General features: G+C 71.7%; 100 protein-coding genes (1 of these 100 cut by a window edge). 45 read left to right on the forward strand and 55 right to left on the reverse strand.

The window, feature by feature from the left end; all coding sequences use genetic code 11:
* Positions 1–212: 212 nt before the first annotated feature.
* The 4 genes from JJI54_RS23885 to JJI54_RS23900 form a co-directional block, all read right to left on the reverse strand.
* Entirely contained in the window at positions 213–701 is a 489-nt protein-coding gene (locus JJI54_RS23885; protein ID WP_203075908.1) for a M23 family metallopeptidase, read from the reverse strand.
* A gap of 8 nt (positions 702–709) precedes the next feature.
* Complete coding sequence (locus JJI54_RS23890) at positions 710–2254, reverse strand: EAL domain-containing protein (protein WP_203075910.1); 1545 nt, start codon at positions 2252–2254, stop codon at positions 710–712.
* 205 nt (positions 2255–2459) lie between these two features.
* Entirely contained in the window at positions 2460–3008 is a 549-nt protein-coding gene (locus JJI54_RS23895) for a carboxymuconolactone decarboxylase family protein (RefSeq protein ID WP_203075912.1), read from the reverse strand.
* 148 nt (positions 3009–3156) lie between these two features.
* Entirely contained in the window at positions 3157–3732 is a 576-nt protein-coding gene (locus JJI54_RS23900; protein ID WP_203075914.1) for a peroxiredoxin, read from the reverse strand.
* 183 nt (positions 3733–3915) lie between these two features.
* Between JJI54_RS23900 and JJI54_RS23905 the strand changes: the two genes are divergently transcribed.
* Both JJI54_RS23905 and JJI54_RS23910 read left to right on the forward strand, forming a co-directional pair.
* Positions 3916–4848, forward strand: coding sequence for a hydrogen peroxide-inducible genes activator (locus JJI54_RS23905; protein WP_203075916.1), 933 nt, complete (start codon positions 3916–3918; stop codon positions 4846–4848).
* Between the two features lie 99 nt (positions 4849–4947).
* On the forward strand, positions 4948–6237 hold the full coding sequence (locus JJI54_RS23910; RefSeq protein ID WP_203075918.1) for a methyl-accepting chemotaxis protein: 1290 nt from the start codon (positions 4948–4950) through the stop codon (positions 6235–6237).
* Here JJI54_RS23910 and JJI54_RS23915 read toward each other — a convergent pair.
* Positions 6234–6809, reverse strand: a complete 576-nt coding sequence (locus JJI54_RS23915) for a DUF924 family protein (RefSeq protein WP_203075920.1) — start codon at positions 6807–6809, stop codon at positions 6234–6236. The two genes, JJI54_RS23910 and JJI54_RS23915, sit on opposite strands and share 4 nt — an antisense overlap.
* The gene (locus JJI54_RS23920; RefSeq protein WP_203075922.1) at positions 6806–9715 is read right to left on the reverse strand and encodes an FAD-binding and (Fe-S)-binding domain-containing protein; all 2910 of its coding nucleotides are present in this window, start codon (positions 9713–9715) and stop codon (positions 6806–6808) included. The genes JJI54_RS23915 and JJI54_RS23920 overlap by 4 nt, the downstream gene beginning before the upstream one ends.
* 146 nt (positions 9716–9861) lie before the next feature.
* Between JJI54_RS23920 and JJI54_RS23925 the strand changes: the two genes are divergently transcribed.
* Entirely contained in the window at positions 9862–11046 is a 1185-nt protein-coding gene (locus JJI54_RS23925) for a pyridoxal-phosphate-dependent aminotransferase family protein (RefSeq protein ID WP_203075923.1), read from the forward strand.
* Positions 11047–11094: 48 nt separating this feature from the next.
* On the opposite strand, the gene JJI54_RS23930 is transcribed toward JJI54_RS23925, so the two are convergent.
* Entirely contained in the window at positions 11095–11940 is an 846-nt protein-coding gene (locus tag JJI54_RS23930) for a class I SAM-dependent methyltransferase (protein ID WP_203075925.1), read from the reverse strand.
* Between the two features lie 169 nt (positions 11941–12109).
* Between JJI54_RS23930 and JJI54_RS23935 the strand changes: the two genes are divergently transcribed.
* Positions 12110–12820, forward strand: a complete 711-nt coding sequence (locus JJI54_RS23935) for a glutathione S-transferase N-terminal domain-containing protein (protein ID WP_203075927.1) — start codon at positions 12110–12112, stop codon at positions 12818–12820.
* Between the two features lie 2 nt (positions 12821–12822).
* Positions 12823–13467: a VOC family protein gene (locus JJI54_RS23940; protein ID WP_203075929.1), complete on the forward strand. Its 645-nt coding sequence runs from the start codon at positions 12823–12825 to the stop codon at positions 13465–13467.
* A gap of 75 nt (positions 13468–13542) precedes the next feature.
* On the opposite strand, the gene JJI54_RS23945 is transcribed toward JJI54_RS23940, so the two are convergent.
* Positions 13543–14139, reverse strand: a complete 597-nt coding sequence (locus JJI54_RS23945) for a class I SAM-dependent methyltransferase (protein WP_203075931.1) — start codon at positions 14137–14139, stop codon at positions 13543–13545.
* A 116-nt stretch (positions 14140–14255) separates the two neighbouring features.
* Between JJI54_RS23945 and JJI54_RS23950 the strand changes: the two genes are divergently transcribed.
* Entirely contained in the window at positions 14256–15656 is a 1401-nt protein-coding gene (locus JJI54_RS23950) for a PleD family two-component system response regulator (protein WP_203075933.1), read from the forward strand.
* Between the two features lie 169 nt (positions 15657–15825).
* Here the strand turns inward: JJI54_RS23950 and rpmG are convergent, their stop codons facing one another.
* From rpmG to JJI54_RS23985, 7 genes are all read right to left on the reverse strand, one after another.
* The gene (gene rpmG / locus JJI54_RS23955) at positions 15826–15999 is read right to left on the reverse strand and encodes a 50S ribosomal protein L33 (RefSeq protein ID WP_164693030.1); all 174 of its coding nucleotides are present in this window, start codon (positions 15997–15999) and stop codon (positions 15826–15828) included.
* A gap of 116 nt (positions 16000–16115) precedes the next feature.
* Positions 16116–17522 (reverse strand): S41 family peptidase, encoded by a 1407-nt coding sequence (locus JJI54_RS23960; RefSeq protein WP_203075934.1) that lies wholly within the window; start codon positions 17520–17522, stop codon positions 16116–16118.
* Between the two features lie 77 nt (positions 17523–17599).
* Positions 17600–19924, reverse strand: a complete 2325-nt coding sequence (gene rnr, locus JJI54_RS23965; RefSeq protein WP_203075935.1) for a ribonuclease R — start codon at positions 19922–19924, stop codon at positions 17600–17602.
* A gap of 1 nt (position 19925) precedes the next feature.
* Positions 19926–22688 (reverse strand): type I DNA topoisomerase, encoded by a 2763-nt coding sequence (gene topA, locus JJI54_RS23970; RefSeq protein ID WP_203075936.1) that lies wholly within the window; start codon positions 22686–22688, stop codon positions 19926–19928.
* Between the two features lie 38 nt (positions 22689–22726).
* Positions 22727–23848 carry a DNA-processing protein DprA gene (dprA, locus tag JJI54_RS23975; protein WP_203075937.1) on the reverse strand — a complete coding sequence of 374 codons (1122 nt, stop codon included), beginning with the start codon at positions 23846–23848 and terminating at the stop codon, positions 22727–22729.
* Positions 23849–23914: 66 nt separating this feature from the next.
* Positions 23915–24508, reverse strand: a complete 594-nt coding sequence (plsY, locus tag JJI54_RS23980; RefSeq protein WP_203075938.1) for a glycerol-3-phosphate 1-O-acyltransferase PlsY — start codon at positions 24506–24508, stop codon at positions 23915–23917.
* The gene (locus JJI54_RS23985; protein WP_203075939.1) at positions 24508–25782 is read right to left on the reverse strand and encodes a dihydroorotase; all 1275 of its coding nucleotides are present in this window, start codon (positions 25780–25782) and stop codon (positions 24508–24510) included. Before JJI54_RS23985 ends, plsY begins: the two co-directional genes overlap by 1 nt.
* An 85-nt stretch (positions 25783–25867) precedes the next feature.
* On the opposite strand from JJI54_RS23985, the gene JJI54_RS23990 reads away from it, so the two are divergent.
* Positions 25868–26839 carry a Bug family tripartite tricarboxylate transporter substrate binding protein gene (locus JJI54_RS23990; protein WP_203075940.1) on the forward strand — a complete coding sequence of 324 codons (972 nt, stop codon included), beginning with the start codon at positions 25868–25870 and terminating at the stop codon, positions 26837–26839.
* A gap of 21 nt (positions 26840–26860) precedes the next feature.
* Here JJI54_RS23990 and JJI54_RS23995 read toward each other — a convergent pair whose 3' ends face one another.
* From JJI54_RS23995 to ruvX, 4 genes are all read right to left on the reverse strand, one after another.
* On the reverse strand, positions 26861–27310 hold the full coding sequence (locus JJI54_RS23995) for an Ntn hydrolase family protein (protein ID WP_203075941.1): 450 nt from the start codon (positions 27308–27310) through the stop codon (positions 26861–26863).
* A 77-nt stretch (positions 27311–27387) separates the two neighbouring features.
* The gene (locus tag JJI54_RS24000; protein WP_203075942.1) at positions 27388–28326 is read right to left on the reverse strand and encodes an aspartate carbamoyltransferase catalytic subunit; all 939 of its coding nucleotides are present in this window, start codon (positions 28324–28326) and stop codon (positions 27388–27390) included.
* A gap of 131 nt (positions 28327–28457) precedes the next feature.
* Entirely contained in the window at positions 28458–31817 is a 3360-nt protein-coding gene (locus tag JJI54_RS24005) for a cadherin-like domain-containing protein (protein ID WP_203075943.1), read from the reverse strand.
* 190 nt (positions 31818–32007) lie between these two features.
* The gene (gene ruvX, locus JJI54_RS24010; protein ID WP_203075944.1) at positions 32008–32472 is read right to left on the reverse strand and encodes a Holliday junction resolvase RuvX; all 465 of its coding nucleotides are present in this window, start codon (positions 32470–32472) and stop codon (positions 32008–32010) included.
* A 67-nt stretch (positions 32473–32539) separates the two neighbouring features.
* On the opposite strand from ruvX, the gene gatC reads away from it, so the two are divergent.
* The 4 genes from gatC (at position 32540) to gatB (ending at position 36908) form a co-directional block, all read left to right on the forward strand.
* On the forward strand, positions 32540–32836 hold the full coding sequence (gatC, locus tag JJI54_RS24015) for an Asp-tRNA(Asn)/Glu-tRNA(Gln) amidotransferase subunit GatC (protein ID WP_203075945.1): 297 nt from the start codon (positions 32540–32542) through the stop codon (positions 32834–32836).
* Entirely contained in the window at positions 32836–34317 is a 1482-nt protein-coding gene (gene gatA / locus JJI54_RS24020) for an Asp-tRNA(Asn)/Glu-tRNA(Gln) amidotransferase subunit GatA (protein WP_203075946.1), read from the forward strand. The genes gatC and gatA overlap by 1 nt, the downstream gene beginning before the upstream one ends.
* A 125-nt stretch (positions 34318–34442) precedes the next feature.
* Positions 34443–35357 carry a hypothetical protein gene (locus JJI54_RS24025; protein WP_203075947.1) on the forward strand — a complete coding sequence of 305 codons (915 nt, stop codon included), beginning with the start codon at positions 34443–34445 and terminating at the stop codon, positions 35355–35357.
* Between the two features lie 99 nt (positions 35358–35456).
* Positions 35457–36908: an Asp-tRNA(Asn)/Glu-tRNA(Gln) amidotransferase subunit GatB gene (gene gatB / locus JJI54_RS24030; RefSeq protein WP_203075948.1), complete on the forward strand. Its 1452-nt coding sequence runs from the start codon at positions 35457–35459 to the stop codon at positions 36906–36908.
* 52 nt (positions 36909–36960) lie between these two features.
* Here gatB and JJI54_RS24035 read toward each other — a convergent pair whose 3' ends face one another.
* The 3 genes from JJI54_RS24035 to JJI54_RS24045 form a co-directional block, all read right to left on the reverse strand.
* Positions 36961–38550 (reverse strand): ABC transporter substrate-binding protein, encoded by a 1590-nt coding sequence (locus tag JJI54_RS24035; RefSeq protein WP_203075949.1) that lies wholly within the window; start codon positions 38548–38550, stop codon positions 36961–36963.
* Positions 38551–38615: 65 nt separating this feature from the next.
* Positions 38616–39416 carry an IclR family transcriptional regulator gene (locus JJI54_RS24040; RefSeq protein ID WP_203075950.1) on the reverse strand — a complete coding sequence of 267 codons (801 nt, stop codon included), beginning with the start codon at positions 39414–39416 and terminating at the stop codon, positions 38616–38618.
* Positions 39416–40342 (reverse strand): NAD(P)H-dependent flavin oxidoreductase, encoded by a 927-nt coding sequence (locus JJI54_RS24045; RefSeq protein ID WP_203075951.1) that lies wholly within the window; start codon positions 40340–40342, stop codon positions 39416–39418. The genes JJI54_RS24040 and JJI54_RS24045 overlap by 1 nt, the downstream gene beginning before the upstream one ends.
* 190 nt (positions 40343–40532) lie before the next feature.
* On the opposite strand from JJI54_RS24045, the gene JJI54_RS24050 reads away from it, so the two are divergent.
* Genes JJI54_RS24050 through JJI54_RS24070 form a run of 5 tightly spaced genes read left to right on the forward strand, consistent with a single transcriptional unit; the run spans position 40533 to position 47580 of the window.
* A complete protein-coding gene (locus tag JJI54_RS24050; RefSeq protein ID WP_203075952.1) occupies positions 40533–42605 on the forward strand; it encodes a 3-hydroxyacyl-CoA dehydrogenase NAD-binding domain-containing protein in 2073 nt (690 codons plus the stop codon).
* A gap of 44 nt (positions 42606–42649) precedes the next feature.
* Complete coding sequence (locus tag JJI54_RS24055) at positions 42650–44218, forward strand: AMP-binding protein (RefSeq protein WP_318987569.1); 1569 nt, start codon at positions 42650–42652, stop codon at positions 44216–44218.
* 10 nt (positions 44219–44228) lie between these two features.
* A complete protein-coding gene (locus tag JJI54_RS24060) occupies positions 44229–45428 on the forward strand; it encodes an acyl-CoA dehydrogenase family protein (protein ID WP_203075954.1) in 1200 nt (399 codons plus the stop codon).
* A 1-nt stretch (position 45429) separates the two neighbouring features.
* Positions 45430–46584 (forward strand): acyl-CoA dehydrogenase family protein, encoded by a 1155-nt coding sequence (locus JJI54_RS24065; protein WP_203075955.1) that lies wholly within the window; start codon positions 45430–45432, stop codon positions 46582–46584.
* 24 nt (positions 46585–46608) lie between these two features.
* A complete protein-coding gene (locus JJI54_RS24070) occupies positions 46609–47580 on the forward strand; it encodes a tripartite tricarboxylate transporter substrate binding protein (RefSeq protein ID WP_203075956.1) in 972 nt (323 codons plus the stop codon).
* Between the two features lie 3 nt (positions 47581–47583).
* Here JJI54_RS24070 and JJI54_RS24075 read toward each other — a convergent pair whose 3' ends face one another.
* The 3 genes from JJI54_RS24075 to JJI54_RS24085 form a co-directional block, all read right to left on the reverse strand.
* On the reverse strand, positions 47584–48258 hold the full coding sequence (locus JJI54_RS24075) for an amino acid ABC transporter permease (RefSeq protein WP_203075957.1): 675 nt from the start codon (positions 48256–48258) through the stop codon (positions 47584–47586).
* Positions 48258–48938, reverse strand: a complete 681-nt coding sequence (locus tag JJI54_RS24080) for an amino acid ABC transporter permease (RefSeq protein ID WP_203075958.1) — start codon at positions 48936–48938, stop codon at positions 48258–48260. The genes JJI54_RS24075 and JJI54_RS24080 overlap by 1 nt, the downstream gene beginning before the upstream one ends.
* A gap of 70 nt (positions 48939–49008) precedes the next feature.
* Entirely contained in the window at positions 49009–49848 is an 840-nt protein-coding gene (locus JJI54_RS24085; protein ID WP_203075959.1) for a transporter substrate-binding domain-containing protein, read from the reverse strand.
* Positions 49849–50155: 307 nt separating this feature from the next.
* Between JJI54_RS24085 and JJI54_RS24090 the strand changes: the two genes are divergently transcribed.
* Entirely contained in the window at positions 50156–50383 is a 228-nt protein-coding gene (locus JJI54_RS24090; RefSeq protein ID WP_203075960.1) for a hypothetical protein, read from the forward strand.
* Here JJI54_RS24090 and JJI54_RS24095 read toward each other — a convergent pair.
* Positions 50376–51347 (reverse strand): Bug family tripartite tricarboxylate transporter substrate binding protein, encoded by a 972-nt coding sequence (locus JJI54_RS24095; RefSeq protein WP_203075961.1) that lies wholly within the window; start codon positions 51345–51347, stop codon positions 50376–50378. The genes JJI54_RS24090 and JJI54_RS24095 overlap by 8 nt on opposite strands.
* 57 nt (positions 51348–51404) lie before the next feature.
* Entirely contained in the window at positions 51405–52502 is a 1098-nt protein-coding gene (mtnA, locus tag JJI54_RS24100; RefSeq protein ID WP_203075962.1) for an S-methyl-5-thioribose-1-phosphate isomerase, read from the reverse strand.
* A gap of 78 nt (positions 52503–52580) precedes the next feature.
* Here mtnA and JJI54_RS24105 point away from each other — a divergent pair, with 78 nt between their 5' ends.
* Entirely contained in the window at positions 52581–52832 is a 252-nt protein-coding gene (locus JJI54_RS24105; protein ID WP_203075963.1) for a PepSY domain-containing protein, read from the forward strand.
* Here the strand turns inward: JJI54_RS24105 and JJI54_RS24110 are convergent.
* Both JJI54_RS24110 and JJI54_RS24115 read right to left on the reverse strand, forming a co-directional pair.
* The gene (locus JJI54_RS24110; RefSeq protein ID WP_203075964.1) at positions 52829–53314 is read right to left on the reverse strand and encodes a UPF0262 family protein; all 486 of its coding nucleotides are present in this window, start codon (positions 53312–53314) and stop codon (positions 52829–52831) included. The genes JJI54_RS24105 and JJI54_RS24110 overlap by 4 nt on opposite strands.
* A complete protein-coding gene (locus JJI54_RS24115) occupies positions 53307–53774 on the reverse strand; it encodes a DUF983 domain-containing protein (RefSeq protein WP_203075965.1) in 468 nt (155 codons plus the stop codon). The genes JJI54_RS24110 and JJI54_RS24115 overlap by 8 nt, the downstream gene beginning before the upstream one ends.
* A gap of 260 nt (positions 53775–54034) precedes the next feature.
* On the opposite strand from JJI54_RS24115, the gene JJI54_RS24120 reads away from it, so the two are divergent.
* The gene (locus JJI54_RS24120) at positions 54035–54709 is read left to right on the forward strand and encodes an aspartate/glutamate racemase family protein (RefSeq protein ID WP_203075966.1); all 675 of its coding nucleotides are present in this window, start codon (positions 54035–54037) and stop codon (positions 54707–54709) included.
* The gene (locus tag JJI54_RS24125; RefSeq protein ID WP_203075967.1) at positions 54706–55131 is read left to right on the forward strand and encodes a tetratricopeptide repeat protein; all 426 of its coding nucleotides are present in this window, start codon (positions 54706–54708) and stop codon (positions 55129–55131) included. Before JJI54_RS24120 ends, JJI54_RS24125 begins: the two co-directional genes overlap by 4 nt.
* Positions 55132–55139: 8 nt before the next feature.
* On the opposite strand, the gene JJI54_RS24130 is transcribed toward JJI54_RS24125, so the two are convergent.
* From JJI54_RS24130 to JJI54_RS24145, 4 genes are all read right to left on the reverse strand, one after another.
* A complete protein-coding gene (locus JJI54_RS24130) occupies positions 55140–55898 on the reverse strand; it encodes an SH3 domain-containing protein (RefSeq protein ID WP_203075968.1) in 759 nt (252 codons plus the stop codon).
* 62 nt (positions 55899–55960) lie between these two features.
* Positions 55961–56929, reverse strand: a complete 969-nt coding sequence (locus JJI54_RS24135; protein WP_203075969.1) for an N-carbamoyl-D-amino-acid hydrolase — start codon at positions 56927–56929, stop codon at positions 55961–55963.
* 38 nt (positions 56930–56967) lie between these two features.
* Complete coding sequence (locus tag JJI54_RS24140) at positions 56968–57915, reverse strand: N-carbamoyl-D-amino-acid hydrolase (protein WP_203075970.1); 948 nt, start codon at positions 57913–57915, stop codon at positions 56968–56970.
* The gene (locus tag JJI54_RS24145; protein WP_203075971.1) at positions 57912–58208 is read right to left on the reverse strand and encodes a hypothetical protein; all 297 of its coding nucleotides are present in this window, start codon (positions 58206–58208) and stop codon (positions 57912–57914) included. The genes JJI54_RS24140 and JJI54_RS24145 overlap by 4 nt, the downstream gene beginning before the upstream one ends.
* A 105-nt stretch (positions 58209–58313) precedes the next feature.
* Between JJI54_RS24145 and JJI54_RS24150 the strand changes: the two genes are divergently transcribed.
* Complete coding sequence (locus JJI54_RS24150) at positions 58314–58979, forward strand: hypothetical protein (RefSeq protein WP_203075972.1); 666 nt, start codon at positions 58314–58316, stop codon at positions 58977–58979.
* On the opposite strand, the gene JJI54_RS24155 is transcribed toward JJI54_RS24150, so the two are convergent.
* The 6 genes from JJI54_RS24155 to JJI54_RS33020 all read right to left on the reverse strand — a co-directional run bounded on the left by JJI54_RS24155 (position 58971) and on the right by JJI54_RS33020 (position 65247).
* On the reverse strand, positions 58971–59540 hold the full coding sequence (locus tag JJI54_RS24155) for a carboxymuconolactone decarboxylase family protein (protein ID WP_203075973.1): 570 nt from the start codon (positions 59538–59540) through the stop codon (positions 58971–58973). The two genes, JJI54_RS24150 and JJI54_RS24155, sit on opposite strands and share 9 nt — an antisense overlap.
* A gap of 18 nt (positions 59541–59558) precedes the next feature.
* Positions 59559–59801, reverse strand: coding sequence for a hypothetical protein (locus tag JJI54_RS24160; RefSeq protein WP_203075974.1), 243 nt, complete (start codon positions 59799–59801; stop codon positions 59559–59561).
* 9 nt (positions 59802–59810) lie between these two features.
* Positions 59811–60791: a Bug family tripartite tricarboxylate transporter substrate binding protein gene (locus JJI54_RS24165; protein ID WP_203075975.1), complete on the reverse strand. Its 981-nt coding sequence runs from the start codon at positions 60789–60791 to the stop codon at positions 59811–59813.
* A complete protein-coding gene (locus tag JJI54_RS24170) occupies positions 60778–61284 on the reverse strand; it encodes a GlcG/HbpS family heme-binding protein (protein WP_203075976.1) in 507 nt (168 codons plus the stop codon). Before JJI54_RS24170 ends, JJI54_RS24165 begins: the two co-directional genes overlap by 14 nt.
* 5 nt (positions 61285–61289) lie before the next feature.
* Positions 61290–62672, reverse strand: a complete 1383-nt coding sequence (locus JJI54_RS24175) for a dihydroorotase (RefSeq protein ID WP_203075977.1) — start codon at positions 62670–62672, stop codon at positions 61290–61292.
* An 82-nt stretch (positions 62673–62754) separates the two neighbouring features.
* Positions 62755–65247: a PAS domain S-box protein gene (locus JJI54_RS33020; protein ID WP_203075978.1), complete on the reverse strand. Its 2493-nt coding sequence runs from the start codon at positions 65245–65247 to the stop codon at positions 62755–62757.
* A gap of 223 nt (positions 65248–65470) precedes the next feature.
* On the opposite strand from JJI54_RS33020, the gene JJI54_RS24185 reads away from it, so the two are divergent.
* Genes JJI54_RS24185 through JJI54_RS24195 form a run of 3 tightly spaced genes read left to right on the forward strand, consistent with a single transcriptional unit; the run spans position 65471 to position 68393 of the window.
* Positions 65471–66556, forward strand: coding sequence for a TRAP transporter substrate-binding protein (locus JJI54_RS24185; RefSeq protein WP_203075979.1), 1086 nt, complete (start codon positions 65471–65473; stop codon positions 66554–66556).
* A 3-nt stretch (positions 66557–66559) separates the two neighbouring features.
* Positions 66560–67060 (forward strand): TRAP transporter small permease subunit, encoded by a 501-nt coding sequence (locus JJI54_RS24190; protein ID WP_203075980.1) that lies wholly within the window; start codon positions 66560–66562, stop codon positions 67058–67060.
* A 7-nt stretch (positions 67061–67067) separates the two neighbouring features.
* Positions 67068–68393: a TRAP transporter large permease gene (locus JJI54_RS24195; protein ID WP_203075981.1), complete on the forward strand. Its 1326-nt coding sequence runs from the start codon at positions 67068–67070 to the stop codon at positions 68391–68393.
* 37 nt (positions 68394–68430) lie between these two features.
* On the opposite strand, the gene JJI54_RS24200 is transcribed toward JJI54_RS24195, so the two are convergent.
* Positions 68431–69492, reverse strand: a complete 1062-nt coding sequence (locus JJI54_RS24200) for an alkene reductase (protein WP_203075982.1) — start codon at positions 69490–69492, stop codon at positions 68431–68433.
* A gap of 134 nt (positions 69493–69626) precedes the next feature.
* On the reverse strand, positions 69627–70064 hold the full coding sequence (locus JJI54_RS24205) for an Lrp/AsnC family transcriptional regulator (RefSeq protein WP_203075983.1): 438 nt from the start codon (positions 70062–70064) through the stop codon (positions 69627–69629).
* Positions 70065–70191: 127 nt separating this feature from the next.
* On the opposite strand from JJI54_RS24205, the gene JJI54_RS24210 reads away from it, so the two are divergent.
* Together JJI54_RS24210 and JJI54_RS24215 are read left to right on the forward strand one after the other, a co-directional pair.
* Entirely contained in the window at positions 70192–71460 is a 1269-nt protein-coding gene (locus JJI54_RS24210; protein ID WP_318987570.1) for a D-amino acid dehydrogenase, read from the forward strand.
* A gap of 84 nt (positions 71461–71544) precedes the next feature.
* Complete coding sequence (locus tag JJI54_RS24215) at positions 71545–73353, forward strand: cation:proton antiporter domain-containing protein (protein WP_203075985.1); 1809 nt, start codon at positions 71545–71547, stop codon at positions 73351–73353.
* On the opposite strand, the gene JJI54_RS24220 is transcribed toward JJI54_RS24215, so the two are convergent.
* The 7 genes from JJI54_RS24220 to iolG form a co-directional block, all read right to left on the reverse strand.
* A complete protein-coding gene (locus JJI54_RS24220; RefSeq protein WP_203075986.1) occupies positions 73354–73962 on the reverse strand; it encodes a 2-hydroxychromene-2-carboxylate isomerase in 609 nt (202 codons plus the stop codon).
* 192 nt (positions 73963–74154) lie between these two features.
* Positions 74155–75195 carry an ABC transporter ATP-binding protein gene (locus JJI54_RS24225; protein WP_203075987.1) on the reverse strand — a complete coding sequence of 347 codons (1041 nt, stop codon included), beginning with the start codon at positions 75193–75195 and terminating at the stop codon, positions 74155–74157.
* A 5-nt stretch (positions 75196–75200) separates the two neighbouring features.
* Entirely contained in the window at positions 75201–77378 is a 2178-nt protein-coding gene (locus JJI54_RS24230; protein ID WP_203075988.1) for an ABC transporter permease, read from the reverse strand.
* Between the two features lie 10 nt (positions 77379–77388).
* Entirely contained in the window at positions 77389–78423 is a 1035-nt protein-coding gene (locus JJI54_RS24235; protein WP_203075989.1) for an ABC transporter substrate-binding protein, read from the reverse strand.
* An 84-nt stretch (positions 78424–78507) separates the two neighbouring features.
* Positions 78508–79293 (reverse strand): inositol monophosphatase family protein, encoded by a 786-nt coding sequence (locus JJI54_RS24240; RefSeq protein WP_203075990.1) that lies wholly within the window; start codon positions 79291–79293, stop codon positions 78508–78510.
* Positions 79290–80081 (reverse strand): SDR family oxidoreductase, encoded by a 792-nt coding sequence (locus tag JJI54_RS24245; RefSeq protein WP_203075991.1) that lies wholly within the window; start codon positions 80079–80081, stop codon positions 79290–79292. Before JJI54_RS24245 ends, JJI54_RS24240 begins: the two co-directional genes overlap by 4 nt.
* Entirely contained in the window at positions 80078–81067 is a 990-nt protein-coding gene (gene iolG, locus JJI54_RS24250) for an inositol 2-dehydrogenase (RefSeq protein WP_203075992.1), read from the reverse strand. Before iolG ends, JJI54_RS24245 begins: the two co-directional genes overlap by 4 nt.
* A gap of 122 nt (positions 81068–81189) precedes the next feature.
* Here iolG and iolD point away from each other — a divergent pair, with 122 nt between their 5' ends.
* The 3 genes from iolD to JJI54_RS24265 are packed head-to-tail and all read left to right on the forward strand — an operon-like array spanning position 81190 to position 84759.
* Entirely contained in the window at positions 81190–83022 is a 1833-nt protein-coding gene (gene iolD, locus JJI54_RS24255) for a 3D-(3,5/4)-trihydroxycyclohexane-1,2-dione acylhydrolase (decyclizing) (protein WP_203075993.1), read from the forward strand.
* Position 83023: 1 nt separating this feature from the next.
* Positions 83024–83908, forward strand: coding sequence for a myo-inosose-2 dehydratase (gene iolE, locus JJI54_RS24260; RefSeq protein ID WP_203075994.1), 885 nt, complete (start codon positions 83024–83026; stop codon positions 83906–83908).
* The gene (locus tag JJI54_RS24265; RefSeq protein ID WP_203075995.1) at positions 83905–84759 is read left to right on the forward strand and encodes a polysaccharide deacetylase family protein; all 855 of its coding nucleotides are present in this window, start codon (positions 83905–83907) and stop codon (positions 84757–84759) included. Before iolE ends, JJI54_RS24265 begins: the two co-directional genes overlap by 4 nt.
* Here JJI54_RS24265 and JJI54_RS24270 read toward each other — a convergent pair.
* Positions 84737–85591 (reverse strand): LysR substrate-binding domain-containing protein, encoded by an 855-nt coding sequence (locus JJI54_RS24270; RefSeq protein ID WP_203075996.1) that lies wholly within the window; start codon positions 85589–85591, stop codon positions 84737–84739. The two genes, JJI54_RS24265 and JJI54_RS24270, sit on opposite strands and share 23 nt — an antisense overlap.
* A gap of 124 nt (positions 85592–85715) precedes the next feature.
* Between JJI54_RS24270 and JJI54_RS24275 the strand changes: the two genes are divergently transcribed.
* The 5 genes from JJI54_RS24275 to JJI54_RS33030 all read left to right on the forward strand — a co-directional run bounded on the left by JJI54_RS24275 (position 85716) and on the right by JJI54_RS33030 (position 93409).
* A complete protein-coding gene (locus tag JJI54_RS24275; protein WP_203075997.1) occupies positions 85716–86687 on the forward strand; it encodes a Bug family tripartite tricarboxylate transporter substrate binding protein in 972 nt (323 codons plus the stop codon).
* 12 nt (positions 86688–86699) lie between these two features.
* A complete protein-coding gene (locus tag JJI54_RS24280; RefSeq protein WP_203075998.1) occupies positions 86700–87485 on the forward strand; it encodes an enoyl-CoA hydratase/isomerase family protein in 786 nt (261 codons plus the stop codon).
* Positions 87482–89518, forward strand: a complete 2037-nt coding sequence (locus JJI54_RS24285; protein ID WP_203075999.1) for an acetate--CoA ligase family protein — start codon at positions 87482–87484, stop codon at positions 89516–89518. Before JJI54_RS24280 ends, JJI54_RS24285 begins: the two co-directional genes overlap by 4 nt.
* 74 nt (positions 89519–89592) lie before the next feature.
* Complete coding sequence (locus tag JJI54_RS33025) at positions 89593–90819, forward strand: TonB family protein (protein ID WP_203076000.1); 1227 nt, start codon at positions 89593–89595, stop codon at positions 90817–90819.
* Positions 90820–90913: 94 nt separating this feature from the next.
* Complete coding sequence (locus tag JJI54_RS33030; RefSeq protein WP_203076001.1) at positions 90914–93409, forward strand: ATP-binding protein; 2496 nt, start codon at positions 90914–90916, stop codon at positions 93407–93409.
* Here the strand turns inward: JJI54_RS33030 and JJI54_RS24300 are convergent, their stop codons facing one another.
* From JJI54_RS24300 to JJI54_RS24310, 3 genes are all read right to left on the reverse strand, one after another.
* Positions 93410–95254, reverse strand: a complete 1845-nt coding sequence (locus JJI54_RS24300) for a bifunctional sugar phosphate isomerase/epimerase/4-hydroxyphenylpyruvate dioxygenase family protein (RefSeq protein WP_203076002.1) — start codon at positions 95252–95254, stop codon at positions 93410–93412. It lies immediately after the preceding gene.
* A 64-nt stretch (positions 95255–95318) separates the two neighbouring features.
* Positions 95319–96287, reverse strand: a complete 969-nt coding sequence (locus JJI54_RS24305) for a Bug family tripartite tricarboxylate transporter substrate binding protein (protein ID WP_203076003.1) — start codon at positions 96285–96287, stop codon at positions 95319–95321.
* A gap of 85 nt (positions 96288–96372) precedes the next feature.
* Positions 96373–97362 carry a Bug family tripartite tricarboxylate transporter substrate binding protein gene (locus tag JJI54_RS24310; protein WP_203076004.1) on the reverse strand — a complete coding sequence of 330 codons (990 nt, stop codon included), beginning with the start codon at positions 97360–97362 and terminating at the stop codon, positions 96373–96375.
* A 137-nt stretch (positions 97363–97499) separates the two neighbouring features.
* Here JJI54_RS24310 and JJI54_RS24315 point away from each other — a divergent pair, with 137 nt between their 5' ends.
* From JJI54_RS24315 to JJI54_RS24325, 3 genes are all read left to right on the forward strand, one after another.
* Positions 97500–98393, forward strand: coding sequence for a shikimate dehydrogenase (locus JJI54_RS24315; RefSeq protein WP_203076005.1), 894 nt, complete (start codon positions 97500–97502; stop codon positions 98391–98393).
* Between the two features lie 163 nt (positions 98394–98556).
* Positions 98557–98697, forward strand: a complete 141-nt coding sequence (locus JJI54_RS24320; protein WP_203076006.1) for a hypothetical protein — start codon at positions 98557–98559, stop codon at positions 98695–98697.
* A gap of 4 nt (positions 98698–98701) precedes the next feature.
* Positions 98702–98866, forward strand: a complete 165-nt coding sequence (locus tag JJI54_RS24325; protein ID WP_203076007.1) for a DUF3309 family protein — start codon at positions 98702–98704, stop codon at positions 98864–98866.
* Here the strand turns inward: JJI54_RS24325 and JJI54_RS24330 are convergent, their stop codons facing one another.
* Entirely contained in the window at positions 98867–99514 is a 648-nt protein-coding gene (locus JJI54_RS24330; protein ID WP_203076008.1) for a TetR/AcrR family transcriptional regulator, read from the reverse strand.
* A gap of 121 nt (positions 99515–99635) precedes the next feature.
* Between JJI54_RS24330 and JJI54_RS24335 the strand changes: the two genes are divergently transcribed.
* The 7 genes from JJI54_RS24335 to JJI54_RS24365 all read left to right on the forward strand — a co-directional run bounded on the left by JJI54_RS24335 (position 99636) and on the right by JJI54_RS24365 (position 107901).
* Positions 99636–101966, forward strand: a complete 2331-nt coding sequence (locus JJI54_RS24335) for a xanthine dehydrogenase family protein molybdopterin-binding subunit (RefSeq protein ID WP_203076009.1) — start codon at positions 99636–99638, stop codon at positions 101964–101966.
* Between the two features lie 132 nt (positions 101967–102098).
* Positions 102099–102362 (forward strand): acyl carrier protein, encoded by a 264-nt coding sequence (locus JJI54_RS24340; protein WP_203076010.1) that lies wholly within the window; start codon positions 102099–102101, stop codon positions 102360–102362.
* 25 nt (positions 102363–102387) lie between these two features.
* Positions 102388–103329: an amino acid--[acyl-carrier-protein] ligase gene (locus JJI54_RS24345; RefSeq protein ID WP_203076011.1), complete on the forward strand. Its 942-nt coding sequence runs from the start codon at positions 102388–102390 to the stop codon at positions 103327–103329.
* Between the two features lie 23 nt (positions 103330–103352).
* Positions 103353–105044 carry a serine aminopeptidase domain-containing protein gene (locus JJI54_RS24350; RefSeq protein ID WP_203076012.1) on the forward strand — a complete coding sequence of 564 codons (1692 nt, stop codon included), beginning with the start codon at positions 103353–103355 and terminating at the stop codon, positions 105042–105044.
* Between the two features lie 19 nt (positions 105045–105063).
* Complete coding sequence (locus tag JJI54_RS24355) at positions 105064–106215, forward strand: acyltransferase family protein (protein ID WP_203076013.1); 1152 nt, start codon at positions 105064–105066, stop codon at positions 106213–106215.
* Positions 106212–106886: a GNAT family N-acetyltransferase gene (locus tag JJI54_RS24360; RefSeq protein ID WP_203076014.1), complete on the forward strand. Its 675-nt coding sequence runs from the start codon at positions 106212–106214 to the stop codon at positions 106884–106886. Before JJI54_RS24355 ends, JJI54_RS24360 begins: the two co-directional genes overlap by 4 nt.
* Positions 106887–106935: 49 nt before the next feature.
* Positions 106936–107901, forward strand: coding sequence for a Bug family tripartite tricarboxylate transporter substrate binding protein (locus tag JJI54_RS24365; protein WP_203076015.1), 966 nt, complete (start codon positions 106936–106938; stop codon positions 107899–107901).
* On the opposite strand, the gene JJI54_RS24370 is transcribed toward JJI54_RS24365, so the two are convergent.
* Complete coding sequence (locus tag JJI54_RS24370; RefSeq protein ID WP_203076016.1) at positions 107888–108826, reverse strand: alpha/beta fold hydrolase; 939 nt, start codon at positions 108824–108826, stop codon at positions 107888–107890. The genes JJI54_RS24365 and JJI54_RS24370 overlap by 14 nt on opposite strands.
* Positions 108827–108994: 168 nt before the next feature.
* Between JJI54_RS24370 and JJI54_RS24375 the strand changes: the two genes are divergently transcribed.
* Positions 108995–111277 (forward strand): methyl-accepting chemotaxis protein, encoded by a 2283-nt coding sequence (locus tag JJI54_RS24375; protein ID WP_203076017.1) that lies wholly within the window; start codon positions 108995–108997, stop codon positions 111275–111277.
* Here the strand turns inward: JJI54_RS24375 and JJI54_RS24380 are convergent.
* On the reverse strand, positions 111274–111748 hold the 3' portion of the coding sequence (locus JJI54_RS24380) for a substrate-binding domain-containing protein (RefSeq protein WP_203076018.1). The gene runs 509 nt beyond the window's last position; the window shows 475 of its 984 coding nt (coding positions 510–984); its start codon lies off the right edge, out of view; it ends in the stop codon at positions 111274–111276. The genes JJI54_RS24375 and JJI54_RS24380 overlap by 4 nt on opposite strands.

Genomic DNA, 111748 nt, shown 5'->3' on the forward strand with positions numbered 1-111748 from the left:
CTCCATCGCTGCCGTCTGGCATCGCATTGGCTCGTTGCTTGGCGAGTTCTCACCAACCGAGTGCGCCAATTACTTCGCCCATGCCGGATACGCTTCAGTGTAAGCCGATCACGCTCTAGCACCGTTTTCGCGGGGTGCCGGGCAGGGTTCCGCCGGTGATGGGCGGAACATAACAGGAAAATCGGGCGCGGCGCCACCCGAATCACGCCGCCTCAGGGGCAGGGGGCGATGGGCAGGAAGGGCGCGGGGTCCAAATGGCGGCCTTCCCGCAGGACTTCCAGATGGAGATGCGTGCCCGTGGTGATGCCGCTGCGCCCGATGCGGCCCAGCGCCTCGCCCTCCGCCAGGCGGCGGCGGCCATTGGCGAGCGTGGGGGCGACGGTGCCGAGATGGGCGTAGCGCGTGACCAGGCCATCGGCGTGGCGCAGCTCCACCTCCAGCCCCGTGCCGGCGCGGGTGCGGCGGATGGCGGTGACGGTGCCGGCGGCGACGGCGCGGACCCAGGTGCCGGCGGGGGCGGGGATGTCGATGCCCTTGTGGTCGCCGGAGGCGCGAGGATTGGCCAGCTCGCGCGGCCCGAAGGGGGAGGAGATGCAGGCCGGCGTGACCGGCAGCGCCAGGGGCTGGGCCTGCGCGGCATCCGGCAGCAGCAGCGGCAGCAGCAGCAGCGGCGGCAGCGGGACAAGCGGGGCGAGGCGCATGGCGCCTGCTACAGCGGGCCCGGCCTGCCGAACAGCCATCCCTGGCCGAAATGGACGCCGAGGCTGCGCATGATCTCGGCCTCCTCCTCCGTCTCGATCCGTTCCGCCACCACCTTGGCGCCGACGGCGAGCGACAGGTCCACCATGGCGGCGACGAAGCTGCGATCCCTTTCGCTGGTCAGGGCGGCCTGCACGAAGGTGCCGTCCACCTTCACGTAGTCCGTCGGGAAGGATTTCAGGTAGCGGAAGGCAGCGGCGCCGGCGCCGAAATCATCGATGCAGACGGGCACGCCGCGGGCGCGCAGGGCGCGCAGCGTGGCGGCGGCGGAATCCTCGTCCTCGATCTCGGCGCTTTCGGTCAGCTCCACCATCACGCGGCGGGCGCCGCGCGGATCGCGGTCCAGCAGCGCCAGCAGCCGGTGGCGAAAGGCGCGGGACTGGGTGGAGAGGCCGGAGATGTTGAAGGCGAGGTGCCGGCCTTCCGGCACCGCATTGGCGGCGGCGATGGCCATGGAGGCGACGGCGAGGTCGAGGTCCTCCGTCAGGCCGATCGTCTCCGCCAGGGCGATGAAGTCCTGCGGGCCCTCGCCGGGTTCCAGCACGCCGGGGTCGAGGCGCATCAGCGCCTCATGGTGGTGGATCTCCCGGGTCTCGAGATCGACGATGGGCTGGAAGTCCAGGCGGAAGCGGCGTTCGGCGACAGTGCGGCGCAGCGCCGCGGCGCGGGCGGTGACGCGGGCGACGACGCCGCCCAGCCCATCGGCGAAGCCGGCATCGCGCAGCCCTTCCGCCCCGAAGCGGGCGAAGGCGGCCAGGCCGTGGCGCAGGGCGCGGGCGGCCTGGGCGGGGGTCAGGCCATCGGCGGCGAGGTCGATGGGCGTGGCGACGATGGAGAAGGGCGTGCCGTCCGGGCCGAGCAGGGATTCGAGCTGCTTGGCCAGGCCGCAGAGGTCCGGCAGGGCGCCGACCTCATCCGCCACCACGCCGTAGCGGCCGGGGGCCAGGCGCGCGGCGACCGCGCCGTTCACGGGCTGGCCCAGCAGCCGGTCGATGCGCTGTTCGGCTTCCGTGCCTTCCACGCCCTTCACCTCCAGCAGGCCGAGGCGCGCCTGGCCGCCGGCGCGGAGCTGCTGCGTGGCTTCCCGCAGCAGGACGTCGCCGTCGCTGGCGCGGAGTTCGGGCGGGGCCGGCATGGGGGCGAAGGCCAGGCACAGCCGGGGGCCGGCCTCGGCGCTGGCGAGCTGGAGGCCGGAGACGGAGAAGACGGTGCGGGCCGCATCCGCCAAGCGGAAGGCGGTGGGGCCGAGGCGCCCATGCGGGGGCAGCAGGGCGAGGGCGGTCTGGAAGGCGGCGCGGTCTTCCGGTGCCAGCACGTCGCCGGCATCCCGGCCGATCAGGCTGTCGGGCGTGCGGCCGAGCCGGGCGCGGAAGGCGCCCGCGGCGAAGGTGATTCTTCCATCCGCCCCGACCTCGACCAGCAGATCGGCCGCGGCGAAGGCGAAGGCGACGAAGCGCTCCCTGTCACCAAGCGAGCGTTGCTGAGCGGCGGCCATGGCGGGAGGGTAGGCCGCGACAGGTTGAGGAAGGGTGTCGGTGCCGGCCCCCCGTGAGGCGCCGTTGCGTCCCTCGGGCAGGAACGGGCCCGACCCGATCCAGCGGCCGGATCAATCAGATGAGGGTCCAGGGGCGTCTCGCCCCTGGCGGATGGGGTCCGGGGAAGGCAGCGCCTTCCCCGCCCCCGCGGCTACAATTCCCGACTCAGGCCGCGGCGCGCAGCGAGGAGGCCAGCGCATCCTCCGCGTCCAGCACGGCGGCGACGGCGTGGACGACGGCGGCGATGCGGACGGCGGCCTGGACCTGTTCCTTGCCGAGGCCGCCATGGAGGACGACCTTCTCATGGCTTTCCATGCACATGCCGCAGCCATTGATGGCGGAGACGGCGAGCGACCAGAGCTCGAAATCCGCCTTCTCCACGCCGGGCTTGGCCATGACGTTCATGCGCAGCTTGGCGGGCATGCTGGGGTAGTCGCCGCCGACCAGGTGCGTGAAGCGGTAGTAGACGTTGTTCATGCCCATGATGGCGGCCGCGGCCTTGGCGGCGGAGAGCGCTTCCGGCGAGAGCTGCGCGCCGAATTCGGCGACCAGCGCGGCCGTGAGTTCCGCGTTGCGGCTGGCGATGGCGGAGGCGACGAAGGTGCCGGCGCGCTGCTGCTGCGTCAGCGCCGGTTCCGTGGCCAGCGACCCGATGTTGAGCTTCAGGTCCTTGGCGTAGTCGGGCAGGCGGTTGCGGATGGCTTCGAGGGACATGGGGAGGGACCTTTTCGAAGGAGCCACGCCGACCTCTCCCGCGCCACGGGCGCGGGAGAGCGGGGGGTCTAAGGGGGGCTGGATGCCCCCCTTTCGGCCGCGGCGGTAGGGTTGGCGTGGCGGCTACCGCTGCGGCCGATGGCGGCCTTTAGGCCGCCTTCTCGAACAGCTGCTGCGGGTTCAGGGCTTCCTTGCCCTTCTCCCAGTTGCAGGGGCAGAGCTCATCGGTCTGCAGCGCGTCGAGCACGCGCAGCACTTCCTGCGGGTTGCGGCCGACATTGAGGCCGTTGACGGAGGCCCACTGGATGGTGCCGTCCGGATCGACGATGAAGGTGGCGCGCAGCGGCACGCCGGCTTCCTTGTCGAGGATGCCGAGCGCCAGCGACAGCTCCCGCTTCACGTCGGCGAGCATCGGGATCTCGAGGTTCTTGATGTCGTCGTTGTAGACGCGCCAGTTCAGGTGCACGAACTCACTGTCCGTGGACACGCCGTAGACGACCGCGTCGCGGTCGGCGAATTCGCCGGCGAGCTTGCCGAAGGCCGCGATCTCGGTCGGGCAGATGAAGGTGAAGTCCTTCGGCCAGAAGAAGACGATCTTCCACTTGCCGGAATCGGTGCTCTCGGTGATCTCGGTGAAGGACTTGCCGGGGCCGCCGAGGCCCTCCTTGCCCGCCTTCACGGCGGTGAGCTTGAAGGCGGGGAACTTGTCGCCAACGGTCAGCATGAGGGGGAGCTCCTGTCTGCGGTGGGGCAGGGGCGGCCGCGCGGGAAGCCCGGCGGCACGACCTTGCTGCATCGCGATATGCTGCACCTGCTCAGTGGCTTCCAATGAATTGTTTTCCGATCTTCCATCGACGTGGCCGATCATCCGGCTAGAAGAGGGGCGTCGTATCGATCGGATGGCTCGATGATCCTGCCCAGCCCCCAGCAGCTTCGCTACCTCGTCGCGCTGGCGGACCATGGGCATTTCGGCCGGGCGGCGACGGCCTGCGCGGTGACGCAATCCACCCTTTCCGCCGGGCTGATCGCGCTGGAACGGCAGATGGCGGCGCAGCTGCTGGAACGCGCGGCGGCCTCCAAGCGCCCGGTCTTCACGCCGCTGGGGCGGGAGGTGGTGGCGCGGGCGCGAACCGCGCTGGCGGCGCTGGAGGCGGTGGTGGAGACGGCGGCGGCGGCGCGGGACCCGCTGACGGGGCCGCTCCGGCTCGGCGTCATCCCGACCATCGGGCCCTTCCTGCTGCCGCGGCTGATGCCGGCGCTGCGGCGGGCCTATCCGCGGCTGCGGCTCTGGCTGCGGGAGGATGTGACGGAGCGCCTGGTGCAGGGGCTGGAGGCGGGGCGGCTGGACCTGCTGCTGCTGGCGCTGCCGGTGACGGGCGCGGCGGCGGGCGCGATGGAGACGCTGCCGCTGGGCGAGGACCCCTTCAGCGTGGCGCTGCCGGCGGGGCACCGGCTGGCGGCGCGGGAGGGCGTGCCGGTGGAGGCGCTGGCGGGCGAGCGGGTGCTGCTGCTGGAGGACGGGCATTGCCTGCGGGAGCATGCCCAGGCCGCCTGCGGCCTGCCTCGGGGCATCCTGCCGGCGGGGGAGGAAGGCTTCGCCGCCACCAGCCTGCACACGCTGGTGCAGATGGTGGCGGGCGGGCTTGGCGTGACGCTGCTGCCCAAGCTGGCGCTGGAGGGCGGGGTGCTGGCCGGCGCGCCGGTGGAGGTGCGGCGGCTGGAAGGCGCCGCGCCCGGTCGCGTGCTGGCGCTGGCCTGGCGGCCGAGGAGCCCGCGCGCGGCGGAATTCCAGGGGCTGGGGCCGGCCGTCGCGGCGGCGATCGCGGCATCGGCAAGTTGATGCGACCGCGTAACCACTGATTCATCTTCTGGTGGGGCGCGCATGGCAGAAGGCGCGCGAGGCCCCAGGGCAGGGCCGGGCTCCAGGGAAGGATGCGTCATGTTCGGGATCTTCGGTCGCGGCGATCAGGCGATGCGGGAGCGTTCGGAATGGCTGGAGGTGCTGTCGAGCCATTCGGGCGTGGGGCTGTGGGATGCGATCCTGCATGAGGGGGATGCGATGCATCCCAAGGCGCGCTGGACCTGGTCGGCCGAGTTCCGGCGGCTGCTGGGCTTTGCCAGCGAGGCGGAGTTCCCCAACGTCGTGCAATCCTGGTCCGACCGGCTGCACCCCGATGACGCGGCGGCGACCTTCGCCGCCTTCGGCGCGGCGCTGACCACCGGCAACCGCTACGACGTGACCTATCGGCTGAAGGTGAAGGACGGGTCCTATCGCTGGTTCCGGGCGACCGGCGGCGTAATCCTGGACGAAAGCCGCAAGCCGCGGCGCGCCTGCGGCAGCCTGGTCGATATCCATGAGGCGCGGGCGGCGGAGGAGCGGCAGCGGGCCGCGACGGCGGCGCTGGCCAAGCGGTTCGAGGCGGAGATCCTGGCCGCGGTGGCCGACGTGACCCAGGCGGCCGATCGCTTCCAGGCGGATGCGGGGAGCCTGGGCGAGGCGGCGGAGGAGACGCGGCGGCGCGCGACCAGCGTCGGCGGGGCCTCGGCCAGCGCGGCCTCCAACGTGGAAAGCGTGGCGGCGGCGGCGGAGGAGATGAGCGTCTCCATCCGGGAGATCGGGCAGCAGATCGCGCGTTCGGCGGCCGGAACCTCCAAGGCCACGGGCCAGGCGCATGACGCGACGCAGGTGGTGGGCAGCCTGGTGTCCGACGTGCAGAAGATCGGCGACGTGGTCCGGCTGATCAGCGACATCGCGGGGCAGACGAACCTGCTGGCGCTGAACGCCACGATCGAGGCGGCGCGCGCGGGCGAGGCGGGCAAGGGCTTCGCGGTGGTGGCGAGCGAGGTGAAGACGCTGGCGGCGCAGACGGCCAAGGCGACGGAGGAGATCACGACGCGCATCGGCGCCGTGCAGGCCGCGACATCGAGCGTGGCGCAGGCGATCGAGGCGGTGGCCGGGACCATCACCCAGCTGAACGAGACGGCGACCGCGATCGCGGCGGCGGTGGAGCAGCAGGGGCATACGACGACGGAGATCGCCCGCGCGGTGCAGGGCGCTTCCGTCGGCACGCAGGAAGTCAGCGCCAGCATCGGCGCGGTGGGCAGCGCGGCGGAGGATACGGGGCGCGTGGCGGCCGGCATCAAGGAAGCCTCGCGAGGCCTGGCGGCGCAGGCCGGCACGATGCGCGGCAATGTGGACCGCTTCCTCGGCGAGCTGCGGGCGGCCTAGAACCCCCCGCCGGCGGCCAGCCAGGCGGCTTCCTCCGCCGTGCTGTCGCGCCCCAGCGCGGCGTTGCGGTGGGGGAAGCGGCCGAAGCGCTGGATGACGGCGCGGTGCGCCCAGGCATAGGTGATGACGCTGCCGGGCGCGGCCAGCGCCGGCGTGTCACGCAGGCCCTCGAACAGCGCGACCGACAGGTCCTGGTCGGCCATCGCCTCCCCATGCTCGAAGGGCAGGTAGAGGAAGACGCGCTGCAGCGGCGTCAGCGCCAGGTCGAGCTTTCGGTCGAGCACGACGCGGCGGGCGATGGCGCGGGCATGGGCGTCGGAAGCGAAGGCCTCCGCGCTGCCGCGGTGAAGGTTGCGCGGGAACTGGTCGAGCAGGAGGAGCAGGGCGAGGGCGCCCTGCGGCGTCTCCGCCCAGCCATCCAGCGCGCCGTCGCGGGCCGGGACGACGAGCGGGCCGAAGCCGTCGCGGCAGGTGGCGTCGAAGGCCTCGTCCTTCACGAACCAGGCCTGGCGCCAGGTGTCGGGGCCCTCGCTGAACCAGAAGGCCAGCAGGCGGTCGATGTCGGGGCTCATGCCAGGGCCCGGTCGAGCAGACGGATGGAGTGGAGCGCGTTCCGCCCCGCGAGGTCGCCGATCTGGTGGCGGCAGGAGGTGCCGTCGGCGACGATGAAGGCCTGCGCGCTGGTCTTGCGGATATGCGGCAGCAGGGTGAGTTCCGCCATGGCCTTGGAGGCCGGGAGCTTCGCGGCTTCGTAGCCGAAGGCGCCGGCCATGCCGCAGCAGCTGGACGTGATGGGCGTGACCTTCAGGCCGGGGATGGCGGCCAGCAGGGCGACGGCGGGGGTGAAGGCATCGAAGGCCTTCTGGTGGCAGTGGCCGTGGATATGGGCCTCCGCGCCGATGGGCTTCAGTCGGAGCGGCGCTTTGGTGCGGGCCAGCCATTCGGAGACGAGGAAGGCGCGGGATGCGAGCTTCGTCGTCGCCTCGCCGGGCAGCAGCGCGAGGAATTCGTCGCGCAAGGTCAGCAGGCAGGAGGGCTCGAGGCCGAGGACGGGGCTTTCGAAGGGGGACAGCGCCTCCACGGTGCGGCGCGCCTCCGCGCGGGCCTGGTCCACCATCCCCGCGGCCAGATACGTCCGGCCGTCGTCCAGCGGGCGCGTGCCGCGCGGCGGGCGGGCGACGGCGGGATCGGCGCCGGCGGCGCGCAGCACGCGGAGCGCGGCGCGGATGTTCTCGGGCTCGAAATAGCGGTTGAAGAGGTCGGGCAGCAGGATGACCTCGCCGGCCCGGCCATCCGGCGCGCGGCATTCCCAGTCATGGAAGGCGTCGAGCCGGAAGCGGGGCAGGGTGCGGCCGGCGGCGAGGCCAAGGAGCGCTTCCGACAGCTTCCGCCCGCCGGGGATGAGGTCCCGCGCATTGGCGAGGACCGGCACCATCGCGGCGAAGGGCGCCCAGCGGGGCATGGAGCCGATGAGGCGGTCGAGCAGCCGCGGGCCGTGCTGCGCGTTGCGGGCGGCGGCGGCCTCGATCTTCATCTTCGCCATGTCGACGCCGGTCGGGCATTCGCGCTTGCAGCCCTTGCAGCCCACGCAGAGTTCCATGGCGGCGGCGACATCGTCGGAGGCGAGGCCGCCGGGGAGCTGGCCGGTGAGGGCGAGCCGCAGCGTATTGGCGCGGCCGCGCGTCAGGTGCCTTTCGTCGCGCGTGGCGCGGTAGCTGGGGCACATGGTGCCGGCATCGAATTTCCGGCAGGTGCCGTTGTTGTTGCACATCTCCACCGCGCCCAGCAGGCCGCCCTGCGGGCCGGGCCAGGCGGACCAGTCCATGGCGGGGGTGATGGCGGCGGGGGTGTAGCCCTCGTGGTAGCGGAGCAGGGAACGGTCATCCATGCGGGGCGGATGGACGACGCGGTTGGGGTTCAGCAGGCCATGCGGCAGGGCGGGCGAGGCGGGGTCGAAGGCGTCCTTCACCGCTTCGAAGGCGCGGGCGATGCGGGGGCCGAACATGGGTTCGTTGAATTCGGAGCGGACGATGCCGTCGCCATGCTCGCCGGAATGGGAGCCCTTGTATTCGCGGACCAGCGCGAAGCATTCCTCCGCGATGGCGCGCATCTTCGTCACGTCCTCGCCGGACTTCATGTTCAGCACGGGGCGGACGTGGAGGCAGCCCACCGAGGCGTGGGCGTACCAGGTGCCCTTGGTGCCATATCGCTCGAAGACATCGTTCAGGCGCTCGGTGTAGTCGGCGAGGTCGTCGAGGCCGACGGCGCAATCCTCGATGAAGGAGACCGGCTTTCCGTCGCCCTTCATCGACATCATGATGTTGAGGCCTGCCTCCCGCACCTCCGCCACCTTGGCCTGGAAGCCGGCATCGGTGACGCGCACGACCTGGCCGGGCAGGCCGAGGTCGCCCATCATCTCCTCCAGCCGGTCCAGCCCTTGCAGCAGCGTCGTGTCGTCATGGCCGTGGAACTCGACGATCAGCAGGCTGTCGGGCTCCCCGATCAGGATGCGGTCGATGGTGTCGCGGTAGATCGGGATGGAGCGGCCGAGGTCGATCATGGTGCGATCGACCAGCTCCACCGCCTCCGGATCCAGCGTGACCAGGTGCTTCGACGCCTCCATGGCGCGGCGGAAGCTCGGGAACTGGCAGATGCCGAGCACCTTGCGCGGCTTGATGGGCCAGAGCTTGAGGTCGAGCGCGGCGGAGAAGGCGAGCGTGCCCTCGCTGCCCACCAGCAGGCGGGCCAGCGAGCCGCGGCCATGGGCGCGCGCATCGGGCGTCAGCGCATCGAGGTTGTAGCCGCCGACGCGGCGGAGCTGTTCGGGGAAGCGGGCGGCGATCTCCTCCGCCTCCCGCGCGCCGATGGCGCGCAGCTTCGCGATCAGGTCGCCGACGCTGCCGGGGATGTCGGGGCCGAGATTGTCCGGGATCTCCCCGAAGGTGAAGCGCGCGCCATCGGCCAGGATGGCGTCGATGGCGCGGACATTGTCGGCCATCAGCCCGTAGCGGATGGATTTCGAGCCGCAGGAATTGTTGCCCGCCATGCCGCCGATGGTGCAGCGCTGCCAAGTGGAGGGATCCACGGGGAAGAACTGCTTCGACGCCCTGAGCGCGTCGTTCAGCGCGCCGAGCGTGATGCCGGGCTGCACGCGGGCGGTGTCGCCCTCCACCGACAGCACGTTGCGCAGGTGCTTGGTGCAGTCGATGACCAGGGCGTGGTTCACCGTCTGGCCGCATTGGCTGGTGCCGCCGCCGCGGGGCAGCACGGCCACCCCTTCCTCCCGGCAGATCGCCATGGCGGCGGCGACGTCATCGATGCTGCGGGGCACCAGCACGCCCACGGGCTGCATCTGGTAGATGGAGGCATCCGTCGCATAGCGGCCGCGATCGCCGGCGGCGAAGAGGACCTCCCCCTCCACATGGCGGCGAAGGCGCGTGGCGAGCGTGCTGTCCTGAAGCCCGGTGATGGCGTTCATGCGGTGGCGATCCCTCTCTCCGGCAGGATGTAGCGCGACCCTGGCCGGAAATCCGATCTATAATGCTCATCAATCCGACAAGGGTTACTCATTGGCGGATGGCATGGAAGGGCGGTAGGGAGGGGGGAGAAGAGAGGGACCGCCCCATGGCCTATTTCCAGTGCAAGCCCGATTCCCGCCGGCATTTCCTGCACATCCCCGGGCCCTCCAACGTGCCGGACCGCGTGCTGCGGGCCATGGACAACCCCACCATGGACCATCGCGGCCCGGATTTCGGCGCCATGGGCAAGCAGCTTCTGGCGAAGGTGCGGAAGGTGTTCCAGACCGAGGGGCCGGTGGTGATCTACCCGGCTTCCGGCACCGGCGCCTGGGAAGCGGCGCTGGTCAATACCCTTTCCCCCGGCGACCGGGTGCTGATGTGCGAGACCGGCTGGTTCGCGCATCTCTGGAACGAGATGGCGGAGCGGCTGTCGATCCAGGCGGACTTCATCAAGACGGATTGGCGCCGCGGCGCGGATGTGGAGCAGATCGCGGAGCGGCTCGCGGCCGACAAGGGCCACGCCATCAAGGCGGTCTGCGTCGTGCACAACGAGACGAGCACGGGCTGCACGTCGCGCATCGATGAGGTGCGCAAGGCCATCGACGATGCGGGGCATCCGGCGCTGCTGCTGGTGGATACGATCAGCTCGCTGGGCTCCATGGACTACCGGCATGACGAATGGGGCGTGGATGTCACCGTCTCCGGCTCCCAGAAGGGGCTGATGCTGCCGCCGGGGCTGTCCTTCAACGCGATCAGCGCCAAGGCGATCAAGGCCAGCGAGACCGCGAAGCTGACGCGCAGCTTCTGGGACTGGAAGCCGATGCTGGCGGCGAACGCGACCGGCTACTTCCCCTACACGCCCGCCACCAACATGCTCTACGCGCTCGACACCGCGCTCGACATGCTGCTGGAGGAAGGGCTGCAGAACGTCTTCGCGCGCCACGACAAGGTGGCGGAGGCGACGCGGCGCTGCGTGCGGCATTGGGGCTTCGAGACGCAGTGCCAGGACCCCCGGCATTTCTCGAGTGTGCTGACGGCGGTGCGGCTGCCCGAAGGCCACAGCGCCAATGACCTGCGGGCGACGATCCTGCAAAAGTTCAACATGTCGCTCGGCAACGGGCTCGGCCAGCTGAACGACAAGGTGTTTCGCATCGGCCATCTCGGCGACATCAGCGAATTGCAGCTGGTCGGCGCGCTGGCGGGGGTGGAGATGGGGCTGCGCGCGGCCGGCATCCCGCACAAGGCGGGCGGGGTGCAGGTGGCGATGGAGTATCTCGGCGGCAACGCCTGAGCGGGCGCGGCCTGGGGCGCCCCTCCTCCCCCCGATGGGGGGAGGGGGCTACCGGCGCTGCGCGACCAGCACGGCCTGGAAGAACTGGCCGGGTTCATCGAGATATTCGGTGACGGTGAACCATTCCGACCAGTGGCGGTCGATGAAGGCGGGCGGCACCACCGCATCGCCATAGAGGGCGCCGTCGAAATCGCCGGTGCCGCCGCTCGGCATGAAGGCGATCTCGCCCTGGTCGAAGCGCTGGCGCAGCAGCGGGATGCGGGGGGCGTGGCGGCGCAGGTCGCCTTCCCAGCCCGTGGCGTCCACCGGCAGCGCCTCCACGAAATCCAGGAAGCGGCGCGGTTCCAGCGTCAGCACGAAGATGCCGCCCGGGCGCAGGACGCGGGCGATCTCCGCCACCCAGTGCCGGTGCGGCTTCTCCGGCAGGTGGGTGAAGACGGAATAGGCCATGACGATGTCCATCGAGGCATCGGCATAGGGCAGCCGGCCCCAATGGTAGAGCCGGTCGAGGTTGCCGGGCACGCCGAGGCTGCGGCAGAGGTCCAGCGCCGGCGGCCAGATGTCGCAGCCATGCAGCGCGGCGGCGCCGACATCCTTCCAGAAGAAGCGCAGGTAGCGCCCCCAGCCGCAGCCGAAATCGAGGAAGTTCGTGCCATGCGCCAGCGGCCTGCCGAGCGCCGCGGCGCGGTCCTTCAGCAGGGTGTAGAAGCTGAAGGCCTCATGCAGCGTGGCGGCGCCATCGGCGCCGACGAAGCTGCGCTGCGTCTCGGGATCGGGGAAGGCGGGGAAGGTGGTGCCGGCGACGTCGCGGGACACCACGCTTTTCAGCAGCAGGTCGAGCCACGCGCGATCATCCAGCGCGCGGATCGCGGGCGGCAGGTCTTGGTCGGACAAGGAGGGGAGCCCCGGTATTGATCGTGCGGCGTTATAGCGCGGCCCTCCGACGATCGGGCAACGGGAAAGCGGCGCCAGGCCTGCCCTGATGGGAGGGCCGGGCCGCGGCCTTGCCACCGCGCCGGGGGCGGATCAACGTCTCGTTTGGGGAACCGGAGGAGACGCCGCGATGCGCGGAGCCGTGCCGATCGAGGTCTGGACCTGGCCGACGCCGAATGGCCACAAGGTGCATATCGCGCTGGAGGAACTCGGCCTGCCCTACACCGTGGTGCCGGTGAACATCGGGGCCGGGGAGCAGTTCCGGCCCGACTTCCTGGCCATCACGCCCAACCACCGCATCCCCGCCATCGTCGATCCCGATGGGCCGGGCGGGCAGCGCATCGCGCTGTTCGAATCGGGCGCCATCCTGATGTACCTGGCGGAGAAGGCGGGAAGGCTGATCCCGGCCGATCCGGCGGGGCGCTACGCCTGCCTGCAATGGCTGATGTTCCAGATGGGCGGGGTCGGCCCGATGTTCGGGCAGTACGGGCATTTCCATGCCTATGCGCCGGAACAGATCCCCTACGCCAAGGACCGCTACGCGAAGGAAGTGGGCCGCCTGCACCGGGTGCTGGAAAAGCGGCTGGGGGAGGCCGAATACCTGGCGGGCGCCGCGTATTCGATCGCGGACATCGCGACCTTCCCCTGGATCCGCAACCCCGCGCGGCGGAACATCGACCTGGCGGAGTTCCCCGCCGTGAAGCGGTGGCACGACGCCATCGCGGCCCGGCCCGCGGTGATGCGGGGCGTGGAGGTGCTGGCGGCGAACCAGCGCACCGGCGCCATGACGGACCAGGAACGCGAAGTGCTGTTCGGCAACACCCAGTTCAAGGCGCGCTGACCATGGCGGAAATCGACCACATCGTCATCGGCGCGCGGACGCTGGAGGAGGGGGCGGCCTGGGTGGAGGCGCATCTCGGCGCCCGGCCGCAGCCCGGCGGGCGGCATGAGGGGATCGGCACCCATAACCTCGTCATGGGCCTCGGCCCCGATTGCTACCTGGAGGTGATCGCGGCCGATCCCGACCAGCCGGCGCCGCCCCAGGGCCGGCCCTTCGACCTGGATGACCCGGCCGTGGCGCTGATGCTGGAAGCGGGGCCGAATCTGATCGGCTGGGTGGCCCGCACGCCGGCGCTGGAGGCGGTGGCGGCGCGGCTCGGCCCCGCCGTGGCCGGGGAGGTGCGGGCCTGGAAGCGGGGCACGCTGTCCTGGCGCATGGCGATGCCGCCGCAGCGGCAGGACATGCGCAACCTCATCCCCTCCCTCATCCAATGGGATGACGGGCAGGGTGCGGCGCCGCGCCTGGCCGATTCGGGCTGCCGGCTGGTGGCGCTGGAGGCCGAGCACCCGGATGTGGATTCGGTGCGCCAGGCGCTGTCCGTGCGCGGGCTGGCGGAGGCGGTGGCGGTGCGGCGCAGCCCGCATCCGCGCCTGGTCGCGCGGATGCGGCGGGCGGATGGCACGGACGCGACCCTCGCCAGCGGTTGAGGGGCGCGCCCCGGGACGCAAGGCAGGGTGGCGGCGGTGCCTTATTCCGCCCGTCGGGCGTTGCGGGACGGCGCGCTAGCGGGCAGGCTGGTAGTGCCAGACGCTGGCCGGCGGGAAGTTCAGGGGGGTCCAGGCCTTCCGCTTCGCGTCCAGGCCCAGGTCGCGCCATGGCAGCGGCGAGGTGATGCAGTAGGTGTACAGAAGGAAGCCCTTGCCCGGGGCCACGGCCTCGACCGCCGCGACGAATCGGCGCTGCTGCTCGACCGGCAGCAGCACGAGGGGGATGCCGCAGATGGCGGTGCCCACCTTGCCGTGCAGCCGCGCGGGCAGGGCATCGGCCAGTTCGAAGGCATCGCCCTGGATGACCGTGACGCCGGGCAGGACCCGTCGTAGATGGTGTGCCATGTCGGGCACGATCTCCACCACCACCAGCTTCTCCGCCGGCACGCCGGCGGCGAGCAGCGCGCGGCTGATCACGCCGGTGCCGGCGCCGAGCTCGACCACGACCTCATCCTCCTGCCGCCGCACCAGCGCCGCGATCCTGCGGCAGAGGGCGGGGGAGGAGGGGATGATGGAACCCATCTGCAGCGGATTGGCGAGCCAGCGCCTGAAGAAGAGGGCGGCGTTGGCGACCTCGGCATGGGCGCGGCCGCCGGTGGTGGTGTCAGCCATGATTTTCCCCTTGACAGATTTATGACGATGTGCATCGCGGTTACCATCGTCGGTCTATCCCGATTCGCCGCCGGCCGCCAGCCGGGCGCCACGGGCCCGCGCGGGATGCCGGGCCGATGACGGCGCGAATCCTCGTCGTCGATGACATCGCGGCCAATCTCCGGCTGCTCGAAGCCAAGCTGCTGAACGAGTATTACGAGGTGCAGCTCGCCTCCTCCGGGCCGGAGGCGCTGGCGACGGTGCAGCGCTGGATGCCGGACGTCGTGCTGCTGGACGTCATGATGCCGGGGATGGATGGGTATGAGGTCTGCCGGCGGCTGAAGGCGCAGCCGGGCACGGCGCATATCCCCGTGGTGATGATCACGGCGCTGACCGATCCGGTGGAGCGGGTGCGCGGCCTGGAAGCGGGCGCGGATGACTTCCTCTCCAAGCCGGTGGACGATGCGACGCTCTTCGCGCGGCTGCGCGCGTTGCTGCGCATGAAGCAGGTGCTGGATGCCTGGCGCCTGCGGGCGGAGACGGCGCGCGACCTGGGGTTCGAGCCGCCGCCCGGCCCTTCGCCCAATGTCGCCGGCGCGCGCGCGCTGATCGTCAACGAGGATTTCGACGAGGCCGATGCGCTGACCCGCGTGCTGGCGGCGGATGGCATCGATGTCGCCCATTGCTCCGACAGCGGGGAGAGCTGGGATATCCTGATGGATGGCCAGCATGACGTGGTGCTGCTGAGCCTGTCGCTGGATGGCGGCGATGCGCTGCGCCTGGCGTCGCGCCTGCGCGCCCAGGCGGCGACGCGCGACCTGCCGGTGCTGCTGGTGGCGGATACGGGGCAGAAGGGCCTGGTGCTGCGGGGCTTCGACCTCGGTGCCAACGACCATGTGCTGCGGCCGGTGGACCCCAATGAGCTGCGGGCGCGGGTGCGCAACCAGATCCGGCGCAAGCGCTACCAGGAAAGGCTGCGCGCGGACCTCGATCGCAGCCTGGAGATGGCGGTGACGGACCCGCTGACGGGGCTGCGCAACCGCCGCTATGTCCGCCGCCACCTGGAAGGCGTGCTGCGCAATTCCGGCGCGGCCTGCCTGCTGATCGACGTGGACCGCTTCAAGTCGGTGAACGACACCTATGGCCACGCCGCCGGCGACGTGGTGCTGCGGGAGGTGGCGGAGCGCGTGCGCGGGCATCTGCGCGCCGCCGACGTGATCGCGCGCTATGGCGGGGAGGAGTTCCTCATCGTCATGTCCGGCGCCACGACCGAGGACGGGATGCTGGTGGCGGAGCGGCTGCGCGCCGCGATCGCCAATGTGCCGATGGTGGCGGAGGGGCAGGCGCTGAAGGTCACGGCCAGCATCGGCGTGGCCTCCGGCGGGATCGGCGCGCAGTCCGACGATGTGGTGAGCGCGGCCGATGCGGCGCTGTACCGCGCCAAGAACAACGGGCGGGACCGGGTCGAGCCGGCGGTGGAGGAGGATTGGCCGCCGAGCGCGGATCGGGGGACGCCGGCGGCGCGGCAGGCGCGGTAGGGCGGCTGGCGACGCCTCGTGTGGCGCTGCCCCCCTCATCCGACCCTCTCCCCCTTGGGGGGTGAGGGCTTCACCAGATCGCAAACGACGAAAACCGCGCCGGACCCCCTGGGTTCGGCGCGGTTCGCGTTGGATCAGGCGGTCGCGCGGCGCGGGGCCGCGCGCGGGATTACTTGATCTTGGCTTCCCGGAAGACGACGTGCTTGCGCGCGACGGGGTCGTACTTCTTCAGCTCCAGCTTGCCCTGGGCGTTACGGGTGTTCTTCTTCGTCACGTAGAAGTAGCCCGTCGCGGGCTCCGCCGTGCTGACGAGCTTGATCAGGATGGTATTGGCCTTGGCCATCGTTCAGGTTCCAACGCGCGAAACAGGTTGCGGGCGAGCCTTGCGGCCCGCCCGTCGAGAGGGCGCACCATAGTCGGGCGGGCGGGAAGGTCAAGCGCGGCGGGGCGATTCGCCGCTCAACCGCCGGGTCCGCGGATGGCGGTGGCGTAGGCGGCGGGCGACTCGATCAGGGCGCGGGCGGCGGTCAGGTCCGCGCCGCGGCCCTCGGCCGGGGGGCAGGCGCCGCGCAGCGCCGACATCTCGCTGGCCAGGACGGGGGCGCGGGCGGCGCGCTGGCGGAGCAGGGCGCGGCCCATGGGCGCCTCCCCGGTGTTCAGGCGCGCCAGGCCCTGGGCGAGCGCTTCGGGGCCGAGGCTGGTGCAGAGCGCGGGCAGCACGCCCATGCCCTGGATGGGCCAGCCGCTCGGCGCCACCACGCGCGACCAGGTGACGAGGATCTCGCCCTCGTTCGGCAGGGGCGCCACCAGCTGGATCAGCCCCTTGCCCATGGTGGCGCTGCCGACGATGGCGGCGCGGCCGCGTTCCGCCAGGCCCATGGCCACGATCTCGGCGGCGGAGGCGGTGCGGCCATCCACCAGCACCACCACGGGCGTGCCCTGGGCCAGGTCCTGGCCGCCGGCGCGGTAGCGGCGATTGGCCTCGGGGTGGCGGCCTTCGGTGCGCACCACCTCGCCCTCCGCCAGGAAGGCATCCGCCACCGCCACGGCCTGGCCGAGCAGCCCGCCGCGATTGCCGCGGAGATCGAGCACCACGCCGCGGGGCGGGCGGGCGGTGGCGAATCCGTCGCTCAGCACGGTGGCCACGCGCCGGTCGGTGACGGCGGAGAAGCCGCTGATGCGGAGCCAGAGGATGCCGTCGCGGCTTTCGGCGGTGACGGTTTCCGGCACCACCACCTCCCGCACCAGGGTCACGTCGCGGCGCATGCGGCCGCGGCTGATGGTGAGCTGGACCTCCGATCCCTCCGGCCCTTCCAGCAGGGTCGCGGCGAGGCCGGGGTCGCGCGGGCCGAGGGTGCGGCCTTCCACCGCGATCAGCAGGTCCCCCTGCCGGATGCCGGCCTGGGCGGCGGGGCCATCCCGCGACACCTCCGCGATGACCAGCGCATCGCGCCGCGCGGCGACGCGGAGGCCGAGGCCGGACTGGCCGACGCGGCGTTCCCGCGCGCTCCGCGCCTCCGCCGGCGTGACGTAGCGGCTGTAGGGGTCGAGGTGGTTGAACAGCTCCTCGAACCCCGAGGCGATGACGCGTTCCGCGCCGGCGCGGCGCAGCGCCGGGGAGGCGCGCCAGGCGGCCTCGTAGAGATCGGTCAGGGAGAGCGCGACGGCGCCGCCCAGCTGCCGCGGCGTGGCGCGGGCGACCAGCGGCGCGATGGGGATGCTGGCCAGGACGCGATCCTCGCCCAGCAGGCGCAGGCGATCCTGGCGGATCTCGGCGCCGAGGCGCGGGTCGATCACCGTCAGGCCGCGCAGCGACCAGAGGGCCAGGTTGGCGGGGTTCTCGGCCTCCAGGTGCCGTTCCAGCACCAGGGAATGGCTTTCGGCCAGGACGGGTTCGATGGCGCTGCGCGGGAAGGTGTTTTCCTGCGCCTGCGCGCCCGCCGCTATTCCCGCCGCGAGGAGCGTTCCGAAGGCCGCCGCGCGGGCGATTTCGACAAGCGCCTGCCACCCGCGCGCGACCGCGCGCCGCGCGGTGCCGCCGTGGCGGAGGGATCGCCCTGCATGAGGGCGAAGACCATCGCACCCGTCCGCGGAGTCGCCTCCGCCAGCCGCACCTCGACCGCCTGGCCGAGGGTAAAGGTCAGACCCGTCTTGCGGCCGGATAGTCCGCGTCCGGCCTCGTCCAACGTCCATCTGTCGTCCGGCAAGGACGCAAGCGGTACGATTCCGCTGGCGCCGTTCTCCTCCACGGTGACGAACAGGCCGAAGCGTGTCACCCCCGAAATCCGCGCTTCGAACAACTCTCCGACGCGTGTTGCCATGAAGGCAGCCAGGTAGCGGTCCACCGCCTCCCGCTCCGCCGCCGCGGCGCGGCGTTCGGTGCTGGTGATATGCTCCGCCGTGTCGGGGAAGCGTGCCGCTTCGGCATCGGTCAGCGCGCCATCGCCCTTGGAGAGGTTCAGGCCGCGGATCAGCGCGCGATGCACCAGCAGGTCCGCGTAGCGGCGGATGGGGCTGGTGAAATGCGCGTAGCGCGCGAGGGCCAGGCCGAAATGGCCAATATTCACGGGATCATAGGCCGCCTGGGACTGGCCGCGCAGCACGGCCTCATTCACCAGGCGCTCCTCCGGCCGGTCCTTCACGGCGGCGAGGATGCCGCCGAAGTCGCGGGGATGCAGGCGGTCCCGCGCGGGCAGGTTGAGGTCGAGCGACTGCAGGAACTGGCGCAGGCCCTCCAGCTTCTCATCCGACGGACGGTCATGGACGCGGTACATGCAGGGCTGGGACAGGCGCTCCAGCTCCTCCGCCGCGCAGACATTGGCGGCGACCATGAATTCCTCGATCAGCCTGTGGCTGTCGAGGCGCGTGCGCGGCACCACGCCCTGCACCTGGCCCTTCGCGTCCAGCAGCACGCGGCGTTCCGGCAGATCGAGGTCCAGCGTGCCGCGCCGCGCGCGGTCGGCCAGCAGCGCGTCGAAGGCGCCGTAGAGATGGGCGATGAGGTCGGCGGGGACGCCATCGGGGACGGTGCCCTCGTCCCGCGCCTGCTGCACCTGTTCGTAGGTGAGGCGCGCGGTGCTTTTCATGACGCCGCGGCCGAAGCGGTGGCTGACCTTGGTGCCCGACTTGTCGAAGAGCATCTCGACGAAGAGGCAGCCGCGATCCTCCTTCGGGCGCAGGCTGCACCAGCCGTTGGAGAGCGCCTCCGGCAGCATGGGCACGACGCGGTCGGGGAAATAGACGCTGTTGCCGCGCGCCCAGGCTTCCCGGTCCAGCGCGCTGTCGGGCTTCACGTAATGCGCGACGTCCGCGATGGCGACGAGCACGCGCCAGCCGCCCTTGCCGTCCGGTTCGGCCCAGACGGCGTCGTCGAAGTCCCGCGCATCCTCGCCATCGATCGTCACCAGCGGGATGGCGCGCAAATCCTCGCGGTTCCGCTTCGTGACGCCCTTCGCGTCCTCCGCTTCCTCCAGCGCTTCCTCGGGGAAGGCATCGGGGATGCCATGGGCGTGGATGCAGATGAGGGAGACGGCGCGGGCCTCCCCCATCTTGCCGATGCGCTCGATGATGCGGGCGGGGCGGGCGCCGAGGCCGTGGCCGCTGGGCAGCGGTTCCGCCAGCACGATGTCGCCGGGGCGGGCGCCATTCACCTCATTGGCCGGGACGCGCCAATCGGCCTTCTGGCGGCGGTCGGTGGGGGTGATGCGGCCGTCCTCGAACACGCCGAGGATGCGGGCGGGGGCGGTGCTGTGCAGGCGCTTGAAGGTGCGGCCTTCGTAGCGGCCGATGCCGATGAACTTCAGCCGCGCCAGCACGCGCTGGCCGGGGGCGAGGGCGGGCTGCCCGGCGGGTTCGCGATGCATGTAGATGACGGGCGGCGGGCCGCTGGCGCGGTCCCACTGCACGGGGCGCGCGATGGGGTCGCCATCGGGGTCGGTGCCCGTCATCTCCACCACCGCCATGTCCGGCAGGCGGTCATGCGCGATCAGGCCCTTGCGGCCGATCGGCGTGGCGTGGCCGGACTCCGTCAGCTCCCGCAGCATCCCGCGGAGTTCCTGGCGCTGGTCCACATTGAGGCCGAAATGCGCGGCGATTTCCGTCTTGCCGACGCGCTGGCCGGCCGCCTGGATGAATTCCCGCAGTTTCTCGAGTGTCGGCATCACGCCTGGCTCGGCGGTGGCGGCCAGGCGATGGAGGGCGGATTTCTTGCCGAGGGGCGCGCGGCTGCGCACCCCGAAGCCCTTCAGGGGCGGGGCGCGGCGCGGCATGTCAGCCGGCCTTCCGGGCGGCCGGCTTCTTCGCGGTGGTCGCGGCCTTCTTCGCGGCGGGCTTCTTCGCCGCCGGCTTCTTGGCGGCGGCCTTGGGGGCCGCGGCCTTCTTGGCGGGCGCCTTCTTCGGCGCCGGCGAGTCCTCGGCGGCCGGGGCCTTGGCGGTGGCGGCTTTCTTCGGCGCGGCCTTCGCCTTCCCCTTGGCCCCCTTGCCCCCCTTTGGCGGCAGGTCCTTCCCCTTCTCCGCCAGCAGCTTCACCGCGTCATCCAGCGTGACGCTGTCGAAGTCCATGGTGCGGGGGAGGGAGGCGACGCGGCTGCCATGCAGGGCGAAGGGGCCGAAGCGCCCGCGCCGCACCTCCACCACGCCGCCGGAGGGATGGTCGCCGAGCGGCCTTCCGCGCGGCTTGACGTCCGCGAGCAGCGCGACGGCGCGGTTGAGGCCGACCACCAGCACATCGTCATCCGGGTCGAGCGACTTGAAGAGATTGCCCATCTTCACATAGGGGCCGAAGCGGCCGATGGCGGCCGTGATCTCCTCATGCGTCTCCGGATGCACGCCGACCACGCGGGGCAGGGAGAGCAGGGCGAGGGCGCGGTCGAGCGTCAGCGTCTCCGGGTCCATGCCCTTGGCGAGGCTGGCGCGGCGCGGCTTCACCTTCTTGCCCTTGGCGTCCTCCGTCTCCTCGCCCAGCTGGACATAGAGGCCGTAGGGGCCGCGCTTCAGCGTGACGCGCTGGTTGGAGGTGGGATCGACGCCGAGGTCGCGCGCACCCTCGTTGAAGCTGGCGGCGCCATCGGCTTCCGCGCCGGGGGCGACGAGCGGGCGGGTGTAGCGGCATTCCGGATAGTTGTTGCAGCCGATGAAGGCGCCGGTGCGGCCGAGGCGCAGGCCGAGCCTTCCGCCGGAGCAGGCCGGGCAGGCGCGCGGGTCGCTGCCGTCCTCCCGCGCCGGGAAGAAGTGCGGGCCCAGATCCTCATCCAGCGCATCGATGACGTCGCTGATGGTGAGTTCGCTGGTGGAGGCGATGGCCTTGCTGAATTCGTCCCAGAAGGCGCGCATCACCGCGCGCCAATCGGCGCGGCCGCCGGAGATGTCGTCCAGCTTCTCCTCGAGCCCCGCGGTGAAGCCGGTATCGACGTAGCGTTCGAAGAAGGCGACGAGGAAGGCGGTGACCAGCCGGCCGCGGTCCTCCGGGATGAAGCGCCGCTTGTCGAGCCGGACATACTCCCGGTCCTGCAGCACCTGCAGGATGGAGGCGTAGGTGGAGGGGCGGCCGATGCCGAGCTCCTCCAGCCGCTTCACCAGCGTCGCCTCGGAATAGCGGGGCGGGGGCTGGGTGAAGTGCTGGTTGGCGGCGACGGGGCCGTTCTTGAGCGCATCCTTCTCCCGCATCGGGGGCAGGATCTTGCTGTCCTCATCCTCGGCGGCGGCGGCCAGGCCCGCGCGGGCATCGGCGGCGCGGTCGTCCTCGTCTTCCCGGTACAGGCGCAGGAAGCCGTCGAAGGCGATGACGGAGCCATTGGCGCGGAGCCGCGTGCGGCCGCTCGCGTCCGCGATATCGACGGCGGTCTGGTCGATCTCGGCCGACTGCATCTGGGAGGCGACGGCGCGCTTCCAGACGAGCTCGTAGAGCTTGCGCTGGCGGTCATCGAGGAAGCGGGCCACCTGGTCCGGCGTGCGGGTCACGTCGGTGGGGCGGATGGCCTCATGCGCTTCCTGCGCGTTCTTGGCCTTGGAGGAATACTCGCGCGGCGCGCCGGGGATGTAGTCCGGGCCGAAGCTTTCCTTGACGTGGTCGCGGATGGCGAAGATCGCCTCCCGCGCCATCTGCACGCCATCGGTGCGCATATAGGTGATGAGGCCGACGGTCTCGCCGCCGATATCGACGCCCTCATAGAGCTGCTGCGCGACGCGCATCGCCGCCTGCGCGCCCATGCCCAGCTTGCGGCTGGCCTCCATCTGGAGGGTGGAGGTGGTGAAGGGCGGGGGCGGGTTGCGCTTGGTGCGCTTCTTCTCGATGGAGGCGACGCTGAACTTGCCGGCTTCCACCGCGGCCTTGGCGGCCATGGCCGCGGCCTCGTTCGGCAGGTCGAACTGCTCGAGGCGCTTGCCCTCATGGTGCGTGAGGCGGGCGGTGAACTTCGCGCCCACGGGCGTCGCGAACTGCGCCTCCACCGTCCAGTATTCGCGGGCGCGGAAGGCCTCGATCTCGGCCTCCCGCTCACAGATCAGGCGCAGCGCGACGGATTGCACGCGGCCGGCGGAGCGGCTGCCGGGGAGCTTGCGCCACAGCACCGGGGAGAGGTTGAAGCCCACGAGGTAGTCGAGCGCGCGGCGCGCCAGGTAGGCATCGATCAGCGGCACGTCGAGCGGGCGCGGGTTCGCCACCGCGTGCTGGACGGCGCGCTTGGTGATCTCGTTGAAGGTGATGCGGTTGACCTGCACGCCCTTCAGCGCGCCGCGCCGGGCCAGCATGTCCTGCACGTGCCAGGAGATGGCCTCGCCTTCGCGGTCCGGGTCGGTGGCCAGGAACAGGCGGCGCGCGCCCTTCAGCGCCTTGGCGATGGCGCCGACCTGGCGCTCGCCGCGCTCATCGGCCTCCCAATCCATGGCGAAGTCTTCCTCCGGCCGGACGGAGCCGTCCTTGGGCGGGAGGTCGCGGACATGGCCGAAGGAGGCGAGGACGGTGAAATCCGAGCCAAGATACTTGTTGATCGTCTTCGCCTTGGCGGGGCTTTCGACCACGAGGACGTCGGGCATTGTGTGTCGGTCTGCTTTCGGCGCTTGTCCGCGCGGCCCTAGGAGAGGGACCGCGCGACCCGGTTTCCGGGCAGGGTTTCCACCAGCCCGGACAACTCCAGGTCAAGCAGGATCGCCTGCACGGACGGGGCGGATAGCTGGCAGCGGCGGACCAGATCGTCAACGGCCACCGGTGTGGTGCCAATCAATTCAAGCACTTTCGATGGCTCGCCCGGGGGGGAAGGGGCCTCCGCGCGGGGTTCGGGCTGTGTTTCGGGCGTGTTTCGCGGGGCGAAAAGGGGCAGGTCCCGGGGCGCTTCGGGGAGGAATTGCAGGACATCCTCCGCCGTTTCCGTGAGGTGCGCGCCCTGGCGGATGAGGTCGTTGCCGCCCCGGGCACGGGGGTCCAGCGGATTGCCGGGGACGGCGAAGACCTCCCGCCCCGCCTCCAGCGCCAGGCGGGCGGTGATGAGGCTGCCGGATTTGGGCGCGGCCTCCACGACGACGACGCCCAGCACCAGGCCGGCCACGATCCGGTTGCGGCGGGGGAAGTGGCGGGCGAGGGGGGCGGTGCCGAGCGGGGCTTCCGCCACCACGGCGCCGCCCTCCGCGACGATGCGGGCCTGGAGGGGGGCGTTCTCCGGCGGATAGGGCTCATCGAGGCCGCCGGCGACCACCGCGATGGTGGGGCCGGGGGCGGCCAGCGCGCCTTCATGCGCGGCGGCATCGATGCCGCGGGCGAGGCCGGAGGTGATGGCGAGGCCGGCCCGGGCGAGGTCCACCGCCAGCTGTTCCGCCAGGCGCCGCCCGGCCGCGGAGGCGGAGCGGGCGCCGACCAGGCCGATCTGCCGGGCCGAGAGCAGGGCGGGGTTGCCGAGGACGGCGAGGGCGGGGGGCGCATCCTCCAGCAGCGCCAGCAGCGGCGGGTAGAGGGGGGAGCCCAGGAAGAGGAAGCGGCCACCCATCATGGTGAGGGCGGCGAGTTCCCGCTCCGCCAGGGCTTCCGGGAAGGGCGTCAGCGCGCGGCCGCTGCGGGCGGCGTGGCCGGGCAGGGCATCAAGCGCGGCGCGGGCGCTGCCGTGGCGGGCGAGGAGGCGGCGGAAGGTGGCGGGGCCGATGCCCTCCGTCCGCGCCAGGCGCAGGCGGGCGAGGTCATCGCCGGGGGAAGGGGTGGCCGCCATCCTGTCGTCCAGGTTGATAGACGGCCAGTGTGATCGCGCCTGGGGTGTGCGCGCAAGCGCGACGAGTCAGGCCTTCTTGCTGCCGAAGCTGGATTTCGGCTCGGTGCCGGCCATCAGCCGCTGGATATTGGCCTTGTGGCGCCAGGTGATCAGCGCGGCCAGGCCGAGGGCGAAGAGGGCGAGCCTGGTGTCGCCGAAGACGAGGGCGATGACGGGGGCGATGGCGCAGGTGGCGAGCGCGGCGGCGGAGGAGATGCGGGTGGCGAAGAAGACCGCGGCCCAGGCGGCGACGGCCGCGAGGCCGAGCCACCATTGCGCGGCCAGCAGCACGCCGGCGCCGGTGGCCACCCCCTTGCCGCCCTTGAAGCCGAGCCAGACGGGGAAGGCATGGCCCGCCATGGCGGCGAAGCCGGCGACGAGGGCCGCATCCTCCCCCCAGGCGGCGCGGGCGATCAGCAGGGCGGCGACGCCCTTCAGCACGTCGAGCGCGAGGGTCGCCGCCGCCAGCTTCTTGTTGCCGGTGCGCAGCACATTGGTGGCGCCGATATTGCCCGACCCGATGGCGCGGATGTCGCCGAGCCCCGCGGCGCGGGTCAGCAGCAGGCCATAGGGGACGGAGCCCAGGAGGTAGCCGAGCAGGGCGGCGAGGATCAGGGACATCAGCCGAAGACCCTCCGCCCCGCCTTCCAGGTGCCGATGACCCGGCCTTCCAGGGCACGGCCATCGAAGGGGGTGTTCTGCGCCTTGCCGGGCAGCTTGCCGGCCTCCACCCGCCAGCCGCGCTCCGGCTGGAACAGCATGAGGTCGGCGGGGGCGCCCTTGGCCAGCGTGCCGGCGGGCAGCTTCAGCAGGGCAGCGGGGCGGGAGGTGAGGAGGGCGAGGGCCTGGGGCAGGGTCAGGTCGCCGGCATGGACGCGGGCGAGGGTGACCGCGAGCAGGGTGGCGAGGCCCGCGCCACCGGCCTCGGCCTGGGCGAAAGGCAGGCGCTTGTCATCGGCGTCGCGGGGCTGGTGGTCGGAGGCGACGGCATCGATGGTGCCGTCCTTGAGGGCGGCGACGACGGCCAGGCGATCGGCCTCGATGCGCAAGGGCGGCGAGAGCTTGGCGTAGGTGCGGTATTCCCCGATCGCCGTCTCGTTCAGGTCGAAATAGGGGGGCGCGGTGTCGCAGGTGACGGCGAGGCCCTCCGCCTTCGCGGCCCTGATCAGGTCCAGCGCCGCGGCGGTGCTGACATGGGCGAAGTGGACATGGCCGCGGGTCAGCCGGGCGAGGGCGATGTCGCGCGCGACCATCATGGATTCGGCGGCCGGCGGGATGCCGGGCAGGCCCATGCGGGTGGCGCGCTCACCCTCCGTCGCCGCGCCATTGGCGGCGAGCGAGGGGTCCTCGGGGTGCTGGATGATGAAGCTGCCGAAGGCGCGGGCGTAGGAGAGGGCGAGGCGCATGAGGCGCGCGCTGCCGATCGCCTTCCGGCCATCGGTGAAGGCGATGGCGCCGGCTTCCTGCAGCAGGCCGTATTCGGCGATGTCCTTGCCCTCGCAGCCGGCGGTGGCGGCGCCGTAGGGGAGGATGGTGAGGCTGCCCGTGATCTCTCCCCGGCGGATCAGGAACTGCACCAGCGCGGCGTCGTCGATGGGCGGGTCGGTGTCGGGCAGGGCGCAGAGCGTCGTGATGCCGCCGGCAGCCGCGGCCTGGGCGGCGGAGGCCACCGTCTCCCGATGCTCGAAGCCGGGCTCGCCCAGGGCGGCGCGCATGTCGATGATGCCGGGGGCGAGGACGGCGCCGGCGGCATCGATGACGGTCGCGCCATCGGGGACGCCGAGATTGGTGCCGTGGTCGAGGATGACGCCATCCCGCACCAGCAGGCCGCCGGGGGCATCGAGGCCGGTGGCGGGGGCGATGAGGCGGGCATTGGTGAGGAGGGTGTCGGCCATGGGGCGCTTATAGCGTGGCGGTGGAGTCCCGCCATCGGGCGTCAGCGGCGTGTATGCTCGGCGCGAATCGCCCCGAGGCTGCCGCATGCATCGTCGTTCCGCCCTTTTCCTGCCCGCCCTCGCATTGCCCGGCATCGCCCGCGCGCAGGCACCCTGGCCGTCGCGGCCGGTGCGCATCGTGGTGCCCTTCGCGGCGGGGGGGAGCACGGATGTCTCGACCCGGCTGCTGGCGCCGCGGATCCAGCAGGTGCTGGGGCAGCCGGTGGTGATCGAGAACCGGGGCGGGGCGGGGGGCACGATCGGGTCGGACAGCGTGGCGAAGTCCCCGCCGGATGGGAGCGTCTTCGTGATGGGGACGATCTCCACCCATGTGCTGGCGGTCGGGCTTTATGGCGCGCGGCTGCCCTATGACCCGGAGCGCGATTTCGTGGCGGTGGCGCCGACGGTGATGGTGCCGATCTGCATCACGGTGCATCCCTCGCTGGGGGTGAGCGATCTGCGCGGGCTGGTTTCGCTGCTCAAGGCCAATCCGGGGAAGCATGCCTATGGCACCGGGGGCGCGGGCGGGTCGGCGCATATCGGGGCGGTGGCCTTCCTGAACGCCATCGGGGCGGAGGCGACGCATGTGCCGTATCGCGGCAGCGCGCCGATGCTGACGGACATGCTGGCGGGGCAGGTCTCCATCTGCTTCGACACGCCGGCCCTGATCGCGCCGCATCACGCGGCCGGGCGGCTGCGCTGCCTGGCGGTGGCGACGGGGGCGCGGTCTCCGCTGATGCCGGATGTGCCGACGGCGGCGGAGGCGGGGCTGCCGCAGTACAAGGCCTATTCCTGGTTCGGGCTTTTCGCCCCCGCCGGCACGCCCGCGCCGATCGTGGCGCGGATGAACGAGGCGGTGCGGGCGGCGGTGATGGACCCCGGGAACAAGGCAAGGCTGGAGGAGCAGGACCTGCCGCCGATCGCGGAGGGCAGCCCGGCCGAATTCGCCGCCTTCCTGCGGCGGGAGCTGGCGGAATGGGTGCCGGTGGTGCGGGCGAGCGGGGCGACGGCCGACTAGGCGAACAAATCCCCGCGCGGCTTACGCCGCGACCCTCAACGCAGGCGCGGCTTCCAGCGCCAGCGCGTCCACCCCATTGCCCGTGCCGGTGTCGAAACGGGCGGCGAGCTCCACCGCCTCCGCCGCCGTGCGACCGCAGGCCATGGCGGCGAGGGCGAAATCGCGGCCGGAGCCGATGGCGAAGAAGGGCTGCTCGATCCGCCAGCGGCTGTCCCGCCCATGGCACCAGCAGGCGCCATCGGGGGTGATCTCCAGCACCGTCGCCCAGCGGTCGGTGTCCTGCTGCGGCGGGCGGGCGCCACCGCGATCCAGCCAGTCCAGCATCAGCATGCCGACGCCGATATCGCCGGAGAAGCCGAGCAGGCGGCCATCGCCGGTGCGGCGGATTTTCACGAGCTCATAGGCCATGCCGCCGGCATTGCCGCGGCGGTCGCCGGCCAGGGTGCGGCCATCCCAGGCGATCGTGGTCATGCGGGGCCTCCGTGGGGATGCCCCGAGTGTCACTCACGTCGGCGTGAGGTGCAAGATGATTGTAGGCAATATGCGACTCACGCGTTCCGGCGCAGCCCCCGCGCCAGCACGTCCAGCACCGCCATCCGCACGGCGACGCCCATCTCCACCTGCTCCCCGATCACGGACCGCACGGGGTCGTCGGCGATGGCGCTGTCTATCTCGACGCCGCGGTTCATGGGGCCGGGGTGCATGACGATGGCGTCGGGCTTGGCGTGGGAGAGCTTCTCGGCATCCAGGCCGTAGAAGCGGAAGAATTCCCGCGCGCTGGGGACCAGGCCGCCGGTCATCCGTTCCTTCTGCAGGCGCAGCATCATGACGACGTCGGCGTCCTTCAGGCCGGTCTTCATGGAATGATGCACCTCGACGCCGAGGGAGGCGGCCTCCGCCGGGATCAGGGTCGGCGGGCCGACGATGCGCACCCGGCAGTTCATGGCCAGCAGCAGGTGGATGTTGGACCGCGCGACGCGGGAATGCAGGACATCGCCGCAGATGGCGACGGTCAGGCCCTCCAGCGTGCCCTTGCGGCGACGGATCGTCAGCGCGTCCAGCAGCGCCTGGGTCGGGTGTTCATGCGTGCCGTCGCCGGCATTGATGACGGCGGCGTCCAGCTTCTGCGCTAGCAGCGCCGGCGCGCCGGATTGCGCGTGGCGGATGACCAGCAGGTCCGTCTTCATGGCGTTCAGGGTGGAGGCGGTGTCGAGCAGCGTCTCCCCCTTGTTCACGCTGCTGGTGGAGACGGACATGTTGACGATGTCCGCGCCGAGCCGCTTGCCGGCGAGCTCGAAGCTGGTGCGGGTGCGGGTGCTGTCCTCGAAGAAGAGGTTGATGAGGGTGCGGCCCTTCAGCAGGTCGCGCTGCGTCTTCCCCTGGCGGTTGAGCAGGGCGTAGCTCTCCGCCAGGTCGAGGAGGTCGGCGATATAGGGGGGCTCGAGGCCCTCGATCGCGAGCAGGTGGCGGTGGGGGAAGGGGAACATGGGGCTTCATCGATCCGCGGCGGCCGGCGCCTGTGTAGCGCCGGGCCGCCGGGGAGGGGAAGGCGGCTGGTAAGGCCGACCGGGATCACCCCGCCGTCACCCTGCCGCCCGTACCAGCGAGGCGCGCGGCCTCACAGCAGGATGGAGGTCGATGCCAGGGTGGTGATGCCCGTCAGACCGATCTGGAAATCCGCCGAGCCATCGCCATCGACATCGCCTTCCAGCACGCCACTGCTGAACCGCAATTGGCCCGCGATGCCGCCGAACCCCGCCGAGCCGATCCAGGTGAAGGCCTGGTCGCCGGTCCGCGTGGTCGCCGCATCGATCAAGCGCAGGTCGATTCGGTCGCCCTCGCCCGCGTTGAGATCGGTGATGATGTCGCCCTGCGCCTCGGCCGCGCTGCGGAAGGTGAAGATGTCCGCGCCAACACCGCCCGTCAGCTCATCGGCGCCCATGCCGCCGTCCAGCGAATCCGCTCCCGAGCCACCCAGGAGCGTGTCGCGGCCAGCTCCGCCATGCAGGCGATCATGGCCGGCCCCGCCATCCAGCCGGTTCCTGCCGGCATTGCCGGTGAGGCGGTTGGCGAGGTCGTTGCCGGTGCCGTCGATGTCCGCGCTGCCGGACAGGCTCAACTGCTCCACCTCGTCCTCGAGCGTCCAGGTGATGGACGCGATGACGCGGTCATCCCCCCCGCCCGGCAGCTCGATGATCCTGTCGTCGATCTGGTCCACGTAGTAGATGTCGTTGCCCGCGCCGCCCGCCATGGTGTTCGCGCCGCCGCCGCCCATCAGGACATCGTTGCCGGCGTCGCCGGCCAGGCTGTCATTGCCCAGGCCTCCCGAGAGCAGGTCGTTGCCGTCGCCGCCGGTCAGGCTGTCATGGCCCCGGCCGCCTGACAGCGTGTCGTTCCCGCCGGCGCCCTCCAGCACATTGGCGCCGCCATTGCCGTCCAGGCGATTGTCGAGGTCATTGCCGGTGCCGTTGAGGTCCGCCGCACCCGTGAGGCTGAGCCGCTCCACCCAATCGCTCAGCGTCCAGTTGACGGAGGCGAAGGCGCGGTCGTAGCCGCCGCCGGCCGCTTCGCTGACCCGGTCGCCGACGTGGTTGATATGGTAGGTATCGTCGCCTTGTCCGCCCACCAGCGTGTCCGGGCCCAGGCTGCCCCGCAGCACGTCGTCGTTGTCCACGCCGATGATCGTGAAGGTGACGGTGGCCGTGGCGCCGCGCGTCAGCGTGTAGGTGAAGCTGTCGGTCGCGACTTGCCCCTCGGGCAGCCATTGCCAGGCGCCGTTGGACTGGTAGTCGAAGCTGCCATCCGCATTCAGCGTGACGGTGGCGCCGGAGCGCAGGAGAACGGGAACGCCGACCCGGGCGGCCGAACCCGCCACCGCGGTGACGACGAGACCCTCATCCGGATCGCTGTCCGCGCCGAAGCCGTTGTCGTCGAAGACGTTGCCCTGCAGGACGCCGAAGTCCGGCAGGACGAAGGCATCGGGGCGCGCGATGCCCGGATCGTCCACCGCCGCTACGTCGATGGCCGCGGTATCCGTCGCCGTGGAGAAGGCGGTGCTGCCGCCATTTGCCGTCGTATCCGCAAGGTCGCCGGCGACCCCCGCGGTGCCGTCCCAGGCGCGGAAGGTGATGGCGTCCGCGACGCGGCCATTCGCATCCGCCGCCGGCTGCCAGAACAACAGGGCAGAGCCGGGCAGGAGCAGGGCCTTGTCCACCGCGAGGGCCGGGGCGGCGGACCAGGAGGCGCCGCCATCGAGCGAGGACCACAGGGTGCCGCCCCCGCCGACGCCGATCACCGCGATGCCCCGCATCGCCGCCGGATCGGCATCCGTGACGCCGCCAAGCAGCGCCGACACCAGCGTCGCACCGGCCTTGGAGCCGGGCGTGGGCGGGCCTGCATCCTCCTGGATGGCAACGAGGGCGGGGGATGCGCTGGCATCGAGCACGGGGGCGTCGTTCACCGAGGTCGAGACCACAAGGGTTCCGGCCTGGAGGGCGCTGGCGCCTTCGCGGTCGAAGGCCCGGACGGTGAAGGTGGTGGTCTCCGTCGTGCCGGCGGCAACCCTGTTGTCGGATGGCGCGAAGTCGAGCGCGCGGAGGGCGGCCTGCGCCGCTTCCGGGGTTGCCGGCAGCAGCAGGTAGGCACCACCGCCGATCGGGATGAAGCCGGAAGCGGCGAGCGATGCCGCGGTGAACACGCCCTTGGCCGGCGCGTCCACCGCGACCGTCACGATCAGCCTCTCGCCCGCATCGGCGTCGGTCACGGTGGCGGCCGCGAAGGGCTTGACCGTCGCCGTGTCGTCGATGGTCAGCACGGTGGCGAATCCGCCGAGTTCCGGAACGTCGTTCGCCTCGACGACGGTGATGAAGACTGAATCGCCGTCCAGTTTCGCGGCGCCATACTCATTGCCGAAGTCATAGGTGGCGATCTCCACGATCGCCTGGCCGACATGATTGGCGTCGGGCGTGAACCGGAGGCCATCCAGCGCGGCATTGATGTCAGCGAGCGTGCCTTCGAAGGTCATGGCGACGTCGGCCGTCCCGTCGCCACTCTCGAAGACCAGGCCGTTCGTGCCAGCCAGCGTCAGCGTGCCGTAGAAGGCCGTCAGGGTGACGCGGAGGTTCCCCGCACCGACATCCCCATCCGCGACCGTGATCGCGGTGCCGAGCGCCGGCGAGAAGACAAGGTCCGTGTCCTCGCTGATCACCGGCGTGACGGGGACCGTGTTCTCGGGCGCGTCGTTGTCGAGGAGGATGGTCAGGGAGAAGGTTGCGGCCGCCGTCGGGCCGGCCCCGTCCTCGCCACCATCCGCCAGGGTGAGGGAGAAGGAATCCGCGGCGGTCTTGCCGTTGTCGTGGGTGTAGCGGAGAAGCCCGTCGATCACATCCTGGTGGCTGAATGTGTCGCCGGCGGCCAGGGCCTCACCCGCATCCAGCGTTCCGTTGGCGTTGGCGTCGCGCCAGATCGTCCCATGGGCGGGCGCGTGTGTCAGTGCCCAGGTCAGGCCCGCGCCGGAGTCATCGACGTCGGCCTCATTGAGGTCCGCGGTGGTGAAGGTGTAGGTCTGGCCCTCGAACAGGTCCGCCGCGAAATCGCCTGCCACTTCGGGCGCATCGTTCACGGGATCGATGGACAACGACATGATCTGCGTTGAGGTCTTGGCGCCACCGGTACCTGTGTTGCCCAGGTCGTTGGCGTCAAAGCGGATTGCGGCCGACCCGAAGTAATTGTTGTCCGGGCGGAAGGTCATCCCTTCCAGCGCCGCATTGATATTGGCAAGCGTCCCGGCGATTGTTATCGACCGGTCCGCGGTTCCGTCGCCGGTGATGAAGTTCAACCCGGCTCGACCCGACAGGGTGATCGCGCCGTTGCTGGCGCTGATGCTCAGGCGCACGGTGGCGCTTCCAGCATCCGCGTCCGACATCGAGACGCGGTTCGACGTGGCAGTCGAGAAGACCAGATTGCTGTCTTCGTTCACCCTTTGACTCTGAGGGGCGCCAACAGCCGGGGTCTGATTGGTGCCGCTCACGGTGCCACCGCGGCGCCGGGGGTTCCGATCTTGATCATGTTTTCAGCCCTGCGATCCTATCCCGGGCTGAATTGTCTAGATTTGCTGATTTTCGTCAACGTTACGATCCGCCTCCGGCATTGGCCGGGATGTCTGGCGGTCAAGGTCGGGCTGTCGCGTCCAAGGCCGCCTGCAGCATGTACGCCGCCGCCGCCGCATCCACCGCCTTGGCGCGCTTCGCCCGGGTGACGTCGGCCTCGATCATCGCCCGGTTCACCGCGGCGGAGGACAGGCGTTCGTCCCAGAAGGCCACCGGCAGCCCCGCGGCATGCGCCAGGTCGCGCCCGAAATCCTTCGCGGCCTGGGCGGCCGGGCCGAAGCTGCCATCCATGGACAGCGGCAGGCCCACCACCAGGCCGCCCACCCCTTCCTTCCTCGCGATCGCGGCCAGGTCAGCGGCCGTCCTGCCCATCTTGCCGCGGGGCAGCGACCCGTAGGGCGTGGCCAGCATCAGCAGCACGTCGGACAGCGCGAGCCCGATCGTCCTCGTCCCGGGGTCGATCCCGATCAGGCGCGCATGGCGGGGAAGCGCGGCGCGGAGGTCGGCCATGTTGAAGATGGGCATGCCGGCCGTTATGGTCCGGCGCCTCGCTTTGGGCAAACCGAGCGATTTCAAGGATTTTCGCCTCCCCATGTCCCTCGATTCCGCAACCGTCCGGCGCATCGCCTCGCTGGCCCGCATCCGGCTGGAAGACGACGAGCTTTCCCGCATGCAGGCCGAGATCAATGGCATCCTCGGCTGGATCGAGCAGCTGCAAGCCGTTGATACGGAAGGGGTGGAGCCCATGGCGGGCGGCAGCCCGGTGGGCCAGGCGCAGGCAAGGCTGCGGCCGGATGCCGTGACCGATGGCGATCGCGCGGAAAAGGTCCTGGCCAATGCGCCGGACCGCATGGGCGCCTGGTTCGGCGTGCCGAAGGTGGTTGAGTGATGCATCCGACCGATTTCACCCTGGCCGGCGCCCTGGCCGCGCTGGAGGAAGGCGCCATCAGCAGCGTGGAGCTGACGCAGGCGCATCTCGACGGGATCGCGAAGCTGAACCCGCGGATCAACGCCTACATCACCGTGACCGCGGAGAAGGCGCTGGTCCAGGCGGCGGAGAGCGACGCGCGCCGCAAGCGGGGCGAGGCCCGGGCGCTGGAGGGCATTCCGCTCGCCATCAAGGACCTGTTCTGCACGGCGGGGACGGAGACGACGGCGGGCAGCCGCATCCTCAAGGGCTTCGTGCCGCCCTATGAGAGCACGGTGTCGCAGAAGCTGCTGGATGACGGGGCGGTCTTCCTCGGCAAGGCGAACCTGGACGAATTCGCCATGGGGTCGTCCAACACGACCAGCGCGGCGGGGCCGGTGGAGAATCCGTGGTCCCGCGCCAATGACCCGGATACACGGCTGGTGCCGGGCGGGTCCTCCGGCGGGTCGGCCGCGGCGGTCGCGGCGCGGATGGCGCTGGGGGCGACGGCGACGGATACCGGCGGGTCCATCCGCCAGCCCGCGGCCTTCTGCGGCATCGCGGGCATCAAGCCGACCTATGGGCGCTGCTCCCGCTTCGGGATCGTGGCCTTCGCCTCCAGCCTGGACCAGGCGGGGCCGGTGGCGCGCACGGTCGAGGATTGCGCGCTGCTGCTGAAATCCATGGCGGGCTTCGATCCGAAGGATTCCACCAGCGCCGACATCGCCGTGCCGGACTTCGCGGCGGCCTGCCGCCGGGGCGTGAAGGGGCTGCGGATCGGGGTGCCGAAGGAATACCGGCTGGACGGCCTGGCGCCGGAGATCGCGGCGCTGTGGGACCAGGGCCTGGCCTGGCTGCGGGAGCAGGGCGCGGAGACGGTCGAGATCAGCCTGCCGCACACCAAGTATGCGCTGCCGACCTACTACATCGTGGCGCCGGCGGAGGCTTCCTCCAACCTCGCGCGCTATGACGGCGTGCGCTTCGGCGCCCGCGTGACGGAGCCGGGGTCGGACCTGCGGGACCTCTATGAGCGCACCCGCGCCGCGGGCTTCGGGGCGGAGGTGAAGCGGCGCATCATGATCGGCACCTATGTGCTGAGCGCCGGCTACTACGACGCCTACTACCTCAAGGCGCAGAAGATCCGCGCCCTGATCCGGCGGGACTTCGAGGAGGCGTTCAAGCAGGTGGACGCCATCGTCACCCCCGCCACGCCCTCGGCCGCCTTCGGGATGGATGAGAAGCAGGACGACCCGGTGACGATGTACCTGAACGACGTCTTCACCGTGACGGCGAACCTGGCGGGGCTGCCGGGCCTGGCCGTGCCGGCGGGGCTGGACGGGCAGGGGCTGCCGCTCGGCCTGCAGGTGATCGGGCGGGCCTTCGACGAGGAGAGCGTCTTCGCCGTGGGCCACGCGATCGAGCAGGCGGCGAATTTCACGGCGGTGCCGCAGCTGCGGGCGTGACGCCGGGCCGGCGATGCGGGGCCGCCGCATCGCCGGGCCATCCGCAACATTGATGTTTTGTGACCCCTTGGCAGTCTTCCGGAACCGTCACTAAACGGCCTCGCAACCAATGCGAGAGTTCGGTGATGATTCGGATGGCGGTTCCGTTACTTCTGGCTGCAACCCTGCTGGTGGGCTGCGCGGCCAAGCCGCCGGGGCCGGTCAGCGCCGCGGACCGGGCCGCGCCGCATACCCTGGTCAGCGCCGCGCCCGAAGCCGCGATCGAGGTCGATGGTGACACGGGCTATACGGTGCCCGGCTTTGTCGCGACCTCCCCCGCCGGGATGATCGGCGGCCTGATCGGCCAGGCCATCGTCGCCTCCATTGAGATACCGGCTGCCCAGCGCCGCGCCGAGCGCCGGGCAGCGCTGGCGGCGGCGCTGGGCGATACGGCGGCCGGCGCGACCCTGTTTGCCAGCACCTTCGATGCGGAGCTGCAAGCGCGTCTGCGCGCTGTCCCGGACCTGCAGCTGCGGCCGGCGCCGGCCGACGGCAAGCCAACGGCCGATGTCGCCGTCATCACGGTGGCCCGCAGCGCCGTCGTCTCCACCGATGGGCGCATGCTGGTCGGGCGGGCCAGTGCCTCTCATCGCGCGGTGAACGGGACCGGACCCACGGTCGTGCGCCATTACCTGGTGTTCTCCGCCGACCATGGCGTCACGGGCGACGCTGCTGCCATCGAGGCGTGGCGCGTTGAGGGCGGGCGGCTCCTGCGGGAGCGGACGGAAGAGGTGGCGCGGGAGCTCGCGCGCCTCGTGAACAACCAGCTCTTCGAACTGGAGGAGCAGGATGTCCAGAAGCTCCGCTGGGTCCGGCTGAACACCCCCGGCGCGGCGCTCCACAACATGCCGCGGACGATGCGGCTGCCGGAGACGACCTGGGGCTACCTGGTGAACCGCAGCGCGGAGAGGGCGCTGCTGGCGGTGCCGGCGCAGAACGCGCCTGACACCTATGTCTGGGTCAGCGTCCCGGTGGCCGCGGTCCCGGCCCTTGGCAGCTGACGGCCGCGACAGGGCTTGCTTTCCGCCGCCAGCCGTTCTTTTGCTGGCGGCGGCACCGGCCGGGATCTTCCACCCGGCGGGTTGAAGCAGGATTTGGGCATGACCTACACGATCGAAGGCCGCACGGGCCCCTGGGAACTCGTCATCGGGCTTGAGGTCCATGCCCAGGTGATCAGCCAGTCCAAGCTGTTCAGCGGCGCCGCCACGGCCTTCGGGGCGGAGCCGAACAGCCAGGTCAGCTTCATCGATGCCGGCTTCCCCGGCATGCTGCCCGTCATCAACCAGGAATGCGTGGCGCAGGCGGTGCGGACGGGGCTCGGCCTGAACGCCAAGGTCAACCTCTGGTCCCGCTTCGACCGCAAGAACTATTTCTACGCGGACCTGCCGCAGGGCTACCAGATCAGCCAGTTCGCGCATCCCATCGTGGGCGAGGGCGCGGTGGAGATCACGCTGGCGGACGGCACGGTGAAGTCCATCGGCATCACGCGGCTGCATCTGGAACAGGATGCCGGCAAGTCGCTGCATGACCAGCACCCCGCGAAGTCCTTCATCGACCTGAACCGGTCGGGCGTGGCGCTGATGGAGATCGTCAGCGAGCCCGACATGCGCTCCCCCGAGGAAGCCGGGGCCTATCTGTCGAAGCTGCGGCAGATTCTCCGCTACCTCGGCACCTGCGACGGCAACATGGACGAGGGCTCCATGCGCGCCGACGTCAATGTCTCCGTCCGCAAGGCGGGGGAGGGCTATCGCACGCGCTGCGAGGTGAAGAACGTCAACTCCATCCGCTTCGTCATGCAGGCGGTGGAGGCCGAGGCGCGGCGGCAGATCGAGGTGTGGGAGGATGGGGGCGAGGTGGTGCAGGAAACGCGCCTCTTCGACACCAGCCGCGGCACCACGCGGTCCATGCGGTCCAAGGAGGATGCGCATGACTACCGCTACTTCCCGGAGCCCGACCTTCCGCCGCTGGTGCTGGAGAGCGACTGGGTGGAGGCGCTCAAGGCCTCCCTGCCCGAACTGCCGGATGCGCGGCGCGCGCGCTACGTCGCCCTGGGGCTCTCGCCCTATGACGCCCATGTGCTGACGCTGGAGAAGGAGACGGCCGTCTTCTTCGAGGGCGTGGCCAAGGGGCGCGATGCCAAGACGGTGGCGAACTGGCTGACGGGCGACTTCTTCGCGCATCTCAACAAGCGCGGCGTCGGCATCGAGGAAAGCCCGGTGCCGGCGGCGGACCTCGGCGCGCTGATCGACCTGATCGCGGACAAGACGATCAACGGCAAGATCGCCAAGGATGTGCTGGAGATCATGTTCGAGGAGGGCAAGACGCCCGCCGCGATCGTGGCGGAGCGCGGCCTGAAGCAGGTGACGGATACCGGCGCCATCGACGCCGCGGTGGACAAGGTGCTGGCCGCGAATGCGAGCCAGGTGGAGCAGTACAAGGCCGGCAAGGTGACGCTGTTCGGCTTCTTCGTCGGCCAGACGATGAAGGCCCTCCAGGGCAAGGGGAACCCGGCCCTGGTGAATGAGGTGCTGAAGGCGAAGCTGGGGGGGTAGGCGCAGACCCCCACCCCGACCCTCCCCCGCAATCGCGGGGGAGGGAGTAGTGTCACGCCGGCCGCACCCCCCAGGGATACGGCATGCTCCCCTTCACCATCCCCGTGATGCTCCGCCGCCAGGCGTTCCGCACGGTGAACTGGCCGAGCGGGATGGTCGCGACATCGTCCTGTGCCAGGCGGTTGATCTCGTTGGCCAGCGTCTGCTGCTGGTCGGCGTTGGGCGCGTCGAACCAGGCCTGGATCAGCTCCTGCGCGCGGGCGCTGTCGTACCAGCCGAACCAGCCCGTCGGCCCGGGCCCCTTCACCAGCGACGAGACCGCGGGGTTCAGGTAGCCGAGCGAGCTTCCATAGGTGTGGAAGATGCTCCAGCCGCCGCGCTCCGTGGGTTCCGTCCGCACGCGGCGCTGCACGACGGTGCCCCAGTCGGTCTCGGCGAGTTCCACATTCATGCCGATGCGCCGCAGCCGGTCGGCGGTGATCTGGCCATGCGGGCCGATCAGCGGGAAGTCGGTGGGGTTGATGATCACCACCTTCTCCCCGTTGTAGCCGCTGGCCTGGAGTGCCGCGCGGGCGCGGTCCAGGCTGCGCGGCGCGGCGTTGAGCGGCGAGAGATCCTCCACCCCATAGGGCGTGCCGCAGGGGAAGAGGCTGTGGCATTCCCGCCAGATGCTGCGGTCGTCGCCCAGCGTGGCGCGCATGTATTCCGTCTGGTCCACCGCCAGCGCCACCGCCTGGCGCACCTTCAGGTTGTTGAAGGGCGGCTGCAGATGGTTGAGGCGCATGATGGACATGAGGCCGGCTTCCGCCAGCACGCCCACCTGGATGTTGCGGTTGCGCGCCAGCGTCGGGATGAGGTCCGACAGCGGCTGTTCCAGCCAATCCACCTCGCCGGCCTGGAGCGCGGCGGCCGCCGTCGCGGGGTCCGGCAGGATGTGCCATTCGATGCGCGGGAAATGCGCGACCTTGCCGCCGGAGGCACCTTCCGGCGCCTCGCCGCGCGGGCGATAGGCTTCGTTCTTCGCATAGACCACGCGGCTGCCGCTGACGAATTCGTCGCGGACGAAGCGGTAGGGGCCGCTGCCCACGGGGTCGCTGACCTGGGTGTTGGCATCCGTCGCCGCCAGGCGGGCGGGGATGATGAAGGGGACATTGGCGTCCGGCTTGGCCAGCGCTTCCAGCAGCAGCGGGAAGGGGCGCTTCAGCCGGATCTCCAGCGTGCGGTCATCGGCGGCGCGCCATTCATCGACGGATTGCGCCAGGATCTGGCCGAAGGGGTCGCGCCGCGACCAGCGCGCCAGGCTGGCGGCGCAATCCTGCGCGCGCACGGGCTCGCCATCATGGAAGCGCAGCCCCTCCCGCAGCCGGATCCGCCACACCCGGCCATCGGCCGAGGTTTCGTGCCCCTCCGCCATCTGCGGCTTCGGGCGCAGCTGGCCGTCCAGCGCATAGAGCGTGTCATAGACGTGGTAGCCATGCATCTGGGTGACGATGGCGCTGGTCCAGATGGGGTCGAGCGCCGTGAGGTTCGCCTGCGGCACGAAGCGCAGCGTGGCCGCGCGGGCGGGCTGGGCGATGGCGGGCGCGTGGCCGGCGAACAGGCCGAGCCCCGCCCCCGCCTGAAGCAGGGAACGACGTTGCATGGCAGCTTCCTCCTCGCTGTTCTTCGCGACAGCGGCGGAAGGCTAGGCACCCTTGCGGCGGCGGGTCAATGCGGCCGGTCCAGCACGCCTTCCAGCCCGCGGGCCAGGTCGAGCAGCGCGGGGCGCGCTTCCTCCAGCAGCGCTTCCCGCGAGCAGACAAAGGCGGGGGCGCCGACATTGATGACCATCGGCGGCATGCCGCCGCCGGGGCGGAAGCTGGTGGCGATGGCGTTCACGCCTTGCTGCCATTCGCCGAAGGAACAGCAGATGCCGATCCGCGCCGCATCCTCCCGCGCCCGCGCCACGCCGGCGGCGATGCGGGGCCAGGCGCCGTCATCCAGCTCCCGCAGCCGCAGCAGCGCTTCCTCCCGCTCGGCCGGCGGTGCCGCGGCCAGCCAGGCGCGGCCCATGGCGGAGAAGGCGAGGGAGATGCGCGACCCGGCCTCCAGGTTCAGCGAGATGGGCGCGTCGCTGCGGACCACTTCCAGGTAGAGCATCGACAGGCGGTCCCGCATGCCGAGTGCCACGACGGCGCGGGTGCGGTTGGCCAACTCCTGCATCGGCGCGCGGGCGATGCCGCGGATGTCGAGCCCGCCCAGCGCCGCGCCGCCCAGCGCGATGGCGGCGGGGCCGAGGCGATAGCGCTGCACCTCCGGCACATGCAGCAGCCAGCCCGCGCGCGTCAGGGTGGCGGTGAGGCGGGAGACGGTGCTGCGCGGCAGGCGGGTGCGGGACGCGATTTCCTGGTTGCCGAGCGGGCCGTCGCCGCGGCGGAAGCAGCCGAGCACGTCGAGCCCGCGCGTCAGGGCCGTGACGGTATCGGCCGCTTCCGCGGGCAGCGCTTCGCCGGCGCGGCGGCGGGGCATCAGCGCAGGCTTTCGCGCGCCGCCGCGTATTCCGCGCGAAGGCGAGCCACGACCTCCGCCGTGGTGGGGGCATCGGTGATGCTGCCCACCCCCTGGCCGGCGCCCCAGATGTCCCGCCAGGCCTTCACGGATGTGCTGCCGAAATTCATCGCGGTCTTGTCGCGGGGCGGCAGCGCATCGGGGTCGAGGCCCTGGGCCACGATGGAGGGCTTGAGGTAGTTCCCGTGCACGCCGGTGAAGAAGGGCGTGTAGAGGACATCGGCGGCGCTGCTTTCCACGATCATGCGCTTGTAGCCCTCCGCCGCATTGGCTTCCCGCGTCGCGATGAAGCGCGTACCGATATAGGCGAGGTCCGCGCCCATGGCCTGGGCGGCCAGGATCTGCCCGCCCTGGGTGATGCTGCCGGACAGCGCGAGGGGGCCATCGAAGATGCGCCGGACCTCCGCCACCAGCGCGAAGGGGGAGAGGGTGCCGGCATGGCCGCCGGCGCCGGCGGCGACGAGGATCAGGCCATCGACCCCGGCCTCCAGCGCCTTCTCCGCATGGCGCAGATTGGTGACGTCGTGGAAGACGATGCCGCCCCAGGCATGCACGGCATCGATCACGGCGTTGGGCGCGCGGAGCGAGGTGATGATGATGGGGACGCGGTGCTTCGCGCAGACCTCCAGGTCATGCTCCAGCCGGTCGTTGGAGGCATGGACGATCTGGTTCACCGCGAAGGGCGCGTCGCGGTCCGTGAGCTCGGCGTGCAGCCGGGTCAGCCATTCGTCCAGCGCTTCCTTCGGCCTGGCGTTCAGCGCGGGGAAGGAACCGACGATGCCGGCCCTGCATTGCGCGATGACGAGGTCGGGGTGGGAGACGATGAACATGGGCGCGGCGATGGCGGGCAGGCTCAGGCGGCCCTGCAACAGCGCGGGAAGGGGCATCGGGAGGCTCCGGCGTGATGCGGCGCAGGATGCTGGCGCAGGCGCGGGGCGGCAAGGCTTTCGTCTTTAATTCCGTCGAACGGGATAAGGGCCGGGGGTGGCTTCCGGCTTGACGCTACGGCGGGGATGGGCGACCTCTGCGAGGGAAAACACGCGTTAATTTCCGTATTTCGGAATAAGGGAGCGCCGCATGGCCGAGCTGGTCCGGTTCGAGGTGGTGGATGGTGTCGGCGTCGCGACCCTCTCGAATCCCCCGGTCAATGCGCTGTCGGCCGCGCTGCGCGCCGCGCTGTTCGGGGCGGTGAAGCGGGCGGAAGCGGATGCGGCGGTGCGCGCGCTGGTGATCGCGGCGGAGGGGCGGACCTTCATCGCCGGCGCCGACATCTCCGAATTCGGCAAGCCGCCGGCCTCGCCGACCCTGGCCGACCTCGTGGCGGCGCTGGACCAGGCGTCGAAGCCGGTGGTGGCGGCGATCCATGCGGCGGCGCTGGGTGGCGGGCTGGAAGTGGCCATGGCCTGCACGGCGCGGCTGCTGGGGCCGAAGGCGAGCCTCGGCCTGCCGGAGGTGAAGCTGGGGCTGCTGCCGGGCTCCGGCGGCACGCAGCGGGCACCGCGGCTGATGGGCGCGGCGGCGGCGCTGAGGCTGATGGTGCAGGGCGATCCGCTGCCGGCGAAGGCGGCGGTCGAGGCGGGCCTGGCGGACGGCATCGCGGAGGGCGATCTGGTGGCGGCCGCGCGGGCGCATGCGGCGGCGCTGGCGGCGGGGCCGACTCCGAAGCCGGTCTCCGCCCGGGATGAGGGGCTGGGATCGCGGGAGGCCTTCGAGGCGGAGGCCGCGAAGCTGGCGGCGCGCGCGAAGGATGAGCCGCAGATCGCGGACTGCATTGCCTGCGTCCGCGCCTGCTTCGACATGAACTTCACCGACGGCGTGGCCTTCGAGCGCGCGGCCTTCCTGCGGCTGCTCGACGATCCCCGCAGCAAGGCGCTGCGCCATGTTTTCTTCGCGGAGCGCGAGGCGGCGAAGATCGCGGGCGTGCCGGCCGGCACGAAGCCGCGGGAGGTGAAGCGCGCCGCGGTGCTGGGTTCCGGCACCATGGGCGCGGGCATTGCCATGTGCTTCGCCAATGCCGGCATCCCCGTCCGCGTCATCGAGACCGATGAGGCCGCGAGCGCCAAGGGCATCGAGCGCATCCGCGGGACCTACGAGGCCAGCGTGAAGCGCGGCAGCCTGACGGCCGAGGCGCGCGATGCGCGGATGGCGCTGATCGAGGGCGCGGTCGGGCTGGAAAGCGCTGCCGAGGCCGACCTGGTGGTGGAGGCGATCTTCGAGGATCTCGACCTCAAGAAGCAGGTTTTCGCGACGCTGGATCGTGTGACGAAGCCGGGGACAGTGCTGGCCTCCAACACCTCCTACCTCGACATCGACGCGATGGCGGCGGTGACGTCGCGGCCGGGCGACGTGCTCGGCATGCATTTCTTCTCCCCGGCCAATGTCATGAAGCTGCTGGAGATCGTGCGCGCGAAGCACACGAGCGCGGAGGCGCTGGCGACGGCGGCGGAGGTCGGGCGGAAGCTGAAGAAGGTGCCGGTCGTCGTCGGCGTCTGCTTCGGCTTTGTCGGCAACCGCATGCTGGCGCAGCGGTCGCGCCAGGCGGAGCGGCTGCTGCTGGAGGGTGCATCGCCGGCGCAGGTGGACGCCGCGCTGACGGGCTTCGGCTTCAAGATGGGCCCGTTTGCGATGACGGATCTCGCGGGCCTCGATATCGGCTGGCGCGTGCGCAAGGCGACGGGCGGCCGCGCGCCGGTGGCGGATGCGCTGGTGGAAGCGGGCAGGCTCGGCCAGAAGACTCAGAAGGGTTTTTATCAGTATCCGCAGGGTTCGAGGACCGGCGTCGTCGATCCCGAGGTCGATGCGCTGATCGAGAAGGTCGCGAGCGCGGAGGGCGTGACGCGGCGGGCGATCGACGGCGACGAAATCCTGGACCGGCTGGTGTTGCCGATGGTGAACGAGGGCGCGCGCATCCTGGAGGAAGGGATCGCGGCGCGGCCGGGCGACATCGATGTGGTCTGGCTGAACGGCTACAACTGGCCCGCCTGGCGCGGCGGCCCGATGCATTACGCGGATGCGCGGGGCCTGGCGGAGGTCGCGGCGCGGCTTGCGCAATTCGCTGACCAGACCGGCGATGAATCGCTCCGCCCCGCGCCGCTGCTGGCCAGGCTGGCGGCGGAGGGGAAGGGCTTCGGCAGCCTGAAGGCGGGGTGATGCGCCCCTGGGACGCCGCATACCCGCCGGAATGCCGGTGGGACGTGCCCATCCGGACGGGCACGCTGCCGGGCTTCCTGGACGATGTGGCGGCGCGTTTTTCCGCGTTGCCCGCGCTGGAATATCGCGGGCATGTGCTGCGCTATACGGAGCTGCGCGACTGGTCGGACCGCATCGCGGCGGGGCTGATGGCGCGGGGCATCGGGCGCGGGGATTGCGTGGCGCTCTACCTGCCGAACACGCCGTGGCATCCGCTCTGCTTCTTCGCGGTGCTGCGGACGGGGGCGCGGGTGGTGCATCTCTCGGCCCTCGATGCGAAGCGGGAGATCGCGCACAAGGCGCGGGATGCGGGGGCCACCTGCGTCGTCACGACCGGCTTCGGATCGCTGTTGGCGAATGCGCAATGGCTGCGGGAGACGGGGGCGGTGCGCGACGTGTTCCTGGCGCCGGAGGCGCGCTGGGGCGGCGAGGATGCGGCGAACGATTTTCTTCCGCTGCCCGAGGCGGATTTGCCCGAGGCCTGGCCCGCGATCGGCGTCGAGGATGTCGCGCTGCTGCAATACACCGGCGGCACGACGGGTACGCCCAAGGGCGCGATGCTGACACATGGGAATCTGACGGCGACGGTCGCCTGCTACAAGGCGTGGCGGGATGCGACGTCCCTGCCCGAAGGCACGGCGCGGGTGCTGGTGGCGCTGCCGCTGTTCCACATCTTCGCGCTGACGGCGGTGCTGCTGCGGCAGTTTTCCGAAGGCGCGCTCTGCCATCTGCGCGTGCGCTTCGATGCGGCCGCCTGGGCCGATGATGTGGAGCGGCTGCGCATCACGACCTTTCCCGGCGTGCCGACCATGTGGATCGGGATCCTCAACCTGCCGGGGATCGAGCGGCGCGACCTGTCATCCCTGCGGCAGTTGAGTTCGGGTGGCGCGCCGATGCCGCATGAGGTGCAGCAGAGGCTGGAAGCGGTGCTCGGCCAGCGCATCGGCGGCGGCTGGGGCATGACGGAGACAGGGCCGGCCGGCACGCGCCTGCCACCGCACGCGCCACGCCGCGCGGGGCTGATCGGGCTGCCGCTGCCGGGCGTGGATGCGCGGATCGTGGCGCTGGATGATCCGAGGCGTGTCCTGCCGCCGGGCGAGGTGGGGGAGATGGCGGTGCGCGGCCCCAATGTCTTCGTGGGCTATTGGGGCCGCGACAATGCCGACACCTTCGTCGATGGCTGGTTCCTGACAAGCGACGTCGGCTGGATGGATGAGCAGGGCTATTTCACCCTGGTCGATCGCCGCAAGAACATGATCCTGTCCGGCGGCTTCAACGTCTATCCCGCGCAGATCGAGCAGGCGATCTACGAGCATCCGGCGGTCGCGGAATGCATCGTCATCGGCGTGCCCGACGCCTATCGCGGCCAGGCCGCCAAGGCCTTCTGTGCGTTGAAGCCGGGCGCGGCCCCCTTCACGCTGGAGGAATTGCGCACATTTCTGGCCGACCGCCTGGGCAAGCATGAATTGCCGGCGGCGCTCGAGATTCGCGAAAGCCTGCCGCGCAGCGCCGCAGGCAAACTGATGGCCGCGACGCTGCGGGATGAGGAAGCCGCGCGCGCGGCCCACCAATAGGAGAGACGCCATGGACCTCCGCTACACGCCGGACGAGATCGCCTTCCGCGACGAATTGCGCCAGTTCTTCAGGACGCAGATCCCCGCGGAAATCCGCCGCAAGGTGAGCGAGGGGCGCAAGCTCTCCCGCGAGGATATCGTGACGACGCAGCGCGTGCTGCACGCCCATGGCATGGCGACGCCGAACTGGCCGGTGGAATGGGGCGGCAAGGACTGGTCGCCGGTGCAGCGCTACATCTTCAGCGAGGAGATCCAGGCCTGCGCCGTGCCGCAGCCGCTCTCCTTCAACGTCAACATGGTCGGGCCCGTCATCGCCACCTTCGGGTCGCAGGCGCAGAAGGAGCGCTTCCTGCCGAAGACGGCGACGCTCGACATCTGGTGGGCGCAGGGCTTTTCCGAACCCGGGGCGGGCTCCGACCTGGCGTCGTTGAAGACGACGGCGCGGCTGGAAGGCGACGAGTATGTCGTCAACGGGCAGAAGACCTGGACGACGCTCGGGCAGTATGCCGACTGGATCTTCTGCCTGGTGCGGACGGACCCGGCGGCGAAGAAGCAGCAGGGTATTTCCTTCCTGCTGATCGACATGAAGACCCCCGGCATCACCATCCGCCCCATCATCACCATCGATGGCGGGCATGAGGTGAACGAGGTCTTCTTCGACGATGTGCGCGTGCCCGCCGAGAACCTCGTCGGCCAGGTCAACAAGGGCTGGGACTATGCGAAGTTCCTGCTTTCCAACGAACGCATCGGCATCGCGCGCATCGGGCTGACGAAGGAGCGGCTCGCTCGCGTGAAGCGCCTGGCGCAGGAGACGCCGGCGGGGGAGGGGATGGTCTGGGACGACCCCGATTTCCGCCGCCGCCTGGCGTGGTCCGAGATCGAGCTGAAGGCGCTGGAGATCACGCAGATGCGCGTGGTGGCCGCCCAGCGCAGCAAGGCCAGCGACAAGCCCGACCCTTCGTCGTCGATCCTGAAGATCAAGGGCAGCGAGATCCAGCAGCAGGCGACGCAGTTGCTGGTCGATGTCGCCGGCCCCTACGCCATGCCGCGCCCGGACCGGGAGGAGGAGGGGCTGAACCTGCCCTCGGTGGGGCCCGAATGGGCGGATGCGGCGGCGCCGCTGTTCTTCAACTACCGCAAGGTCTCGATCTACGGCGGATCGAACGAGATCCAGCGGAACATCATCGCCAAAGCATTCCTGGGCCTCTGACATGGATTTCGATCTCACTGACGAACAGCGCATGCTGGCCGAGAGCGTCAATCGCCTCGTCACCGATGCCTATGGCGATTTCGAGCACCGCAAGGGCTACCGCGCCGCGCCGCGTGGCTTTGCCGATGCGAACTGGAAGGCGCTGGCGGAGATGGGGCTGCTCGGCCTGCCCTTCGCGGAGGAGGATGGCGGCTTCGGCGGCGGGCCTGTCGAGACCATGCTGGTGATGGAAGCAATCGGCCGCGGCCTGGTGCTGGAACCATTCCTCGCGACGGTGGTGCTGGCGGGCGGGCTGCTGCGGCGCGCGGGCTCGGCTGAACAGCGTGCGGCGATCCTGCCCGGCGTCGTGGAGGGCAGCACCGTGCTGGCCTTCGCGCATCAGGAACGCCAGGCGCGGCATGACCTGCATGACGTCGCCACGACCGCGAAGCGGGACGGCGATGGCTGGGTGCTGGATGGCGCCAAGGGCGTGGTGCTGGCGGGCGATGCCGCTGACCGCATCATCGTCTCCGCCCGCACCTCCGGCGCACGGCGGGATCGCGACGGCATCAGCCTCTTCCTGCTGGATCCCGCGACACCAGGCGTCACCCGCCGCGGCTATGCGACGCAGGACGGACTGCGCGCGGCGGAGCTGGTGCTGGAGGGCGTGCGGCTGCCCGCCGGCGCGCTGCTGGGCGCGGAAGGCCAGGCGCTGCCGCTGATCGAGCTGGTGGTGGATGAGGCCAACGCGGCGCTGTGTGCGGAAGCGCTGGGCGCCATGGAGGTGCTGCGCGACCTGACGGTGGACTACCTGAAGCAGCGCCAGCAATTCGGCCAGCCCATCGGCAGTTTCCAGGCGCTGCAGCACCGCGCCGCCGACATGCTGGTGGCGACGGAGCAGGCGCGCAGCATGGCGATGTATGCGGCGATGATGGTGCAGTCCGGCGATGCGGCGGCGCGGCGCACGGCGCTGTCGGCCGCCAAGGCGCTGGTCGCGAAGCTCGCCGACCAGCTCGGCAAGGATGCGATCCAGCTGCATGGCGGCATCGCGATGACCGAGGAATACAAGGCCGGCCACTACTTCAAGCGGCTGACCATGATCGGCACCCTGTTCGGCGATGTGGACCACCATCTGCGCGTCGTTGTTGCGGCGGGGGGCCTGCCCGAGGCAGTCTGACCCTCAACAAGGGGGAGACGATTCATGCCGGGAACGGGCTTCGGGCGGCGCGTGGCGCTGGGGATGGCGGGGGCGGTCCTCGCCACGCCGGCGCTGGCACAGGGGCGGTTCCCCGACCGCGCCATCCGCGTGCTGGTTCCCTTCCCGCCAGGCGGCACCACGGATATCCAGATGCGGGCGCTGTGCGAGGGCGCGTCGCGGCGCCTCGGCCAGCCCATCGTGATCGAGAACCGGCCCGGCGCCGGCGGCAGCCTGGGCGCCACGGCGCTGGCGCAGGGCACCAGGCCGGACGGCTACACGCTGTCCTGCATGCCGAATTCCATCTTCCGCATCCCCGTGATGATGGCGCGGCCGAGCTACGACCCGATGGAGGATTTCACCTGGGTCATCCGCCTGGTGGGCTACACCTTCGGCATCGTCGTGCGCGCGGATGCGCCCTGGCGCACGCTGCAGGAATTGTTGGCGGATGCGCGGGCGAATCCGGGGAAGATCACCTATGGCACCCCCGGTGTCGCGACGCTCGATGTGACAATGGAGCGGATCGCGCAGCTTTCGGGCGGCATCCAATGGGTGCATGTGCCCTTCAGGGGCGGCGCGGACAACATCCAGGCGCTGCTGGGCGGGCAGATCAACGTCTCCGCCGAGAGCAGCGTCTGGGCGGAGCTGGTGCTGGACGGGCGGCTGCGGCTGCTGGCGACCTGGGGTGAGGAGCGGCCGGCGCGCTTCACCATGGCACCGACCCTGCGGGAGGCCGGCGTGCCGGTGGTGAATTCCTCGCCCTATGGCCTGGCGGGGCCGAAGGGGTTGGACCCGGAGATCGTCGCCGCGCTGCATGACGCCTTCCGCGACTCGCTGCAGGACCCCGCGCACCTCGCGATCCTGGAGCGGTTCAACATGCCGCTGATGTATGCGAACGGCGCCGACTACGCGCGCTATGCGCGGGAGTTCTATGCCGAGGACAGCGCCATGGTGCGGGCGATGGGGCTGCGGTTCTGATCGCTACCGCTTCCCCGCGATCTGCTTGTTCTCCAGCCGCGACAGCAGCCTGACGCAGGGCCAGAGCAGGAGAAAATAGGCCAGCGCCGCCACCATGATCGGCGTCGCGTTGTAGGTCACGCTCTGCGCCTGGCGGGCCTGGAACAGCAGCTCCGGCAGCGCCACGACGCTGGCGATGGAGGTGAGCTTCACCACCTCCAGCGTGTTGGAGATCAGGTCCGGCAGCACGTTGCGCACGGCCTGGGGCAGCACGATGAAGACCCAGACCTGCCAGGGGCGGAGCCCCAGCGCGCGCGCGGCCTCCGGCTGGCCACGCGGCACGCTCTCGATGCCTGCCCGCAGGATCTCCGCGTAGTAGGCGCCGGTGTTCAGCAGGAAGCCGAGCGCGACCGCGCCCCAGGCGCCGAGATCGAGCCCCGCGAAGGGCAGGCCGGCATAGAGGAAGATCAGCAGCACCAGCGGCGGGATGGCGCGGAAGAAATCGACGAAGGCCATGAGCGGATAGCGCAGCCAGGGGCTCTGCCGCGTGGACAGCACCGCGAGCACGATGCCGGCGCCGAGGCCGAGCGGCACCGTCATTGCCGCCAGCAGCAGCGTCTGGATGAAGCCCTGGATGAGGATCGGGCTGGCCTGGCGCGCGATATCGAGGTTCAGGAAGGTCTCGATGAAGTCTTCCATCAGCGTTTCCACGCGAAGCGCGTCTCGATCCAGCGCCCGGCGAAGACGACCGGGAGGAAGAGGATGATGTAGGCGATGGCGCCGAGCGTGAGCGGCGTCGGGTTGCCGGAGAAGGCCATGGCGGATTGTGCGGCGCCGAGGATTTCCGCCACCGCCACGACGGAGCCGAGTGCCGTGCCCTTGGTGATCGCGATGGTGCGGTTGACCAGCGGCGGGATGGCGATGCGGATGGCCTGCGGCAGCACGATGCGGAACAGCGTCGGCAGGAAGCGCAGGCCGAGGGCGCGCGATGCCTCCCACTGCCCCGCCGGCACGGCGCAGATGCCGGCCCAGTAGATCTCCTCCGCGAAGGCCATCAGCACGAGGCTGAGCGCGAGCCAGGTGGCGCCGAAGCCGGAGAAGTCGATGCCCGCATTGGGCAGGCCGAAATAGATCAGCACGATGATGACCAGCGGCGGCAGCGCGCGGAAGACATCGACGGTGAAGATGATCAGCCAGTTCAGCGGGCGGATGCCGAGCGCGCGGATGGTGGCCAGCACCAGGCCCACGACCAGGCCGGTGGCGATGATGCAGGCGGCGAGCAGGATGGTGAGGCCAAGACCCTCGATGATCTTCGGCGTGTATTCCGCCGCGACCCTGGGGTTGAGGAAGGAGTGGGCGAATTTCTCCCAGCCTGTCATGCGGAAGCGGCTCCCCCATCACCCAACCCTCTTCCCCCGCTGGGGGAAGAGGGCTCTTCGAAGGGGCGCTTCAGCAACGCGGTTCGCGCGGCGTCGGGTCGTAATTGGCGAGGCCCGGGACGCCGGTGCCGGGGAACACCGTGTTCTCCGCATCATCGGCGACAGGCGCGCTGCCGAACCATTGCTGCGACAGGCGCGCGATGAAGCCATCCCGCTTCATGCATTCCAGCGCGTTCTCCAGCTGCTCCCGCATCGCGGTGGCGCCGATCGGCAGCGGCGCGGACCAATGGGCGCGCGTATCCGTCATCACGAAATCCGCCACGAATTGCGGCGTGCGGCTGGCGGCGTAGCGCACCACCGTGTTGCCGCCGAGATTGGCGTAGGCACGGCCGGAGATGACGGCCTGCACGGCATCCGTCTGCGTGTCGTAGGTCTGCACGGTGAAGCCGAGCCGCTCCGCATTCGCGGCGGCCCAGGCATCATAGGCGCTGCCCTTGTTCACGGTGATCGCCTTGCCGCGCAGATCGTCCAGGCTGCGGATCGGCGCGCTGCCGCGGCGGATGCCGAACTGGAAGGCGGTGTAGAGATAGCCCTCCGTCAGCAGCATGTTCTGCGCGCGCTCCGCCGTCGCGGTGGTCGGCGCGCAGAGGAAATCGTAGCGGCCGGCATTCATCGCGGGGATGAGGCCGGAGAAGCTGGCGCTGTCGATCACGATCTCCCGCCCCATGCGGCGGGCGGCTTCGCGGAACAGGTCGATGTTGAAGCCCTGCACGCCGCCTTCCAGGCGCGGGAAGGCATGCGGGGCGAAGGTGCCATCCACGGCGCAGCGCAGCGGGGGCTGCTGCGCGCTGGCCGGTGCGGCGGCAAGCGCGCCGAGCGCGAGAAGGCATGCGGCAAGGGAGCGGCGCATGGTGACGGGACCTCCGGAAGCTGGGTTGTCTGACCCGCACAGTCCCACCGGCACGCCCGGGGCGCCACGCAGGGTGGCGCCGGATGAACGAGAATTCATGCGAATGCGGCCGCCATTTGCCCATCCCGGGGGCGGATTGGCTGCGGGCATGGCAAGCCGCGGAAAATCCATGCTTTCCATCGTATGCAGCATGCCGTGCGGGGGCGGAAGGATGCCCCATTTTTGCCGCGCCAGCGGCCCGTGCGCGCCCCATGCGGTGCGTAGAAAGGGGATGCTGATGACCACCACCTCCCCCGGAACCAACCCCATGCCCCGGTTCGCACTCACCCTCGTCGTTCTCGGCCTGCTGGCGATCCTGCTGACCGTGCTGCTCGTGATGGGCGATGCCACCCTGCCCGGGCGCGTGCCGCCCTTCTTCGCGGCGGCGCTGGCGGGGCTGGGTGGCGTTTCGCTGGTGGCGGGGCTGTGGATGCTGGATGGCGCGGGTGGGGAGCGTGACCGTGTGACGGCCCGCCCCCTGACGCCCGTCAGGTGACGGGGATGCGGCCATCGCCCAGCACGGCCTTGTAGCGGTCGATCTCGGCGGCGATGAAGTCGCGGAAGGCGGGTCCGCGGCGATCGGCGGCGATGGACCCGCCGCCTTCCAGCACGCGCTGTAGCGATGCGGCCTGCATGGCCTGGTCGGTGGCGCGGGACAGCGCGGCCACGATCTCCGGCGCCAGGCCTGGCGGGCCGAAGACGCCGACCCAGCTCATCGCATCAATTTCGCCATAGCCCTGCTCCCGCAGCGTCGTCAGCTCCGGGAAGCGGGCGATGCGGGCGAGCGTACCGGCTGCCAGCGGGCGCAGCTTGCCCTCCGCGATCTGTGGCGCGACGGCGGAGACGCCATCGATCGTCATGTCCACGCGGCCCGCGATCAGGTCCGCCATGGCCGGCGCGCTGCCGCGATAGGGCACATGCGTCAGCTGCACGCCGGCGGCCTTGGCCAGCATCTCGCAGGCCAGGTGGTGGACGGAGCCGATGCCGGAGGAGGCGTAGGAGATCGCGCCCGCCTGTGCCTTCGCTGCCGCGATCAGGCTTTCCGTGGTCCGGTGGGGGGAGGAGGCCGGCACCACCAGCAGATGCGGATGCACGGCCACCTGCGCCACCGGCGTCAGGTCCCGTAATGGGTCATAGGGCAGGTTGGTGAAGAGCGCGGCGGCGACGGCGTTGGGCGTCGAATGTCCGAACAGCAGCACCGAACCATCGGCGGGCGCCTTTGCCACAGCATCGGCGGCGAGGGTGCCGGAGGCGCCGGACCGGTTCTCGATCACGAAAGGCTGGCCGAGGATGGCGGCGTACTGCTCCGCGATCCCGCGCGCGACGATGTCCGTGAAGCCGCCGGGCGCGAAGCCGACCAGCATGCGCACCGGGCGGCGCGGCCAGGCGGGCTGCGCCAGCACGGCAGGGGCGGCCAGCGTGCCGATCACGAGGGCGGCAAGGGCGCGGCGCGTGGTCATGCGGGGGCTCTCCGGCGTTGCGCCGGAAAGCCTATTGCAGTGCAGCGGGGCGCGCAATCAGGCCTTGTCGGGGTAGAGCGCGCGCAGCCCGGCCTCGCTGGCCTCGCAGCGGCCGCGTTCCGTGATCAGGCCGGTGACGAGGCGCGCGGGCGTGACATCGAAGGCCGGGTTTGCGGCGGCGCTGCCCTCCGCCACCACGCGGATCGTCTCGATCCGGCCATCGGCCGTGCGGCCCGTGAGGTCCGTGACCTCCGCCGCGTTGCGTTCCTCGATCGGGATCTCCGCGACGCCGTCGGCGACCGTCATGTCGAGGGTGGAGTGGGGCAGCGCCACCCAGAAGGGCACGCCATTGTCCCGCGCGGCCAGCGCCTTGAGGTAGGTGCCGATCTTGTTGGCGACGTCGCCGGTGCGCGTCACGCGGTCTGTGCCGACAATGACGATATCGACCCCGCCATGCTGCATCAGGTGGCCGCCGGCATTGTCGGCGATGACGGTGTGGGGCACGCCGTGGCGGCCGAGTTCCCAGGCCGTCAGCGCCGCGCCCTGGTTGCGGGGCCGCGTCTCATCCACCCAGACATGCACATCCATGCCGGCGTCATGGGCCTGGTAGATGGGGGAGAGGGCGGTGCCGTAATCGACCGTCGCGATCCAGCCGGCGTTGCAATGCGTCAGGATGTTCACGCGCTCGCCCGGCTGCTTGCGGGCGGCGATCTCCTGCAGCAGGGGCAGGCCGTGTTCCCCGATGCGGCGGCAGGTCTCGACATCGTCGTCGCAGATGGCGGCGGCCTCGGCATAGGCGGCGGCGACGCGCTCGGCGGGCGAGAGGTTGTGCAGCGCGGCGCGCATGCGGGCCAGGGCCCAGCGGAGGTTGATGGCGGTCGGCCGCGTCTCCCCCAGCATGGCGACGACGCGGTCGAGATGGGCGGTGGAGGCATCGGCCCGCAGCGCCAGCGCCACGCCATAGGCCGCGACGGCGCCGATCAGCGGCGCGCCGCGCACCTGCATGGACCGGATCGCGGTCGCAACCTGCCCTTCATCAACCAGGCGCAGGATGTCGAGCGACCAGGGGAGCTTCGTCTGGTCGAAGATGCGGACGGACCAGCCATCGGCCTGGTCGACCCAGACGCTGCGATAGGGGGTGCCGTCGATCTTCATGCCTGTCTCCCGAAGAGTTTGCCTTGAACCATGCCGGGTGCCTTCTCATCCAGGGGGCACGCCATGAAAGGACGATCGATGCGCCAGACCCTGACCGCCGCCCTGCTTGCCGCCAGCCTCGCCTTGCCGGCCTTCGCCGCGCCGCCGCCCGGCAATGCGCGCCCGGCGTCGGAGGTGGTGCGGATGGTCGAGCAGCGGCCGGATTTCGCGTATCTGTCCGAGCTGGACTGGGATGATGGCGGCTACTGGAAGGTGGAGTACCGGACGCGGGACGGCGCCAAGGTGGAGCTGCGGATCGATCCCGTCACCGGGCAGCCCCGCCCGCGCTAGATGCGCTGGTGAAGCGCGCAGACCAGGGTGAAGAGGCGGCGCGCCGTCTCGAAATCGATCTCGACGCGGCCGGCGAGGCGGGTGGTGAGCAGTTCCGCCCCCTCGTTGTGCAGACCGCGGCGGCCCATGTCGATCGCCTGGATGCGGGCTTCCGATCCGCCTTCCGCCACCGCCTTCTCATGGCTTTCCACCACCAGGTGGTAGTCCTTGATCAGGCGGCGGAAGGGGCCGAGGGCCAGGACCAGCGCGTGCAGCGGCTGGTCCCGGGCGTCGCGGATATCCAGGATCAGGCGGCCGTCGCGGACCGCGATGGCCAGCCCATAGGGGCCCTGCGGCAGCCCCTGCGGCTGGAAGCGGTTGCCGGCCAGCAGATCCTCCACCGCCTGGCGGCGATCGGCCTCCGCATAGGGGCTCGGCAGCGGCGTCGCATCCGGCAGCACGATGCTGACCAGGTCGCGGGGGCCATGCACGCGATCAGGCATCGGGGGTTCCGGGCAGGGGCCTGGGGCGGGGCGGGGCATCCGCGCCCTGCTGGCCGCCATGTTCCGTGCCATCGAAGCCGAGGCGCATCATCCACCCCACCGTCGCGCCCTTGATGGGCGGCAGCAGCAGCAGGCAGGCGATGGTGAAGGCCGGCAGCCAGATCACCATGTGCAGCCACATGGGCGGCTGGTACGCCTTCTCGATCCACAGCACGGGCGGGAACAGGATGTGCCCGGCGACGAAGATGGTGAAGTAGGGCGGCGCGTCATCCGCCCGCAGCTTGCCGAGCGGCGCGTGGCAGTTCGAGCATTCATCGACCACCTTGAGGTAGCCCTTGAAGACCTTGCCCACGCCGCAGACCGGGCAGCGGTTCCGCATGCCGCGTCCGGCGGCCTGCCAGATGCTGGTGGGCGGGGTATAGGGCAGGGCGGCGGCCGAGCGATCGGGCTCCCAGCGCATGATAAGGCGTCCCTTCCGGCGTTGTGGCCCCAGCCGGGGCGCGGCCGTCGATGACGGCCAGGAAGCCCAGGCGTGCCCCGCCAATTGTGCAGTGCATCATGGCGCGGCGCCGGGGCCGGATCAAGCGTTGCGGTTGCATGGCAGGGTGGCGGCGGCATCGCCGGCCACGCTCCGCGCTTGTCGGCGCGGGCCTGGCCGGGGATGCTGGGACAACGCGGCGGCGGGGCCGAAGGCTCCGCGATATCGGCAAGGAGCGGGCGATGGCGGAGCGTATCCTGGTGGTGAACCCCAACAGCAGCGCCGCCTGCACGCGGGGCATCGCGACCGCGCTGTCCGGCTTCGCGGCGCCGGGGATGCCGGTGCTGGAGGTGACGGACCTGCGGGACGGCCCGCCCGCCATCGTGACCTGGCGGGACTGGTTCGGCGTGGCGGAGCCGCTGTGCCAGCTGGTGCAGCGGGAAGCGGCCGCGGCCTACGTCATCGCCTGCGTGTCGGACCCCGGCGTGGATGCGGTGCGGACGGTGACGAAGGCGCCGGTCTTCGGGCCGCTGCGCAGCGCCATCGCCGCGGCGCTGGCGCGGGCGGACCGCTTCGGCATCATCGCCTTCGCCGATCCCTCCATCGCGCGGCAGCGCCGGGCCATGGCGGCGATGGGGGTGGAGGCGCGGCTGGCGGGCCATATCCCGCTCAACCTGCCCATGGATGTGCTGACGGACCCGGTGGCGCCCCGCGCGGCGCTGATCGCCGCGGCGAAGCGGATCGTGGAGCAGGGGGCGGAGGCGGTGATCCTGGGCTGCGCCGGCATGGCGGGCCACCGCGCGGCGGTGGAGGCCGCCTGCGGCGTGCCGGTGATCGAGCCCTGCCAGGCCGCCGCGGCGCTGGCGATCCAGGCGGTGGTGGCGGGGCGGCCGGCGCTGGCCCTGGCGGCGGAATGAGGCCCGCGCTGGCGCTGGGCGCGGCGCTGCTGCTGGCGCTGCCGGCGGGCGCGGTGCCGCCTGACCCGCCCGGCGACCCGCAGGTGGCGGAAGGCGCGCGGCTGGTGGATAGCGGCCGCTACGAACTCGGCCTGCCGCTGCTGGAGGCCGCGCTGGCGCGGCTGCCGGGGGACCCGGACATCCTGGTCTATATCGCCTTCGCGCAGCGGCGCCTCGGCAACCGCGATGCGGCGATGGAGGCCTATCTCCAGGCGCTGGGCAGCAACCCGAACCACCCCGGCGCCCTGGCCTACCAGGGCGCCCTGCTGCTGGAGATGGGGGACCGCGCGGGGGCGGAGGCGAACCTGGCGCAACTGACCAACAGCTGCGGCCGGTGCGCGGAGCGCGAGACGCTGGCGCGGGACATCGCCCGCGCCAGGTAGCGCCGGGGCTACTTCAGCTTCGGGCCGGCCGGCTTGCCGTCCCAGCTATCGGTGATCCAGGTGAAGGCGGTCATCCAGCTGGCATCGGCGCCGGGCGGCAGGCGGCCGGCCTTCAGATCCTCCACCGAGACGCCATCCAGCTGCAGGTGGGGGCGTTCGCCGGGCTTGGAGACCAGGCCCTCGTCACGGCCCACCGCTTCCAGCCGGTCCCACATATGGGCCTGGCCCTCATCCGCGTCCCAGGACCAGCGGCCTTCGAGGGCGAGCACGAAGTCGGCGGCCAGGCCGAACTGGTGCAGGCTGTTCCAGGCCTGCACGGGCGTCAGCATCCGGCCGGACCGGCTGCGGCCGGAGGCGTAGAGGTGGTTCTGCCGCCAGGGGCCGCGCATGCCCTCATAGATGCCGAAGGGGATGCCTTCCGCGTTGAGGCGGGAGACGACGCGCAGCGCCCGGTCGCGGAAGGCGGCGTGCAGCATCTTCGGGTCGCGGTTCACGCGGTCCACGTTCCGCCAGGGGAAGGTTTCCGTGACATGCGTCGGCGACTTGGCGCCGGCCACCTGGCGGCGCAGCAGGCCGGCGGGGGCATAGCCCTGCTGGCCGCCCGGCGCTTCCACCTGCACCCAGCCATCGGCGGCCTCCGTCACCATCACCACGATCTGGTCGGCCGGCAGCGCGCGGACCGCCTTCTGGTCCGCGGCGGGGCCCGCGCGCAGCTCGGTGGCCGCGGTGACGCGGAAGAGGACGGGATAGGCGGCAGGGTCGGTCATGCGAGGGCCTTCGCTGTGGAGCGCGTGCGGGCAGGGGTTTAGCGCGGGCGGCGGGGCCGCGCCTAGCCTGCCGGAGTCCAGACCGGCGGGGCCTCGCTGCCCGTCTGCGCGGTGATGCGCGTGTAGTGTTCCGGGCGCCGGTGGCGGGCGAAGTTGAAGATGGTGTTCCGGCCGAGCTCGCACATGCCGAGGTCGCATTCGGCGACGATCACCTCGTCATCCCAGCTGGTCGCCTGGGCCATGATCTCGCCCTGCGGGTTGACGATGATGGAATGGCCGAACAGCTCATGCCCATCCTCCGTCCCGGCCTTCGCCACGCCGACGCCGAAGCAGGCATTCTGGTAGCAGCCCGCCTGGATGGAGAGGTGGCTGTGCGCGACGCGGAGGTGATGCGCCTCGAACCCCCGGTTCTCCATGTTCAGCGAGGGCGTGTTGTAGCCCAGCATGACGAGCTCGACCTGCTGCAGGCCGAGCACGCGCCAGCTTTCCGGCCAGCGGCGGTCGTTGCAGATCATCATGCCGATATTGACGGGGCCCGCCGCCCCGATGGGCGCGCGCACCACGGGGAAGCCGAGGTCACCCGGTTCGAAGTAGCGCTTCTCCAGGTGCTGGACGCGGCGGACGGGGTCGTATTCCGCGTGGCCGGGCAGGTGCACCTTGCGGTACTTCAGCACGACCTGGCCGTTGGGATGGACATAGACGGCAGTGTTGAAGCGGCGGCCTTCCGGCGTCTTCTCCGCGTAGCCCAGGTGGAAGCCGATGTTCAGGCGGCGGGCGGCGTCGAACAGGGGCGCCGTCTCATTGGATGGCAGCGCGTGCTCGTACCAATGGTCCGCTTCCGCCAGGTTCTCGTGGTACCAGCGCGGGAAGAAGGTGGTCAGCGCGAGTTCGGGGAAGACCACGACCTCCGCCCCCCGCCGCGCCGCCTTTTCCATCAGCGCGACCATGCGGGCGACGGCGATGTCGCGGCCCTCGGCCTTCTGGAGGGGGCCCATCTGGGCGGCGGCGACGGTGAGGCGACGTGCGGTCATGGTGTTCCCTTGTCGAGCGCGGCGATGGCCAGGCGGTGTCAGACCGGCGTCTCGGCGCCGACCTGGTCCACGATGCGCCGGTAGTGCTGCGGGCGGCGGTGCTGGGCGAAGTTGAACATCTTCTCCTTGCCCTGGCGGCAGGCGTCGAAATCGACCTCCGCCACAATCACTTCATCCTCCTTGGTCTTCGCCTGCGCCACCACCTGGCCGTTGGGATCGACGATGACGGAGCCGCCGATCAGCCCCGCGCCATCCTCCACGCCGGCCTTGGCGACGGCGATGGCCCAGGTGGCGTTCATGTAGGCGTTGGACTGCGCGGCCAGGATGGAGTGGAAGGTGCGCAGCTCCTCGCTCTCGCTCTCGCCCCCATTCGGGTCATAGGCGGCGGAGTTGTAGCCGACCATCACCAGTTCCACGCCCTGCAGGCCGAGGCAGCGCCAGCCCTCCGGCCAGCGGCGGTCGTTGCAGACCAGCATGCCGAGCACGGGTCGGCCCCAGGCCTCCGGCCCCCGCTGCACGGGAAAGCCCATGTCCCCATACTCGAAATACATCTTCTCGAGCTGCTGGTACTTCTGGCCTTCCTTCACGTGGTCGGAGCCGGGGAGGTGGATCTTGCGGTACTTGAAGAGGATCGACCCATCGGGGCCGACGGTGATGGCGCTGTTGAAGCGGTGGCCGTCCGGCGTCAGTTCGGCGTAGCCCACATAGAAGCCGACGCCGAGTTCGCGCGCGCGGTCGAAGAGCGGCTGCACCTGCGGGTTCGGCATGGCGGCTTCGAAGCAGCCCAGCAACTCCGGCGCATCGCGTTCCATCGGCCAGCGCGGGAAGAAGGTGGTGAAGGCGAGTTCGGGAAAGACGACGAGCTTCGCGCCCTTCGCCGCCGCCTGCTCCAGCAGCGCGACCAGGCGCGCGAGCGTGGCGGCGCGGCTGTCCGCGCGCTGGATGGGGCCGAGCTGCGCGCCGGCGAGGATCAGCTTGCGTGTCATCGGAAGAGGTCCTTGATGTCCTGCACCGTGCCGCCGAAGCCGCGCCAGAGCAGGATGAAGCCGAGGCAGAAGGCCACGCCGAAGGCGAAGCCGGGGATGCCGGGACGGGCGCCGGCCAGCTGGGCGAGGATGGCGCCGACGATGCCGGCCGCGGTGCCGGTGCCGACCGCCATGAGGAGCTGCGTGCGCCCGGGCTTGATGCGCGCCTGCGGCTTCGGCGGCGCGGGCCGGGAGGGGCGTGGCGGGCGCTTGATCCAGCGCTGGCCCGGCGGGCGGCGGGGGTGGGTGGCCATGGCCGAGGGTGTAGCGCCCTGGCCCGCCGGAGTCAGCCCGGGCGCGGCCGGCGGCGGCGGATGGCGCTGGTGATTCGTCAAGGTGGCGCTGGCATCATGCGGGCCATGCGATCCGTCCTCGCCGCCCTGCTGATGTTGCCCGGCCTCGCCCTGGCCGCCGCCCCCTGCGAGGGAGAGGGCGAACCCTTCGTGGCCGCGCCCGGCTTCGGGGCGGCGGCCCCGCTGCCGACGCCCGCCGCGCTGGCGCTGGCGCGGCAGGGGGATGGCGTGCTGGTGCTGCAGGGCGACCTGGAGCCGATCCGCCTGGCGGATTCCGCGGCCTGCGCCCGCGGGCTCGACGACCCCTACTGCGTCACGCATCGCCTGGTCGCTGCCTTCGATGCCCCGCGCGGCTACCTCGTGCAGCGCCAGCACTACGAACATGCCGATTTCCTCTGGGTGGACCGCGCCCAGGGCGCGATGGAATCGCTGGCCGACCAGCCGCGCTTCGCGCCGGGGCTGCGCTGGATGATCTCCGTCTCCGCCTCCGACTACATGGCGCTGAACGGGATCGAGGTCTTCGACCTCTCGCGCGATGGCCTGGTGCGGGCCTGGCAGCATCTGCCGCGCGGGGAGCCCGAGCGCTTCAGCTTCTTCACCTTCTGGCGCTGGACGGGGGCGGAGGAGGCGATGCTCTGCGCCTGGCGGGGCGGCCCGCCGGCGATGACGGGGCCGGAGCCGGTGATGCTGCGGCGCGGCGCCTTCGGCTGGCGGGTGGAGCCGCTACCGTGAGGCGCGGGGCCCGATCGGGCAGGTGGCTTCGCGGCTGACCAGGTCGAAGACGAAGAGCATCTTCGCCATCCCCGTCAGCACGGCGGCGACCATGGCGAGCTCGACGATCTCCGCCTCATCGAAGAAGCGGCGCAGCTCGGCCTGGAGTTCGGGCGTGCATTCGCCCTGCATGTTGGGCAGCGCCATCTCCGCCGCCAGGCGCATCACCGCGCGGTCGCGGTCGTCGAAATGCGGGCTGGACAGGTCGCCGATGGCGTCGATCTGCGCCGGCGTCACGCCCGCATCCAGCGCCGACTTCGTGTTACCCTTGTTGCAGAAGGCGCAGCCATGGATGGTGGAGAGGCTGAGGCGCAGCACCTCCTTCACCCGGCGCTCCACGCGGCCCTTGAAGAAGACCTCGGCGTAGAAGCCGTCATAGTACCAGGCGAGGAGTTCAGGCGCCTGGGCCAGCACCTCGATCAGCGTGGATTCGCCGCGGATCTGGTCCGCCGTCTCCGCCACCGCCCGCCAGCGCGGCTCCATCAGCGCGCGGGGCAGGGGGGCGATGGCGGGATCGGGCATGGGGCGGGACCTTCCTCGTCACTGCCAGGGGCGCGCGCGGATCACGATGATGCCGATCACGGCGGCGACGATCAGCGCCGCGGTGCCGCCGAAATCATCCACCCGCAATTCCAGGATGAAGTAGGCGATCAGGAACAGCCCGGCGCTGACCAGGATGGCGATGACGATGTTGGCCGCGCGCCGGGATGGCGGATGGTATTCCCGCTCCTCGTCATCGAAGGGGTCGCGATCGGAATCATCGCGGCGTGGGGCGCGTGCCATGGGGTGGGCTCAGCCTTCCAGCTCGGGTCGGATGGCATCGACGATCGGGCGGTAGCGCGCCGTCTCCTGCGCGATATAGGCGGCGGCGGAGGCGGGCGTGCCCGGGGCCGCGGGCTCGATCCCCGCCTGGGCGAGCTGCGCGCGGAAGCCGGCATCGGACAGGGCGGCGTTCGTCGCCTCCGACAGCCGGGCCAGGATCGGGTCCGGCAGGCCGAGGGGGGCGAAGACGGCGTGCCACAGCACGGCGGTGAAGCCGGGGCGGCCCAGCGCCTCCGCCGCCGTCAGCACGTCGGGCACCTGGGGGGCGCGGGATTCGGAGGCCACGGCCAGCATCCGCGCCCGGCCCGCCTGGTGCAGCGGCAGCCCGGCGCCCAGCGTATTGACCGCCAGCGCCAGCGTGCCGGCGACCAGGTCGTTCATCGCGGGCGCGGCACCGCGATAGGGGATGTGGTTGATCTCCACGCCGCCGGCTTCGCGCTTCAGGATCTCGGTCGCCAGGTGCATCAGCGTGCCGGTGCCGGGGGAGCCATAGGCGAAGGCCGGGCGCGCGGCGCGCGCGGCGGCCAGGAAGCCCGCCAGCGTGCCGGGCTGGCTGCTGTTCGCCAGCCAGCAGAGCGGGCCGCCGCCGAGCGTCGCGACGGCCAGGAAATCCCGCGCCTGGTCGTATTGCGGCTGCGCGGTGACGAGGTTGTAGAGCGCATGGGTGGAGGCCGTGCCGAAGAGCAGCGTGTGGCCATCGGGGCGGGCGCGCATCACCTCCTGCGCCCCGATCGCGCCGCCGGCGCCGCCGCGGTTTTCCGTCACCACGGGCTGGCCGAGTTCGCGCGTCATGCGGTCCGCGTAGAAGCGGGCATAGACATCGGTCGGCCCGCCGGCGGGGAAGGGGATCACCAGGCGGATGGGCCGCGCGGGGAAGGTCTGCGCCAGCGCCGGCGCGGCGAGCGTGGAGCCCGCGAGGACGAGCAGGGAACGTCGGCTAAAGACCGGCATCGCGCCAATTCTCCACGGGGGTTTCGGGATGGGGCGTCAGCCCCGCGGCGCGCACGCCGGCGATGGCCGCGTATTCATCCTTGTCCGATGCATCGCCGCTGACGCCGACCGCGCCGATCACTTCGCCGGCCCTTGGGCCATCCGCGCGGCAGATCAGCACGCCGCCGGGCACGGGGATGAAGCGGCCATCGCTGGCGGCCGCGATGGCGGATTGGAAGGCGGGGCGTTCGCGCAGCCGGTCGCGGATCACGCGGCTGCCGATGCCCATGCCGAGCGCGCCATGCGCCTTGCCGCGCGCGATCTCGGCGCGGAGGATGCCCGACCCATCCTCCCGCTTCAGCACGATGATGTGGCCCCCGGCATCGAGGACGACGACGGTCAGCGGCAGCAGCCCGGCTTCCCGCCCCGCCGCCAGCGTCGCATCGGCGATGCGTTCCGCATAGGCGAGGGGCAGTTCGACCGCGAGCGGCTTGACGTAGTAGTCGCCCGTCATGGCCTTCAGTCCAGCGCGCTGCGGCGGTGCTGGCGCGGCACGAAGCGGCCGGTGCCGGGCTTCGCCTTCACCTCGCTGCCGTTCCAGATCTCCTCGCCGCGCAGGATGGTGCTGGCGACGCGCGCCTTCATCGGCCGGCCGTGATAGGGCGACCAGCGCGCATCCTCCCGGTCCTGGATGATGCGCTCGTCGAAGACGAAGTCGCCGGTCTCCAGGATGCAGAAATCGGCATCGGCGCCGAGGCGGATGCCGCCCTTCACGGGATCCAGCCCGTGGTAGCGCGCGGGCTGTTCGCTGCACATCCGCGCCATGACGGTCGGCGGCAGGCCGCGTTCCACCAGCAGCGTGTACATCAGCGGCGCGAAGCTCTGCAGGCCGGTCAGGCCGGCGCCGACGGCGAATATGTCGCCGGTGTACTGCTTCTTGGGCTTCGGCCAGGGCGCATGGTCCGTGGAGATGTAGGCCATGGTGCCGGCCTTCAGCGATTCCCACATGCGCTCCACCTCCTCCGCCGTGCGGAAGGGGGGGTTGCACTTGCCGAAGCCCTGCAGCCGGACGATGTCCTCCTCCGTCATGCAGAGGTACTGGATGCAGGCCTCGCCGGAGGCCTTGGCGCCCATCTTGCGATAGACCTGCGCCAGGTCGAAGCCGCGGGCGATGGAGGAATGCGCGATGTGGACATGCGCGCCCGTTTCCAGCGCCATCTCGAAGATCTCGAGGTCCGCCATGCTCTCGGCCAGCGGCGGGCGGGTGCGGCAGTGCCAGATGGGGCTGGTGTTGCCCGCGGCCTTGGCGGCTTCCGTCAGCTTGACGACCAGCTCCTGGTCCTCGTTGTGCACGGCGACCATCAGGCCGGTCTTCGCCATCTCCGCGAAGGCGGCCAGCATCGTCGGGTGGTCGATGCGCGGGAAGCGGTGCGCGTCGTATTCGTAGGTGGAGACCTTGAAGGCGCTGGCGCCGGCTTCGGCGATGGCGGCGATGTCGTCCAGCCCGCCATCCTTCCGGATGGTGCCGTACAGCGCCATGTCCACATGCGAAAGGCGCCGCACATGCTCCACCTTGTCGGCGAAGATCGCCGCCGTGGTCACGGGGTTCGGCACGTCATAGGGCATGTCGCAGACGGTGGTGACGCCGCCGGCGGCGGCCGACATGGTCGCGCCCTCGATCCCCGGCCAGCCGGTGCTGCTGGAGGTGTGCATATGGCCATCGACCAGGCCCGGCATCACCACCTTGCCGCGATGGTCCGCGACGGCCCTGGCGGGCGGGGCCTCGCCCTCGCCGATCGCGGCGATGCGCCCGGCGCGGATGCCGACATACCCGTCCGCCACCACGCGATCCGACAGCACAAGGTCGCCACGCAGCAGGAGGTCATAGGGGGCATCGGTCATCAGGGCATGGCCTCTCGGATCGGAAGGGCCGCAGGCTAGGCCGGACGGCCGCCTTCGCCAATCCGGGGGGGCGCCAGGCCCGTCAGGCCGGGGCCTCCCCATCCGGGCGGAACAGGATCTCCGCGCGCACGCCATCGGCCGGGAAGGCCAGGCGGACGCTGGAGCCGGGGCCGAGATCGGCGGCGAGGCCACGTTCCAGCAGCCGGGTGCCGAAGCCGCGCCGGGCCGGCGGGCCGGCCACCGGGGGGCCATCCTCCTCCCGCCACAGGAGGCGCAGCGCCCCCGCCCCCGGCGCGGCTTCCAGCCCGACCCGCCCGCCGGGGCGGGACAGCGCGCCATGCTTGGCGGCGTTGGTGGCAAGCTCGTGCAGCGCCAGCACCATGGCCTGCGCCTGGCGGGGGCCGAGCGGGATGCCGGCCAGGCCGCGCATCCGGACGCGGTCCGGGCTGTCCGGCGCGATCCAGGGGGCGAGCGCCGCGCGCGCCAGCGCATCCAGGTCCGCGGCCTGCCAGGCATTGTCGGTCAGCAGGTCATGCGCATGGGCCAGCACGCGCAGCCGGGCGGTGAAATCCGCCGCGAAGCGCCCGGGATCGCCGCCCGCGCCGCGCAGCGTCTGGCTGGCGATGGCCTGCACCGTGGCCAGCGCGTTCTTCACGCGGTGATTGAGTTCCGCCACCAGCAGCGCCTGCCGCCGTTCCGCCTGCCGCCTTTCCGTGATGTCCTGCACCATCGCCACGGTGCGGGCGGGCGCGCCGGCCGTATCGCGCGCCGCGACGGCGGCGTTGATGCGCACCCAGATCACGCTGCCATCGGGGCGGAGGTAGCGCTTGTCACCCTCCTGCCGCCCATCCGCCGCCGCGGCCGCGCGGGCGGAGACGTTGATGCCGCGGTCATCGGGATGGGTCACGTCATCCGGGCCGAGCCCGGCGCCGAGGATCGCGGCCTCGCTCCGCCCCACCAGCTCGCAGAAGCGGCGGTTGACGCGGCGGTAGCGGTTGGTGGCGACGTCCACCTCCGTCACCCCCGCCGCGGCGGTGTCGAAGATGGCGCGGAACTCGGCCTCGCTGGCGGCGAGCGCGCGCTCGGCCTCGTCCCGCGCCGTTTCGTCCCGCAGCGTCAGCACGGCGCCGATGGCCCGCCCGCCGGCATCGCGCAGCGGCCTGGCGCTGCCGGCGGCCAGCACCACCACGCCATCCGGCCGGCGGATGCGCCAGCGCGCATCCGTCACCACCGCGCCTTCCCGCACCGCGCGGAACAGCGGCAGGCGGTCCGGCGGGTGGGGCTGCCCGTCCTCGGTCAGCAGCTCATAGGCCTCCGCATAGCCTTCCGGCGGCACGCCGAGATGCTCGGCGCCGTGGATGCGGGCGGCGGCGTCATTCACGAAGGTGATGCGGCCATCCCGGTCCGCGACGATCACGCCCTCCGCCAGCTGGGAGAGGATGGCGGCGCGCTCGGTGGCGGCCTCCTCCGCCCGCTGCCGGGATTCGGCCAGCGCCATGGTGCGTTCCGCCACGCGGCGTTCCAGGGCGAGGTTGGCATCGGCCAGGGCCAGGGCTTCCGCATCCTCCGCCAGGCGGCGGCGGCGGATGGCGGCGGCCACCGTCAGCAGGGCGACCGCCGCGGCCAGCGCCGCCAGGCCCTGGGTCGTGGCGCCCTGCGCCCAGCGCCAGACGATGGCGCTGCGCGGGCGCGCCAGCGCGACATAGGCGGGGTAGCCGGTGACGGCGCGATAGACCGCCAGGCGCTCCACGCCATCCAGGCCGGAGGGGCGGCGAGCGGTGAAGGCGACGTCGCCGCGCGCCATGGCGGCCAGCATGGGCCCCTCGGCCGAGACGCGCAGCCGCGTCGGGTCCCCGGGCGCGGGGACGGATCGCGCCAGCACGCGGCCATCGCGGTGCACCAGGCTGATGATGTCGGTGGGCCGCACCGCCATGCGGCGCAGATCCTCCGCCGCGTGGTCCACATAGATGCTGTAGTTCAGCACGCCCTCATAGGTGCCGGGCGGCAGGGTGCCGGAGGGCGCGCGCCGGCGCGTGAGGGCGAAGAAGGCGCGCCGGTCGATGCGGCCCACCTGCACGCCGCTGAGATGCGGCTCCTCCACCGAGGGGTCCCGCAGCGCCTGGTTGAATTCGCGGTCGGAGAGATCGAGGTCGCGCGGCACGGGCAGGACACTGGCGCTGACCAGCGGGCGGGCGGCGGCATCGAAGACGAAGATGGAGATGCCGGAATCGGCATCCGCGCCCTGGCCGGCGATGCGCGCGAAGGCGGCGTGCAGCCGGGGTTCCTCCGCCCTGATGCGGTCGTCATCCAGCCCGGCCAGCAGGTCGTTCGCACGGTCGAGCCGGAGCGCGTGGCTGTCGAGCACGCGGCGGGCATATTCGGCGACCGTGTCGGCGCTGCGGCGCAGCTCCGCCCCCGCATCGTCCCAGGCGGCGTGCCAGGCATTGGCGGCGAAGATGGCGAAGAGCAGCGCGGGGGCCAGCACCGCCGCGGCCTGGGCCAGAAGGTCGAGCCCCGAACGGCGGTGCAGCGCGGCCGGGGATGGCGGGCCCCGCAGGGGCACGGCCTGGGTCACGTGATTCAGGGCTTCCTCCCGCCTGGGAGGGGACAGAACGCCCGGGCGGCGGATGGCTCAACTCAAAGTGTCGTCAACACGCGCCTTGCCGCATCGGCAGGCAGAACGATTGCGGGCGCGTCATTTTTTCCGGCGCGATGCGATCGTTTGCACGCCCAGGCGGCAGAAGGCTTGTGGCACGTCCCTTGCCGCCCCGGCGCGCCACCAGGACCGGGAGACAAGAATGCAGCGCCGCAACCTCATCACCAGCGCCGCCGCTGGCACCGCCGGCGCGCTGGCAGCGCCCGCGGTCGCGACGGCGCAGACGACCTTCAACTGGCGGATGACCAGCTTCTACGGCCCCCAGGCCGCCTTCTACTCGACGGGTCCGGGCAGCGCGCGGGACCTGATCGACCGCATCCAGCGCATGTCGAACAACCGCATCCGCATCCAGTTCTTCGGCGCGGGCGAGCTGATCCCGGCCGCCGAGGGCTTCGATGCCGTCAGCAGCGGCATCGTCGAGATGAACTACGCCAACGCCTATTTCTGGACCGGCAAGACCTTCGCCGCGCAGTACTTCACCGCCGTGCCCTTCGGGCTGAACTTCCAGGGCCTGAACGGCTGGATGTATGACGGCGGCGGGCTCGATTTGTGGCGGGAGGTCTATGACCGCTTCAACCTGGTCCCCTTCCTCTGCGGCAATACCGGCGTGCAGATGACGGGCTGGTTCCGCCGCCCGATCGAGAAGATCGAGGATCTGCGCGGCCTCAAGATGCGCATCCCGGGGCTCGCGGGCCGCGTGTACCAGAAGTTCGGCGTCGATGTGCGCCTGCTGCCGGGTGGCGAGATCTTCCCGGCGCTGGAGCGCGGCGTGATCGATGCGGCGGAATTCGTCGGGCCCTTCCTCGACCGCCAGCTCGGCCTGCAGCGCGTGGCGAAGTTCTACCACACGACCGGGTGGCATGAGACGGCGACGGCCTCCGAGCTCATCATCAACAAGGCCGCCTGGAACCGGCTGCCCGCCGACCTCAAGGCGATCGTCGAGAATGCCGTGGCTGCCTGCAACGTCATCAGCGAGGCCTGGTGCCAGAAGAACAATGCGGAGGCCATGCAGGACCTGGTGCGCAACCAGGGCGTGACGGCGCTGCCGCTGCCGGACGCGGTGATCGAGGCGCTGCGGGCGGAAACCGCGGCCGTGCTGGCGGAAGCCGTGGCGCGCGACCCCGTCACGAAGCGCGTGCATGACAGCTACATGGCCTACAAGGCGCAGTTCGACAGCTGGTCCGGCTACAGCGAGGCGATCTACCACAGCAAGATCCGCCAGGGCTGAGGCATGACCTTGTCCGGTACGGCCGATGCGATCGACGACATCGTCGATCGCATCGGCCAGCTTTCCGCGCTTGCCGTCGCGGCCCTGGTGCTGGTGATGGCGAGCAACGTGCTGCTGCGCTACGGCTTCTCGCTCGGCTCCGTCTGGGCGCAGGAGCTGGAATGGCACCTGATGTCCCCCATCGCGCTGATCGGCGCGGCCTATGCGCTGCGGCATGGGGAGCATGTGCGCGTCGATGTGCTCTATGCCGGCTTCTCGCCGCGCGCGAAGGCGGCGGTGGACCTGGTGGCGGGGATTTCGGGCGCGGTGATCTGCGTGCTCGTCATCCAGCTTTCCTGGCGCTACGTGATGCAGAGCTGGGGGCAGGATGAGGGATCGGCCAACCCCGGCGGCATCCCCGCGCGCTACATCCTGAAGGCCTTCATCCCCGCGGGATTCGCGCTGCTGCTGCTGCAATTCGTGGCGGAGACGCTGCGCGCGCTCGGCCGGCTGCGGGAGCGATGACCCCACCATGCCGATGACGGAAATCTACGCCATCCTGATGCTGGTGGCGTTCTTCGGGCTGCTCATGGCGGGCATCCCGGTCGCGCTGACGCTGGCCATCTCCGGCTTCGTGTTCGGCTGGCTCGGCTTCGGGCCGATGCTGTTCAACCTGCTGCCGGCGCGCATCTATGGCGTCGTCACCAGCTACTCCCTGCTCGCCATCCCGCTCTTCGTCTTCATGGGCGTGGCGCTGGAGAAATCGAAGCTGGCTGAGGACCTCATGGAGGTGGTGGGCCGGCTGTCCGGCGCGCTGCGCGGTGGCCTCGGCCTCGGCATCGTCTTCGTCGGCGTGCTGATGGGCGCGACCACCGGCATCGTCGGCGCGACCGTCGTCACGCTCGGCCTGCTCACGCTGCCGGCGCTGCTGCGGCGGGGCTACGACCCCGGGCTTTCCTGCGGCGTGATCTGCGCCTCGGGCACGCTCGGGCAGATCATCCCGCCGAGCCTGATCCTGATCCTGCTGGCGGACATCATGAACCTGTCCGTCGGCACGCTCTTCGCCGCCGCGATGATCCCGGGGCTGATGCTGGCGGGCATCTACTGTGTCTACATCCTGGCACTCGGCATCCTGAAGCCGGAGATGGTGCCGGCGGTGCCGGCGGAGGAACGGGCGCTCATCTCCACGAAGCAGCTTCTGGTGAAGCTGGCGAAGGTGATCGCGCCGCCGCTCGGGCTGGTCTTCGCGGTGCTGGGGTCCATCATCGCGGGCATCGCGGCGCCGACGGAAGCGGCGGCGATGGGGGCCATCGGGTCCATGCTGGTCTGCGCGCTGGGGCGGCGGCTGGACTGGACGCTGGTGAAGGAGACGCTGCGCAGCACGGCGCGGATCACGGCGATGATGATGTTCATCCTGATCTGCGCGCAGGTCTTCGCGCTGTCCTTCCGCGGGCTGCAGGGCGAACAGCTGGTGCATGACCTGTTCGAGTTCCTGCCGGGCGGCACCGCGGCCGACATCTGGTTCATGCTGATCCTGATCTTCTTCCTGGGCTTCTTCCTGGAATGGATCGAGATCAGCTACATCGCCGTGCCGCTCTTCCTGCCGATCTTCCTGCAGGCGGGGGTGGACCAGGTGTGGCTGGCGACGCTGATCTGCGTGATGCTGCAGACCAGCTTCCTGACGCCGCCCTTCGGCTGGGCGCTGTTCTTCCTGCGCAGCGTCGCGCCGCCGGAGATCACGACGCGGCACATCTATGTCGGCATCATCCCCTTCGTCGGGATGCAGTTGCTGGCCGTGCTGCTGGTGTTCTACCTGCCGGGGCTCGCGACCTGGCTGCCGCGGGCCATCGGCTGGTGACGGGGAAGGGGGCGCGGCCTGCCGCGCCCCCGCCGGTTCACGCCGCCAGGGCGGGATAGTCCGTGTAGCCCTTGGCGCCGCCGCCGTAGAAGGTGGCGGTGTCCGGCGCGTTCAGCGCCGCACCCTTCAGCAGCCGCGCCGGCAGGTCCGGGTTGCTGATGAACTTGGACCCGAAGGCGATGAAGTCCGCACGGCCGCTGGCGATATCGGCCTGGGCGCGATCCCGGTCATAGCCGCCATTCAGGATGACCGGCCCGCCGAAGTTGCGCCGCGCCATGGCCGCGATGTCGAAGGGCGGCTTCGCATCGAGAATGTGGAGATAGGCGAGGCCACGGCCACCCAGCGCCTTCGTGACGTGGTCGTAGGTCGCCTCGGCATCCGGGTCGGCGATGTCGTTGAAGGGGTTGCCGGGGCTGATCCGCACGCCGACGCGGCCCGCGCCGATGGCCTTCACCGAGGCCTCCACGATCGCGACCAGGAAGCGGGCGCGGTTCTCCACGCTGCCGCCCCACTGGTCCGTGCGCTGGTTGGCGTTCGGTGCCAGGAACTGGTTGGGCAGGTAGCCATTGGCGGCGTGCACCTCCACGCCGTCCAGCCCGGCCTTCACGGCATTGGCGGCGGCCTGGCCATAGGCCTTGATGATCGCCTCGATCTCCGCCTGTTCCAGCGCGCGCGGCGTGGCCAGCGGCTTCATGCCCTCATAGGTGAAGATCTCGCCCTTGGCCGCGATGGCGGAAGGCGCGACGGGCTGCGCGCCTTCCTGGAAATCCGGGTGGGAGATGCGGCCGGTATGCATGATTTGCGCGACGATGCGCCCGCCCTTGGCATGCACGGCATCCGCCACACCGCGCCAGCCTTCGACCTGCGCATCGCTGTAGAGGCCGGGGATGTCGATATAGCCGCGGCCATTGGCGGCCGGCGTGGTGCCTTCCGTGATGATCAGGCCGGCGGAGGCGCGCTGCGCGTAGTATTCGGCCATCAGCGCATTGGGCAGGTTGCCGGGGGCGCGGTTGCGCGTCATCGGCGCCATGACGATGCGGTTGGCGACGGGGATGTCGCCGAGTTGCGCGGGGGCGAAGAGGTCGCGGGTTTCGGTCATCGGGGCAGTCCTGACAGGGGGCGGCGGCGGGGATGCGCCGCGGCGTTGGGGCCAGAGTTGGGCAGCCGGCACCCCCCGCGCCACCGCGCCGGCCGGATGGTCGTCATTCGCCCCGGTGATGAAGCCGGCGGCGGCTAGCCCCGGATGACGGTGCGGATGGCGAAGCTGGACTGGATGCGCGCGACACCCGGCATGCGCGACAGCGCTTCCTTGTGGATGCGCTCGTAATCCGCGGCGTCCCGCGCCTCCACCCGCAGCAGGTAGTCGGCGATGCCGGTCATCAGGTAGCACTCCCGCACTTCCGGGCAGCGGCGCACCGCCTCCTCGAAACGCTTGAGGTGGTCGTCGGTCTGCCGTTCCAGCGTGATCTGCACGATGACGACGACGGCGCCCTGCGGGGCCGCATCCTCCACCACCACCGTGTAGCCGCGGATCGTGCCGTCCCGCTCCAGCATCCGCAGCCGGCGGAGGCAGGCGGAGGGGCTGAGGCCCACGGCCTCCGCCAGCTTGGCATTGGGCAGGCGGCCATCGACGCGGAGGGTGCGGATGATGGCGCGGTCGATGTCATCCATGGCGCGTGGCTGATCCTGCGGATTTGTCGCAGGATATTGCGCGGATTGCGCGCTGGCGAGGCATCATGCGGCAATCGCGCAGGAAATTCACCGCGTCCACCCCTATCCTTCACCCATTCGCAACGGAGTGGCGGCAATGCGCGTCGTGGTGCTCGGCAGTGGCGTCGTGGGCGTGACCAGCGCCTGGTACCTGGCCCGGGCGGGCCACCAGGTGACGGTGCTGGACCGCCAGCCGGCGGCCGGCATGGAAACCAGCTTCGCCAATGCCGGCCAGGTCTCCCCCGGCTATTCCGCCCCCTGGGCCGGCCCCGGCATCCCCATCAAGGCGCTGAAGTGGCTGATGATGCGCCACCGCCCCCTGGTGCTGTGGCCGAGCATGGATGGCGGCCTCTATGGCTGGCTGGCGCAGATGCTGGCGAACTGCACGGAAGCCGCCTATGGCCGCAACAAGGCCCGCATGGTGCGCCTGGCCGAGTATTCGCGCGACTGCCTGAAGGACCTGCGCGACGACACCGGCATCCAGTACGACCAGCGCACGCGCGGCACGCTGCAGCTGTTCCGCACGCAGAAGCAGCTGGATTCGATCAGCGCGGATATCGAGGTGCTGAAGGGCTTCGCCGTGCGCCATTCGGTGCTGGATGCGGCCGGCTGCATCGCGGCGGAGCCGGCGCTGGGCCTGGTGCCGGGCAAGTTCGTGGGCGGGCTGCAGCTGCCGGGCGACGAGACCGGCGATGCCCATGTCTTCACCCAGCGCCTCGCGGCCCTCGCCGCCGCGGCGGGGGTGGTCTTCCGGCATGGCGTGACGATCAAGGCGCTGGAGACGGAAGCCGGCCGCGTGACGGGCGTGGCGACGGATACCGGCCGCGTCACCGCGGACCACTATGTGGTGGCCATGGGCAGCTATTCGCCGGCCCTGCTGCGGCCGCTGGGCGTGCATGTGCCGGTCTATCCGGTGAAGGGCTATTCGCTGACGCTGCCCATCACGGATGAGGCCGCGGCGCCCGTCTCCACCGTGATGGACGAGACCTACAAGGTCGCGATCACGCGGCTCGGCGACCGAATCCGCGTCGGCGGCACGGCGGAACTCGCCGGCTTCTCGCTGAAGCTGCGCCGCCCGCGGCGGGAGACGCTGGCCCATAGCGTCGGCGACCTGTTCCCGAAGGGCGGCGACATCGAGCGTGCGAGCTTCTGGACCGGCCTGCGGCCGATGACGCCGGACGGCACGCCGGTGGTGGGCCCGACGCGCTTCGCGAACCTGTCGCTGAACACCGGCCACGGGACGCTCGGCTGGACCATGGCCTGCGGGTCGGGCCGCCTGCTGGCGGATCTCGTCACCGGCCGGAAACCCGATATCGCCGCCGACGACCTGGCCCTCGACCGCTACGCCATCGCCTGAGCCGCCTTCATTTCAGGGTGGCCGGCATCCGCCGGTTGCCCTATCGGCTCCGGTGCCGCCCCACGACCCGCCGGAGACGAGACATTGGAACACCACACGCCACTCATCGCCATGATCGCGGCGGGCCTTGGCCTGGCCTTCATCTTCGGCATGGTGGCGCATCGCCTGAAACTCTCGCCGCTGGTGGGCTACCTGCTGGCGGGGGTGGCGGTGGGGCCCTTCACGCCCGGATTCGTGGCGGACCAGGAACTGGCGAACCAGCTCGCCGAGATCGGCGTGATCCTGCTGATGTTCGCCGTGGGTCTTCACTTCTCCTTGAAGGACCTGATGGCGGTGAAGTCCATCGCGCTGCCCGGCGCGGTGGGGCAGATCGCGGTGGCGACGGTGATGGGCATGGCGCTGGCCTGGACGATGGGCTGGGGCATCGGCGCGGGGCTGGTCTTCGGCCTCGCGCTGTCCGTCGCCTCCACCGTCGTGCTGGTGCGCGCGCTGCAGGAACGGCGGATCATCGATACCGAACGCGGCAAGATCGCGGTGGGCTGGCTGATCGTGGAGGACCTGGCCATGGTCCTCGCCCTGGTGCTGCTGCCCGCGATCGGGCCGGCGCTGCTGCCGGGTGGCACGGCGCTGTCCATGGCGGACATCGCCTCCACCTTCGCCATCACCATCGCCAAGGTCGCGGCCTTCGTCGCCCTGATGCTGGTGGGCGGGCGGCGGCTGATCCCCTGGGTCATGCACTACGCCGCCCATACCGGGTCGCGGGAGCTGTTCCGCCTGGCGGTCTATGCGGTGGCGCTCGGCGTCGCCTATGGCGCGGCGGGGCTGTTCGGCGTGTCCTTCGCGCTGGGCGCCTTCTTCGCCGGCATGGTGATGGGCGAAAGCCGCCTGTCCCAGCGCGCGGCGGAGGAAGCGCTGCCGCTGCGCGACGCCTTCGCGGTGCTGTTCTTCGTCTCGGTCGGCATGCTGTTCAACCCGGCCGTGCTGGTGGACAGCCCGATGGCGGTGCTGGCGACGGTCGCGATCATCGTCATCGGCAAGTCCGCCGCCGCCTACGCCATTGTCCGCGCCTTCGGCCACCCGGCCGCCACCGCGATGACCATCTCCGTCAGCCTGGCGCAGATCGGCGAATTCTCCTTCATCCTGATGGGGCTCGGCGTCACGCTGGGCCTGGTGGACGGGCATGCGCGGGACCTGGTGCTGGCCGGGGCCATCATCTCCATCCTGGTCAACCCCTTCCTGTTCGCGGCGGTTGAACGCGGGCGCACCAAGATCCTGACGCGCATCCAGTTCACCAAGGACGCCGCCGCGACCGCCGCCGCCAAGGCCACGCCGGAAGCGCCGGAACCCGCCGCCCAGGCCGCGGCCGCCGCCGTGCCGGAACCCGCGCCCGCCACGGTGGCGGAAGCGGTGGTCGAGGGGGCGAAGGACGCCGTCGCGGCCGGCACGGCGGAGCCCGAGCCCGAGACCGCCGGCCCCGCGGTGACCACGCTGACGGACCATGACGTGGTGGTGGGCTATGGCCGCGTCGGCAGCCTGGTCGGCGCCAGGCTGGTCGCGGCCGGGCGCCCCGTGGTGGTGATCGAGGAGGCGGACGAGGCCGTGGCCGCCGCCCGGGCCGATGGCGCGGAGATCGTCGTCGGCAATGCCGCGGACCCGGAGGTGCTGGCCGCCGCGAACCTGGCCCAGGCCCGGCGCCTGTTCGTGACGGTGCCGGAGACCTTCGAGGCCGGCCAGGTGGTCGAGCAATCCCGCGCCCTGAACGCGACGCTGGAGATCCTGGCCCGCGCCCATTCGGACGAGGCGGTGGACCACCTGAACGGCCTCGGCGCCAACCTCTCCATCAGCGGGGAGCGCGAGATCGCGCTCCGCATGCTGGAACGCGCCGGCGGATAGCTACCGGCGCTCGAGGAAGCGGGCGACGAAATCGAGCCTGTCCTGGCCCCAGAAGATCTCGTCGCCGATCACGTAGCTCGGCGCGCCGAAGACGCCGCGGGCCAGCGCCTCGCGGCTCTCCTCGATGCGCATCGCCGCCCAGCGCCGATCCTCCGCCCGCGCCAGCAGGGCAGGGGCGTCGATCCCGGCCTCCGCGATCAGGCGCGACAGCGTCTCGCGATCCGCCGGATTCGCCTCCTCCTCCCACAGCGCGCGCAGGATGCGATGGGCCAGGGCGACGGCGGGCGCATCGCCCAGCCCCTCCCGCGCCGCGATCACGCAATGCGCGGCGAAGACCTCGTCGAAGGGTGAGTGCCGCGGCGCCAGGATGATCGGCACGCCGAGATGCGCGCGCCAGCGCCGCAATTCCTGCGCGCGATAGGCCTGGCGTTGCGGGCTGCGCTTCGGCAAGGGCAGGCCGCCCGAGGCGGGGAAGATCGTCTCCCGGTAGTCGCAGGGATGCACGCGCAGGGTCGCGCCATGCTTCGCGGCCAGCGCCTCGATCCGCGTGGCGCCGAGATGCGCCCAGGGGCTGTTGAGGCTGATGTAGTAGTCGATCACCAACGGCATCGTTGTCCCTCCCTCCGCGCGATCATCGCGGCGCGCGGGCGGTGCGGCAATCGGGTGCGCGGGTGGCGGCTGGAGAGGGGCTCCTCGCCCCTCTCCAGACCTCTCCCCCGCCAGGGTCCAACGGGACCCTGGACCGCGAGGTTATTGGTCGGTGAAGGGGAGGAGCGTCTTCCCAGCGGAGACGGCGCGCCTTCAGGACCCCGCCCGCAGCGGGATCACGCGTTGCAGCGTGCAGGACACGGCATCGCCGGTGGCGAAGGCGGGGGCGGCGGCGGGGGTGACGACGAAGAGTTCGCCGGCCGGCGTCTGCACCTCGTATTCCCGGGTCTGGCCGAGGAAGGCGGCGCGCTGGATGCGGCCGGGCAGGCCGGGGTTGCCCTCGGCCTGCGGCAGGATGGATTCGGGCCGCACGGCGATCTGCGCGGGGCCGGGCGGGTGCGCGCGCATTAGGGTATCGAGCGCGACGCCGCCGAGGGCGATGCGGTTCGGGCCCAGCACCTCCCCCTGGATGACGTTCGCCTCGCCCATGAAATCGGCGATGAAGGCGTCGGCGGGGTCTTCGTAGAGTTCGGTCGGCGTGCCCATCTGCGCGATCTTCCCGGCGCGCATGACGCAGACGAGGTCGGAGACGGCCAGCGCTTCCTGCTGGTCATGCGTGACATAGACAACGGAGAGGTCGAGCTTCTTCTGCAGGTCGCGGATGTCCTCCCGCACGCGGCGGCGGAGCCGCGCATCGAGATTGGAGAGCGGTTCGTCGAACAGCAGGACCTTGGGGCGCAGCACGAGGGCGCGGGCCACGGCGACGCGCTGCTGCTGGCCGCCCGAAAGCTCGGAGGGCAGGCGCTGGCCGAGGCCCTCGAGCCCGAGCGTCTTCAGCATGGCAAGCGCTTCGGCTTCGGCGGAGGCCTTGCGGGCGCCGTTGACGAGCAGGCCGTAGGAGACGTTTTCCAGCACGTTCATGTGTGGGAACAGCGCGTAGGATTGGAACACCATCGCGATGCGCCGCTCCGCGGCGGCCAGCGCGGTGACATCCTTGCCCTCGATCTCGATGCGCCCGCTGGTCGGCAGTTCGAGGCCCGCGACGAGACGCAGCGTCGTGGTCTTGCCGCAGCCGGAGGGGCCCAGCAGCGTGACGAGCGCGCCGCGCGGCAGGGCGAAGGAGACCTCGTCCACCGCGCGGAAACTGCCGAAGGCCTTGATGACGCGGTCGAAGGTGATGGAGACGTCGGACATGTCGGTCAGGCCCCGGCGTGCATGGTGGTTGGCGTCGCCGCGCGCCGGCCGATCTGCGCGCGGCCGACCAGCTTCTCGATCCCGAGCACGACAGCCAGCATGATGACGATGAGCACGGTGGAATAGGCGATGGCGAGCGCCATCTCCCCGGCCTCCACGCGCCCCACGATATAGACGGTGGCGAGGTTGTGCTGCGCGGAGACGAGGAAGATCACGGCCGAGACCGCCGTCATCGCATGCACGAAGCTGAAGGCGAGGGAGGCGACGATGGCCGGCCGCAGCAGCGGCAGCACGACGCGGCGTAGCGTGGATAGCGCGCCGCCGCCCATGGTGGCGGAGGCCTCGTCCAGCGACTTGTCGATCTGGGCGAGGGCCGCGAGGCCGCCGCGCACGCCGACGGGCAGGTTGCGGAAGACGAAGCAGATGATGAGGATCAGCGCCGTGCCCGTGAGTTCGACGGGCGGAACGTTGAAGGCCATGACGTAGGAAACGCCGACCACGGTGCCGGGGATGGCGAAGGACAGCATGGTCATGAATTCCAGCGTGCCCCGTCCCTTGAAGGACTGCCGCGCGATCAGCCAGGCGAGGAGGATGCCGAGGCCTGCCGTCAGCGGGGCCGCGATGGCCGCGACCTCGATCGTCGTGAACAGGCTATCCCAGGCGCTGCCGCGGAAGTCGAGGCCGTTATGCCATTCGACCTCGAAGCCCGTCAGGAAGTGGCGCCAGGTGAAGCTCATGTCGCCGCGGCCGATGTCGCGCACGAAGCCGCCGACCAGGATGATGCCATAGACCACGGCGGTGAAGAGCATCCAGGGCCAGACGACGACGGAGCAGGCGAGCTTCAGCCCCTTCGGCAGCGGCGCCGGCAGTCCGCTATCGCCCTTGCCCGTCACGGTGGTGTAGCGCCGCTTGCCGAGCCAGAGGGCCTGCAGCGCGAAGGCGCCGAAGGTCAGCGCCAGCAGCAGAAGCGCCAGCGCCGCGGCGCGGCCCGGATCATGCCGGGCGCCGGCGATGGCGAAGAAGATGCGGGTGGAGAGCACGTCGAAATCGCCGCCCAGCACCAGCGGGTTGCCGAAATCGGCCAGACTTTCCACGAAGCCGAGCAGGAAGGCCGCGGCCAGGGCCGGCTTCAGCAGCGGCCAGGTGACGCTGCGGAACACCTTGAAGCGCTTCGCGCCCATGGTGCTGGCCGCTTCCTCCAGGCTCGGCGAGATCGCGCGCAAGGCGCCGTCCAGCAGCATGAAGGCGACGGGCGCCTGCGCCAGCACCTGCGCCATCAGCACGCCGGGCAGGCCGTAGATCCAGCGGCTGCGGGGAATGTCGAAATTCTCCCACAGGAAGGCGGTGACGATGCCGGTGCGGCCGAACAGGACGATGAGCGCCAGGGAGACGACGAAGGGCGGCGTGATGAGGGGCAGGATCGTCATGGCGCGGAAGGCGACCGCGCCGCGGACATTGCCGCGCACCGAAAGCAGCGCGAAGCCGAGGCCGAGGAGCGTCGAGATCACGCCCGTCAGCGTCGCCAGCAGCAGCGTGTTCCACACCACGCCGCAGCCGGCATGGGTGGTGACGCAGGCGAGCGACCAGGCCTCCGGCGCCGTCAGCCGCGCGGCCATCGCCTCCGGCGCGAAGCGCCCATCCTCGTAGATCGCGGCGGAGAGGATCGTGACCAGCGGCACGAAGACGAAGAGCAGCAGGAGAAAGGCGCTGCCGCAGACGAGGAAGCTGACGAAGGCATCCGCGCCGAAGCTGCCGCGGGCCGCGAGCCCCGCGGAGAAGAAGGCGACGCCGCCCGCCAGCACCAGCAGCGCGCCCCAGCCGAGGGAAGGCTGCGCCGGTGGCACGCCGAGCAGCGGCGCCAGGCCCTGCCAGGCCAGGCCGTTCAGCCCGATCGCGTGCCCCATCAGGAAGACCCAGGCGACGATGCCGGCGCCCGCCACCATCAGCAGCAGGCCCGGCGCGCGGCCCCGCAACAGGGCGGGCGCCACGGCCGCCAGCAGCAGCGCCACGGGCCACAGCCACCAGCGGCTGCCATCGAGCAGCAGGGCCACAAGCGGCGCGGCCTCGCCACGCGGCCAGGCGGCCATCGCCGCCAGGCCATTCTCAAGCCCATGCCAGGGCGCGAGGAGGAAGCCGATCGCGGCGCAGAGCAGCGCCGCGCGGCCGAGGGTCAACGCGCCCATGGCAAGCGGTTCAGCGGGAGCCGGCGCGGACTTCGCGTTCCCAGCGCGTGATCACGCGCGTGCGCTCCGCCGCCGAGCCCCAGCGCGCGAAGTCGTAGTCGATCATGCGGATGTTCTCGAAGCGCGGCGCCTGGGGCGGGATGGGTGCGTTGCGGTTGGAGGGCAGCTGGTAGGAATTGGCCTGGCCCGCGATGCCCTGCGCTTCCGGCGACAGCGCCCAGTCATAGAAGCGGCGAGCATTGTCGAGGTTGCGGGCGCCGCGGATGATGGACATGGAGCCGATCTCGTAGCCCGTGCCCTCGCAGGGGGCGACGATCTCCACGGGGGCGCCGGCGATCTTCTGCGTCACCGCATCATGCAGGAAGGTGATGCCGACCAGCGTCTCGCCTGTGGCCGCGGCGCGGGCGGGCGCGGCGCCGGACCGCGTGTACTGGTTCACGTTGCGATGAAGGGCGCGGAGGTAGGTGAAGGCCGGCTCCTCCCCCATCACCTGCAGCAGCGTGGCCAGCATGGTGTAGGCGGTGCCGCTGGTGTTGGGATCGGCCACCTGGATCTCGCCGCGGAATTCCGGCTTGGCGAGGTCCGCCCAGCAGCGCGGGGCGGCGATGCGGCGGCGGGCGAGTTCCGTCGCGTTGTAGGAATAGCCCAGCGCGCCGGCATAGATGCCGACGGTGCGGAACTGCGTCTGCTCCGCCTGGCGCACCGCCCAGTCATGCAGCTCCGACAGGCGGGGCGAGCGGTATTCGAGGGTGAGGTTCTCCTCCGCCGCCTGCATATGCGGGTCGCCGGTGCCGCCCCACCAGACATCGCCGCGGGGGTTCGTGGCCTCCGCGCGGATCTGCGTCATGGTCTCGCCGCTCGATCGGCGCGTCATGGCGACGCGGATATTGGTCGCACGCTCGAAGGCCTGGACCATCGGGCGGCACCATTCCTCCTGCACCGAGCAATAGACGACGAGGTTGCCCTGCGCGCTGGCGGCGGCCGGGAGCACGGCGGTGCCACCCAGCACGAGGCCGGTGACGAGCAGGCGGCGGGCGAGGGTCATGGACGGAAGCCTCCTGGTGCGGCCGGCCTTATCGGGCCGGTCCGGGACTGTGACGGTTCAGTTAAGGCCGGGCGGGCGGCGGGCTCAAGGCCCCAACAGGGGGGCGAGGACTGGCCCGAGCGCGGGCGCGCCGATGCCCACGGGGTTGCCGCTGGCCAGCCAGTCGCCGCTGTCGAAATCATTCACCCAGGCACCCGCTTCCCGCGCGATGGCGACGGCGGCGCAGGCATCCCAGGAATTGATGTGCTGCTCGATATAACCCTCCAGCCGCCCATTCGCCGCTTCCACCAGGCCGAGCGTGCCGGAGCCGCCGACGCGGAGCCCCGCGCCCATGCCCATGATGGATTGCGACAGTTGGTGGAAGGCGGCCAGCGGCCGGCGCATGGACCAGCCGACCTCGATGGTGGCGCGGGCCATGCTGTCGATGGAGGACGCCTTGATGGGGATGCCGTTCAGCGTGGCGCCGCAGCCCTTGGCACCCGCAAAGACCTCCGACGGCACGTAGCGGGCGACCGCGCCGACCACGGCCTTGCCATCCAGCGCCATGCCGATGGAGACGCACCAGCGATCCCCGTTGCGGGAGAAGTTGGAGGTGCCGTCGATGGGATCGATGATCCAGAGCGGGCCGTCCACGGCGCCAAGGCCGCCGCCCATTTCCTCGCCCAGCACGGCCTCGCCCGGGAAGATGGTGGCCAGGCGGTCGCGGATGAAGCGTTCGGTGGCGCCATCGGCCTCGGTCAGGAAATCCTGCGCGCCCTTGAAGCTGGCCGCGCCCATGCCGCGGGCGCGCATGAGGAAGGCGCCCTGCGCCGCATCCCGCGCGATGGCGGCCGCCGCGTCGCGCCGCAGCGCGAATTCGCGAGTATTCACTCGTAGGCCCCCATGACGTTCTGGTCGAAATCGATCAGCGATCCCGTGACGATGCCGGAGGCATCGGAGAGCAGGTAGGTCGCGAGCCCCGCGACATCCGGCGCGCTGACCAGCCGCCCGAAGGGCTGCGCCGGCGCGGCGCGGTCCAGCCAGTCCGGCGGGTTGCCGTCCTTCTGCTGGATGACGTGCTCGCCCGGCGTGTCGGCCCAGCCGAGATTGATGCCGTTCACGCGGATGCGATGGGGGCGGAGGCCGAGCGCCGTGTTCTTCGTCAGCACCGCCAGCGCGCCCTTCGACGACGAATAGCCCGTGAGGAAAGGCTGCCCGCCATGGCTCGACATGGTGATGACGTTGACGATGGTGCCGGTCCGCTTCTCCGCCACCAGGCGACGACCCACGGCCTGAATCAGTTGAAAGGGCGCGCGGGCGTTGATGGCGAAAAGCCTGTCCCACAGCGCGATATCGGTGCCGAGGATGGTGCCGCGATCCGTCAGCCCGGCGGCATTCACCAGCCCATCCACCAGGCCGAGCGCCGCTTCCGCCTGCGCGACGATGCCGGCGGTGGCTTCGGCATCCGCGAGGTCGGCGGCGACGAAATGCGCCTCCGCCCCCAGCGCGCGCAGCGCCGCGACCACGGAAGCACCCCGTTCGGCATTGCGGCCGGTGATGCAGACGGCGCGGGCCCCGGCCTCGGCGGCGGCGATCGCGCAGGCCTCCCCGATTCCCTGCGTGCCGCCGGTGACGAGCACGCAGCGGCCTTCCAGCGAGACTGTCGGCAGGACGGTCATGCCACCGTCACCGGGCGGCCTTCGGTGAGGGAGCGGTAGGCGGCATCGGCCAGCACCAGCGCCTGGCGGCCATCCGCCGCGCCGACCGGCATGGGCGTGCCCTTCTCGACGCTGTCCAGGAAGGCGGCGAGCTCGATGCGATAGGCATCGGCGTAGCGTTCCAGGAAGAAGTGCAGCGGCAGGTCGGTGGCGACCGTCTTGCCATCGGCCTGCTCGACCGTGGTGCCGACGCGGTTGCCGGCGATGAGCCGCCCGGCGCTGCCATGCACCTCGACGCGTTGATCATAGCCATAGGCGGCGCGGCGGCTGTTGTTGATGTGGGCCATGCGGCCGGAGGCGGTCTTGAGGATGATCATGGCGCTGTCGATGTCGCCGGCCTCGCCGATCGCCTGGTCCACGAGGACGCTGCCGGTGGCGAAGACCTCGGTGGGTTCCTCGCCCAGCATCCAGCGGGCCATGTCGAAATCATGGATCGTCATGTCCCGGAACAGCCCGCCGGAGACCTTGATGTAGGAGACGGGGGGCGGGCCGGGGTCGCGGCTGGTGATCACCACCTGTTCGACGGCACCGATGGCGCCGGCGCCGATGCGGCGGTGCACCTCGGCGAAATTGGGGTCGAAGCGGCGGTTGAAGCCGACCAGCATGGGCACGCCGGCCTTGGCGACGGCGGCCAGGCAGGCATCGACGCGGGGGAGCGACAGGTCGATCGGCTTCTCGCAGAAGATGGCCTTGCCGGCCTCGGCGGCGGCGATGACCAGGTCCGCATGGGTGTCGGTGGAACTGGCGATGATCACGGCGCCGACGGCGGGGTCCGCCAGGGCGGTCGCGGTGTCGCTGACCTGGGCGCCATGCTTGGCGGCGAGCGCCGCGGCGGAGGGGGCGTGGACGTCCACGATGTGCCGAAGCGCCGCCCTGCCGCTGGCGGCCAGGTTGGCGGCATGGATGGCGCCGATGCGCCCGGCCCCGAATTGTGCGAATTGCAGCATGGCGTCCCTTATGGCCCCCTGGGGACCGCGTTTGGCGGCCCCGGCTTGTGGGGCCTGTCATCAATCCGTAACACTGGCCCGGCCGTCAACTCGGCCCCGCCGAAACGTCCAGGACCAGTCCCATGGCCACCATACGCCTGACCGCCGCCGAGGCCACGGTGCGCTTCCTCGCCGCCCAGATGACCGAGGTCGAGGGCCGGCCCGTGCCCCTGTTCGGGGGCGTCTTCGCCATCTTCGGGCATGGGAATGTCGCGGGACTCGGCCCGGCGCTGGAGGCCAACCGGAAGGCGCTGCCGACCTTCAGGGCGCATAACGAACAGGCCATGGCCCATGCCGCCATCGCCTTCGCCAAGGCGCATGCCCGGCGGCGGATGATGGCCTGCACCACCTCCATCGGGCCGGGCGCCACCAACATGGTGACGGCGGCGGCGCTGGCGCATGTGAACCGCCTGCCCGTGCTGTTCCTGCCGGGGGATGTCTTCGCGAATCGCCGGCCTGATCCCGTCCTGCAGCAGGTCGAGAGCTTCTCGGATGCGACGGTCTCCGCCAATGACTGCTTCCGGCCGGTATCCCGCTACTTCGACCGGATCATTCGGCCGGAGCAGCTGCTGGCGGCGCTGCCGGCGGCGATGCGGGTGCTGACCGACCCGGTGGAATGCGGCCCCGTCACCCTCGCCTTCCCGCAGGATGTGCAGACCGAGGCCTTCGACTGGCCCACCGAGTTCTTCCGCAAGCGCCTCCATCGCCCCCGCGCGCCGGAGCCGGATGCGCGGGAACTGGCGGCGGCGGCCGACGCCCTGAAGGCCGCGAAGCGTCCTCTGATCCTGGCCGGCGGCGGCGTGAAATACAGCGGCGCGGAGGCCGCGCTGGCCGATTTCGCGCATCGCCACGGCGTGCCGGTGGCGGAAACGCAGGCGGGCAAGGGGAGCCTGTCCTGGGACCACCCGCGCAATGCGGGGGCCATCGGCGTGACGGGCAGCGCGGCGGCCAATGCGCTGGCGGCCAAGGCCGATCTGGTGCTGGCCGTCGGCACGCGGCTCCAGGATTTTACCAGCGGTTCGCGCGCGCTGTTCGGCGGCGCGACGCTGCTCGGGCTGAACGTCGCGGCCTTCGATGCGGTGAAGCATGAGGGGCAGCCGCTGGTCGCCGATGCCGCGCGCGGGCTGGTGGCGCTGAGCGGCGCGCTCGGGCGGTGGTCGGCACCGCGGGAGTGGCAGGAGAAGGCGGTGACCGCGACGGCGCGCTGGCACCGCACGGTGGAGAAGGTGACGGCCGCGCCGAAGCCGAAGGACACGGCGCTGCCGTCGGACGCGCAGGTGCTTGGCGCCGTCAACCGCGCCATGCCGGCGGATGGCGTCGTCGTCTGCGCCGCCGGCGGGCTGCCGGGCGAACTCCACAAGCTGTGGCGTGCGACGGATGCCGCCAGCTACCACCTGGAATACGGCTATTCCTGCATGGGGTATGAGATCGCCGGTGGCCTCGGCGTGAAGATGGCGGTGCCGAAGCGGGAAGTGGTCGTGCTGGTCGGCGATGGCAGCTACCTCATGATGAACAGCGAGATCGCGACCTCCGTCATGCTGGGCGCCAAGCTGACCATCGTCGTGCTGGACAACCGCGGCTTCGGCTGCATCAACCGGCTGCAGCGCGGCACGGGCGGCGCGCCCTTCAACAATCTGCTGCCGGATGCTGCGCCGCGCGTCGATTTCGCGCTGCATGCGAAGTCCATGGGCGCCATCGCCACCAAGGTGGACGGAATCGCGGGGCTGGAAGCCGCACTCCCCAAGGCGCTGGCGGCAAAGCGCACCAGCGTCATCGTCATCGACACCGACCCGCAGGTGAGCACCGCGGAAGGCGGCGCCTGGTGGGACGTGCCCGTGGCCGCCGCGCCGAAGGGCGAGGCCCAGATTGCAGCACGGCGCGCCTATGAGGCGGCGCTGAAGAAGCAGGAACACTGAGATGCGCGTGAAGCTGGCGATCAACCCGCTGACCTGGACCAATGACGACATGCCGGAACTCGGCGCGGAAACGCCGCTCGAGACCTGCCTGGCGGAGGCGAAGCTGGCAGGCTTCGCGGGTGTCGAGCTCGGCAACAAGTTCCCGCGCACGCCTGCCGCGCTGAAGCCGATCCTGGATGCGCATGGGCTGGCGCTGGCGTCGGGCTGGTACGGGTCGAACCTGCTGGAGCGCGACGTGGATGCGGAGATGGAAGCCGCGGAGCCGCATATCGCGCTGCTCTCGGCACTCGGCTGCACGGCGATGGTCCACTGCGAGGTGACCAGCGCCATCCATGGCAACAAGGGCAAGCCGGTGGCGGAGCGGCCGGTCCTGACCGAGGCGCAATGGGATGTGCTGCTGCCGCGGCTCGATGAGATGGCGAAGCGGCTCGGCGATCGCGGCCTGGCGATGGCCTATCACCACCACATGGGCACGCTGATCGAAAGCGAGGCCGAGATCGACCGGATGATGGCCGGCACCAGGCATGTCGGCCTGCTGCTGGACACCGGGCATCTGACCTTCGCGGGCGGCGATCCCGTCCGCGCCGCGCGCAACCACGCGAAGCGCGTGACGCATTTCCATGCCAAGGACATCCGCGCCGATGTCATGGCGGATGTGAAGCGGCGCAACCTCTCCTTCCTCGACAGCGTGCTGGCCGGCGTCTTCACCGTGCCGGGTGATGGCTGCGTCGATTACGCTGCCGTGCTGCCGCACGTCGCGGCCGCCGGCTATTCCGGCTGGCTGGTGGTGGAGGCGGAGCAGGATCCTGCCATCGCGCATCCGCTCACCTATGCGCGGATGGGGCATGACAACCTCGCCCGCTTCGCGGCTGCCGCCTTCGGGTGACGAAGACCGTCATCCTGCATGCCGATGATGTCGGCATGTGCCATGGGGCGAATCTCGCCTACCTCGCGCTGTTCCGCGCGGGGCGGATCGACAGCGGCAGCGTCATGGTGCCGTGCCCCTGGTTCCCCGAGATCGCGGCCGAGGCGCGGGGCGATACGACCCTCGACCTTGGCGTGCACCTGACGCTGACCAGCGAATGGCCCGCCTATCGCTGGGGGCCGATCTCGACGCGCTCGGCGGCCTCGGGGCTGATGGATGGCGATGGCTTCTTCTCGCCCAACGTCGCGACCCTGCGCGCGACGGTGAAGCCGGAAGCGGCGCTGGCGGAAATGCGGGCGCAGATCGACCGCGCCCTCGCCCTGGGCATCGATGCCACGCATCTCGACACGCATATGGGCGCGGCGCTGGTGCCGGAGATCCTGCCCCACACGCTGGCCCTCGCCCGCGAATACCGGCTGCCGCTGCTGCTGCCGCGCGACATCGGCAGCTACCTCGGCGTGCTGAAGCTGGGGGAGGTGGATCGCGCGCTCTACGCCGAGGCCTTCGCGATGATGAGCGAGGCCGGCATGCCGGTGATCGAGCGCTTCGCCATGACGCCGAACCGCGAGGTGTCGGCCGAAAGCTACCGCGACATCGTCGTGCCGGCGGGGGAGGGGATCACCTTCGTCTCGCTGCACCCGAATGCGCCGGGCGATATCGAGGCGATCACGGCAGCGCATCCGCGGCAGAAGCCGGAATGGCGCATCGGGGAGTATCAGCGCTTCGGCGATGGCACCATGCAGGCGGTGATGGACGCGCACGGCGTGGCGCGAAGCGGGTTCCGGGCGCTCAGGGATCGCTGGCGGGGGTGATGGCGGCTTCCGCCAGCAGCCAGTCGCGCAGCGCCGCGGCGCGGGGCGTGGGCGAGCCGGGGGGCAGCAGCAGCCAGTAATGGTCGCCCGTCGGGGCCTCGGCCTTCGACAGGCGCACCAGCCGCCGGCGCCGCACCTCCTCCGCCACGAAGGCGGGGGAGCAGATGACGGCGCCGAGTCCCTCCGCCGCCGCCTGGATCGCCAGCGTCGTGCTTTCGAACAGCAGGGGCGGGGCGGGGGGCGGCAGGCCGGCGGCCTCGTGCCAAACCGCCCAGTCCCGAGGCCGCACGCGGCTGCCGAGCAGGCTCATGCCCTCCAGCTTCCCCCGTTTCGCGGCGAAGGGCGCGACCATCACGGGTTGCAGGCGCACCGCGTCGCGGGCCGGGGGCTTGGCGGCCGGGGCGGTGCGGATGGCGGCGTCCAGCCCCTCCCGCGCGAAATCCACGGCGGGGTCGGTGCCGGTCATCACCTCCACCTCCTGCCCCGGATGCAGGGCGCGGAAGCGGGGCAGGCGGGGGATCAGCCAGCGCAGCGCCCAGGTCGTATAGGCGCGGATGCGTAGCGGCGTGGCACCGCGCAGCGCCGCGGTGGCGGCGGCGATGTCGCCGAAGGCCTGGTTCAGCGCGGCGGCGTAGCGCGCCCCTTCCTCCGTCAGCCGCAGCGCATTGGCGCCGCGATGCACCAGCGCGACGCCCAGCGCGGCTTCCAGCTCCCGGATCCGGCGGCTGATGGCGGGCTGCGTCAGGTTCAGCCGGGCGCCGGCGCCGGTCAGGCTGCCGGTCTCGGCCACCAGGGCGAAGGCGCGCAGCGCGCCGAGGGGCGGAAGCTCCATGGCCGCCCAGCATAACCAGGGCTTGGGGTAGGGCAAGGATTGCGCGCTGGCGCCGCCTGCCGCATGGCGTCAGACAGCGTTCACCAAGGCGGCCGCAGCGCCGCCCTTCCGGAGGAAACAACCCATGCGTCGCCGCGATGCCCTGAAGCTGCTGCCCGCCGCCCTGCTGCCCCTTCCGGCCTATGCCCAGGCCTTCCCCAGCCGCCCCGTGCGCATGGTCATCCCCTTCACCGCCGGCGGCAGCAACGACGTGGTCGGGCGCATGCTGGCGGATGGCATGGCGGCCAGGCTCGGCCAGCCCGTGGTGGTGGAGAACCGGGGCGGGGCGGGCGGCGTGCTCGGCAATGACGCCGTGGCCAAGGCACCGGCGGATGGGCACACCATGCTGCTGGCGGGGTCGGGCAGCTTCGTCATCTCCTCCCTCGTGCAGCCGCGCCTGCCCTATGACCCCGTCCGGGATTTCGCGGCCATCGGCTATCTCGGCGCCTCGCCCAACGTCATCTGCGTGCATCCCTCCATCCCCGCGCGCAACCTGGCGGAGCTGCAGGCCTTCGGGCGCCAGCGCCGCGAACCGCTGCGCTTCGGCACCCCGGGCGTGGGCACCAACGGCCATGCGCTCGGCGCCATGATCGGCGTGGTGCTGGGGATCGAGCTGGAGGCCATCCACTACCGCGGCACCGGCCCCGCGCTGAACGATATCCTGGGCGGGCGGCTCGATATCCTGACCAATGCCTCCGCGCCGCTGCAGCCGCATATCGCGGCGAATACGCTGCGCGCCTTGGCCATTGCGGGGCAGTCCCGCAGCGTGGCCCTGCCCGATCTCTCCACCAGCGTGGAACAGGGCTTTCCCGAACTGGACAGCGCCACCTGGTACGGGCTGCTGACCGCGGCGGGCACGCCGGCGGATCGCATCGCGGTGCTGCATGCCGCCGCGAAGGGAGCGATGGAGGACCCGGACATCCGCCGCCGCCTGATCGAGGCCGGCGTCGATGAGATCGCGCCGAGCCCCGAGCCCGGCCACTTCACCCGCCTGCTGGCCAGCGACCGCGAACGCTGGGCCGGCGTCGTGCGCCGCGCCAACCTCCGCGTCGATTAGGAACGAGAGACCATGTCAGACCCCGCCATCCTGCTGGCCGTCACGAACGGCATCGCGACGCTGACCTTGAACCGCCCCGCGGTGCGCAACGCGATCGACGATGCCATGCGCGGCGAGATGATCGAGGCGCTGGAGCAGGTCGCCGCCGACCCCGCCATCAAGGCGCTGGTGGTGACGGGCGCCGGCACCGCCTTCTGCGCCGGCGGCGATGTGCGGGGCATGAAGAACCGCCTGGCGGCGCCGGCCGAGGAGGTCGCGATCAATGGCTGGCGCCGCCAGGCGCGCACGCACAAGTCGATCACGCTGCTGCACTTGATGCCGAAGCCCACCATCGCGGCGGTGAATGGCGCGGCGGCGGGGCTCGGCGCCGATGTGGCGCTGGCCTGCGATTTCATCCTGGCTGGCGAGGCCGCGCATTTCACCATGAGCTTCATCAACCGCGGCCTGATCCCTGATGGCGGCGGCATGTATTTCCTGCCGCGGCGCATCGGGCTGGCGAAGGCGAAGGATCTGGTGTTCAGCGGCCGCCGCGTCGGTTCGGCGGAGGCGCTGGCGATGGGGCTCGCGGATCGCGTGGCGCCGGATGCCGATCTGCTGGCGCAGGCGCAAGCCTGGGCGGAGCAGGTGGGGGCGGGGTCCTCCGCCGCGCTGGCGCTGGCCAAGGCGACGCTGGACCGCAGCCTTGAATCCACCTTCGAGCAGGTGCTGGCCATCGGCAGCCAGAGCCAGGCCATCTGCTACACCACCGCGGAACACCGCGCCTCCGTCACCGCCTTCCTCGAGAAGTCGAAGAAGTGAGCGCGGGCCTCGATGCGCTGCTGCGCCCGCGGAGCGTCGCGGTGGTGGGCGCCTCCACCGACCTGACCAAGACGGGCGGCCGGCCGGTCGGCTACCTGGTGCGGCACGGCTTCGCGGGTGATGTCTGGCCGGTGAACCCGCGCGCGACGGACATCGCGGGCCTGCGCTGCTACCCCGATGTGGCGTCGCTGCCCGGCGCGCCGGATGTCGGCATCGTGCTGGTCGGGCCGGAACGCGCGGAGCAGGCGCTGCGGGACCTGTCGGCCCGCGGCTGCAAGGCCGCCATCGTGCTGGCCGGTGGCTATGGGGAGACGGGCGAGGATGGCATGGCGCGCCAGGCAAGGCTGCGCGCGGCCTGCGGGCCCATGCGCCTCCTCGGCCCCAACACCATCGGCCTGGTGAACCTGGCCGACCGCATCGTGCTGAGCGCGACGGGCGCGCTGGAGTTCGAGGATCTGCCCGCGGGCGGCCTTTCCGTCGTGTCGCAATCCGGCGGCATCCTCGGCGCGCTGCTGTCGCGGGGTGCCGCGGCCGGCATCGGCTTCGCGCGCCTCATCGCCACGGGCAATGAGGGCGATATCGAGGCGGCGGAGGTGCTGGACCACCTGGTCGATGACCCCGCCACGCGCTGCATCGCGCTCTATCTGGAAGGCATCCGAAACCCCGCCGCCTTCCGCCGCGCCGCGCGCCGCGCCGCGGCCGCGGGGAAACCCGTCGTCGTCTTCAAGGTCGGACGCAGCGAGGCGGGGGCTCAGGCGGCCATCTCCCACACCGGCGCCATGGCCGGCGCCGACCGGATGTACGACGCCTTCTTCGCCAGCCTCGGCGTGATCCGCGTGGACCGCTTCGCCGACCTGCTGGAGGTCTCCGCCGCGCTGGCGGGCGACCGCCGCGCGGCGGGCTTCCGCGTGGCGGTGCTGACCTCCACCGGCGGCGCGGGCGCGCTGGTCGCGGATGCGACGGGACTCGCGGGCGGCACGCTGCCGCCGCTCGACCCGCCCACGGCCGCGCGGATCGGCGCCCTGATCGGGGAGGCGGTGGCGGGCAACCCGGTGGACGTCACGCTGGCCGGCGTGCGGCCGGACCTGTTCCGGGGTGCCATCACCGCGCTGCTCGACAGCCCGTCCTATGACCAACTCGTCGTCATCGTCGGCAGCTCGGCCTTGGCGCAGCCGACGCTGGTGGCGGATGCGATCCTGGAGGCGCGGGCCGGCAGCGCGAAGCCCGTCATCGCCTATGTCAGCCCCCACGCGCCGCATATCTCGGCCGGGTTGAACGCGCGCGGCGTGCCGGCCTCCACCACGCCGGAGGGCATCGCCGCGATCCTCGCCGCGCTCGCCCGCCCCGCCCCGGCCCTGGCGCCGGAGGCGCCGGCCGAGGCGCTGGATCTGCCCCCCGGCCCGATGGATGAGGCGGAGGCCAAGCGCCTCTTCGCGCGCTACGGCGTGACGCCGGTGCGGGAGGTGGCGGCGCGAACGCCGGAGGAGGCGGGCGCCGCCGCCGCCGGGCTCGGCGACCGCCTGGTGGTGAAGATCCTGGCCCGCGACATCGCGCATAAATCGGATCTCGGCGGTGTCGCGCTGCGCGTGGCGCCGGGCGAGGTGGCGGCAACCGCCGCGCGCCTGCTCGCGAACATCCCGCGGGCCGAGGGCGTGCTGGTGCAGGAGATGGTGACGGGCGGGGTCGAGACGATCCTCGGCCTGATCCGGGACCCGCATCTCGGCACCGCCGTGCTGCTGGGCGCCGGCGGCACGGCGGCGGAGGTCTTCGGCGACACGGCGCTGCGCATGCTCCCGCTCTCCCGCGCCGATGCCGTGGCGATGGTGCGCGGCCTCAAGGCCCATCGCCTGCTGGCGGGCTATCGCGGCGCGCCGCCGGCGGATGAGGCCGCGCTGGTGGAGGCCGTGCTCGCCTTCGCCCGGATGGGGGAGGCGCTGGGCGAGCGGCTGGTGGAGGCGGAGATCAACCCGCTTTTCGTCCTGCCGGCGGGGCAGGGGGTGCGGGCGGCGGATGGGGTGGCGATCCTGACCTAGCTGTCAGGGCGAACACTTCGTCACGGCCGGTTTCCTCCCCTTGGGCGCCGGGATCGTCTATCCGGTCCCCGCCCGTGTCAGAGAATCGCCGCCCTTCCTCCCCCCTGCCCCGGTTCGGCGCGTCCCGCCCGGGCCCGGCGCGGCGCGATCCGCCGCCGATCGCGGCTGCCGCGACGGTGACGGATGCGCGCGCCGTGCCCTCCCGCTGGCGCCGGCGCGTGGCGGCCTGGCTGCTGGGGTCGGTGCTGGCGCATGCGCTGGTGATGGCGCTGCTGCTGTGGGAGGGGCGGCGGGACCGGCGCGACGGCACCGGCACCGCCCCCGCCATCGAGATCGTCTTCGAAGGCGGCAGCCCGGGACGGCCCGCCGCCGAGCCCCCGCCGGGCTTCGAGGTTCCGCCCGCGCCGGAGGCGCCGGCCGTGGCACAGGCCGTCCCGGCCCCGCCCCAGGCCAGCGCCCCGCCCGCCCCGGTGGAGGCGCCCCGGCCCCCGCCACCGGCGGCCCCCCCGCCGCCGGCGCCACCTTTCCCGGAGGCGCGGCTGGTGCCGCCACCGGCGCCGAGGCCGCCCGCCCCGCCGCCGCCACCCGCCCCCGCCGCGCCGCCCAGCATCGCCCCGCCACCCCCGCCGGCGCCGCCCGGCGTGGTCGCCATGCTGCCGCCACCCCCGCCGCCCGTCGCGCCGCCGGTGCCGGAAGCGCCGCCGCCCGAAGCCGCGCCCCCGCTGCCGACCGAGGCCGAGGTCCTGCCGCCCGCGCCCCCCCTGCGCCTGCGCCCCCGCTTCGACGCGCCCGCGCAGCCCGCGCCGCCGGCGGAGCAGCCGCGCCAGCAGGCCGCGCCGGCGCTGCCCCCCGGCAGCGTCTTCGTGCCCGGCGGCGTGCAGCTTGGCGCGCCATCCCGCAGCGCGCCGCAGGGGCGCCGCCAGGCGCAGGGGCTGGACCTGACCGTCGATCCCCGCCTGGCGGAGGGGACGGCCACCACCGACCCCAGCGTGCGCGTCACCGGCGCGCAGGTCGGCGCGGATTGGCGCGCGGCTTTCCGGCGCTGGCTGGACCAGAACATGCGCTACCCGATGCGGGCGCTGGAACTCGGCGAATCCGGCACGGTGCGGGTGCAGGTGATCGTGGAGCCGAACGGCCAGGTGCGCAGCGTGCGCCTCACCGGGCCCTCCGCCTCGCCATCCCTCAACTTCGGGACGACCTTCCCCTTCAGCGGGGCGACGCTGCCGCCCTTTCCGCCGCCGGCGGACCCCAACGGCGTGACCATCGACCTGACGGTGAACTATGTGCTCATCCGCCGCTGATCGTCCCAAAAATTAGCAATACGCTCAAGTTTCTCGATCGTGTCGAGGGCATTGGTTAAGAAGGGCGTTAGAACAGGTCCGCAATACAGGTCGCGTGGCAATCTTCCCCCTTGACCGGCGCCCGCGCCGCCCCCTCTGGCCGCTCCTCGCCGTCGCCGCGGTGCTGGCCAGCGGCGCCGGCGCCCTGGCGGTGGGGGAGCGTTTCATCGCCCGGGAAGGGCAGGTGCATGCCGGAATCGCGCTGCAGCGCGCGGAAGCGGCGGCCGATGTGGCGGGCCAGTTCGTGCAGCGCAGCATCGATGACATCGCCAGCCTGCAGGTGCTGGCCCAGCGCTGGGTGCTGCTGGACGCCGCCGATGCGCGGATCCGGCAGGAGCTGGAAGGCGCGATGCGCCAGATGCTGCGGGACCGCGGCGACCGCCGCACGCCCTTCCTGAGCGTGGTGATCCTGGCGGCGGATGGCGCGCTGCGCTGGTCCACCAACGTCATGGCGCAATCCTTCAACGCCGGCGACCGCGACTATTTCGTCGCGCTGCGCGATGGCTTCCGCGGCACCTTCCTGACGGCGCCGCAGGTCGGCCGCGGCACGGGCCTGACCGTGATCCTCGCCGCCCAGGCGCTGCAGGACCGGGACGGCGCCTTTGCCGGCACCATGATGGTGGGGCTGGACCCGGGCGACCTCTCCCGCTCCCTCGCCTCGATCGCCGCCCAGGATGGCGACGTGGTCGCGCTGCTGCGCCGGCAGGGGGAGGTCCTGGCCCGCGTGCAGCGGGGCGCGCCGGCCGAGGCGCCGACCCTGGTCGGCCAGGTGCCGGCCAGCCATGGCGCCTGGTCGCAGACCCTGGCGGCGACGAACCAGGCAAGCTCCGCCGGCCGCAACGCCTTCACGGGGGTGGAGCAGTTCCGCGCCGTGCGCGCCCTGCCGGATACCAACCTGGCCGTCTTCGCCGCGGTGGAGACGGAGGCCGAGCTGAAGGCGCTGCCGGCGCTGCAGGCCTCGATCCGGCTGATGGTGGGCGGCTTCGTCGCCGCGGGCCTGGTGGCCGTGGGCGCCGGCGTCGCCGTGACCCGCGCCGCGCGGCTGCGGATGGAAGCGGCGGCGCTGCATGCGTGCCGGTCGCAGGTGGAGCGCCTGCACCGCGGCCTGCCGGTGGTGCTGTTCCTGCGGGACAGCATCGGGCCGCACGGACCCTCCCGCCTGCTGTACCGCGGCGGCGACGTGGAACGCGTGACGGGCTGGACGGATGGGCGGCTGAACGGCCTGGCGGATTGGACGCCCTACCTGGCCCAGGGCACGCCCTGGATCGATGATTGCGTGGCCGATGCGCTGGGCCACGGCACCACGGAATATGACTGGCAGCTGCGCCAGCCCGATGGCCGCTATCGCTGGATGTCCACCGTGCTGGTGCGCGTCGCCGTCCGGCCGGATGGGGGCGGGGAGGTGGTGGGCTACACCCGCGACGTGACCGCGCAATACGAGGCCGCGCAGCGCGCGGAGGCCGCGCGGGTGGAGCTGGACCAGACGCTGGGCGCCGCGCCCGTCGTCGTCTTCCGCGGCCAGGTCGCGGGCGACGGGTCCTTCCGCAAGACCTTCATGAGCCGCGGGATCGAGCGGATGACGGGCTGGGCGGTGGATGACGTGGTCCGGCAGGGCGGGCTGCGCGGCATCGTCGAGGAGCCGGCCCGGCTGGTGGAGCAATGGGCCCTGGTGGCGGCCGAGGGCGCTTCGAGCAGCGACCACGCGATGCGCTGCGCCGATGGGCGCGTCATCACGGTGGTGGTGACGATGGAGGTGATGGACCGCCTGCCCGATGGGCGCATGGAGGTGGTGGGCTACATCGCCGACGTGACGGCGGAGCGGGAGGCCAAGGCGCGCGCGATCACCAGCGCGCGCCTGGCATCGCTGGGGGAGATGTCGGCCGGGCTGGCGCATGAACTCAAGCAGCCGCTGCAGGCCATCACGCTGGCCGCGACCAATACGCAATCGGCGCTGGAACGCGGGGATGCCGCGGCGGCGGGCCAGCGCCTGCAGCGCATCATCGGCTATGCGCGGCGCGCGGCCGACGTGATCGAGCATCTGCGCCGCTTCGCGCGGGGGACGGAGGCCGATGGTCAGCCGCAGCCCGTGCCGGTGCAGGCCGCCATCGCCGGCGTGCAGTCGCTGGTCGGCGCCAGCCTGCGCGATTCCATGGTGGACCTAGTGGTGACGCTGGGCGATCCGCCCCCGGTGGTGCTGGGGCAGCTGGTGGCGCTGGAACAGGTGCTGTCCAACCTGATCATGAATGCGCGGGATGCGGTGACGCAGCACGGCGCGGAAGGCCCGCGCCGGATCGAGGTGGAGGCCGTGGCGGACCCGGCCGCGGGCCAGGTGCGCATCTCCGTCGCGGATACCGGCGGCGGCTTGCCGGCGGCGGTGCTCGCGCGGCTGTTCCAGCCCTTCGTCAGCACCAAGGGGCCGGATCGCGGCACCGGGCTCGGCCTGTCCATCTGCCACGGGCTGGTGACGGGCATGGGCGGCACCATCGCCGCCAGCAATGAGGGGCCGGGCGCGGTGTTCCGGATCACGCTGCCGGCGGCGCCGGCCGAATGACTATCCCCGGCCGCGCTGCTGCGCGGCCATGCGCACCGCGGCGTTGACGGCGCCGAAGCCGGCATAGCCGCCCTCCCGCTCCGCGATCTCCAGGAAGAAGCGGTCATGGAAGGGGGCGGTATAGGCGTGCAGGAAGACGCCGCCGGTGCCGTCCTGGTCGAACAGCAGGTGGCGTTCGCGCAGCCCCGCCAGGGCCGCATCCTCCAGCCCCACCCGGGCGCCGAGGTCCTCGTAGTAGTTGTCGGGAATGTCGAGCAGCGGCGCGGCGCGCGTCGAGGCCGCATCCACCACCGCCGCCGCATCCTTTGTGGCAAAGGCGATGTGGTGCACCCCCGCGCCGGCGAGTGCCGAGACGAAGCGCCCCGTGCCCGTGCGCGTGCTTTCGGAGACGTTGAGCGGCAGGCGCACCGAGCCCCCTCCGCCCGTGAAGGCGCGGGACCGCACCAGGCCATAGGGGTCCGGCAATTCCCAGGGCGCATCGGCTTCCAGCCCGAAGACCGCGCGGTAGAACAGCACGAAGCTGTCGAGCATCCCGGGCGCCAGCGCCTGCGCGACATGGTCGATGCCCGTCAGGCCGCCTTTGTCTTCCCCCGCATCGGGCAACAGATGAAAGTCGTCCTCCCAGATGGGCGTGGGGCTGGGCGACTGCACCAGGTAGATCAGCGTGCCGTCCGGCGCGCGCACGGCGGGGATGCGGCGCTCGCCCTCGCCGACCCTTTCGCGGAAGGTGGGGCAGCGCAGCGCCTCCGCCCGCGCCACGACGCGGGCGGGGTCATCGACGCGGAAGGCCATGGCGCAGACGGTGGCGCCGAGCTGCGCGAAGCGTTCCGCGGCCGCGCTGTCGGGCTCCGCGTTCAGCACGATGTTGGCGCCCCCGTTGCGCCACAGCTCCACGGCCTTCGACTTGTGCGTGCCGGCGCGCCGGAAGCCCAGCGCGGCGATGAATGCGGCGAGTTCGGCGCGCGCCGTCTCATCCACCGCGAACTCCACGAACTCGATCCCCGCCAGCTTCGGCACCGGCGGCAGCGCCGCGACCTTCGCCTGTTCGCCGAGCCACACCAGGCTGCGCAGCCCGTCGCGGGCGATGCGGCGGGAGGGGGCGGCGCGGAATTCGTCGTTGAAGATCTCGAGCGAGAGGGGCCCCTTGTAGCCCGCATCCAGCGTGGCGCGCAGGAAGCCCGCCACATCCAGCTCCCCCTGGCCCGGGAAGGTGCGGTGGTGGCGGGACCAGGAGAGCGGGTCCATGCTCAGCCGCGGCGCGTCCGCGAGTTGCAGGAAGAACAGCTTCTCGGGTGGCACCGCCTGCGACAGGCCATCGAGGTTGTCGCCCAGGCAGAGCGTGTGGAAGCTGTCGAGGATCAGGCCGAGCGCGGGGTGGTCGGCCTGCTGCACAATGCTCCAGGCCTGGCGCCATCGGTTGGTGTGACGGCCCCAGGCCAGCGCCTCGAACCCCACGCGGAGCCCGCGCTTCGCCGCGCGCTCCGCCATCTCCCGCAAATCGGCGCTAGCGCGGGCGGCGTCGTCGATCGCGGCGGCCTGGGTGTTGGAGCAGACCAGGACGAGGTCCGTCCCCAGCGCCTGCATCGCATCGAATTTCCGCTCCGCGCGGTCCATGTTCCGGGCGCGCGCGGGCTCGGGCATCGCCTCGAAGTCGCGGAAGGGCTGGAAGATGGTGATGGCGAGGCCGAGATCGGCGGCCATGCGCCCGGCCTCGGCCGGGGATCCATCGAAGGCGAGGAGATCCTGCTCGAAGATCTCCACCCCCTCGAACCCCGCGGCGGCGGCCGATTCCAGCTTGTCCGGGAGCGTGCCCGAGAGACAGACCGTGGCGATCGACCGCTGCATGCTTTGCTCGTCCCTTCAGGCACCGGGACACGCATAGCGCATCCCGGCGCGGGGTGGGCTCCTCTTACTGGAGCGTGATGTTGCGGCTGCGGATGATGCCGCGCCACTTCTCGTTCTCGGCCGCGAAATAGGCGGGCCATTCGGCGGGGGTGCCGACCACGGGGACCACGGCCAGCGCGGCCAGGCGCTCCCGCGTCTCCGGCGCTTCCAGCGCGGCCTTGGCCAGCGCATTGGCGCGGTTGACGATCGCCTCCGGCAGCCCGGCCGGGCCCTGCAGGGCGATGTGCTCATACACCTCGTACTCCGCGAAGCCCTGTTCGCGGAAGGTCGGGATGTTCGGCGCCACCGGGCTACGCTCCCGCGTCGAGATCGCGAGCGCCTTCAGCTCCCCGGCCTGGATCAGCGGCAGCACGCCCGAGGCGGCCTGCACGATCATCGGCGTCTCGTTCGCCAGCACGCCCTGCACCGCCGGCGCGCCGCCGCGATAGCCGACATCGACCAGCTGCAGCCCCGCGCTCTGCAGGAACAGCTCCGTCGCGAGATGCGTGGAGGAGCCGACGCCGGAATTGGCGTAGGTGACGTTGGCGCCGGGCCGCTTCGCCGCGGCGACGAATTCCGCCAGGGTGTTCGCCGGGAAGTTCTTGTTCACGCAGAGGATCATCGGCATCGCCGCCATCAGGCCGATGCCCACGAAGTCACGCTCGTTGTTGTAGGGCAGCGTCATCATGTGCGGCGCCATGGCGTAGGTGCTGACGGTGGAGACCAGCAGCGTGTAGCCATCCGGCCGCGCGCGGGCGACAGAGTTGAAGCCGATGGTGCCGTTGGCGCCGGTGCGGTTGTCCACCACGAAGCTGCGGCCCGAATCGCTGGACAGCCGGGCGGCCAGGATGCGCGCCACCGCATCGGTGGACCCGCCGGCGGCCCAGGGCACCACCAGCGTGACGGGCCGGCTCGGCCAGGCATCCTGGGCGCTGGCGCCACGGGCGATGAAGGGTGCGGCGGCAAGGCCGCCGAGCAGGCGACGCGTGATCATGGCGGTTTCTCTTCCCCTTTGGTTCGCGTGGGGCCGGCCCCTTGGTGGGGCCGGCCGGCAGGCACGTTCTAGCGATCCCGCGGGATCATTCCAGGGTGATGCCGCGGCTGCGGATCACCTCGCCCCACTTGGCGCTCTCGGAGGCCAGGTATTCCGGGAACTGGGCCGGGGTGCCGTCCATCGGCACGATCGCCACCTGGCGCATGCGCTCGATCACCTCCGGCGTGCGCAGCACGGCGGATTTGGCGGCGGCCAGGCGGTCGATGATGGGCTGCGGCGTGCCGGCGGGGGCGAGGAGGGACCAGTTGGTCGTCGCCTCGAAGCCCGGGAAGCCGCTTTCCGCGATGGTCGGCACGGTGGGGGCGAGGGAGTTGCGCTCCAGGCTGCTGATGCCGATGGCGACGATCTGGCCCGCGGCGATCAGCGGCAGGGCCGTCACGCCATCGACGAAGGCGACCTGCACCTCGTTCGTCACCAGCGCCTGCACCGCCGGCGCGCCGCCGCGATAGGTGACGTTCTGGATGTCGATGCCCGCGGCGCGCAGGAACAGCTCCGTCGCCAGATGGGCCGAGGAGCCGGCGCCGGAGGAGCCGTAGGAGAGCCTGCCCGGCTCCCGCTTCGCCCGGTCCACCAGCCCCGCGATGTCCCGCACGCCGAGCGCGGTGCTGACGCAGAGGAAGATGGGGGAGATGGCGACGCGGCCGATGCCGGCGAAGGCACGCTCATCATCATAGCCGCGCTGCGGGAACAGGTGGCGGGACATGGCGTAGGTGGAATTCACGCCGAGCAGCAGCGTGTAGCCATCCGGCCGCGCGCGGGCGACGGAGGCATGGCCGATGGTGCCGGAGGCACCCGGGCGGTTGTCCACCACCACATTGCCCGGCAGTTCGCGCGACAGATGCTGCGCCAGCAGCCGCGCCGTGAAGTCGGAGGAGCCGCCCGGCGCCCAGGACACCACGATGGTGACGGGGCGCGTGCCGGGCCAGGCATCCTGCGCCAGCGCGGGGCGCGCGGTGGCGCCCGCGAGCAGGCCAAGGGAAGCGGCACCGAGGCCGCGGCGGGTCAGCTGGGTCATTCCTGGTCTCCGTTCCTCCGGTCCGGGGCTTCGCGCCAGGGGCGCGGCCGTCGATTCCGTTGACCTGTATGTACCGGTTAGTCCATAACTCGCGCAAGCCCTTTCTGAAGGGGCCAAGACGAGACAGGATGCGTCCCATGCCCGACAGCCTTCCGCCCGCACCCGCCCTGGCCACGCTGAACGAGAAGGGGCTGGTGCTCGGCCTGATCGGCGCGGGCATCCAGGCGAGCCGGACGCCGGCGATGCACATGGCGGAGGCCGCGGCGCAGGGCTTTCCCTGCGTCTATCGCATCATCGACCTCGACCGCATCGCGGGCGGCGCGGCGCTGCTGCCGGAACTGCTGGTGGCGGCGGAACGCATGGGCTTCGGCGGCCTCAACATCACCTTTCCCTGCAAGCAGCAGGTGATCCCGCTGCTGGATGAACTGTCGCCGGAAGCGGCGGCGCTGGGTGCGGTGAACACGGTGGTGCTGCGGGACGGGCGGCGGATCGGCCACAACACGGATTGCAGCGGCTTCGGGGAGAGTTTCCGCCGCGGCCTGCCCGGCGTGGCGCGGGACCGCGTGGTGCAGCTGGGCGCGGGCGGGGCGGGGTCCGCCGTGGCGCAGGCGCTGCTGGATGCGGGCGTCGGCCGGCTCGCGGTGCATGACGTGGATGCGGGCCGCGCGGTGGAACTCGCCGCCGCGCTCGCCGCCCGCTTCGGGGAAGGCCGCGCGGTGCCGGTGGCCGATCTGGCGGCGGAGGTCGCGGCCGCCGATGGCCTGGTGAACTGCACGCCGGTCGGCATGGCGAAGCTGCCCGGCACGCCCCTGCCGCCGGCGCTGCTGCATGCGCGGCTCTGGGTGGCGGAGATCGTCTATTTCCCGCTGGAGACGGCGCTGCTGGCCGAGGCCCGGAAGCTCGGCTGCCGCACGCTGGATGGCGGGGGCATGGCGGTGTTCCAGGCCGCGCACGCCTTCACGCATTTCACCGGCCTGGTGCCGGATGCGGAGCGGATGCTGGCGGGGTTCAAGGCGGCGCTGGGGCGGTAGGGGGCGCCAGCCCGCGGCCCATGCCGCGACGGCACGCGCGTGCCCATCACGCCGCGGGCATGCCTTCGACACGGCGTGTGAGGGCACGAAAAACCGGAACGATGGGAACCCGGCCCACCCCTGGGGTGTTGGAGGGGCACATCCATCAACCGGAGTGCGTCACATGTCCCGCCAATCCGTCATCCTCGTCGTCGCGCTGCTGGCCGCCATCGCGGGCGGCGTCGGCGTCTGGGCCTACAACAAGAACAACACCGTGCTGGACGTGAATGTCGGCGGCCAGCGCCTCAGCGTGCAGGCGAATTGAGGCCATGACGCTCGGCACCCTCCTCCTCATCGCGCTGGTCATCCTGCTGATCGGCGGCTTCAGCGGGCGCTTCGGCGGCTATGGCTACGGCTTCGGCCATGGCGGCGTCGGCGTGCTGGGCACGGTGCTGATCATCATCGTCGTGCTGATGGTGCTGGGCCGGATCTGATCAGGGCGAGACGTAGCGCAGCACCGCCGCCACGATCATCTCCCGCTGCCGCGCCGCGGTGGCGGGCTCCATCGTGTCCCGCCCGAAGATGGCGCCCAGCGTGTGGCGGTTGGAGACGCGGTAGAAGCAGAAGCTGCTGACCAGCATGTGCAGATCCACCGCGTCGATGCCCCGGCGGAAATCGCCGCTCGCCTCGCCCCGCTTCAGCAGCGCGGACATGCGGCCGATCACGGTGGCGTTGCGGGCGCGGATGGCGGGCGATTGCTTCACGTTGCTGGCCTCGTGGATGTTCTCCACGCTGACCAGGCGGACGAATTCTGGATGGGCGGCGTGGTGGTCGAAGGTCACCTCCACCAGGCGGCGCATCGCCTCCGGCGGCGGCAGGCTGTCCAGCGCCAGCGCGGCTTCCGCATCGCGCATGCCGCCATACATCTCCTCCAGCACCGCGGCGTAGAGCTGCTCCTTCCCCCCGAAATAGTAGTAGATCATGCGCTTGGAGGTCGCGGTACGCGCCGCGATGTCGTCCACCCGGCCGCCGGCGTAGCCCTTGGCCGCGAATTCCGCCCGCGCCGCATCCAGGATGGCGCGCCGCGTCGCTTCCGGCGCGCGGGTGCGGCGGGGGGCGGGTGTGGCGCTTGGCGTTTCCATGATCTGGACTCTACGGTTCGTACAGGCCGGCGCAAGCACTCCGCGCGGATGAAGCGCGGCCGCGCCAGATGGACGAAGCGCTCCGCCGGCGGTAGGCGAGGGGAAGGCCAGGGAACGTCCGATGCAGCACACCGCCACCAATCCGAATGGAATCGGCCAGCCGCTGCGGCGGTTCGAGGATGCGCGGCTGCTGCGCGGCCAGGGCCGCTACACCGACGATCTGCGCGCGCCCGATGCCGCGGCGGCGGTGTTCCTGCGCTCCCCCCACGCCCATGCGCGCATCCTGTCGATCGACGTCACGCCCGCGCTCGCCCTGCCGGGCGTGATCGCCGTGCTGACCGGGGCGGATGCGGTGGCGGATGGCATCGGCACGCTGCCCTGCGCGGTGCCGCGCCAGCGCCCCGATGGCAGCCCCATGCCCCGCCCGCCCTACCGGCCCCTCGCCGTCGGTGCGGCCAGGCATGTCGGCGACCCCGTCGCGCTGGTCGTGGCGGAGACGAAGCAGCAGGCGCGGGATGCCGCGGAAGCGGTGCTGGTGGAGTGGGAGGTGCTGCCCGCCGTAACCAGCGCCACCGCCGCCCTGGCGGAAGGCGCGCCGCTCGTCTGGCCGGACCTCTGCCCGGACAATATCGGCTTCGGCTTCTCCCAGGGCGATGCGGCCGCGGTCGGCGCCGCCTTCGCGCGGGCGGCGCATCGCGTGGCACTCGATTTCCGCATCAGCCGTGTCTCCGCCAACCCCATGGAGCCCCGCGCCGCCATCGCCGAATGGGACGAGGCGGAGGGGCGCTGGACGCTGCGCAACGGCACGCAGGGCCCGCACAATCTGCGGGACACGCTGGCGCCGGTGCTGGGCGCGGGATCCTCCGCGCTGCGGGTCGTGGCGCCCGACATGGGCGGCGCCTTCGGGCTGCGCAGCCACCCGACTCAGGAACAGGCCGCGCTGCTCTGGGCCGCGAAGCGCCTCAACCGCCCGCTGCGCTGGGTGGCCGATCGCAGCGAGGCGCTGCAATCCGATGCCCATGCGCGGGACAATGACAGCACCGTCGAACTGGCGCTGGACGAGGAGGGCCATTTCCTCGCGCTCCGCATCCGCACCGTCGCCAATCTCGGCGCCTATCTGGCACTTCTGACGCCGCATTCCTCCACCAACAACCTGGGCGGCTTGGCCGGCGTCTATCGCACGCCGGCGATACATGCGGAGGTGCTGGGCGCCTTCACCAACACCCAGCCGACGGCGCCCTATCGCGGCGCCGGGCGGCCGGAGGCGACCTATGCGATCGAGCGGGTGATCGACATGGCGGCGCTGCATCTGGGCATGGACCGTGCCGCGCTGCGCTGGAAGAACCTGATCCAGCCGCAGGAGATGCCGTTCCGCACGGGCCTCGTCTTCACCTATGACAGCGGCGATTTCCCGCGCGGCATGACCATGGCGCTGGAAGCCGCCGATGTCGCGGGCTTCCCCGCCCGCCGCGCGGAGGCTGCGGCGCGGGGCCGCAAGCTCGGCCTCGGCATCGCCAATGCGATCGAGATCAGCGCGGGTCCCGCCAGGATGCCGGGCGAGGAAGGCGTGGAGATCCGCTTCGGCTCCGATGGCCATTGCACCCTGCTGATCGGCGGCCACAGCCATGGCCAGGGGCATGAGACGGCCTTCCGCCAGATGGCGGCGACCATGCTGGGGCTGGATCCGCTGAAGGTGCGCGTGGCCTATGGCGACACGGATGCGCTGCCGCATGGCCGCGGCACCTTCGGCAGCCGCTCCATCATCGCCGGCGGCACGGCGATGACGCGGGCGGCGGAACGCATCGTCGCGCGCGGCCGCCACATCGCGGGCCTGATGCTGGAAGCCGCCGGCGCCGACATCGATTTCGCCGATGGCCGCTTCACCGTCGCGGGCACCGACCGCTCCGTCACCATCGAACAGGTGGCGCGCGCCGCGCATGTGCCGGGCGGCCTCCCGCAGGGGGAGGAGAAGGGCCTGCACGCCACCGCCATCGTGGCACCCCAGGACGCGACCTTCCCCAATGGCTGCCACCTCTGCGAGGCGGAGGTGGACCCCGAGACCGGCGCCGTCGCCATCACGCGCTACACCGTGGTGGATGATGTCGGCACCGTCGTGAACCCGCTGCTGCTGAAGGGCCAGATCCAGGGCGGCGTGGCGCAGGGGCTCGGCCAGGCCTTGATGGAGGAGGCGGTCTTCGATTCGGAGACGGGGCAGCTCCTCGCCGCCTCCTTCATGGACTATGCGATGCCGCGCGCGGTGGACATGCCCTTCGTCGCCGTGCGGTCGAACCCGCAGCCCACGGCCATGAACCCGCTCGGCGCCAAGGGGGCGGGGGAGGCGGGCACGGTCGGCGCGCTGCCCGCCGTCATCTCCGCCATCTGCGATGCGATCGGCGTCGCGCATCTCGACATGCCCGCGACGCCGGAACGCGTCTGGCGCGCGATGCAGTAGCGGCGCGGCTTCGCGGCGCGGGCGAAGGTTCCTTGGCGCCGCGAAAAAAGCCGCGCTGTTGCAGCGGCGACTTGATGCCGAGTTGAATTGCGGCTGCCGCGCCGCGCGCGTTTATCGTCATCATCCAGGCAGATGGGGACGACGATGGAAAGCGTGGTGCGGCAGATTCTTGACAGCCGCGGCGACCTGGCTGTGCCGGTGGCGCAGCTCGACCTGGCGGCGAACCTCTTCGATGCGGGCCTCTCCTCCTTCGGCGCGGTCGAGGTGATGGTGGGGCTGGAGGAACATTTCGGTTCAAGTTTCCCTGATCGGTTGTTGCGCCGGGAAACCTTTTCCACCATCGCCGCGCTGATCGGTGCGGCGGAGGAACTGCACCGGCATTCCCTCGCCGCCTGACTCCGGGCCGCCGAGAGGGAACAGCATGCACAGCGCAACCGTCGCCACCACGGCGACCCCGGCCGATCTGTTCCGGGAAGACCTGATCCGCCACGGCCACCTGCTGCCGACGGGTGTCGATGGCCTCTACGGGCGCGGCGAGGCCTTCGAGCGTGTCGTCGCCGCGGTCGATGCGATGGTCGGGCGGCTCGCCGGCGATGATCGCGTGGAGGTGCTGCGCTTCCCGCCCGCCATGTCCCGCGCGGGGTTCGAGGCCAGCGGCTATTTCCGCAACTTCCCGCAGCTGACCGCGGGCGTCTCCTGCTTCTGCGGGGATGATGCCGCGCATCGCCGCGCGCTGGCCTGCACGCCGGAGGAAGGCGGATGGGCCAGCCACATGCAGCCCGCCGACGTGATGCTGACGCCCGCTTCCTGCTACCCCGTCTATCCCATCGTGGCCGCGCGCGGGCGCCTGCCGGCGGAAGGCTGGCTGGTGGACAGCTCCTCCTACTGCTTCCGGCGCGAACCGTCGCTCGACCCCGTGCGGATGCAGATGTTCCGCCAGCGCGAACAGGTCTGCTTCGGCACGCCGGACCGCATCCGCGCCTTCCAGTCCCGCTGGATGGACCGCGCCATGGCGATGTTCGCGTCGCTGCACCTGCCGGCCGCGACCGACATCGCCAATGACCCCTTCTTCGGCCGCGCCGCGCCGCTGATGCGCGATGGCCAGCGCAGCCAGCGCCTGAAGTTCGAGATCCTGGTGCCGATCAGCGACCCCGATCGCCCGAACGCCTGCGGGTCCTTCAACTACCACGTCACCCATTTCGCGGAGGCCTACGGCATCCAGGGCGCGGATGGCGAACCCGCCCATACCGGCTGCGCCGGCTTCGGGTTGGAACGCATCGTGCTGGCACTGCTGCGCCACCACGGCATGGACCCCGCCGCCTGGCCCGAACCGGTGCGCGCGGCGCTCTGGCCCCGGCCGTGAAGGCGCCGGCACCCCCGCGCGCGGTGCCGGTCACGGTCGCCGGCTGCCACGCCTGGTTCCACCCCGCCGGCGGCACGCCGCTCGGCCAGGGCGTCATCCTGGTGGGGCCGGAGGGGCATGAGGCGCTGCTGGCGCATCGCGGCCTGCGGGACCTGGCGACGCGCTGCGCCGCGCTCGGCCTGCCGGCGCTGCGCATCGACCATCCCGGCACCGGCGACAGCCCGGGCGACCGCTTCCGGCTGGAAGCGGTGCGGGAGGCGATCCTCGGCGCCATCGACTGGATGCGGGCGGAGGCCGGCTGCGCGGCGGTGGCGCTGGCGGGGCTGCGGCTCGGCGCGCTGCTGGCCGCGCAGGCGGCCGCGCGCCGGCCCGGGGATGTCGCGGCCCTGCTGCTGCTGGCGCCCGTCGCGCAGGGCCGCACCCATCGGCGCCACATGCTGCTGGCCGCGCAGGTCGGCGGCGGGCGGGATGACCGGGCGGATGGCATCGAGGTCGGCGGCCATCACTGGGCGGCGGAGGAACTGGAGGATCTGGCGGGCGCCGACCTTTCCGCCGCGCTCTGCCGCGCCGCCGCGCCGCGCGTGCTGGTGATGGACGGCGAAGCGGGCGCCGCCCGCCGCGTCGCCCCCGCCGTGGCCTTCGAGGCCTTCGAGGGCCTGGACCGGTTCCTGGCCCCGGCGCATGAGGCGCGCATCCCCGTCGAGGCCTTCGCCCGCGCCGCCGCCTGGCTGGCCGAGGATGCGCCCCCCGCCGGCACCCTTCCTGCCGTCCGGGAGGCCGAGCCCCGCCCCGTCGGCGGCGGGACGACGGAACGGGTGATCCGCTTCGGCCCAGGCGGCGCCCTGGCCGGCGTGCTGTGCAGCCCGGCCCCCGCGGCCGCGCGGCGCACGGCGGCGCTGCTGCTCAACACCGGCGCCAATGGCCATGTCGGCGTCGGCCGCTTCGGCGTGCGCCTGGCGCGCCGCCTGGCCGCTTCTGGCATCCCCTCCCTGCGCATGGACCTGCCCGGGCTTGGCGACAGCGAGGCGCCGGAGGGCGCGGACCCCGCCCTGGCCCCCGATCCCTTCGGGGAGGGGCTGCTGCCGGCGGCGCGGGCGGGGCGGGATGCGCTGGCGGCGACGGGGGCCTCCCGCTGCCTGGTCATCGGGCTCTGTTCCGGCGCGCATGTCGCGCTGCGGCTCGCGCTGCTCGATCCGCGGATCGATGGGCTGGCGCTGTTCAACCTGCCGGCCTTCGACCGCAGCCAGGGCGGCGCCCCCGCGCTGGATGGCGGCCCGCCGCCCGGGGAGGCGCCCTGGGCGCGCCGCCCGCGCATGCTGTGGCGCCGCCTGAAGGCGGAGGCCGATCGCGGCCTGGCCGCGCTGGGGATCGAGACCGGGCTCGACGCGCCCTCCGCCTGGATGCGGCGCCTGGCCGCGCGGCGGGTGCATGTGCTGCTGGGCTACAGCCGCGGCGACCGGGGCCTGCGGGAATTGCGCGCGCATTTCGGCCGCCGCGGCCGGCGGCTCGCGGCCTTCCCGCTGGTGCGCTGCCGGGTGCTGGACGGCACGGAACACGCGCTGGCGCCGCTGGCGATGCAGGCGGAGGCGGCGGCGCTGATCGAGGATGCGGCGCTGCGGCTGGACAGCGCGGCGGCGCCGCTCGGCGCCAATACCCCCCGCCGGGACCAGCCCGCGCCGGGCGGCCTGGCGGACCTCGCGCTGCCCGCGCGCTGACGGCCGGAGGAGACAGTTCATGAGTGCCGTGCTGACCGCGCAGCCCGCCTTCGCGCGCCCGGTGGATGCCTCCGCCGCGCTGACGCGCACCATCGAATTCGCCCGCGTCGCGCTGGTGATCGGCCTGGTGTTCCTGCACTACTTCAACCTGCCGGGCGACCACCGCCCGCCCTTCCAGGGCATCGACCCGGAGGGGCCGCGCCTGGCCACCTTCGTCAACGGCTTCCTGACCTTCTTCTTCTTCAGCGCCGTGCCGCTGCTGAGCGCGGTATCCGGCTGGCTGTTCTTCGGCGGCGGCGACCGCGCGGGGCAGGGGATCGGGCGCAAGCTGCGCGGGCGGCTGAAGTCGCTGCTGCTGCCGCTGGTGCTGTGGAACCTGGCGACGCTGGCGCTGGCCATCCTGGTGCAGCGCGTGGCGCCCACCATCGGCTTCGCGCAGCAGTTCAACATCCAGGTCGCGACCGCCGATGCCTGGGACTACGTCAATGCCGTGCTGGGCGTGACGGCGGTGCCGATCGCCTTCCAGTTCTGGTTCGTGCGCGACCTCTTCGTCACGGTGCTCTGCGCGCCGCTGATCTGGCTGGCGCTGCGGCATGCGCCCATCGCCGGCGCGGTGGTGCTGGCGGCGGTCTGGGCGGCGGGCTTCACGCTCGGCATCTTCATCCGGACGGATGTGCTGTTCTTCTTCTACCTCGGCGCGCTGGCGCGGCGGCGGGGCTGGGACCTCGGCATCAGCGCCGGCGCCACGCTCTCCCTGCTCGTGGCCTATGCGGCGCTGACGGCGTTGCGCACCCTGGCGCCGCTGGTGGTGGACATGGCGGACCCCGCCACCATCGCCTGGCTGGACGTGGTGACGCGCCTGATCCGCCCGCTCGGCGTCGTCGCCTGCTGGGGGGTGTGCCTGCAGCTCGCCGCCACCGGCTGGGGCGGCCAGCTCGCGCGCTGGGGCGGCTTCGCCTTCTTCCTGCACGCCGCGCACTACCCCGTCATCGCCCTGGTGAAGGAGGTCCTGTCGAGGGTCATGCCCGCGACCGGGGAGGCCTGGCTGCTGGCGCATTACGGCGCCTCCGTCCTGGTCACCCTTGGCATCGTGGCGGCGGCGGGGGTGCTGGTCTTCCGCCTCTCCCCCGCCTTCTACGGCGTGCTGGCCGGCGGGCGGCGCCTGGCATGACCGGGGAGCCGGTGGAGGCGACGCCGCGCGCCCGGCCGGAGGCCGCGCCGCATCGCGGCCGCTGGGTGCTGCTGGAACCGCTCTCGGCCGGCCATGCCGCCGATCTCTGGCCGCACGCCGCCGCGGCGCCGGAGAGCTTCACCTTCCTGCCCTTCGGCCCCTTCGGCACCGAGGCCGCCTTCCGCGGCTATCTGCGCCTCGCGGCCGCGAGCCATGAGGAGATGCTCTGGGCCGTGCGGCCGCTCGGGCCCGATGGCGCGCCGGGGCCGGCGGCGGGGTGGATCGGGCTGCTCGACATCCGCCCCGCCCATGCGGCGGCGGAGCTCGGCAATCTCTGGTTCCCGCCCGGCCTGGCGCGGACGCGGGCGGCGACGGAGGCTTGCTTCCTGCTGCTGGACCACCTGCTGGGCAGGCTGCGCTACCTGCGGGTGGGCTGGAAGTGCAACGCGCTGCACCCGGCCTCCGGCCGCGCGGCGGAACGCCTGGGCTTCCGGCATGAGGGCAGGCTGCGCGCCCACATGATCGCGCGCGGGCGGCGGCGGGACACGGATTGGTACGGGCTGCTGGCGGAGGAATGGCCGCCGCGCCGCGCGGCCATCGCCGCCTGGCTCGATGCCGCCAATTTCGACGATGCGGGGCGGGAGAGGCGGAAGCTGGCGCGGGCGGGTTGAGCCTGCCGCCGGTCGGGGCGACACTCCGCCAAAAGCCGGAGGAAACGCCATGCCCAAGCTCACCCGCCGCGCGGCGCTGGCCGCGCCGCTGCTGATCGCGCTGCCCGCCCGCGCGCAGACCTGGCCCACGCGCCCGATCCGCCTGGTGGTCCCCTTCGCGCCCGGCGGCACCACGGATGTGATGGCGCGGCTGGTGGCGGAACGGCTCGGCGGGCTGCTCGGCCAGGCGGTGGTGGTGGAGAACCGCGCGGGCGCGGGCGCCACCATCGGCGCCGCCGCCGTCGCGCAGGCGGCGCCGGACGGGCAGGTGCTGGTGATGTCCAACAGCACCTCCCACGGTGTCTCCCCCGCGCTCTACGCCAACATCCCCTATGACGCGATGCGCGATTTCGTTCACGTGGCGCTGGTGGCGACCAGCCCCTCGGTGCTCGTGGTGAACCCGGGCCATCGCGCGCGGGACCTGGCGCAGTTCATCGCCATGGCCCGGGAGGCGGGGGAGATCGACTTCGCGGTGGCGGGCATCGGCACGTCGAGCCACCTGGCCGGCATCCGGCTGGGTGCGGCGCTGGGGGTGAAGGTGAATGCCGTGCCCTACCGCGGCGCCGGCCCGGCGCTGACCGACACCATCGCGGGCGTGGTGCCCGCCATGCTGGACAGCCTGCCGAGCGCCGGGCCGCATATCCGCAGCGGATCGCTGCGCGGCATGGCCGTCAGCAGCGCCGCGCGGTCCGCCCGCTTCCCGGACCTGCCGACGCTGCGGGAGGGCGGCGTCGATGTGGTCAGCGCCGCCTGGTTCGGCCTGTCCGGCCCCGCCGGCCTGCCGCCCGCCATCGTGGCGCGGCTGGCGGAGGCGGTGCGCAGCGCGCTGTCCGACCCCGCCACCATCGCGCGGTTCGAGGAGCTGCTGGGCGCGCCGCCGCCGGAAAGCACGCCGGCCGATTTCACCCGCTTCGTGCAGGCGGAGCTGGCCGCCTTCGCGCCCATCGTGCGGGCGGCGGGCCTCACCCCGGGCTGAGGGCCAGCACCGCCTCCTCCACCACGGCGGGGGAGGCGTGGTGGATCATGTGCCCGGCGCCGGGCAGCACCACCAGGCGGCTGCCGGGCAGCAGGCCGTGCAGCCGCCGGGCCTGGCGTTCGGGGCTGACGATCCGGTCCTCCTCCCCCGCCAGGATGGCGAGGGGCAGGTGCAGCCGGCCGAGCCGGGCGGCGAGGCGCGCGGCGCCGGGGACCATGGCCGCGCTGTCCTCCGCCATGGCGCGGATCTGCCAGGGGCGGAGCGTGAGGGGCAGGGGGAAGTCGCGCTTGAAGCGGCGCGGCACGGGCAGCGGCGCGAACATGCGCCGGATCAGCGGCTTCGCCATGGCGCGGCCGAGCGGCGGGCCATAGGTGTAGCGGATGACCTCGCCGATCCCCGGGATGGCGGGGGGCGAGAAGAACAGCGCATCGGCGCGCAGGCCCGGGAAGTAGTAGCCCCCGGCCAGCACCAGCCCACCCACCTTGCTGGCATGGTCCAGCGCCAGCGCCACCGCGACCATGGCGCCGAAGCTGTGGCCCAGCACGATGGGGCGCACCAGGCCGAGGCGATCGATCGCCGCCGCCACCAGCGCGGCCTGGGCCTCCGGCGTCCAGTCCCGGTCGCGCGGGCGGTCGGTGCGGCCGAAGCCCGGGCGGTCGATCGCCACCACGCGGCGGTGGCGCGCCAGCAGGTCGATCAGACCGCTGCTGTCGAAATCCTCCACCATGCTGCCATTGCCGTGCAGCAGCACCACGGGCGGGCCATCCGGCGCGGGCGGGCCGCGATCCAGGATGTGCAGGCGGACGCCATCCACCGCGATGAAGCGGCCGGGGGAGGCGCGGGCACGCTCCGCCCCGCGCGCGGCCTGGTGGGTGGCAAGGGCGAAGCCGCCCGCGGCGGCGGCGAGCATCAGCAGGCGGGACATGGGGGGTGCTCCGGCAGGGTCGGCGGGTGAACCCCGCGAACCCCGCCGGGGTTCGACGGCACCGCCCCGGTTCGCCGCGGCGGCCCCGCCGCAATCGGTTGTAACCGTTCGGAGTCTATTCACTTGATTCGGCCAGGGTGCCGGCCGCCAGCCTGGAGGTGCCCCGCCTTGCCCATCCTGTCGAAGCTCACCGGCCTGCGTGGCCGGCTTACCGCCCTGGCCGTCGTGCCGGCGCTGGCCGCGGTGCTGCTGACCGCCGCCAGCGGCTATTCCGCGCTGCTGGCCGTGCAGCAGGACCGGCAGCGCGCCGAACTCGCCGCCGCCAGCGACCGGCTGTCCACCGCGCTGGCCGACATCGCGCGGCAGATGCACGGCTATGCCGCCAGCCTGGCGCCGCGGCCGAACGTGGTCCAGGCCCTGTCGCGGGGCGATGCGCCGGCGGCGCAGCGGCTGATGGCGGATACCTTCGCCGCGATCCGCGCCGCGGACCCGACGCTGGAGGTGATCGAGGTGACGGATGCGCGCGGCCGGGTGCTGGCGCGCGGGCACCAGCCCACCCGCTTCGGCGACGACAAATCCATGGTGCCGGACGTGGCGGCGGCGCTGTCCGGGCGCCCGGGGCTCGGCAACGTCATGTCGCCGGCGACCAACGAACTCGCCATCGGGGCCACCCTGCCGGTGATGCAGGATGGGCGCGTGGTCGGGACGGTGAAGGCGGGCACGCGGCTCAGCGCCCATACCGCCACCATGCTGGGCGAGCTGGCGGGGGGCGAGGCGCTGCTCTTCGTCAATGGCGCGCTGCTGGGCTCCACCGTGCCGGGCATGACGGTGCAGTCCCTGCCGGCCGAGCTGCTGGCGGCGGCGCGGTCGGGCGGGTCCGCCGTGCCGCTGACGGTGCGGCTGGGCGACAAGGGCATCCACACCGCGGTGGTGGTGGGCGTGAAGGATTTCCAGGGCGAGGTGGTCGGCGCCGCGGTGCTGGCGGTTTCCGACCTGCCCTGGGCCATGGCGCGCACCGCCGCGCTGCTGCGCATGCTGGCGGTGGCGGCCGTGCTGGTTTCCGTGACGATGCTGGTGGGCCTTCTGGTGGCGGGGCGCATCGCCCGCCCCATGGTCGGCATGGCGGCGGCGATGGGCGACATCGCGGCGGAGCGTGACGAAGTCGCCATCCCCGGCGCGGGCCGGGCGGATGAGATCGGCCGCATGGCCAGCGCCCTGGCCACGCTGGCGGCGGCGGCGACCGAGAAGCGGCGCCTGGAGGCCAAGGCGGCGGAGGAGCGCGCCATCCAGCTGCGCCGCGCCGCGGCGGTGGAACGCCACACCGCCGATTTCGGCCGCAGCGTCGGCGGCGTGCTGGGATCGCTGGGGGAGGCCGCGACCGCGATGCGGGAGACGGCGGGCGGCATGGCCGCCAGCGCCCAGCAGACGGAGGCCGAGGCCGCGCGCACCGCCCAGGCGGCGGACAGCGCGGCCGGGGACCTCGGCACCGTCGCGGCGGCGGCGGAGGAACTCGCTTCCTCCGTCTCCGAGATCAGCCGCCAGGTGGCGACCGCGGCGATGGTGGCGCGGGAGACGGTGGAGCAGGCGACCGCGACGGATGCGCGGATGCAGGCGCTGACCGTGACGGCGGACCGCATCGGCGGCATCGTGCGCCTGATCTCCGACGTCGCGGGGCGCACCAACCTGCTGGCGCTGAACGCGACGATCGAGGCCGCGCGCGCCGGGGAGGCGGGCAAGGGCTTCGCCGTGGTGGCGGGCGAGGTGAAGGCGCTGGCGACCCAGACCGCCAAGGCGACGGAGGAGATCGCCGCCCAGATCACCGCCATGGAAAGTGCCACGCGCGGGGCGGCGGATGCCATGCAGGGCGTCGTCGCCTCCATCCGGCGGATGGACGAGGTCGCCGCCACCATCGCCGCGGCGGTGGAGGAACAGGGGGTGGCGACGAAGGAGATCAACCAGCGCGTCCAGTCCGTCTCCGGCAGCACGCGGGTGGTGACCGGGGCGATGGAGGAGCTGTCCTCCATCGCGCGCAATTCCGGCGCCGACAGCCGCGCCGTGCTGGGCGCGGCGGAGGGGCTGGTGGCGCAGGCGGCGACGCTGCGGCAGGAGGTGGACGGCTTCCTGGCCGCGATCCGCGCCGATACGGGGGAGCGCCGCCGCTTCGAACGCCTGCCCGCCCGCGGCAGCCGCGTGGGCCTGGTGCTGCCCGGCCAGGCGGAGCGGGCGGTGGAGCTGGTGGACCTGTCGGCGGGCGGCGCGGCGATGCGCTGCGCCCTGGAGCTGGCGCCGGGCACCGAGGTTTCGCTGACGCTGCTGCCCGGGCAGAAGCCGGAACCCGCGCGGGTGGTGCGGGCGGAAGGCGGCGTGCTGGCGGTGGTGTTCCGCGCCGCGCCGAGCGCGGCGGCGGAGCCGCTGCTGGACCAGCTGCGGGGCGTGAAGCGGGCGGCCTAGCTGGACGCCGTCTCGGGGTGGAACATCTCCTCCACCCCGAGGCGCCGGCGCGAGAGGTGCTGGGCGTGGGACCAGCGGGCGATCGCCTCCAGCTCCGCCCGGTTGGCGGCGATGCCATAGGTCCAGGGATCGGCGCCGAGGAGCGCCTTGGTCGCCGCCCATTCCTCCGCCAGGAAGGGCAGCATGAGGCTGAGCGAGGAATGGCGGAGATCGGCCTCCAGATCCGAGAGGCCGAGGCGGCGGGCCTGCTCGAAGGCGGCGTAGAGCTGGCCGGCCAGGCCGGGATGCCTGGCTGCGATCTCCTTCCGCAGGCCGATGACGTGCATGATCGGGTGGAAGCCGGTGCGGCGGTGATAGGCCGCGGCCGCCGCGCGCGGATCGGGGAAGAGGCGCAGCACGCGCGGATCGCCTTCGGCGAAGGCGAGGGGTTCCGTGGGCGAAAGGATGGCGTCGATCTCGCCGGCCAGCAGC

The sequence above is a fragment of the Falsiroseomonas ponticola genome, from assembly GCF_016805305.1.
Taxonomy (GTDB): Bacteria; Pseudomonadota; Alphaproteobacteria; order Acetobacterales; family Acetobacteraceae; genus Falsiroseomonas; species Falsiroseomonas ponticola.

What these genes read in the sequence shown, in the direction of transcription:
- JJI54_RS24065 (WP_203075955.1), top strand. Translation starts at nt 45,430, where the DNA reads ATGGATTTCGATCTCACTGACGAACAGCGCATGCTGGCCGAGAGCGTC.
- JJI54_RS24115 (WP_203075965.1), bottom strand. Translation starts at nt 53,774, where the DNA reads ATGCGCTGGGAGCCCGATCGCTCGGCCGCCGCCCTGCCCTATACCCCG.
- JJI54_RS24230 (WP_203075988.1), bottom strand. Translation starts at nt 77,378, where the DNA reads ATGGGCGCGTTGACCCTCGGCCGCGCGGCGCTGCTCTGCGCCGCGATC.
- JJI54_RS24105 (WP_203075963.1), top strand. Translation starts at nt 52,581, where the DNA reads ATGCGCCAGACCCTGACCGCCGCCCTGCTTGCCGCCAGCCTCGCCTTG.
- dprA (WP_203075937.1), bottom strand. Translation starts at nt 23,848, where the DNA reads ATGGCGGCCACCCCTTCCCCCGGCGATGACCTCGCCCGCCTGCGCCTG.
- JJI54_RS23940 (WP_203075929.1), top strand. Translation starts at nt 12,823, where the DNA reads ATGGCGGAAATCGACCACATCGTCATCGGCGCGCGGACGCTGGAGGAG.
- topA (WP_203075936.1), bottom strand. Translation starts at nt 22,688, where the DNA reads ATGCCCGACGTCCTCGTGGTCGAAAGCCCCGCCAAGGCGAAGACGATC.
- JJI54_RS24120 (WP_203075966.1), top strand. Translation starts at nt 54,035, where the DNA reads ATGGCGGAGCGTATCCTGGTGGTGAACCCCAACAGCAGCGCCGCCTGC.
- JJI54_RS23895 (WP_203075912.1), bottom strand. Translation starts at nt 3,008, where the DNA reads ATGTCCCTCGAAGCCATCCGCAACCGCCTGCCCGACTACGCCAAGGAC.
- JJI54_RS24275 (WP_203075997.1), top strand. Translation starts at nt 85,716, where the DNA reads ATGCGTCGCCGCGATGCCCTGAAGCTGCTGCCCGCCGCCCTGCTGCCC.
- JJI54_RS24300 (WP_203076002.1), bottom strand. Translation starts at nt 95,254, where the DNA reads ATGCAGCGGTCGATCGCCACGGTCTGTCTCTCGGGCACGCTCCCGGAC.
- JJI54_RS24360 (WP_203076014.1), top strand. Translation starts at nt 106,212, where the DNA reads ATGACCGGGGAGCCGGTGGAGGCGACGCCGCGCGCCCGGCCGGAGGCC.
- JJI54_RS23900 (WP_203075914.1), bottom strand. Translation starts at nt 3,732, where the DNA reads ATGCTGACCGTTGGCGACAAGTTCCCCGCCTTCAAGCTCACCGCCGTG.
- JJI54_RS24045 (WP_203075951.1), bottom strand. Translation starts at nt 40,342, where the DNA reads ATGCCCCTTCCCGCGCTGTTGCAGGGCCGCCTGAGCCTGCCCGCCATC.
- JJI54_RS24090 (WP_203075960.1), top strand. Translation starts at nt 50,156, where the DNA reads ATGCCCCGGTTCGCACTCACCCTCGTCGTTCTCGGCCTGCTGGCGATC.
- JJI54_RS24075 (WP_203075957.1), bottom strand. Translation starts at nt 48,258, where the DNA reads ATGGAAGACTTCATCGAGACCTTCCTGAACCTCGATATCGCGCGCCAG.
- JJI54_RS23985 (WP_203075939.1), bottom strand. Translation starts at nt 25,782, where the DNA reads ATGGCCGACACCCTCCTCACCAATGCCCGCCTCATCGCCCCCGCCACC.
- rnr (WP_203075935.1), bottom strand. Translation starts at nt 19,924, where the DNA reads ATGCCGCGCCGCGCCCCGCCCCTGAAGGGCTTCGGGGTGCGCAGCCGC.
- JJI54_RS24340 (WP_203076010.1), top strand. Translation starts at nt 102,099, where the DNA reads ATGGGGACGACGATGGAAAGCGTGGTGCGGCAGATTCTTGACAGCCGC.
- JJI54_RS24365 (WP_203076015.1), top strand. Translation starts at nt 106,936, where the DNA reads ATGCCCAAGCTCACCCGCCGCGCGGCGCTGGCCGCGCCGCTGCTGATC.
- JJI54_RS23990 (WP_203075940.1), top strand. Translation starts at nt 25,868, where the DNA reads ATGCATCGTCGTTCCGCCCTTTTCCTGCCCGCCCTCGCATTGCCCGGC.
- JJI54_RS24165 (WP_203075975.1), bottom strand. Translation starts at nt 60,791, where the DNA reads ATGCCGGTCTTTAGCCGACGTTCCCTGCTCGTCCTCGCGGGCTCCACG.
- JJI54_RS23885 (WP_203075908.1), bottom strand. Translation starts at nt 701, where the DNA reads ATGCGCCTCGCCCCGCTTGTCCCGCTGCCGCCGCTGCTGCTGCTGCCG.
- JJI54_RS23925 (WP_203075923.1), top strand. Translation starts at nt 9,862, where the DNA reads ATGGCCTATTTCCAGTGCAAGCCCGATTCCCGCCGGCATTTCCTGCAC.
- JJI54_RS24330 (WP_203076008.1), bottom strand. Translation starts at nt 99,514, where the DNA reads ATGGAAACGCCAAGCGCCACACCCGCCCCCCGCCGCACCCGCGCGCCG.
- JJI54_RS24140 (WP_203075970.1), bottom strand. Translation starts at nt 57,915, where the DNA reads ATGACACGCAAGCTGATCCTCGCCGGCGCGCAGCTCGGCCCCATCCAG.
- gatC (WP_203075945.1), top strand. Translation starts at nt 32,540, where the DNA reads ATGTCCCTCGATTCCGCAACCGTCCGGCGCATCGCCTCGCTGGCCCGC.
- ruvX (WP_203075944.1), bottom strand. Translation starts at nt 32,472, where the DNA reads ATGCCCATCTTCAACATGGCCGACCTCCGCGCCGCGCTTCCCCGCCAT.
- JJI54_RS24160 (WP_203075974.1), bottom strand. Translation starts at nt 59,801, where the DNA reads ATGGCACGCGCCCCACGCCGCGATGATTCCGATCGCGACCCCTTCGAT.
- JJI54_RS24310 (WP_203076004.1), bottom strand. Translation starts at nt 97,362, where the DNA reads ATGACCCAGCTGACCCGCCGCGGCCTCGGTGCCGCTTCCCTTGGCCTG.
- JJI54_RS24335 (WP_203076009.1), top strand. Translation starts at nt 99,636, where the DNA reads ATGCAGCACACCGCCACCAATCCGAATGGAATCGGCCAGCCGCTGCGG.
- iolE (WP_203075994.1), top strand. Translation starts at nt 83,024, where the DNA reads ATGCGCGTGAAGCTGGCGATCAACCCGCTGACCTGGACCAATGACGAC.
- JJI54_RS24355 (WP_203076013.1), top strand. Translation starts at nt 105,064, where the DNA reads ATGAGTGCCGTGCTGACCGCGCAGCCCGCCTTCGCGCGCCCGGTGGAT.
- iolG (WP_203075992.1), bottom strand. Translation starts at nt 81,067, where the DNA reads ATGCTGCAATTCGCACAATTCGGGGCCGGGCGCATCGGCGCCATCCAT.
- JJI54_RS24035 (WP_203075949.1), bottom strand. Translation starts at nt 38,550, where the DNA reads ATGCAACGTCGTTCCCTGCTTCAGGCGGGGGCGGGGCTCGGCCTGTTC.
- JJI54_RS23995 (WP_203075941.1), bottom strand. Translation starts at nt 27,310, where the DNA reads ATGACCACGATCGCCTGGGATGGCCGCACCCTGGCCGGCGACCGCCGC.
- JJI54_RS24185 (WP_203075979.1), top strand. Translation starts at nt 65,471, where the DNA reads ATGCAGCGCCGCAACCTCATCACCAGCGCCGCCGCTGGCACCGCCGGC.
- JJI54_RS24125 (WP_203075967.1), top strand. Translation starts at nt 54,706, where the DNA reads ATGAGGCCCGCGCTGGCGCTGGGCGCGGCGCTGCTGCTGGCGCTGCCG.
- JJI54_RS24135 (WP_203075969.1), bottom strand. Translation starts at nt 56,929, where the DNA reads ATGACCGCACGTCGCCTCACCGTCGCCGCCGCCCAGATGGGCCCCCTC.
- JJI54_RS24110 (WP_203075964.1), bottom strand. Translation starts at nt 53,314, where the DNA reads ATGCCTGATCGCGTGCATGGCCCCCGCGACCTGGTCAGCATCGTGCTG.
- JJI54_RS24325 (WP_203076007.1), top strand. Translation starts at nt 98,702, where the DNA reads ATGACGCTCGGCACCCTCCTCCTCATCGCGCTGGTCATCCTGCTGATC.
- JJI54_RS24220 (WP_203075986.1), bottom strand. Translation starts at nt 73,962, where the DNA reads ATGCCGTTGGTGATCGACTACTACATCAGCCTCAACAGCCCCTGGGCG.
- JJI54_RS24235 (WP_203075989.1), bottom strand. Translation starts at nt 78,423, where the DNA reads ATGACCCTCGCCCGCCGCCTGCTCGTCACCGGCCTCGTGCTGGGTGGC.
- JJI54_RS24195 (WP_203075981.1), top strand. Translation starts at nt 67,068, where the DNA reads ATGCCGATGACGGAAATCTACGCCATCCTGATGCTGGTGGCGTTCTTC.
- JJI54_RS24040 (WP_203075950.1), bottom strand. Translation starts at nt 39,416, where the DNA reads ATGCCCCGCCGCCGCGCCGGCGAAGCGCTGCCCGCGGAAGCGGCCGAT.
- JJI54_RS24060 (WP_203075954.1), top strand. Translation starts at nt 44,229, where the DNA reads ATGGACCTCCGCTACACGCCGGACGAGATCGCCTTCCGCGACGAATTG.
- JJI54_RS23950 (WP_203075933.1), top strand. Translation starts at nt 14,256, where the DNA reads ATGACGGCGCGAATCCTCGTCGTCGATGACATCGCGGCCAATCTCCGG.
- JJI54_RS24085 (WP_203075959.1), bottom strand. Translation starts at nt 49,848, where the DNA reads ATGCGCCGCTCCCTTGCCGCATGCCTTCTCGCGCTCGGCGCGCTTGCC.
- JJI54_RS24345 (WP_203076011.1), top strand. Translation starts at nt 102,388, where the DNA reads ATGCACAGCGCAACCGTCGCCACCACGGCGACCCCGGCCGATCTGTTC.
- JJI54_RS23945 (WP_203075931.1), bottom strand. Translation starts at nt 14,139, where the DNA reads ATGGCTGACACCACCACCGGCGGCCGCGCCCATGCCGAGGTCGCCAAC.
- JJI54_RS24070 (WP_203075956.1), top strand. Translation starts at nt 46,609, where the DNA reads ATGCCGGGAACGGGCTTCGGGCGGCGCGTGGCGCTGGGGATGGCGGGG.
- JJI54_RS23935 (WP_203075927.1), top strand. Translation starts at nt 12,110, where the DNA reads ATGCGCGGAGCCGTGCCGATCGAGGTCTGGACCTGGCCGACGCCGAAT.
- JJI54_RS24150 (WP_203075972.1), top strand. Translation starts at nt 58,314, where the DNA reads ATGCGATCCGTCCTCGCCGCCCTGCTGATGTTGCCCGGCCTCGCCCTG.
- plsY (WP_203075938.1), bottom strand. Translation starts at nt 24,508, where the DNA reads ATGTCCCTGATCCTCGCCGCCCTGCTCGGCTACCTCCTGGGCTCCGTC.
- JJI54_RS24225 (WP_203075987.1), bottom strand. Translation starts at nt 75,195, where the DNA reads ATGTCCGACGTCTCCATCACCTTCGACCGCGTCATCAAGGCCTTCGGC.
- JJI54_RS24000 (WP_203075942.1), bottom strand. Translation starts at nt 28,326, where the DNA reads ATGTTCCCCTTCCCCCACCGCCACCTGCTCGCGATCGAGGGCCTCGAG.
- JJI54_RS24080 (WP_203075958.1), bottom strand. Translation starts at nt 48,938, where the DNA reads ATGACAGGCTGGGAGAAATTCGCCCACTCCTTCCTCAACCCCAGGGTC.
- JJI54_RS24305 (WP_203076003.1), bottom strand. Translation starts at nt 96,287, where the DNA reads ATGATCACGCGTCGCCTGCTCGGCGGCCTTGCCGCCGCACCCTTCATC.
- rpmG (WP_164693030.1), bottom strand. Translation starts at nt 15,999, where the DNA reads ATGGCCAAGGCCAATACCATCCTGATCAAGCTCGTCAGCACGGCGGAG.
- JJI54_RS24320 (WP_203076006.1), top strand. Translation starts at nt 98,557, where the DNA reads ATGTCCCGCCAATCCGTCATCCTCGTCGTCGCGCTGCTGGCCGCCATC.
- JJI54_RS24050 (WP_203075952.1), top strand. Translation starts at nt 40,533, where the DNA reads ATGGCCGAGCTGGTCCGGTTCGAGGTGGTGGATGGTGTCGGCGTCGCG.
- JJI54_RS24170 (WP_203075976.1), bottom strand. Translation starts at nt 61,284, where the DNA reads ATGACGGGCGACTACTACGTCAAGCCGCTCGCGGTCGAACTGCCCCTC.
- gatA (WP_203075946.1), top strand. Translation starts at nt 32,836, where the DNA reads ATGCATCCGACCGATTTCACCCTGGCCGGCGCCCTGGCCGCGCTGGAG.
- JJI54_RS24200 (WP_203075982.1), bottom strand. Translation starts at nt 69,492, where the DNA reads ATGACCGAAACCCGCGACCTCTTCGCCCCCGCGCAACTCGGCGACATC.
- gatB (WP_203075948.1), top strand. Translation starts at nt 35,457, where the DNA reads ATGACCTACACGATCGAAGGCCGCACGGGCCCCTGGGAACTCGTCATC.
- JJI54_RS24270 (WP_203075996.1), bottom strand. Translation starts at nt 85,591, where the DNA reads ATGGAGCTTCCGCCCCTCGGCGCGCTGCGCGCCTTCGCCCTGGTGGCC.
- JJI54_RS24190 (WP_203075980.1), top strand. Translation starts at nt 66,560, where the DNA reads ATGACCTTGTCCGGTACGGCCGATGCGATCGACGACATCGTCGATCGC.
- JJI54_RS24245 (WP_203075991.1), bottom strand. Translation starts at nt 80,081, where the DNA reads ATGACCGTCCTGCCGACAGTCTCGCTGGAAGGCCGCTGCGTGCTCGTC.
- JJI54_RS24155 (WP_203075973.1), bottom strand. Translation starts at nt 59,540, where the DNA reads ATGCCCGATCCCGCCATCGCCCCCCTGCCCCGCGCGCTGATGGAGCCG.
- JJI54_RS23915 (WP_203075920.1), bottom strand. Translation starts at nt 6,809, where the DNA reads ATGAGCCCCGACATCGACCGCCTGCTGGCCTTCTGGTTCAGCGAGGGC.
- JJI54_RS24130 (WP_203075968.1), bottom strand. Translation starts at nt 55,898, where the DNA reads ATGACCGACCCTGCCGCCTATCCCGTCCTCTTCCGCGTCACCGCGGCC.
- iolD (WP_203075993.1), top strand. Translation starts at nt 81,190, where the DNA reads ATGGCCACCATACGCCTGACCGCCGCCGAGGCCACGGTGCGCTTCCTC.
- JJI54_RS24145 (WP_203075971.1), bottom strand. Translation starts at nt 58,208, where the DNA reads ATGGCCACCCACCCCCGCCGCCCGCCGGGCCAGCGCTGGATCAAGCGC.
- JJI54_RS24025 (WP_203075947.1), top strand. Translation starts at nt 34,443, where the DNA reads ATGATTCGGATGGCGGTTCCGTTACTTCTGGCTGCAACCCTGCTGGTG.
- mtnA (WP_203075962.1), bottom strand. Translation starts at nt 52,502, where the DNA reads ATGAAGATCGACGGCACCCCCTATCGCAGCGTCTGGGTCGACCAGGCC.
- JJI54_RS24370 (WP_203076016.1), bottom strand. Translation starts at nt 108,826, where the DNA reads ATGTCCCGCCTGCTGATGCTCGCCGCCGCCGCGGGCGGCTTCGCCCTT.
- JJI54_RS24175 (WP_203075977.1), bottom strand. Translation starts at nt 62,672, where the DNA reads ATGACCGATGCCCCCTATGACCTCCTGCTGCGTGGCGACCTTGTGCTG.
- JJI54_RS23890 (WP_203075910.1), bottom strand. Translation starts at nt 2,254, where the DNA reads ATGGCCGCCGCTCAGCAACGCTCGCTTGGTGACAGGGAGCGCTTCGTC.
- JJI54_RS24205 (WP_203075983.1), bottom strand. Translation starts at nt 70,064, where the DNA reads ATGGATGACATCGACCGCGCCATCATCCGCACCCTCCGCGTCGATGGC.
- JJI54_RS23905 (WP_203075916.1), top strand. Translation starts at nt 3,916, where the DNA reads ATGATCCTGCCCAGCCCCCAGCAGCTTCGCTACCTCGTCGCGCTGGCG.
- JJI54_RS24280 (WP_203075998.1), top strand. Translation starts at nt 86,700, where the DNA reads ATGTCAGACCCCGCCATCCTGCTGGCCGTCACGAACGGCATCGCGACG.
- JJI54_RS23920 (WP_203075922.1), bottom strand. Translation starts at nt 9,715, where the DNA reads ATGAACGCCATCACCGGGCTTCAGGACAGCACGCTCGCCACGCGCCTT.
- JJI54_RS24315 (WP_203076005.1), top strand. Translation starts at nt 97,500, where the DNA reads ATGCCCGACAGCCTTCCGCCCGCACCCGCCCTGGCCACGCTGAACGAG.
- JJI54_RS23910 (WP_203075918.1), top strand. Translation starts at nt 4,948, where the DNA reads ATGTTCGGGATCTTCGGTCGCGGCGATCAGGCGATGCGGGAGCGTTCG.
- JJI54_RS24095 (WP_203075961.1), bottom strand. Translation starts at nt 51,347, where the DNA reads ATGACCACGCGCCGCGCCCTTGCCGCCCTCGTGATCGGCACGCTGGCC.